Below are 110,405 nucleotides of genomic sequence, written 5' to 3'. Positions count from 1 at the left end.
ACGTTGCTGCCCTCGTACCGGTCGCCGAGGCCCTTCGCAACCTCCGCGATCTCACTGTGGTCGGCGCTCGACAGGCTGAGCAGGCCGACCTCCTCGAAACCGGACTGCTGCAGGCCGTTCTCGACCATGTTGCCGATCGTGGTGATGCTCCGCTCGCGCACCGGGCGGGTGATCATTCCCGCCTGGCAGAACCGGCAGCCGCGGGTGCAGCCGCGGAAGATCTCCACCGAGTACCGCTCGTGAACGGTCTCGGCCAGCGGAACCAGCGGCTTCTTCGGGTACGGCCACGCGTCGAGGTCCATCACCGTGTGCTTGGCGGTCCGGAACGGTACGCCGTGACGATTCGGGGTGACGCGCTGGATCCGGCCGTCGGCGAGGTAGTCGACGGTGAAGAACTTCGGGATGTACACGCCGCCGGACTTCGCCAGCCGCAGCAGCACCTCGTCGCGGCCACCCGGGCGGCCCTCGGCCTTCCACTCCCGGATCACCTCGGAGATCGCCAGCACGACCTCCTCGCCGTCGCCCATCACCGCGGCGTCCAGGAAGTCCGCGATCGGTTCCGGGTTGAACGCCGCGTGCCCGCCGGCCAGCACGATCGGGTCCTCGTCGGTCCGGTCCACCGCGTGCAGCGGGATCCCGGCCAGGTCCAGCGCGGTCAGCATGTTCGTGTACCCGAGCTCGGTCGAGAACGACAGCCCGAACACGTCGAACGCCCGTACCGGCCGGTGCGAGTCGAGCGTGAACTGCGGGATGTCGTTGTCCCGCATCACCTTCTCCATGTCCGGCCAGACGGAGTACGTCCGCTCGGCGAGGATGTGGTCCCGCTCGTTCAGCACCTCGTACAGGATCTGCACGCCCTGGTTGGGCAGGGCAACCTCGTACGCGTCCGGATACATCAGCGCCCACCGGACACTGACCGCGTCCCATTCCTTACTGACCGAGTTCAGCTCACCGCCGACGTACTGGATCGGCTTCTGCACACCCGGCAGCAACGCCTCCAGGCGCGGGAACAACGATTCGACAGTCATGGCAACTTCCAGTCAGCGGTCCAGAGCGCCTACCAGCCTAGGGCATGTCTCGCCGCACCACTCCAGCCCTGGAATCGACGACTCAGTCGTCGGCGGCCGGCCGAGCCCGGGGTACGGTGCCGAACCCGGCTCGGTACTCGTTCAGGCACTCCGTGAAGGCGACCTCGAACTGTTCGACGGTCGTGATACCCGCGTCGTACAACTCGAGCTCGTGCTGCAGCGTCGCGGCCAGACGCTCAGGCAGTCCCCATCCCGAGATCCGGTGTCCCAAGGTCACCGCACGCTCGCGCAGCTCGCGACGGCGTTCCTCCGCGGCCTGGCGTTCCTGACGTGACGCCAGCCGGGCCTCGAGACCCTTCCGGACCCCGAGCGCCAGCGAGGCAGCCAGGATCGCGACGTACCCGGGCGGCAGGAACGGTACGACGTCGGCGCCCGCATCCAGGACGTACGCCAGTGGCCCGGCCAGCAGCACGACCGCAAGATCGGCCGGGGACGAGACCCGGTCAAGCAGCTTCCCGAGGTCGTCGATCACTGGTCACCCATCCGTCGCTGCAACTCGAGGACGAGTCGCAGCCGCCAGGTGTCCGGCGCCTGTGCCAGGAGCTCGTCGAGGTGGACGAGATCTGCCTTCCATCGCTCCGGCGAGTCACCTCCGACGAGCGTCGCAAGGATGGCGGGGCGCTCATCCTGCGCCGCCTGCAGGTACTGCAGGAGGTCGCCAAGCAGCCGCTGGTCCTCGCCGTTGCCAACCAGCCGGCCCAACGCCGTCAGCATCTCGGAGAATGTATGCCGTTGCCCCCAGGACGCCGGTCGGCTGTGAAGGTTGTACAACACCTGTCTCGGGTAGAGCCGATTCGGGGGCTCACGGCGCCGGGAGGCACCGTTGTCGCGGCCCTGGGCCTTGGCCGCATCCGCGAACACCCGCCGCGCACGCCTCGCGGCGGCCCAGACCCGGATCGGGCCCCCAACGCCCGACCGTACGACGAGCGTCAGCACGGCCGGGGCCAGGAACAGGGCGAGGGCGCCGCCGCCCGCCACGAAGAACACCGCGACCGCGTTGAGACCCGACGGCAGTCCGTCAGCCAGGAAGAAAGCGAACAGTCCTACGGCCATGGCGAGGCCGAGCAGGTTCCCTTTACGGGCCGGCTCGTCAGGCCTGCTCACTCACGCTCCCTTCGGTCACCTCATTGTTCCCGACCGCAGCCGGGTGAATCCAGTGCGTGATCAGGCGAGGTGGGCGAGCAGCAACGGGTTGATGACCTCGGGGTGGGAGTAGGTGACCAGGTGGGCGGCGTTCTCGATGATTTCCAGGTGGGCGCCGGGGATCTCGGCTGCCAGGGGGACGACGGTTTCGGGTGGGATCGAGGTGTCGGAGTCGGCGGTGATGACCAGGACGGGGGCTGTTATGGCGGACAGGCCTGGTAGGAGGTTGGTGGTGCTCAGGGCCTCCAGGCAGGCGGCGTAGCCCTCGGGTGGGCAGGCCAGGAGCATCTGCCGGATCGGTTCGAGGTCCTCCTTGAAGTCGGGGAGGAACCAGCGGGCCAGGGTTGCGTCGACGACGGATTGCATGCCTTCGGCGCGGACCTGGGCGGCTCGGTCGAGCCATACCTGCGCGGTGGCGGCGGGGTTCGACGGTGGGCAGATCAGTGCGAAGCGGTGGAAGCGGTCGGGGGCGTTCTGCGCCAGCCAGAGGCCGACGGCGCCGCCGAGGGAGATTCCGACGTACGACGCCTGCTCGATCTCGAGCGCGTCCAGCAACCCGACGACGTCCCCGCCCAGGTCGTCGATCGTGTACGGGCCCTCGGGGACCTCGGAGTCGCCGTGGCCGCGGTGGTCGAAGGCGATCACCCGGAAGCGTTGCGCGAGTACGTCGACCTGTGGTGCCCACATCGCCTGGCTCGCACCGAGCGACGACCCGAGCAGTACGACGGGTGCGTCGGCCGGACCGGTCTCCACGTAGTTGAGTCGCATGATCCCACCATACGGACGCCCGCAGCCACGGGCCGATTCCTTTTGACGTGCCGACCGGTCGATATGCACAGACGAGTGCAAGCACTTCATCGAAAGGGCCGCCATGACCGACTTCAGTGTGTTCCTGCCCACCGGATTCACCGGCGAGCTCGCCGGCCTCGAGCCGGCCGACGCGTTCCGCCGGATCACGGCGGTGACACAGACCGCGGACGAGCTCGGCTTCCACGCCGTGTACGTCCCTGACCACATGCATCCGATCCCACCCTCGCAGGCTCCGGTGTTCGAGGCCTGGACGACGATCACAGCGCTCGCGGCCGCGACCGACCGGATCCGGCTCGGCCCGCTGGTGACCTCGAACAGCTACCGCAATCCCGCGCTCCAGGCGAAAATCGCGTCCACGATCGATGTCGTGAGCAACGGCCGGCTGATCTTCGGAATCGGCGCCGGCTGGTACGAGCCGGACTACCTCGGGTACGGGTACGAGTTCGGCACCGCCGGCGAGCGGTTGCGACGGCTGGACGAGGCGGTGCAACTGATCCGCCGGTTCTGGACGGAGGAATCGGTCGACTTCGAGGGGAAGTACTACCGGGCCGCCGGCGGACTCAACCAGCCGAAGGGAATCCAGCAACCACACATCCCGATCCTGGTCGCGGGCGGCGGCGAGCAGAAGACCCTGCGTACGGTTGCGCGGTGGGCTGACGCGTCGAACGTGATGGACTCGCCGGAGGTGCTGCGCCGCAAGTACGACGTACTGCGCAAGCACTGCGCCGACGTCGGCCGCCAGTACGACGACATCCGGCGAACGGTCACCACCTCGTACATCCTGGGCACGTCGGACGCAGAAGCTCGCTCCAGGGTCCCGGCGGGCGCCGAGTTCGCGTTCCCCGGCGATCTCGCCTCGTACGGCCTGATCGGGACCGCAGCGACGATCCGGCAACGGATCGCCGCGTTCGAGAACGCCGGAGCCCAGGAGCTCGTCGTCGGCTTCGAGAACGGCCTGGACCCGGACGAACTGCGCCGCTTCGCCGACCTCTTCCTCTGAGCCGCTCTACCGGTAGAGCGCCTACCGGTAGAGCGGTAAGGCGCCGGTCAGGGAGTCGACGGCGGAGCGCGGGCCGTAGAGGGCGAGGCCAAGGTACTCGATGTCGTCGGGCTTGGTTCCGCTCAGAGTGGTCGACATCTGCTCGTAGGTGCGCGCGTGTTGAGCGATCTGGTGCATGTCGTGCACGGTGACGTCGTCCCGGGCCGCCGCCTGCGTGTGGAGGTCGTGCAGTTGCTCGGCGGATGCTCGCAGTACGGGAATCGGATGGGCGCACATCCCGGCATGCGGTGCGCCCGAGGCGTCGGCGGTGTCCGGGCCGACCACATCGTCGTGGTGGTGGCCGAGGCCGACCCCGAGCAGGGCGGCGGTGTTCAAGGCGACGCCGGCCGGCGCCTCGGCCGCGATCACCACGACCATCTTGTTCGTCAGCACGAGGGCAAAGCTAGCCAAGTGCACGGGGTCGGGTCCGATGATCCGAACATCGTTCGGCGAATCTGCCAAACTTCCTGTCATGGACGAACTTGATACGGCGCTGCTGCGGATGCTGCAGAACGACGCCCGCCGGACCAACCGCGACATGGCGGCCGAGCTCGGGATCGCGCCGTCGACGTGCCTGGAGCGGATCCGCGGCCTGCGCGACCGCGGCGTCATTCGCGGGTACCGCGCGGAGGTGGACCTACAGGCGATCGACCGGTCCACCCAGGCCATCATCTCGATCAAGCTCCGCCCGCAGGCGATGGCCGTCGCAACCGCGTTCCAGGACTACGTGATGCAACTCCCGCAGACCCTGGACATGTTCATGGTCTCCGGCGCCACGGACTTCCTCGCGCACGTCGCGGTCAAGGACACCCAGGCGCTCCGCGACCTCGTGCTCGCGCTGGCCAAGCGTCAGGAGATCGCCGACATCCGCAGCTCGGTGGTCTTCGAGCACCATCGCCGGACGACGATCATGCCGCTCGACCCTGGGGACGGAATCAGTCGATCAGGCGACGGAGCAGCGTCAAGGACTCGCTGAGCTTGGCCTGTTCGGCCGGACTGAACCGCTCGGCGATCGCCTCCGTCAGATGCTCGTGGCCGGCATCGCGGCGTTCGGTCAGGAGCTTCTGACCGGCCGCGGTGATGACGAGGAGCTTGCGGCGTCCGTCGCCGGCGTCGGGCTCACGCCGTACCAGCCCTCGATCGACCAACTGGGACGCGGAGACCGTGACCGACTGGTGGGTGATCCGGTCCAGCCGGGCCAGGTCGGCGACGCTGTGCGGACCTTCGCGGTCGAGGCGCTTCAGGATCGAGACCTGGGACAGCGTCACGTCGCGTGGCGGCGAGACGGCGCGCTGCCGCCGTACCAACGCACCGACGACGGATTGCAGCTCGTCGGCGATCTTGCTGGCATCAGGTGCTCCCATGGCGACATAATATACAGTCTGACTGCGCAGTTTGTCTGCGTAAACGGACTGATGGGAGACCAAGGTGTTGCAGATCGGCGGCCGGGATCGGACGTTCACGATCCGCGTGCCCGCCCCGGCGGAGCAGCCGCCGCCGTTGGTGCTGATGCTGCACGGCAACAACCCGGGCGGCGCTCGGATGATGCGCGAGTTGACGATGTTCTCCCAACAGGCGGCGGCCCGGGGATTCGCGATCGCCTACCCGGACGGTGTCGACGGGTCCTGGGCGGACGGCCGCGGCGTGACCGCGGCCGACGAGGCGGGCGTGGACGACGTCGCGTTCCTGTCCGCGCTGATCGAGTGGTCGGCTGATCGGCACGGTACGTCGGCCGACCGGAGCATCGTGGCCGGGATCTCGAACGGCGCGTTCATGGCCCACCGGTTCGCGCTCGAGGCGAGCTCGCAAGTGGCGGTTCTGGCAGCCGTCGCGGGTGGCCTGCCGGCGGATCTGGCTGACGTATTACCGACGCATGCGGTGTCGGCGATGCTCATCCACGGCACGGCCGACCAGATCTCCCCGATCGAAGGCGGTTACTCGCGTCGGCGCGGCCCGAACGGCGAGCTTCGCGGTCGTACCCTCTCGCTCGCCGAGACCGCCGACCACTGGCGCACGATCGACCGCTGCCCGGACGGCCCAGGTACGACGTACCGGACCGAGCTGTCGAGCCGGACCGACTCGGACGCCGGGGTCGGCGGGACCCGGGTCGCGGCCTGGACCGTGTTCGGCGGCGGCCACAGCTGGCCCGGCGCGCCGAGCGGGGACTGGGAGCCGACCAGCGAGGAGTTCGACGCGGCCGAGGAGATCTGCCGCTTCGCCGAGCCGCTGCTCGTCGGCGCCGCGGCCCGGCAACTCTGATCCACCCACCCACACGAGGAGAACCAGATGGCAGTGCTCGGCAAGTTGCTCAAGAACAAGCGGGCCGGTGAGAACCACCTGGCGTGGAACGCGCCGAACCTGGCCGGCCCAGGCACGCTGACCCTGACGAGTCCGGACTTCGCGCACGAAGCCACGATGCCGACGGTTCACGTCGGGAAGTGGTACGGCGGTCAGGACCTCTCGCCAGCGCTCGCCTGGAGTGGCGCACCGGACGGCACGGCCCAGTATCTGCTGATGGTCGAGGACCCCGACGTCCCGATGTCCAAACCCGCCATCCACTGCGCGGCGCTGCTGGACCCCGCCCTCACCACGCTTCAGCAGGGCGCGCTGGACGCGGCAACACCTGCCGACGGCGTTCAGCTGCTTCGTTCGACGGTCGGCCGGGGGTACCGCGGGCCCGGTCCGATCAAGGGACACGGCCCGCACCGGTACGTGTTCGAACTGTTCGCCCTCGCCGCCCCGTTGTCCGTGGCGTCCGAGAAGACCAGGACCGTGATCGCCGCCGCCGGACCGGTGCTCGCCCGAGCCCGCCTCGACGGCATCTACGAACGCCGCTGATCCTCGAGCACCGACAACTTGTCCGGACTGGCGACCACCCGGATTCCCGCGATCCGATCGGCATCGAGCTCCAGTACGAGAACGTGCCGGCCGGCGCCGATGCGGACGTCGAGCGCCGGCCCGGTGACCAGGTCCAGCGGGACGACGTTCAGCTCGGCACGGCTGGGCCACGAAGTCCAGCAGCAGTCGGCGTTGCTCGTCGGTCGACGGACGGTAGCGCGGGCGGCGGCGGACCACCGTACGTACGCCTCCTGCAGCACGTCTTCCGCGTCGTGCCAGGTCCCGAGCAACCGGTACGCGAGCCCGGCGAGCATCCCACACGACGGAGCGCGGCTACAGCGGCGTGACAAAGCCTGGTGTGACGTGGGTCACGAGACTTTCAGCGTCTGGCGGGCCTTGGTGACGGCGGCTTCGGTTGCCGGGTCCAGTTCACCGCCCTGGCCGGCGAGGACGCCGACCGACAGGATCACGTCGCCGACACCGGTGACGAGGGCGGCGTACTCGAGACCGCGCTTCGGGCCGCTGGTGCCGGTGAGCCGGAACGCGAAGGGCTTGGTGCCGTACGCCGGGGCGGTGATCTTCTCGACCTTCATCGAGGTGTTGCCGGAGCCCTCGGTCTTCAGCGTCACCTTGGTGCAGGAGTCGACGGCCTTCGCGTACGAGTCGCGGAGGTCGTTCACCTCGGTGGCGGTGCCCATGGAGTCAAGCCCGTAGTCGATGTACGGGCCTTCCTGGCCGCCGGTGAACGTGCGGGACACGCTGGCCTTCGAGCCCGGCGCCTTGGTGGCGTTCAGGTATTTGACCAGTGTCTTGCAGCGGCTGGTCGGCGCGGAGAACGGCTTCGAGCCGTCGTCCTCGTCGTGGTCGATCGAGAATCCGCTCGGTACGTCGGCGAGCTCGAGCAGCGCACCGGTCAGCTCCGCGGTCGTGCGGGTTACCGGCGCAGCGGGCGCGTCGCTGACCGTCGTACTCGGAGTCGAACTCGGGGTCGTCGAGGGCGGTGGCGCCGCGTCCTTCTTCTCCTCCCCACCACAGGCGGTCAGAGACAGCGCGAGGGCAGCGGAGAGCACGATGTACCGGTTCATGGGCCTTCCAGGGCTCTGGGCAGGGGCCTGCAGCGTATCTGACGGGTCAGGTCTGGCCGGTCAGTAGCTGTGCGAGCGGAGGTGGATGTTCTGCAGCAGGCCGACGGCGAGCAGGCAGGCGAACATCGACGAACCGCCGTACGACACAAAGGGCAGCGGTAGACCGGTGACCGGCATGATCCCGAGCGTCATGCCGACGTTCTCGAACGTCTGGAACGCGAACCAGCAGACGATCCCGGTCGCGACCAACCGGCCGAACGCGTCCCGCGCGTTGATCGCGATCCGCAGCCCGCGGAACAGGATGATCGCGAACAGCACGATGATCGCGCCCGCACCGATCAGCCCGAGCTCCTCCCCCGCGACCGTGAACACGAAGTCCGTGTGCTGCTCGGGGACGAAACCGTTCTGCGTCTGGCCGCCGTGGAACAGGCCCTGCCCGAAGATCCCGCCGTTGCCGATCGCGATCCGCGCCTGGTTCACGTTGTATCCGATCCCCTGCGGATCCGACGACGGGTGCATGAACGCGGTGAAGCGATCGATCTGGTAGCGCTTCAGGATGTGCGTACTGATCGCCATCGCCGCGACCACGACGCCCGCGGTGAGCAGCCCGAGCATCCAGCGTTTCGGTACGCCGGACACCGCGATGATCCCGAACACGATCGACCCGAGCACCATCACGGTGCCGAGGTCGGGCTGCAGCATCACCAGGATCACCGGTACGGCGGCGACCGCGACCGCCTGCGCGACGTCGAGCGTCCGGGCGTCCTCGTTCCGGTCGGTCTCGCTCTTCTCCGCGATCAGCAGCGCCATGCCGACGATCACCGCGAGCTTGGCGAACTCACTCGGCTGGATCGACATGAACGGCAGCTGGATCCACGACCGCGATCCGTTGATGGTCGAGCCGACGCCGGGCACCAGGACCAGGATCAGCCCGACGATCGAACCGGCATACAGCACCGGGGCGAGGATCCGGACCCGGCGGTGGTCGGTGATCGCGGCGCCGACCGCGAGCACCAGGCCGATCGCGAAGTTCAGCGCGTGCCGGACCAGGAACGCGTCCGGATTGCCGCCGGTCAGCGACGTCTTGTTGTGGGTCGCGGACCAGATCAGCATCGCGCCGAGGAACGACAGCGCGACCACGCAGAACACGAGCACCCAGTCGACCTGCCACACCGTCGAGCGCCGGTCCATCCGCGGCCGCGTCCGGATCGGGGTCAGCAGTGCCATGCCCGCCACCTCATTGCTTCGGTGCCTTACCGGCCGGCGGCGCAGGCTTGATGTTGTACAAGGTCTCGTAGATCTTGCGGACCGCGTCACCACCGGCACCCGAACCGGTACCGGCCTGGCTGATCATCATCACCACGGCGTACCGATCGGTGTACGACGCGAGCCACGACGTGGTCTGCTTGCCGTAGACCTCGGCCGTACCGGTCTTGGCGCGGACCGGGATCTTGTCCAGCGGGAACCCCTGGAACTTCCACGCCGCCGTACCGGAGATGGTGGTCTGCTTCAGCGCGTTGTCGATGTACTTCAGGTTGCCCGCCGAGACCGGGAGCTTCGCCTTCACGACCGGCTTGATCTCGTGGGCCTTGCCGTTCGCGCCGATCCAGGACTGGACGACGCGCGGCTCGTACAGCGTGCCGCCGTTCGAGAGAGCGGCGTACACGGTCGCCAACTGCAGCGGGGTGAGTGTGGTGTCGCCCTGGCCGATCGCGAAGTTCACCGCGTCACCGGCGCGGTACTTGTACCCGTCGACGCAGAACTCGCGGGAGAACTGCTTCAGAAAGGCCGACGTCCCGGCGGGCGGGTTGGCGGCGATCTTGCAGTAGTAGTCCTTCATCGAGTCGTAGTACGTCTTCTTCCACTTGCGGTCGGCGATCCGGCCGCTCGCCTCGCCGGGCAGGTCGACACCGGTCGGCTTGCCGAGGCCGAACTTCTGCGCCATCTCGACCAGCGGGTCGTGGGTGGTGACGTCGCTGGAGTTGCCGCCCTCCTTGAGCCAGAGCGCGTACGCGATCCGGTAGAAGAACGTGTCGCAGGACAGCGACAGCGCCCGGTCGAAACCGATCATCCCGTACGACGCGGACTCGTAGTTCTTGAACCGGCGGTTGCCGACCTCGAAGTACGACGAGCAGTCGAGCCGCGTCTTCGAGCTGTACCCGGCGCCGAGCGCGGCCGATGTGGTGATCGGCTTGAACGTCGACCCCGGCGCCAGCTGGGCCTGCACTGCCCGCGACACCAGCGGCGTCCCGGACTTGGCCGAGTACAACGCGTCGAGCTCGCGCTGGCTGATCCCGCCGACCCAGACACCCGGGTCGTACGTCGGGTAGCTCGCCATCGACACGACCCGCCCGGTCCTGGTGTCCAGCACGATCGCGGCGCCGGAGTCGGCGACGAACTTCTTGTGGCTGACCGGGTCGGTCTGCTTGCGCGCGGTCATGATCGCGTTCTTCAGCTGGGCCTCGACGGCCGCCTGGATCCGCGCGTCGATGGTGGTGACCAGCGTGGCGCCCGGGATCGGCGCGGTCTGCTTCTGGATGCCGGTGGTGTACCCGACGGCGTCGACGATGACGTCTTTCTCGCCAGGCGTCCCGCGCAGGAGTTTGTCGTACGAGCGCTCGACGCCGGCCCGGCCGACCAGGTCCGACCGGTGCGGGACCGAGTCCTGCCCGGCCTTGTCCATGTCCTCGAGCTCTTCGGTGGTGATCGGCGACAGGTACCCGAGGAGGTGCGCGGCGTTCACCTTGAAGGGCTCCGGATACGCGCGCAGGGTCTGCGAGTCGGCGGAGATCCCGGGGAAGTCCTCGCGGCGTTCCATCACGTCGATCGCGACCTGCTCGCTGACGTCCTTCGCGACCGGGATCGGCTGGTACGGCGTACCGTTCCAGCAGGCGGGTGGTTTGGACGCGCCGGGCTCGCCGCACAGCATCGTGCGGGCCTTCAGGTCCTTCGGCGTCTGGCCGAGGACCTTCGCGAGCCGGGCGATGACGACGTTCTGCTGGCTCTCGGGGAGCTTGGCGAGCACGGAACGGTCGACCGTGATCATCAGCGAGACCCGGTTGCCGACGAGCGTGCGGCCCTGCGAGTCGACGATCGTGCCGCGCGGTGCGGGAATCAGGACCTGGCGGATGTGTTGCTGGTTCGCGGCCTGGGAGTAGTCGGCGCTCGACATCACCTGCATGTACCAGAGCCGGCCGAACAGCGTGCACAGCAAGGAGAAAACCAGCACCCCGATCACGAACAACCGCAGTCGCGCCTTGAGTGGCGCCTCGAACCCGTCCCAACTCATGGGGTGACCCGGCGGCGTTCGCGGGCCGGTTTGACGCGGCCCAGGATCCACATGACCAGCGGGATCACCACGATCGCGCCGACCACGTCGTACCCGGCGGAGATGCCGAGGCGGACGCCGAACTCGCCCCAGTCGACCGAAGGGTCGTGCAGCAACGAGCCGGTCGCGGAGTACAGGAAGAAGGAGATCGCGGTCGCCAGGACGACCGTCAGCGCGACGCCGAGCGGTCCGACCGGCGCGGTCGAGGTGCGCTCGCGGCGGATCAGGCCCGCGACATACCCCGCGACGGCCATCGACAGTGCCCACCGCCCGGCCGTGTGATCAGCAGGCGGTACGACGTCCATCAGCAGACCGCCGGCGAACCCGGCGATCGCACCCCACTCCGGGCCGCGGGACAACGCGAGCGCGATCACCACGATCAACGTCAGGTCGCACGTCACGCCGGCGACCGCGATGTGGGTCAGTACGGACGTCTGCAGGGTCACGGCGATCATCAGGAACAGGGCGGCCAACCCGATGCGCAATGCGATCAACGTCAGTTCCCCTTCCCGGTGATCTGCTGGCGCGGCGGACGGGCAGGCGGCCCGGTCACCACGCCGACGGTGTCGATCCGGGTCGGATCGACGTACGGCTTGATGGTTGCGGTGGATCCGAGGGCGCCCTCGTTCGGCGTCACCGAGGTGACGACGCCGATCGGGACACCCGGTACATACGGGGCGTTGTTGCTCGAGCCCCAGGTGACGATCTTGTCGCCGACCTTCGGCCGGGCCTTCGGGTCGACGAGTTTGTAGTCGAGGGTGCCGGCCACGTCGCCACGTCCGGAGACGAAACCCAGCGCCATCGTCGAGTTCAGCCGGCCGCCGACGGTCGAGTTGCGGTCGCCGATCAGCAGCACGGTCGCGGTCCCCTGGGTGGCTCGCACCACCCGGCCGACCAGACCGATCCCGTTCAGCACCGTCATGTCCGGACGCACCCCGTCCGCCGTCCCGGCGTCGATCGTCACCGTGTGGCTGAACGTCTGCGCGCTGCCGATGCCGATCACCCGGGCCGGCGTCATCGTGTACGCCGGCGCGACCTTGAGCAGCTGGTCCAGCTCCTGCGCCCGGTTGCGGGCGTAGTCGGTGGTGTTCAGCTCCCGGGTCAGGTCCTCGTTGGCCTTCTTCAGTTTTTCGTTCTCTGCTTTCAACCTATCCATTTCCGCGAATCGGTCGCGGAGGTTGTCCACAGGCTGCCGGGCCGACGTCGCGGTCGACTCGAGCGGACCGAAGACGGCGGCCGCGCCCTCGCGCAACGGCTCGACCGGCGAGCCCGCCGAACGCCGCGCATCCAGCACGATCAACGTGAAACAGGCCAGGATCACCAGCGCCAGCACGGATCGGCGGCGGCGCACGTCCCGCGGCGTACCGGCCGATCGCAGCGGTGTCTCACCCGCCGAACGGAAAGCACTCCGGGGGGAAGTGCTCTTGGACGGGCCACCGAGGTCTTTGAGCATTCGGTCGGTACCTCAGCGCCGGTTGTCGGTGACCAGGATGCGGTTGAGGGTCTCGATGTTGTCCACGCACTTGCCGGCCCCGAGCACGACGGCGTCCAGCGGGTTCTCGGCGACGTGGATCGGGATGCCGGTCTCGTGCCGGAGCCGCTCGTCCATCCCCTTCAGCAGCGCACCACCGCCGGTCAGCACGATGCCGCGGTCGACGATGTCGCCGGCCAGCTCCGGCGGGGTCTTGTCCAGCGTCGCCTTGACCGCGTCGACGATCGCGGTGATCGGCTCCTCGATCGCCTGGCGCATGTCCGCCGAGGACACCTTCACGGTGCGCGGCAGGCCGGAGACCATGTCCCGGCCGCGGATCTCGCTGTCCGGGCCGTCGGTGGTCGGGAACGCCGACCCGATGGTCATCTTGATCTGCTCCGAGGTGGCCTCGCCGAGCAGCAGCGAGAACTCCTTCTTGCAGTAGTTCACGATCGCCTTGTCGATGGCGTCACCGGCCACCCGGATCGACTGGCTGGTGACGATGCCGCCGAACGAGATGACCGCGACCTCGGTGGTCCCGCCGCCGATGTCGACGACCATGTTGCCGGTGGCGTCGCGGACCTCGAGGTTCGAACCGAGCGCGGCGGCCATCGGCTCCTCGATGATGTACACCTTGCGGGCGCCGGCCATGTACCCGGCGTCGCGGACCGCGCGCTGCTCCACAGCGGTGATCCCGGACGGTACGCAGACCACGATCCGGGGCTTGGCGAAATACCGCCGGCGGTGGACGCGCTGGATGAAGTACCGCAGCATCTGCTCGGCGGCGTCGAAGTCGGCGATCACGCCGTCCTTCAACGGCCGGATCGCGGTGATGTTGCCGGGCGTCCGGCCGATCATCTTCTTCGCCTCGTGCCCGAACGCGACCGCTTCCTGCGGTTCGTCCGTCCGGGTCGCGACCACGGACGGCTCGTTCAGCACGACGCCCCGGCCACGTACGTACACCAGGGTGTTCGCCGTACCGAGATCGACCGCCATGTCACGGCCGAGCATGCTGTTCGCCACCGCGGCACCTCCCACTCGGTCCCCGACCAGGCTAAACGCTGCTGCACCTCGCCCGTGGACCGACACGAACCGTCCGCCCAGGCACGTATCGTATCGGTCTCTTCACCAGCAGTCGGCAGTGGCCTTCCGGCCGGGGGTCACGGGAGGTCGGGGAACCAGATCTTGATCTCGCGGGACGCCGACTCCGCGGAGTCCGAGCCGTGCACGAGGTTCTCCCGGTTGGACAGCGACAGGTCGCCGCGGATCGTGCCGGGGGCGGCCTTGCGGCCGTCGGTGGCGCCGTTCAGGGCCCGGACGACCTCGATCGCCTCGTCGCCCTCGAGCACCAGCGCGACCAGCGGGCCGCTGGTGACGAAGTCCCGCAGCGGCGGGTAGAAGGCCTTGTCGACGTGTTCGGCGTAGTGCTGGTCGGCCGTCTCACCGTCGATCGTGCGCAGGTCCATGGCGACGATCGTGAGGCCCTTGGCCTCGAACCGGCCCAGCACCTCGCCGACCAGGCCGCGGCGGACCGTGTCGGGCTTCAGCAGGACCAGGGTTCGCTGCGACATCTGTCAACTCTCTCTCGAAGTAGTCGGGGCGGCAGAGCCTAACTGCTCATGCGTCTTCTTCGCTTCCTCGATGCGGCGGCCGAGGACGATCGCGGCGACCCAGAAGGCGGCGAAGGCGAGACCGAGGACGAACATCACGGGTACGACGAAGCCGAGGCCGACGGCGCCGACCTGGACGAGCGAGCCGAGCACGTACCCGGCCTGGAACCGGAGCAGCCCGGCCGAGAGCAGCGCCAGTACGAAAAGACCGAGGCAGGTCGGAACGGCCACCGCGGGGCGGACGTTCGCGATCGAGATCATCACCGGCGTGACGAGGGCGAGTACGACGGACTCGAACGCGAGCACGATCGAGGCGAGCGACCTCACTGCTTCGCGTCCTTCGGTTTGCGGACCAGCAACGCCCGCGCCTCGCCGGCCGTGATGACCGAGCCGGTGACCAGTACGCCGCCACTGCCCAGCGCGACCGCGCCTTCCTCGGCGAGCCGGATCGCGTCGTCGATCGCGTCGATCAGGTGCGGGCGGACCAGCACCCGCTCCTCACCGAACACCTCCGCGGCCAGTTCGCCCAGCTCCTCGGCCGGCATCGAGCGCTCGACGAAGCTGTTCCGGGTGCAGACCACGGTCTCCATGATCGGCTCGTACGCCTCGAGGACGCCGTACACGTCCTTGTCCTTCATACAGCCGAGGACGCCGATCAGCGGCTGGAACTGGAACGCCTCCGACACCGCGGCCGCGGTCGCCTCCGCGCCGTGCGGGTTGTGCGCGGCGTCCACGACGATCGTCGGGCTCTGCCGCACGACCTCCATGCGTCCCGGGCTGGTGACCTGCTCGAAGCCCGCCTGCAGCAGCTCGGTCGTGACCCGGCCGTCGGTCTCGGGGCTCGCACCGAGCAGCGCCTCGACGGCCGCAACCGCGACCGCGGCGTTGTGCGCCTGGTATTCGCCGTGCAGCGGGACAAAGAGTTCGTCGTACTCGGCTCCGAGGCCCTTGACCGACACGACCTGGCCGCCGACGGCGAGCGTACGGCTGACAACGCCGAACTCGATACCCTCGCGGGCGACCTGGGCGCCGACCTCGGCGGCCTTACGGAGCAGTACCTCGAAGACGTCGAGGCTCTGCTGGGCCATCACGACCGTACCGCCGGGCTTGATGATGCCGGACTTCTCGCCTGCGATCGTGACCGGGTCCGCGCCCAGCAGGTGGGTGTGGTCGACCGCGACCGGCGTGATCACCGAGACCGTGCCGTCGGCGACGTTGGTGGCGTCCCAGGTACCGCCGAGGCCGACCTCGATCACCGCGACGTCGACCGGGGCGTCGGCGAAGATCGCGAACGCCATCCCGACGATCGCCTCGAAGAACGTCAGCGGGTGTTCCTGCTCGGCGTCGACGACGTCCAGGTACGGCGCGATCTCCTCGTACGCCTCGACGAAGCGCTGCTCGCTGACGGGCTCGCCGTCCAGCGTGATCCGCTCCCGGACCGACTCCAGGTGCGGGCTGGTGAACCGGCCGGTCCGCAGGCCGGCCTCGCGCAGCAGGGTGTCGATCATCCGCGCCGTCGACGTCTTGCCGTTGGTCCCGGTCAGATGCACCACCGGGTAGGCCTTCTGGGGGTCACCGAGCAGCTCGACGAGCCGCCGGACGCGCTCCAGGGTGGGCTCGATCTTGTGCTCCGGCCAGCGCTGCTGGAGCCGTGCCGATACCTCGGCGAAGGAGAGGTCACTCATCAGGACGCCCAGTCTAGGAGGGGGGTGTGGATAACCGGTCGGAGCACCCCTTGACAACCACTAACATTGTGCGCATGAGCCAGACGTCCCGTGTTCCAGACAAGCCCACCCTCGACGGACTCGAGGAGAAGTGGGCTGCGGTATGGAAGGAGCAGCAGACCTACGCCTTCGACCGCACCGCCGAGCGTGCCGATGTGTATTCCATCGACACGCCGCCGCCGACGGTCTCCGGGTCGCTGCACGTCGGGCACATCTTCAGCTACACCCACACCGACCTCGTCGCGCGGTATCAGCGGATGCGCGGCAAGAAGGTCTTCTACCCGATCGGCTGGGACGACAACGGCCTGCCGACCGAGCGCCGGGTGCAGAACTACTACGGCGTCAAGTGCGACCCGTCGCTGCCCTACGACCCGGACTTCACCCCGCCGGAGAAGCCGGATCCGAAGAAGCAGGTCCCGATCTCCCGGCAGAACTTCGTCGATCTCTGCGGTGAGCTCACGCACATCGACGAGCAGGCGTTCGAACACATGTGGCGGCAGGTCGGCCTGAGCGTCGACTGGTCGTACCTCTATACGACGATCTCCGAGGACTCCCGGCGTACGTCGCAGCGCGCCTTCCTGCGGAACTTCGCCCGCGGCGAGGCGTACCTGTCCGAGGCTCCGACGGTCTGGGACGTCACGTTCCAGACCGCGGTCGCGCAGGCCGAGATGGAGGCCCGGCCGTATCCGGGCGCCTACCACCGGGTCGCGTTCCACGGCGCCGACGGGCCGGTCTACATCGAGACGACCCGCCCGGAGCTGATCCCGGCGTGCGTCGCGCTGATCGCACACCCCGACGACGACCGGTACAAGCACCTGTTCGGGACGTCGGTGAAGTCGCCGCTGTTCGGCGTCGAGGTCCCGGTCCTTGCGCACCCGGCCGCCGAGATGGACAAGGGCGCCGGGATCGCGATGTGCTGCACGTTCGGCGACCAGACCGACATCCAGTGGTGGCGCGAGCTGCAACTCCCGGTCCGTACGGTCATCGGCCGCGACGGCCGGCTGCTCCGCGAGACCCCGGCGTGGCTCGAGGGTTCAGAGCTCTACGCCGAGCTGGCCGGCAAGACCGTCTTCAGCGCGCGCGAGCTGGTCGTCCAGAAGCTGCGCGAGAGCGGCGAGCTGGACGGCGAGCCGAAGAAGACCGAGCGGATGGCGAACTTCTACGAGAACGGCGACAAGCCGCTCGAGATCGTCTCCACCCGGCAGTGGTACATCACCAACGGCGGCCGGGACGCGGCGCTCAAGCAGGAGTTCATCGAGCGCGGCAACGAGCTCGCCTGGGTCCCCGAACACATGCGGCACCGCTACCTGAACTGGGTCGAGGGGCTGAACGGCGACTGGCTGATCTCCCGCCAGCGGTACTTCGGCGTCCCGTTCCCGGTCTGGTATCCGCTGGACCAGGACGGCGAACCGGACTACGAGCACCCGCTGATGCCGTCCGAGGCCGAGCTGCCGATCGACCCGACCTCGCAGGCGCCGCGTGGGTACGACGAGTCCCAGCGCGGCAAGCCGGGCGGGTTCGAGGCCGACCCGGACGTGATGGACACCTGGGCGACGTCGTCGCTGACGCCGCACATCGTCTGCGGGTGGGAGCGGGACGACGACCTGTTCCGCCGGACCTTCCCGATGGACCTGAACACGCACGCGCACGAGATCATCCGGACTTGGCTGTTCTCCCGCGTCGTCCGCGCGCACTTCGAGAACGGCACGCTGCCGTGGGCGCGGTCGATGATCTCCGGGTTCGTCGTCGACCCGGACCGCAAGAAGATGTCCAAGTCCAAGGGCAACGCGGTCGTCCCGTCGGAGATCCTGGAGAAGTTCGGCTCCGACGCGGTCCGCTGGCGCGCGGCGATGGCGCGGCCCGGGCTGGACTCGCCGTTCGACGAGTCGCAGATGAAGGTCGGGCGGCGGCTCGCGATCAAGGTGCTGAACGCGTCGAAGTTCGTGCTCGGGTTCGGGGCGACGACGGTGGACGCGTCCGCGGTCACCGAGCCGGTCGACCTGGCGATGCTGCAGAGGTTGCGGTCCGTCGTCACGGACGCGACCGCAGCCCTCGACCGGTACGACTACACCGGTGCGCTGGAGACGAGCGAGCGGTTCTTCTGGACGTTCTGCGACGACTACGTCGAGCTCGTGAAGGAGCGCGCGTACGGCGGTCAGGGCGACGCTGCGGCTGCCTCCGCGAAGGCCGCGCTGGCGGTGGCGTTGTCGGTGCAGCTGCGGTTGCTCGCGCCGTACCTGCCGTTCGCGACCGAAGAGGTCTGGTCGTGGTGGCAGGAGGGTTCGATCCACCTGTCGTCGTGGCCGACGCCGGAGGATGACCTCGCGGTGGCCGAGCAGCCGGCCGAGGTCCTGGACGCTGTGTCCGAGGTGCTCGCGGGGATCCGCGGTGCGAAGTCCGAGGCGCAGGTGTCGATGAAGACCGAGGTCTCGAAGGTCGAGGTGACCGGGCCCGCCGCGCGCCTCTCGCTGGCCGAACGCGCCGAGCCGGACCTGCGCGCCGCCGGCCGGATCACCGGCGAGATCGTCTGGCACGCGGACGACTCCGACACGGTCAAGGTCGTCGCCACCCTCTGAGCAGCCACCACCCGGTGCCCGTCTCCCCTCCCGGGAGGCGGGCACCTGCGCGTACCCTGCGCGACCGGTTTGTCCTGATGTGGAACGATCAGGACGACCCCCCGCCGCACCCCGCGACCCGAACGTCCGAGGAGCCCCCCGATGACCGACCCCACCACCCCACCGGCCCCGAAGGACCCGCCCACCCCAGCCGGCAGGCGGCGGTCTCGGGCGCCTTGGGTGACTGTGGGTGGGGCTCTGCTGGTGTTGGTGGTGCTGGCGGTGGTCGGGTATGCGTGGGGCCTGGGACCGCTGAGCCGGCTGAATGCCGAGCGGGCGATCACGCCGCCGGCCAAGCTCGCCGGACTCGACCGGATCACCGATCCGGAGATCCGCGGCCGTGCGCAGCTCGACCAGACGCGGGACGCGCTGAGCCGGATCAACGACGGCAAGAAGGTGATGGTCGAGGCGTACGGCAGCCTCGACGGCGACCGGTTCTACGTACTGATCGCGCTCCGCGGCCGCGTCGACATCGACAAGGTGATCGCCGACTCCGGTGCAAGCGCCGACAAGGTCAAGAAGATCGGCAAGACCACCTGCATCGAATCCGCCGGCAACCTCCCCACCCAGTGCTACCGCGGCTCGAACACCCTCACCGTCATCGCCCAGTCCGCCAACGAAGGCGTCAACGTCGACCAAGTAGCCCCCGTAGCCGAAGAAGCCTTCAAAACCATGAACTAACCCCCGAGAAGACAACCAAATTTGGCACGTTCATTCTTGGGCCCCTCACGGACGGCATTCTTCGCCAGCGCTGAGTCAGGCGAGCAGTCCTGCGATCAGGATCATTACTGGGATGGACAGGAGGGTGCTGAGGAGGACTGCGCTGCGGGCGAGGGTTCGGCTGGCTCGGTAGTGGACGGCGTAGACGTAGACGTTCTGCGCGGTGGGTAAGGCGGCCAGGAGGGTTGGGGCCAGTAGGGCGGGGCCGTGGAGGTCCAGGAGCCAGCGGGCGACCGTGTAGGCGACGAGGGGTTGGGCGAACGTCTTCAGCGCAACGGCCAGTACGACGTCTCGCCGCAGGGTGATCGAGTCCTTGGTGCCGGCGCTCAGGCTCAGGCCGTACGCGACAAGAGCGACCGGTACCGCGGCCGCGGCGATCAGGTCGATCGGGCGCATCACCGGGTCGGGCAAACGCACACCTAGGAGAGAGACGAGCAAGCCCAGCAGGGATGCGACCGTGAGCGGGTTGCGGAGCGGGCGGGTGACGATCGTCTTCAACGAGACCCGGCGGCCGCTCCCCTGCCGGTCGCCGTCCAGTACGGCGAACGCGACCGGCGCCATCACCAGCACCTGGAACAGCACGATCGGCGCGACCAGCGCGCCGTCGCCGAGTACGTAGGCGGCGACCGGTACGCCGAGGTTGCCGGCGTTCACGTACGACGAGGCGAGTACGCCGATCGTCGCCTCGGACCGGGTGCGCCGCCAGATCACGACCGCGACCAGCAGGAACACCACCTGCACCACAAACAGGCTGACCAGGTTGGTGACCAGTACCACCGAGAAGATCGACTTCAGATCAGCCCGCGCGACGGTCGTGAACAGCAGCGCGGGCGTGGCCACGAAGAACGCCAGCCGCGAGAGGACCAGCTCGTCCTGCGAACGGAGTACGCCCAAGAGCCCCACGACGTACCCGAGGACGGCCACTGCGACCAGCGCCGCGAAGGCGCCGATGACGGCCGACATCTCAGGAACTCAAGCGGGTGGACACGCGAAGATGGTACGGGCAAACGCTGTCCCCGGAGCGCGGCTGCTCACTCGCTGGACGGCGATCCTCGACGACCTGCCGTCTACCGAGCCGTAGGTCCCCGGTACCTTCGGATCTATGAGCTTCGACACCCCGGCGGGCACCCACGGGGCCTGGCAGCCCAAAGGACAGCCGCTGCGGTGGATGAACAGTCTGGTCAGGCAGGTGATCCGGCGCACCGGTAGCAGCAAGGTCGTCGGGTTCGACATGCTCGTACTGCGGACGATCGGCCGCAAGTCCGGCGTCGAGCGGCTGACCCCGGTGAGCTGGGTCCCGGCCGCCGACGGCAGCCGGCTGATCATCGCGTCCGCCTGGGGTGGTTCGGGGAACCCCGACTGGTACTACAACTTGGCCGCAAACCCCAGCCGGGTCCGGATCGACGTCGACGGCGAAACCGTGGACGTCCACGCCGAGCAACTGCACGGCACGGACCGCGCCGAGGCATGGCAACAGATCGTCGCGACCGCACCTCGCTTCGCGGGCTACCAGAAGAAGACCGACCGCGAACTCCCAGTCATCCGCCTGGTGGCCCGCAGCTGAGGACGTCGTCCTGGTAGTACGTTGAACGCATGCGGGGACTGCTGTTGTGGGCGGTCGTACTGGTGAGCACGGCTGCATGCAGCGGCGGATCCGGGAAGGAGCCTGCCGTGAACGCACCGGCCAGCATCACCGTCACGAGTACGGCGTTCCGTGAAGGTGAGACGATTCCACGCAAGTACACCTGCGACGGCGACAGCCTGCCACCACCGCTTACCTGGAAGGACGTCCCGGCGAACGCCAGAGCCCTGGCTCTGGTCGTCGACGACCCCGACGCGCCCCACGGCACCTTCACACACTGGATCGTGCTCGACGTGGAACCAGCCCCCGCGACGCTGGCAGAAGGTGGCGTGCTGCCAGGCGTGAAGCAGGCAAAGAACTCAGGCGGCAAAGCCGGGTACTACCCGCCTTGCCCGCCCAGCGGCACGCATCACTACCGCTTCACCGTCTACGCCTTGTCCCAGCCGACTGGGCTCCTGAACGGCGCCGGCCTCGACGAGGCGCTGAAGGCGATCAACGCCAGGACCATCGCACGTGGCCGGCTGACAGCGGTCTACAAACGTCAGATGTGATCCAGGTCACAGCGGATGAGCCATTGACCTTCTGACTACGTAGACACATTCTGACTACGCAGTCAGAACGGAGGACACGTGAGCGAGACCAAACCGAGCAGTACGGATGTCGCACGGCTCGCCGGCGTCTCGCAGAAGACGGTCTCCCGGGTCCTGAACGGCGAGCCGTACGTCAAGGAGGAGGTCCGGCTCCGGGTCCAGGCCGCCGTCCGCGAACTCGGGTACCGCCGCAACGACGCGGCCCGGGCACTCAACTCCGGCAAGACCAGGCGGATCGGCGTGGTCTGTCTCGGTACGGCGCTGTTCGGCCCGTCGACCCAGCTGGTGGCGATCGAACAGACCCTCCGGACGACCGGCTACTCGGTCAGCATCGTGAACACGCTCGAAGGCGACACCATCGCCGACGTGGTCGAGCACCTGCTCGAGCAAGGCGTGGACGGGATCATCCTGTCCGAGCCGATCGACGAGGGCGACGGCGGGCGGATCGACGTCGACGTCCCGGTGCTCAGCTTCGGCCGGTTCCCCGGCCTGAGCGCCAACCCGAGTATCGACACCGGCGGCGACAACCTCGTCGCCGCCCGGACCGCGACCGAGCACCTGCTCGGGCTCGGGCATCGCACCGTCTGGCACGTCGCCGGCCCGCAACGCTGGTGGGCGGCGCGGGACCGGCTGGCCGGCTGGCGGCAGGCCCTGACGGCCGCCGGTGTGCCCGAACCCCCTGTACTTGAAGGCGATTGGCTCCCGGCTTCCGGCTACCAGGCCGGCCGTGAACTGGCCGCCGACCCCGACGTCACCGCGGTCTTCGTCGCCAACGACGACATGGCCATCGGCGTACTGCGGGCACTCACCGAGGCCGGCCGGTCCGTCCCCGGGGACGTCAGTCTGGTCGGCTTCGACGACATCCCGTCGGCGGCCTACCTGACGCCGCCACTCACCACGATCCCGCAGGACTTCGACATCCACGTCGCCCGCGGGATCGCCAACCTGGTTACGGAGATCGAGTCGCCGGCCGGCGGCCGCTCTCCCCTTCCGGAGCGGCCACCGCTCCGGCTCGTCGTTCGTCAGTCGACCGCAGTACCACGTACGGCGCACTGAAACGCCGTACCCCGGTCAGGCACGCCGCTGCGCGGTCCGTGCCTCGGCACCGCCTTGCCCTTCGAGGAGTTGTTCGCAATGTTCCTGAACCGTATCCGCCGGCGCACGTCCGTCGGCACCACACTCGTCCTGGCCGCTGCCCTCGTTCTCGCCGCCTGTGGTGGCGGCGGTGGGTCGGCGTCCGGTGGCGCGAGCGCGGCACAGACCGTCAGCCAGTCCGATATCGACAAGGCGATGTCCACGCCGACCCAGCTCACCTTCTGGACCTGGGTGCCGAACATCCAGAAGGAGGTCGACCTGTTCCAGGCGAAGTACCCGGCGATCAAGGTGAAGGTCGTCAACGCCGGCCAGGGCACCCCGCAGTACACCAAGCTGCGTACGGCGCTGAAGGCCGGCACCGGTTTCCCGGACGCCGTCCAGATCGAGTTCCAGTACATCCCGACGTTCGCGCTGACCAAGAGCCTGATGGACCTGCGTCCGTACGGCGCCGGGGCGCTGAAGGACCAGTTCGTACCGTGGACCTGGCAGCAGGTGGTCGGCTCCGGCGGTCAGGTCTGGGCCGTGCCGCAGGACAGTGGCCCGATGGGGATGCTGTACCGCAAGGACATCTTCGACAAGTACGGCATCGCCGTACCGAAGACGTGGGACGAGTTCGCCGCGGCCGCTCGCAAGCTGCACGCCGCGGACCCGAACGTGTCGATGACAAACCTCGCGCAGAGCCAGGCGGGCGTCTGGTTCGGGCTGTTGTGGCAAGCCGGGGTGAAGCCGTTCGAGACTCCCAGCACCGACTCGGTCAAGATCAACCTGAACGGCGACGGGTCCAAGAAGCTCGCCACGTACTGGGGCGGCTTGGTCAAGGACGGTGTCGTCTCGGCCGATGCCGACTTCAACGACGCGTGGTACCAGGCACTCAACCGGGGCAAGTACGCCACCTGGCTCACCGCCGCCTGGGGACCGGTCTTCCTGGCAGGTAGCGCGAAGGCGACCGCGGGCAAGTGGCGGGCGGCGCCGCTGCCACAGTGGCAAGCCGGCCAGAACGCGTCCGGCAACTGGGGCGGGTCAACGACGGCCGTGGTGCAGGGGACCAAGAACCCGATCGCGGCGGCGAAGCTGGCCGAGTTCATCAACACGGATCCCGCGTCGACCAAGATGTTCGCGACCCAGCAGTTCCTGTTCCCGGTCACGAAGGCCTTGCTGGCCGACAGTTCGTTCGTGGACCAGCCGCTGCCGTTCTACGGCGGCCAGCCGGTGAACAAGATGTTCGCCGGGATCAGCGACACGGTCGACACCAAGTTCCAGTGGCCGCCGTTCCTCGACCAAGCGGTCAACGACTGGAACGAGACCGTCGGCAAGTCGTTCGCCAACAAGAGCGACACCGGCGCCGCGCTCGACCAGTGGCAGGACCGGATCACGAAGTACGCGCAGAACCAGGGCTTCAAGGTCAACCAATGAGTGTCACGACCGATCAGCGGCTCGAGGCTCAGGCCCCGAGCCGTCGGGAGGCCCGTCGGCGGCGGCGTGGTGTCGGCCACGCCTCCACCGGGTACGCCTTCGTTGCGCCCTTCATGCTGGTGTTCGTCGCGATGCTGGTTCTTCCACTGGCGTACGCGGCGTACCTCAGCCTGTTCCAGGAGCGGTTGATCGGCGGTACGGTCTTCGCCGGGCTGGGCAACTACACCCGTGCGCTGACCGATCCGCGGCTGCTCGACGGGGTCGGCCGGGTCGCCTTGTTCTTCCTCATCCAGGTGCCGGTCATGCTCGTGGTGGCGTTGGTGGCTGCGCTGGCGATCGACAGCGGCCTGTTGCGCGCTGCCAAGGCGTTCCGGCTGGGCATCTTCCTGCCGTACGCCGTACCGAGTGTCGTTGCCGCGCTGATGTGGGGCTATCTGTACGGGCGTGATTTCGGGCCGTTCTCGCAGCTGGCCGGCGATCTCGGTCTGCCCGCACCGAAGTTCCTCACCTCCGGCTGGATGCTCGGGTCGCTGGCGAACATCGTCACCTGGGAGTTCACCGGCTACAACATGATCATCCTGTACGCCGCTCTGCGCGCCGTCCCGCACGACCTGTACGAAGCGGCCGCGGTCGACGGCGCGGGTGCGATCCGGACCGCGTGGAGCATCAAGATCCCGGCCCTGCGACCGGCGCTGGTGGTGTGCGTGATCTTCTCGGTCATCGGCAGCTTCCAGCTGTTCAACGAACCACAGCTGATGCAACGGCTGGCGCCGAGCGTGATCGACAGCGGCTACACCCCGAACCTGTACGCGTATTCGCTCGCGTTCACCGGCCAGGAGGTGAACTACGCCGCGGCCGTCTCGTTCCTCCTCGGCGCGGTCATCGTCGTCGCGTCGTACGCCGTCCTGTTCGTCACCGCGAGAAGGAGCCGGTCATGACGGGTCGTCGCAGCAACGTTCTGACCGTGTGCATGGTCGTGCTGGTGGTCTACTTCTTGCTGCCGTTGTTCTGGTTGTTCATCGCGTCGACCAAGAACGTCGGGGATCTGTTCTCGAGTTTCGGGCTGTGGTTCGCGCACGACTTCTCGTTCTTCTCCAACGTCCATGACACCCTGACGAACAACGGCGGCGTGTTCGCGCGCTGGATGGGCAACACGGTCTTCTACGCAGTGGTCAGTGCCGGCGGGGCGGCGTTCCTGTGCGCGCTCGGCGGCTACGGCTTCGCGAAGTACCGGTTCCGCGGCAACTCGGCGATGTTCGGGATGGTGCTCGGCGCGATCATGGTGCCGACCACGGCCCTCGCGATCCCGACGTACCTGCTGTTCAGCAAGGCGGGTCTGGTGAACACGCCGCTGGCGATCATCCTGCCGTCGCTGGTCAGCCCGTTCGGCCTGTACCTGATGCGGATCTACGCGCAGGACGCGGTACCGGACGGGATCATCGAGGCGGCCAGGATCGACGGGGCGAGCGAGTTCCGGATCTTCTTCCAGGTGGCGCTGCGGCTACTTGCCCCGGGCATCGTCACCGTGGTCCTGTTCACCCTGGTCGCAACCTGGAACAACTACTTCCTGCCGTTGATCATGTTGAACAACCCCGACCTGTACCCGGTCACCTTGGGGTTGGCGCAGTGGTCGTCGCAGGCAAGCGCCGGCGGCGGTACGACGGGCGCCGTCCTGTCCCTGGTGATCACCGGTTCCTTCCTGTCCGTCATCCCACTGATCGCGGCGTTCCTGTTGCTGCAGCGGTACTGGCAGTCCGGGCTGGCCGCCGGCGGTGTCAAGGCCTGATCCAACCAACCCTCATTGGAGAAATACGGTGCACGAGCGTGTGCTTTTCGGAGCTGCGTACTACCACGAATACCAACCGAACGATCGGCTCGAGCAGGATCTCGACCTGATGGCCGCCGCCCACTTCTCGGTGATCCGGGTGGGCGAGTCGGTCTGGTCGACCTGGGAGCCGGAGAACGGGCGATTCGACCTGGAGTGGTTGCAACCGGTCCTCGACGGCGCCCATGCGCGCGGCATCGCCGTACTGCTGGGAACGCCGACGTACGCCGTGCCGCCGTGGCTGGCCCGGCTCTACCCCGAGATCACCGGCGAACGGAAGACCGGGCAGCGGATCGGCTGGGGCGCACGGCAGGAGGTCGACTTCACCCACCCAGGCTTCAGGTTCCATGCCGAGCGGGTGATCCGCCGGATTGCGGAGCGGTACGCCGGCCACCCCGCGGTGATCGGCTTCCAGGTGGACAACGAACCCGGCAACGAGCTGCTGCACAACCACGGCGTCTTCCAGCGCTTCGTCGACAGCCTGCGGCACAAGTACGGCGACGTGCAGACGCTGAACGACGCCTGGGGTCTGGTCTACTGGTCGCACCGGCTCTCGGACTGGGCCGATCTGTGGACGCCGGACGGCAACGTCCAGCCGCAGTACGACGTGGCGTGGCGTCAGTTCCAGGCGGACCAGACGACCGAGTTCATCGGCTGGCAGGCCGACATCGTCCGCGAGTACGCGCGCCCGGACCAGTTCGTCACCACCTGCATCGCGTACGAGCGCCCTGCGGTCGCGGACGACGAGCTGGTACGACGCCTCGACGTGACCTCCGGCAATGCGTACTACGCCATGCAGGACGGACTGGAGTACCCGCAGACCGAGGCGGACCCACAGGGTTGGACGACCAGCGGTACGTGGGCGTTGTACCTCAGTGCCGACCGCATGTACTCGTCGAAGCAGAGCCCGTTCCTCGTCACCGAGACCAACGCGCAGTCGATCGGCGCTCCGTGGAGCAACCATCCGGCGTACGACGGTCAGTGGCGGCAGGCGGCCTGGGCCTTGGTGTCGCGCGGTGCCACGATGATCGAGTACTGGCACTGGCACACGCTGCATTTCGGTGCGGAGACCTACTGGGGCGGAGTCCTCCCCCACAGCGGACTGCCGGGGCGCACGTACGAGGAGATCGCGCAGCTCGGCGCGGAGTTCGAGGCCGCCGGCTCGCTGGTGGCCGGCCTCACCCCGGACAGCGATGTGACGATGCTCTACTCGACGCCCAGCAAGTGGCTGATGCAGAAGTACCCGGCTCTCGCGCGGGCGGACGGCGGTCCGGACGAGCGCTCGTACCAGGGGTTCTTCGATCCCTTCTACCGTGGGGCTTTCGACGCCGGTCTGCAGGTCCGCATCCTGCACGCGAGCCAGTTCACCGGCTCTGTGGCCGACCACCCGGTTCTCGTCGTACCGGCGCTGTATCTGGCCGACCAGGAGCTGCTGGACCAGCTGGTCGGGTACGCCGAGGCCGGCGGGCACCTCGTTGTCGGACCGCGGACCGGGTACGCCGACCAGGAGGCGCGCGCACGCACAGACGTCCAGCCGGGCGGGCTCTCCGCCGCGGCAGGAGTCCGGTACGACGAGTTCAGCAACGTCGGCCTGGACCTACCGGTACGCGGCGTCGGCCTGGAACTCGCCGCCGACGCCGCCGCCACCCGCTGGGTGGACGGGTTGGTCGTCGACGGCGCCGACGTACTCGTGGGCTACGACCACCCGCATTTCGGGAGGTGGCCGGCGGTCACGACGCGGGCACACGGCTCGGGCCGGATCACGTACGTCGGCACCGTGCCGAACCCGGCGCTGGCGGCAGCGCTGTTCCGGTGGATCAAGCCGGCGCCGTGGAGCGAGCTGCCGGCGAGCGTGACCGTCAGCTCCGCGACCGCTGCGGACGGCCGGCGGATCCGGTTCGTCCACAACTGGTCGTGGGACAGTGTCGGCGTGAACCTGCCGGGTGCCGTCCACGACGTGCTCGCCGATCAGCCGGTCACCGGCAAGCTGGAGCTGGGCCCGTGGGACGTCCGCGTACTGCTGGATCAGTAGCCGTTGCCGTAACCGCCGCCGGACGACGTTGACGGGGCTGTTGACGGGGCTGTCGACTGCGCGGCCGACGTGGTGGCGGCGTGCCAGGTGAAGCTGGTGCCGGCGAAGTTGTCGGTGACGTTGTTGCCCTTCGCCTGGCCGTTGTTGTCGAGTTTGAAGGTGTAGAGCGGCTTGCCCTGGAAGGTGAGCTGCTCCGCGCCGGTATCGGAGCGTTTCGTCGTGCCGAGTCCGCTGACCGCCTTCGCGTCGGCGGCGGTCCCGGTCGCGGGTACCCAGATGTTCAGGCAGCCGGACATGCACTTGAGCATGCCGCCGGAATCCTGGTCAGTGAAGTACAGCGTCTTCCCGGAGGCGTCGACGAGTGCCTGACCGACACCGTTGACGTCCTTCACCGAGACTGCCGCGGCGGCACCACCGCCGGCGGGTGTGGAGCTGCCGTTGCTGCCGCCGCACGCGGCCAGCGTGCCTACCGCAGCTACGGTTGCTCCTAGCAACAAGATCGTGGTTTTCATCGGGATCTCCTTTCGTCCGCTGATACGTGGGAACCAGCCGGCCGGTTCAGATTGAACCGTTCGCGGCCGGGCGACGTACTTGTCAGGTGTGGATGACGACACGGTGATCCGCGCGCTGTACGACCGGTACCGGCGGCCGCTGTTCGGGTACGTACTGCGCTCGGTGGGCGACCGGCAGTACGCCGAGGACATCGTCCAGGAGACGATGGCGCGCGCGTGGGCGCATGCCGGCGAGCTGGATCCGGACCGGGCCGGGCGCTGGCTGTTCACGGTCGCGCGCAACCTCGTCATCTCCGGCCGCCGCAAGCAGGGCGCCCGGGTGACCGAGGTACCGATCGAGGGCCGCGAGTTCGCGGCGCTCGGTGACGACATCGACCGGGTGCTGCAGGTCTGGCAGGTGATCGACGTACTGCGGGGACTGAGCAAGGACCACCGGCAGGTGATCGTCGAACTGTTCTACCGGCGGCGCACCGTGAACGAGGCCGCCGTCGTCCTCGGCGTACCAGCGGGAACGGTGAAGTCGCGCAGCTACTACGCGCTGCACGCCCTCCGTGCAGCGCTCGAGGAACGAGGAGTGACAGGCCCATGACGTGCCAGGAGACGACGTCGATCGGCGCCTACGTGCTCGGTGCGCTGGAAGCGTCGGAACGGCACGAGGTCGAGGAGCACCTGACGACCTGTACGGCGTGCCGCGAGACGCTGCTGCAGTTCGCGCACCTGCCCGGTCTGCTGCACGCAGTACCGGTGGAAGACATCGAGATCGAGCAGCCGGAGCCTGCGCCGCTTCAACTCGCGAAGAAGAAGCGGCCGCGCAAGCGTTGGGTTCTTACCGCCGCATCGGCCGCAACGATCACGGGTGTCGTCAGCTGGGCTCTTGTGACCGCACCGGCCTCGGCTACCTGGACGGCGACGGACGGAGTCGGCGGGATCGACACCACGGCCAGGCTGGTCAGCCGCGGCTGGGGCACGGACATCCAGCTCCGGATGAGCGATCTGAAGCCGTACGAGCACTGCATGCTCGTAGTACACGGCCGCGACGGCACCACGCAGACAGCCGGCTGGTGGGCCGCCAACGGCAGCTACCAGGCCCAGGTCCCAGCCAGTACGTCGATACCACTCAAGGACATCGACCACCTCGAAGTGGTCGACGTCAGGGACACCGTACTCAGCACGGTGTCCCCGACGACCCACTGATTACCAGCTGTTGTTGGAGATTCCTGTGCCGAGGATGACCTGGTCGTAGGTGTTGCCGTCGTTGTCGTCGGTGTAGGCGACGGCGACTTCGGCGTACGGCGAGACTGCTACCGCCATCTGCTCCTGACGGCCCGTGGTGACCGAGCTGAGCTTCTGGGAGGACAGGCGGCCGGTGTCGGTACCGTCCGTACCGAAGCCGCGGACCCACACGTCAGGGTCGGCGCCTTGAACGGTCCAGCCGACCACGGACTGCGCCTGGTCGTCGATGCCGATCGATGGCGCAGTACCGCCCGTGGCGACCTCGGTGTCGGCGTAGCGCGCAGTACCGGTTGACGTGAACGAACGCGTCCAGACACCCGCGGTACCGGTGTGGTCGGACTCCCAGGCGACCGCGAAGTCGCCGTTGAAGTTCGCGGCCACAGAGGCGTGCCGCTGTTGACCACCACCCGAAGCGTTAGCAGAGCGGCGTGACAGCGTCGCGGCGCCGTTCGTACGGCCCAGGCGAATCAGGCCGATCTGGTAATACCCGTTGCCGTCGGCATCGTCGTCCCACACGACTACAGCATCACCCGACGCCGAGACAGCCACATCCGGGTTGTGGTGCTGGCCGGTGGTCGCAGACGCGGACACCTCCCAGGCGCGTGTGGTCGGTCCAGTGAACCCAGCAGCCTTCACCGTGGCCTGTGCGCCGGTCTGGATGTCCTCCCACGCGACCGTGAACGCAACAGCACCACCAGCAGGTGCACCATCCGGATCTACAGCGACACGGGGATTGATCTGTTGACCAGTGGAACTGCTGTTGGCGTCACCGGATGCTGTGACGGTGCCTGCGGTGTTCACGACGCGGTACGGGATGTTGTAGAACCCGTTGCCGTCCGGGTCGTCCTGCCAGACCACGACGGCGTTGCCCTTGTCGTCCAGGCCCACGTCCGGGTGCAGGTGCCGCCAGTTCGTCACGCCGCTGTCCCCGCCCGCGGATAGCTTCGTCTCGTACACAGCGGTGCCGTTGAGGAACAGCCGCAGGTAGATCTCGCTGTGGACGTTGTCGGTCGCGTTGTCGGTGTCGCGGTCGTCCTCCCAGACCACGGCGACGTACCCATTACGGTTGGTCGCCACGGACGCGTTGTCCTGGTCGCCGGTGGACACGCTGTTGGCCGTCGTCCAGGTCGGCGTGGCGATGAATGCCTGAGCAGTGGTCGAGGTGCAGATCAGCGCGGCGGCTGCAAATGCGGCGACAGCAAGAGTCTTCTTCATGAGGAGTCACACCGCCTGCAGGCCGGGACGGCCGTCTTCGATGACGAACGACTTCACGGTCGTGGCCGCGACGCCGTGCTCGGTCACCTTCGCGACCGCGCGGAAGTCCGCCTGCAGCTGGGTCGGGCTGATCGTGGTCCGTACGTAGCCGCGACGGTCGTTGTAGAACTTCAGCCACGGGTTGGTGCCGACATCGGGGATCGTCGTGGACCCGTCGCCGTCACCACCCGACGTCACCGAACTGCTGACCAGCTCGCTGCCGATGGTCGCCGAGCTCGCGTTGTTGTAGTCGGCCTTCAGATCGCTGGCCCACGCGCGGTGCACGTCACCGGTCAGTACGACGGGGTTGCGCGTACCGCGGTCGACCCAGCCCTGCTGGATCCGCGCACGGGAGGCGCGGTACCCGTCCCAGGCGTCCATGCTCGCGCCGGTCGAGTTGAACCGCCGGGCGAAGAACACCTGCTGGCCGATGATGTCCCAGGTCGCCAGGTGCTGGTTGAAACCGTCGAGCAGCCAGGTCTCCTGCGTGTTGCCGGGCAGGCTGCGGGATGCCAGATCGGCGTCCGAGCAGATCTTCCAGCCGTCGCCACAGGCCTGGTCGTCGCGGTACTGCCGGGTGTCGAGCATGTGGAAAACGGCCAGACTCCCCCACCGCAACCGACGGTAGAGCGGGATGCTGTTGCCGTTGTTCGCCTGCGCGGGCCGCAGCGGCATGTTCTCGTAGTACGCCTGGTACGCCGCGGTACGGCGGGCAGTCCACTGTGCCGTCGTGAGACTGGGTGTGCTGTCCGCCCTGACCATGTTGGCGTAGTTGTTCTCCACCTCGTGGTCGTCCGGTACGACGAGCCACGGCGCCGCGGCGTGCGCGGCCTGCAGGTCCGGGTCGGTCTTGTGCTGTGCGTAGCGGCGCCGGTAGTCCGCGAGCGTGACGCATTCGGTGGTCCCGGCGTACAGGCGAGGCCGGCCGCTGGTGCCGCCGTACTCGTAGATGTAGTCGCCGACGTGCAGGATCAGGCCCGGGTTCTCCTCGGCCATCCGCCGGTAGACGGTGAAGTACCCCTCTTCGTAGTGCGAGCAGGAGGTGAAGGCCATCAGCAGGTCACGGCCGTTCGTGCCGATCGCCGGTGCGGTCCGGGTCCGGCCGACGGGCGAGATGAAGCCCTGGGCGCGGAAGCGGTAGAAGTAGTCGGAGTCGGGATTCAGCCCGCCCGCGACGGCATGTACCGAGTGGGCTGCGGCGTACGACGCGGTGACCGTACCGGAGGCGACCAGCGTGCTGAAGGTGTCGGTGGTCGACACCTGCCAGTCGACGGGTACGTCGGTGGTGGCCATCCCGCCCTGGCCGTCGGCGTTGAGCGGGCTCGGGGCCAGGCGGGTCCACAGTACGACGCTGTTCGCGTCCGGCTCACCGGAGGCGATGCCGAGCTGGAACGGGTACGGGACGGCGGCGGTAGCGGTGATCACCGAGGACTGGGCGGCTGCCGGGAGGGCGCCGGCACCTGCCGCGGCGAGTCCGCCGAGAACGAGGGTCCTGCGACTGATTGGGCTCATGAGCCTCACCTTCACGGGTACTCAGGGCGGTAGGCGCCCGATGCGGTCGAACGATCGGTGACCATTCGGGAACCTTGAGTGTGTGTGGTGCTCTGTGCCCATGATTGCGCAGAATTGGTAAATTTCCTACAGCAGGACGAGCAGCAACAGAACCGCGGTCGGCACCCCCTGGAGCAGCGTGTTCAGCCAGAGTCGCCGCTCCGTCGCGAGCAGCACCAGCGCCAGGAACACGTGCTGCCCGGCCGTGAACGCGACCAGCGCCTCCCCCTGCGGAACGTGCCCCGACCGCGCGAGCACGACGCCGAGGGCCAGCGCGACCGCGGTGGTGAAGTTGTAGAACCCGAGGTTCACGATCCACAGCCGGACCGCGTCGAAGTCCCCGCGCTCGAGCAGGAACAGCGGGTAGAGCCGCGGGTGGCGGTAGAAGAACGACTCCATCATCCAGACCCAGGCCAGCAGCACCGCGAACACGATCGCCAGGATCTGCGCCGCCGTACTCATGCGAGCTGCACCCCGTGGCGTGCGGAGACCTTCCCCAAGGCCACGTAGTCGGCGGGATCGGCTTCGGCCAGGTCGGCGAAGAACGCTCCCATCCTTCCGGTCTGGCTGATGGCCAGGAACTTGGCCGACGGCGTGAGCACCGAGAAGGTGTTCAGCGTCCCGGCCGGGATGCTGATCGAGGCACACGGGCCGAGGTCATAGCCCTGATCCTCCACGTGGACGAGGATCCGGCCCTGGAGGACGTAGAACGCCTTGCTCCACGACTCCCGGTGCGGTGGTGCCGCGTCGGCGCGCGGCGCGTCGATCTCGAACACCTCGTACTGCCCACCGGTGTGCTCGGTCCCGATCTTGACGGTCACGGTCGCGTCCGGGGCGGCGTACTCGACGCCGGTGCCCGCGCTGCTGAGATGCACTGATTCGCTCATGGCAGCGAAGGTAGGAAGCCTTGGACCGCACGACCATCCCGTACAGCAGGGCTCGTGACGCCGGCCGGAATCCCCACATTTCCGGGATAGGCGGCACCGGTACGGCGGCCGCATACTGAGCGCATGTGGGAGGGCCGGGCGCGGGCCGCGCGCCGGGACATCGCGGCACTGGCGACCTCGGGGCTGGGCGTCGCCGAACTGCACGCGGCCGCGATCGAGGTGGTCGAGCAGGTCGTCGGCAGCGAGCTGACCTGCTGGGCCGGTATGGATCCCGGCACGTTGGTGATCAGCTCGATGACCAGCGGTGCGGCCCGCATCCCCGCGGAGTACGAGCCACGGCTGGCGGAGACGGAGTACGCCGGAACCGTGCCGAACTCGTTCGCCGAGCTGGCCCGGACCTCGCACCAGGTCGCGCGGCTGTCGGACCTGCCGTACCGCGAGGTGGTCGGGCACCGCCGGCTGCACGAGGTGTGGCGGCCGCTCGGGATCGAGCACGAGGTACGGACCACGTTCGTCGTCGACGGCGACTGCTGGGGTGCGGCGGGGTTCGTCCGCAGCGGGCCGGACTTCAGCGATCGGGAGGTCGAGTTCCTCGGGTCGGTGGCGCCGGTGATCGGCGCCGCGACGCGGGTCGCCGTACGGACCGGCGCGCACGGGTATCGCGGCGGCGCCGGGCCGTCGATCGTCGTCACCGGGCCGGCCGGCGAACCACGGGCGATCACCGCGGCCGCGAGCAGCTGGCAGGACGAGCTGGGTCAGCGGTTCGAAGTACTGCTCAAGGCTGTGGTCACCGGAACGCGGGCCGCGTCGTCCGGGACGTTCCAGGCGCGGGTGCAGACCGCGTCCGGCGGGTGGGTCGTGCTGCAGGGCAGCCGGTTGATCGGGGACATCGACGACGAGGTCGTGGTGACGATCGAACCGGCCTCCGGGCGCCACCTGCTCGGGATGCTGCTCGCGGCGTACGGGCTGACCACGCGGGAGCGGGAGATCTGCCTGGAGATCATCGCCGGGCATACGACGAGCGCGATCGCCGACCGGTTGTCGATCTCGCCGCACACGATCCAGGACCACCTGAAGTCCGCGTTCGCGAAGGTCGGCGTCCGCAGCCGTGGCGAGCTGGTCGCGACGCTCAGGCCGGAGTGAGCTGCTTGCGGTACGTTCCGGGCGGCACGCCGAAGTCGCGCTTGAACGCCTTCGCGAACGCGAACTCCGACGTGTAGCCGATCTCCTTCGCCACCGTGGCGAGCGGGCGGTCGTGATCGCGGAGCATCCGCGCCGCGGTCGTCATCCGCCAGCGGGACAGGTACGTCAGCGGGGGCTCGCCCACCGCCTCGGTGAACCGGCGCGCGAACGCGGCCCGCGACAACCCGACGTCCGACGCCAGGTCCGCGACCGTCCACGCGGCACCGGGCTTCTCGTGGATCAGCTCCAAAGCCTGCACGACGGACGGATCGGTCAACGCGCGCGACCAGCCGGGATCGGCCGGGCACTCGTTGTTCTCGATCCAGGCCCGCAGGATCAGCACCAGCAACGCGTCCACCAGCGGCGGTACGACGGCCGCGGCACCGGGCCGCTGCGCGTCGAGCTCCTCGCCCAGGATGCTGATTGCCGTATGCAACGATCTGTGCTTCCCGGGATCCGCCGGTACGACGACCACGTCCGGCAGCCGGCTCAGCACCGGGTGCGGCCGCTCGCGGTCGAGAAGGTACGTCCCGCACAGCAGCAACGCGCGGGCGCCCTGGCCCTGGACCGGTTCCTCGATCGCCGGGTCGAAGTCGACGAGCGGCGAGTCCGGGTGGTCGGCGAGCGCATGGTCGGTCCCGCGCGGCAGTAGCACCGCGTCGCCCGGACCGAGCTGGATCGGATCGCCGTCCGGCGGCAGCAACCACACCGTGCCCTGCAGGACCAGGTGGAAGGTCGCGCCGCTCGAGTGCGCGAATCGCAGGCCCCATGGGCCGCGGACATCGGTCCGCCCCGAGGCGGCCGGACCGGTCCGGATCGCGTCGACGACATCGGCAAGTACATCCATACCTGGCATCATACGCGCGCCGATCAAGACGATCGGACATAAACCAGCGCCTTGCGGACATAGATCCGCTCGCAATGGCCGCCTACTGTGGGTGACAGACATCAACGAACAAGGAGCAATCGATGAGTATCGTCGTCACCGCGGCCACCGGCCACCTGGGCACTCTCGTCGTCGACGAGCTGCTGCAGCGGGTCCCCGCGGACCAGGTCGTCGCGGTCGCGCGGAACGCCGAGAAGGCCGCCCCGCTCGCGGACCGCGGCGTCGAGGTACGGATCGCCGACCACAACGACCCCGACACACTGGCGAAGGCCTTCGGGGCGGGTGACACCGTCCTGCTGATCTCGGGCCCCGACTCGAACCGCCCCCCGCAGCACCGCGCGGTGATCACCGCGGCTCGCGACGCAGGGGCCGCGCGGATCGCGTACACGAGCATTCTCGGCGGGCCGGCGGCCGACTTCGACCTGGCCGCCGACCACATCGCCACCGAGCAGATGATCATCGACTCGGGGCTTCCGTACACGTTCCTGCGCAACGGCTGGTACAGCGAGGTCTACACCGACCAGATCCCCGTACAGCTGGCGAACGGCGTCGTCGGCAGCGCGGGCGACGGGCGGATCGCGTCGGCCCCGCGCCGGGACTACGCCGCGGCCGCGGCCGTCGTACTGACCGGTGACGGCCACGAGAACAAGGCGTACGAGCTCAACGGCGACACCGCCTTCTCGCTGGCCGAGTACGCCGCCGAGCTGTCCAGGCAGTCCGGCGAGAACGTTGCCTACCACAACGTTACGCCCGCGGAGCACCACCAGATCCTCGCCGGCGCAGGGATCCCGGAGCCGTTCGTGCCGATCCTCGTCGGCGTCGACAACGCCATCGAGCGCGGTCTGCTGGCCGGGCGGGGCACCGACCTCACCGACCTGATCGGCCGCCCCACCACCCCGATCGCCGACACGATCGCGACCGCCCTCAAGGGGTAGCACGAGAAGGAGGCCGGGTCCGCCGTATGGCGGACCCGGCCTCCTCTGCTTGTTCCAGGAGCTGTCAGGCGCTCTTGTCGCGACGCTTGGTGCGCTCGATCTGGTCGCGCGGGATCAGCGTCGGGTTGACGTTCTCCAGGACGACCTTGCCGGTGACAACGACCTTCGCGACGTCCTCACGGCTGGGCACCTCGTACATCACGTTGAGGAGCACCTCCTCCATGATCGCCCGCAGCCCACGGGCACCGGTGCCGCGCAGCAGGGCCTGGTCGGCGATCGCCTCGACCGCGTCGTCGCTGAACTCCAGCTCGACGTTGTCGATCTCGAACAGCCGCCGGTACTGCTTGACGAGCGCGTTCTTCGGCTCCGAGAGGATCTTGATCAGCGCCTCGCGGTCCAGCGGCGACACCGTCGTGATCACCGGCAGCCGGCCGATGAACTCCGGGATCAGCCCGAACTTGAGCAGGTCCTCCGGCATGACGTCGGCGTACCCACCGAGCTCCTTCGGCTTCTCCGGCTCACGCGAGGTGTTGAAGCCGAGCGTCTTCTTGCCGACCCGCTGCTCGACCATGTGGTCCAGGCCCGCGAACGCGCCGCCGACGATGAACAGCACGTTGGTCGTGTCGATCTGGATGAACTCCTGGTGCGGGTGCTTGCGGCCGCCCTGCGGTGGCACACTCGCCGTCGTCCCCTCGAGGATCTTCAGCAGCGCCTGCTGCACACCCTCGCCGGAGACGTCCCGGGTGATCGACGGGTTCTCGCTCTTGCGGGCGATCTTGTCGACCTCGTCGATGTAGATGATCCCGGTCTCGGCCTTCTTGACGTCGTAGTCGGCCGCCTGGATCAGCTTCAGCAGGATGTTCTCGACGTCCTCACCGACGTACCCGGCCTCGGTCAGCGCGGTCGCGTCCGCGATCGCGAACGGGACGTTCAGCATCCGGGCCAGGGTCTGCGCGAGGTACGTCTTGCCGCAGCCCGTCGGGCCGATCAGCAGGATGTTCGACTTGGCCAGCTCGACGGCCTCGTCCTTCGCGTGCCGGCCGGCGCTGGAGGCGCCCTGGCCGTCGCGGACCCGCTTGTAGTGGTTGTAGACCGCTACCGCGAGGGCCTTCTTGGCCACGTCCTGACCGACGACGTACGCGTTGAGGAAGTCGTAGATCTCCCGCGGCTTCGGGAGCTCGGTGAGACCGACCTCGGAGCCCTCGTTCAGCTCCTCCTCGATGATCTCGTTGCAGAGATCTATACATTCGTCGCAGATGTAGACGCCGGGACCGGCGATGAGCTTCTTGACCTGCTTCTGACTCTTGCCGCAGAACGAGCACTTGAGCAGGTCGCCGCCGTCACCAATGCGTGCCACCGGGACAGATCCCTTCTATGCGCAGTCGGACCGATTTCGACGGTACCCCGTCACGGGCTGAAAAACCGCGCTCGCCACCGGGTTGTGACTACGCCGGTGGCGAACGCGCCCAGCCCTTGACAGCCGGTCAGGGCTGCGGGACCGGTTTCGAACTCGTTCAGACGCCGGCCGGGACCGGGGTCTTGAGGGTCTGCAGGACGTCGTCGATCAGGCCGTACTCGATGGCCTGCTCGGCGGTCAGGAACTTGTCCCGCTCGATGTCCCGCGACACCTCTTCGTGCGACTTGCCGCTGGCGTCGGCGATCATCTTCTCCAGCAGCGCCCGCAGCCGGAGGATCTCGTTGGCCTGGATCTCGATGTCGCTCGACTGACCGTAGGTGCCCTCGGTGGCCGGCTGGTGGATGATGATCCGGCTGTTCGGCAGCGCCAGGCGCTTGCCCGGCGTACCAGCGGCGAGCAGCACGGCCGCGGCCGAGGCCGCCTGGCCGAGGCAGACCGTCTGCACGTCCGGCTTGATGTAGCGGACGGTGTCGTAGATCGCGGTCAGCGCGGTGAACGAGCCGCCCGGGGAGTTGATGTAGATGCTGATGTCACGGTCGGAGTCCATCGACTGCAGGCAGAGCAGCTGCGCCATCACGGCGTTCGCGATCTCGTCGGTGATCGGCGTACCGAGGAAGATGATCCGGTCCTCGAACAGCTTCGTGTACGGGTCGATCCGGCGCATGCCGTACGACGTGCGCTCCTCCCACTGCGGGATGAAGTAGTTCATTGGTGCGTCCTTAACTGACGGAGTGGGAGATCAGGAGTTCGGGCTGCCCTGGCTGAGCTGGGCGGCGCTGCTGACCACGTGGTCGATGAAGCCGTACTCCTTCGCCTGGTCGGCGGTGAACCAGCGGTCCCGGTCGGCGTCGTTCTCGACCTGCTCGAGCGGCTGGCCGGTGTGCTCGGAGATCAGCCGGAACAGCAGCGCCTTCAGGTGCAGCGACTGCTCGGCCTGGATCTTGATGTCCGAAGCCGTACCGCCCATGCCGCCGGACGGCTGGTGCATCATGATCCGCGCGTGCGGCAGCGCGTAGCGCTTGTTCTTCGCGCCGGCGCAGAGCAGGAACTGGCCCATCGAGGCGGCCAGGCCCATCCCGACGGTGGCGACGTCGTTGGAGATCCACTGCATGGTGTCGTAGATCGCCATGCCGGAGTCCACCGAGCCACCCGGCGAGTTGATGTACAGCCAGATGTCCGCGTTCGGATCCTGCGCGTTCAGCAGCAGCATCTGCGCACAGATCGCGTTCGCATTGTCGTCGCGAACCTCGGACCCCAGGAAGATGATCCGGTTTTTCCGCAACTCCCGGTAGATGTCGTCGTCTTGTGCGCCGGATCCGTTGCCGCCCGCAGCGGTGGGGCTGGCTGCAAATGTCTCGTTCACGAACCCGACACTACTGGTCCGTGGCGACAGACCTAAGGCTGGGCCGGAGGTGTTCGCTCACGGCGCACCGCTCGTCTGCTGTCAGCGAATCCGGGAAGAAATCACCAGCCGCAGAGTACGACGGAGCCGAACTCCTCGACGGCTGCCTCGTCAGGTACTTCCCGCGGGTCGGGGTCTTCGGCGTCCCGCCGTACCTCGGGCTCCTGCAGCAGCGCGGCCACGCCGGTCCCTCCCCTCGGAAATCGTTTCACCAGCCACGCTAGGCGTTCGAACCGACAGTTTCCTTGCGGCCGGTTCGCGATCGTCCGACGAGATGCGAACGGCCCGGGAGCCCCGCGCAGGGTTCCCGGGCCGTTTCGGCGGACTTGCTCAGGCCTTCGCGGGCTCCGGCTCCTCGGCAGCGTCCCCGGCGGCCTCAGTGGCCTCAGCGGCCTCCGGGTCGGCGTACGTGCCGTCCGGCTGCAGGGTCTTCAGCTCGACCGTGTTGCCGGAGGCGTCGGTGACCTTGGCGTTCTCCACCAGGTACGCCAGCGCCTTGCCGCGGACGACCTCGGACACCAGGCTCGGGACCAGGTTGTTCTCGACCGCGTGCTGGGCGAACTGGTCCGGGCTGACACCGGAACGCTGCGCGTGCCGGACGATGTGCTCGGTCAGCTCCTGGTCGTTGACGCTCAGCTCCTGCTGCTCGGCCACCAGGTCCAGCACGAACTGCGCCTTGATCGCGTCCTCGGAACGCTTCTTCAGGTCCTCGTCGAACTCTTCCTGGGTCTGCTCCTCACCCTCGAGGAACTGCTCCATGGTCATCCCCGAGTACCCGAGCTGCTGCTCCAGGTTCTCCTTGCGGGCGGCCAGCTCGTCGGTCAGCAGGCCCTCGGGAACCGGAACGTCGACCAGCGTCAGGATCTTCTCCAGCACCGCGTCCCGCGCCTCGCCCGCCTGCTCCAGCCGCTTGCCGCGCTCCAGCCGGGTCCGGACGTCGGCCTTCAGCTCCTCGGCGGTGTCGAACTCCGACGCGGTCTGCGCGAACTCGTCGTCGAACTCCGGGAGCTCCTGCTCCTTGACCGCGGTCACGGTCACCTCGACGTCGACGTCCTCACCCTTCAGCGCGCCGCCGACCAGCTGGGTGACGAACGTCTTCTTCTCGCCGGCGCTCAGGCCGGTGACAGCCTCGTCCAGGCCGTCCAGCAGCTGGCCGGAACCCACCTGGTACGACAGGCCGGTCGCCTGCGCCTCCTCGACCTGCTCGCCGTCCTTGCTGGCGGACAGGTCGATCGTGATGAAGTCCTTGTCCGCGGTGGCCCGCTCGACCGGGTTCAGCGAGCCGAACCGCTGGCGCAGCGACTCGATCTGCTCGTCGACCTCGTCGTCGGAGATCGCGATGTCCTCGACCGATGCCTCCAGGCCCTCCAGGTCCGGCAGCGTGATCTCCGGACGGACCTCGACCTCGGCGGAGAACTGCAGGCTCTCCTTGTCGTTGAACTCGGTCACGTCGACCTCGGGCCGGCCGATCGCCTTCACCTGGTTGTCGCTGACCGCCTGCGAGTACAGCTTCGGGAGCGCGTCGTTGATCGCCTCCTCCAGCACCGGGCCCCGGCCGACCCGCTGGTCGATCACCTGCGGCGGGATCTTGCCCTTGCGGAAGCCCGGCACCACGATCTGCTGGCCGATGCTCTTGTACGCCGCGTCGAGGCTCGGCTTGAGCTCCTCGAACGGCACCTCGACGATGAGCTTGACCTTGGTCGGGCTCAAGGACTCGACGGTGCTCTTCACGGTGGCGGTTCTCCTTGATTCGGTGACATGGTGCGACGCCGGCAGCCGACGCCACAGCCGGTCCTGCACGGGGTTGTCGGGGCGACAGGACTCGAACCTGCGGTCTCCTGCTCCCAAAGCAGGCGCGCTAGCCACTACGCTACGCCCCGCAGTGACCGCACGAGTCTAGTCGACCCGAACCAGTGCTCGCGCCACTGGGGCCACCCCACTACCGTTTTGAGTCCACGGGCCCAGATGTGGAATCATGTCCGAGCACCATGCGGGTGTAGCTCAATGGTAGAGCCCTAGTCTTCCAAACTAGCTACGCGAGTTCGATTCTCGTCACCCGCTCTCGGGCGAGGGCGAGCTGTGTCCGCAAACTGCGCGGACCTGCTCGCCCTCGTCGTTTTGTGCGTCGTCGCTCCGCTCGGCGCGAGCGGGGGCTCCGCCACCCGCACCCCCTGCGCCTTCGCTTCGCTCGGCTCCCGGGTCGAGTTCGCTGGTCAGCTGCGGGGCCTTCGCTTCGCTCGGCTCCTGGGTCGGGTTCGGCGTTCAGCTGCGGGGGCCTTCGCTTCGCTCGGCTGTTGGGGTCGGGTTCGGTGGTCGGCTGCGGGGGCCTTCGCTTTGCTCAGCGTTGGGGGAAGGCTGGGGGGTGGGCTTGGAGGGCTCTGGTGGTGGAGTCGGGGTCGGTGGTGAAGGTGGGGGTTTTGGTTTCGGTGTTGTAGTAGCGGTGGAAGACGGGGGTCTGGGAGGCGGACAGCGGGGGGACGATCCAGCTCCAGTCGGCGGGGCAAGTGCGGCCGGCTCGTTGTTCCTTCTCGACGTGGAGGAGGAAGCGGCGGGACTCCGTGTGGTGGTCGGTGACTGTTACGCCGTTCAGGTTGAAGGAGTGGAGGACGGCGCGGTTGATCTCGACCAGGGCCTGGTCGCGCCAGAGGGTGGTCTCGTGTGAGGTGTCGAGACCCATCCGCTCCGCGACCTCGGGCACCAGGTCGTACCGGTCGTGGTCGGCCAGGTTGCGTGCGCCGATCTCGGTACCCATGTACCACCCGTTGAACGGCGCCGCGGGATACGAGACACCGCCGATCACCAACCGGTTGTTGCTGATCACCGGAACCGCGTGCCACCGCAGGTCCAGGTCCGCGAACCACGGCAGGTCCGGGTGCTGCAGCTCGACCTCATGAACCGCCTGCCGGGGCAGCTGGAACATCCGCGGCCCCTCCTCGACGGTCTCCACGACCAGTGGCAGTACGTCGAACGCCCCGCGTTGTTCCGGTGGCCGCCAGCCCCACTGGATCAGCTTGCTGGTGAACTCGCAGTACCGCGGATCCCCGAGCGGCCGCCCGCCCGGCCGGTCGTAGCCGGCGTACCGGATCAGCTGCTCGTTCCAGATCCGCGGCCCCGGCCGCGACGGGGTGTCCGGAGCGAACACCGTGATGATCGGCCGGATCTTCCCACCGTTGTGCGCCGCAATCAGATGCTCGAAGCAGTGCGCGGCGACACCACCTGCATCGGACACCCCACGGAGGTCACGCACCTGCAGACTCTGCCAGTACAGCCTGCCGATGCACCGCTTGTTGTTGCGCCACGCGACGCGTGCACCGAACGCGAGCTCCTCCGGGGTGTGCCAGTACGTCCCGGTCGCGTCGATCTCGCGCATCACCGCGGCCAGCCGCGGCCCCAGCCGTCCGGCGTGCGGGTTCTCGTCGTGGAACAGCTCCAGGAACTCCTTCGCCGCGGCCCGGACCATCCCGGTGTCGACGCGCGGGGGCACCGGTTCCGCGTCGGGCCGGTTCCCCGGCCGCCGCGGCGCTGTCATCACCCGGGGCGGACGCCGGACCGCGGTACGGCGACTCGGCCGGGGCGAGCCACGGCGTCCGCTGAGGTGGAACAACTGCTCGCCCGCCCGGACCGCGACCAGGCGATGTGCACAGATTCCCGCGGCGACGACGAGCATCGCGAGGCCGAGGGTGATCGGTACGGCGGCCGGGACACCACCAGGTACGTTCCGGCCGAAGCCGAGCATCCCGACCGCGGCGCCGGGCAGGGTCAGTCCGAGGACCGCGAACGGCACGGCCGGCGTGCGCCGGGCCGTGGATCGACTGGACCTCGAGGTGGGCAGGTCGGTGTGAACAGGGCAGCGCCCTTCGCTGTACGACATGACGTCACTCCGTACCGCTCGTACCGCTCACGCCGGGCCCGGTGACTCCGGACCCCGCTCGTTCCGGAGCCGGAGCTGCCAGTCGCTCATGTCGTCGAACCAGGCGTCCTTGTGGTGACGTCCTTGCTCACCGGGCGTCGTCTCGTTCCCGAGCCGGTCGATCTCGGAGCCGAACGAGTCCACGATCGACTGCATCCGCAGCTGCGCGGACTGCGCGTACGAACGGACCTGCTGCCCGGCGGTGTCCATCGCCTCCTCGACGATCCGGCGCTCGTGCGCCCGCGCCTGGCCGATCCGCTCGCGGGCGTCCCGGCTGACGTCCTGGACCATCTCCTCGGCCACCAACTGCGCCTCACTGAACAGCTGGACGATCTGGTCGTTCACCCGATCGCCGGCCTGCTCGTACTCGTCCACCTCCGCCTGCACCCGCTGCAGCTCCGCCTGGGTACGCCGCAGCTCGCCCTGGAGGCGCTCGTTCTCGGCGCGGCTCGTACTGAGGTCACGCGCGGAGTCCTGCACCTGGTCGGCCAGTACGTCGAGGTAGGCGAACACCTCGTTCGGGTCGAGGCCGCGCATCCGGCGCCGGAACATCTCGCTGCGGATCTGGTCGGGTGTCTGGTGGTGCCGGGAGCCGTGGCGGCGGCTGGTGTTGGTCACTTCGTGTCTCCTGACCTGGTGAAGGCTGGGTGGGCCGGGTCGACGGTGTGGACGGTGTGGTCGGTGTGGTCGTCCGCAGCCGCGTAGTAGAAGTTCTCGTACTTGATGTGCTCGGTAGGCAGGCCGGCGGCGGCCAGGCGCTCCAGGGTGTGCGCGACCATCTGCGGGCCGCCGCACACCATCGCCGTGCGTCCGGACAGGTCCTGCCGGGCCGCGACCGTGCCGACCTTGCCGCGCGTCCCGGGGTAAGAGCCGTCAGCCGACACAACCTCGATGTAGTCGAACCAGGGCCGCGTCTGCGCGAGCTCCCGCAGCCGGGGGCGCTCGTAGAGGTGCCAGGGCATCCGTACGCCGTGCAGGAGCTGGACCTGCGGTGCTGTACGGGTCCGTGCCCACTCGTTGTCGATCTGCTCGAGTACGGCGAGCAGCGGGGCCAGACCGGTACCGCCCGCGACCATCAGCAGGTCCCGCGGGTCGCCCTGCCGCCGGGTCAGCCGGTCGCCGACCGGAGCCCCGAGCTTGACCTCGTCGCCGGGCTTGAGGTTCCGCACCACGCTCGGGCTCACCTGGCCACCGTCGATCTGCTGTACGTGCAGGTCGATCGTGCCGTCGGCGCGCGGTGCGTTGGCCGGGCTGAAGTACCGCCACAGCCGTGGCCGTTGCGGGACCTCCACCGAGACCGACTGGCCGGGCAGGAACTGGAACGCTCGGCGCGGCTGAACCGTCAACAGCGTCAGGTCCATGGTCCGCCGCTCGACCGACACGACGTCCGCGTCCCACCAGTCCGGGGTGGTCTCCGAGGAGTTCTCCGCGGCCTCGACCATCATCCGCGCGATCACCTGGTACGCGGCCGTCCACTCGGCGGCCAGCTGCTCGTCCCACTCGGGCCCGAGAAAGTGTTTCAGGGTCGCGCAGAGCGAGGCGCCGACCGCGTTGTAGTGCTCGGCGACGACGGCGTACTTGCGGTGGTCACGGCCGAGGTGCTGGAGGAAGGCCGCGTCGTTCTGGATCTGGTCGGCATGGCTGACGATCCGGCCGAGTGCGCTGACGAACTTGTCCCGCTGGTTCGACATCGACAGCGGGAACATTGACCGCACCCCGGGATTGGACACGAAGATGTGGGAGTAGAAGTACAGCGGTACCTGTTCTCCGTGCTTCGTCACCCGATCCCAGCTGCGCTGTAGGGCGTAGGCGTCCATCGGGGTTCGCTATCCGGCTCGCCGCGGCGGCTCCTCGGTCGAAAAGCACGGCCCTCCAGCGGGCACCACGAACTGCTGGTCGTCGCCGTTCCCGGCCGACGGATACTGCATTGACAAGGGTTCCCTCCCAGTTCAGTCCCCGAGTCTTTGTTCAGTACTCCGTGTGTCTTCCCCCCGTCCTGCCGTAACCAAACCGCGATCGGGACCGACACGTACCGAAATTCTCTGGCGGACCTAGGAAGCACGTAGAAAGGCGATGCCGTCAATCGTTGCCGGGGCGGTCGTGGTGGAGACGATCTTGAGCGCTCCGGTGCGGAACACCGTCGTGGGGAGGTACGTGACGACGCGGCTGGTGGTCGACGCTGACAGCGAGACTGTGCCGATCTTGATGTTCGCGTGGTAGATGTCGACGCGACCCTGGCCGGGACCGTGGATCGCTACGAGCGCGATGCGCAGCCCGGCCTCGGTTGCCTTCGTGAGGTAGGCGCCGTTGGCCTTCAGGATCGTCGTGGTGCCTTGGAAGGCCAGCGTGCTCGTGCTGCGGATTACCGTGCCGGCTGAGGTCAAGGCACGGTCGTCCTCGGGCGCTACCGAGCAGATGGGTGCTGACCACGCCGACAGGTTCCCGAGGTAGTCACGGGCCCTGACCATGAAGCACTCGTCCCAGCCCAGCCTTGGAGCCCAGGTGATCGACGTGATGCGCGTGTTCTGCCAAGCGGCCGGGTAGGCCCACTTCCCGAGCGCGGCTCCCGGTGCGGCCGTCTTGTAGACCACGTCGTACGAGGCGATGTCGGTGTCGTCCTTGTACGCCCACCGCACCGTGGCGGTACCGCTCAGCTGGACCCGTTCGCCGATGCGCCACGTGACCAGCGCAGGCGCCGTACCGTCGACCTCACTGCAGTACGACGTACTCCAGGCGCTCAGGTTGCCCGCGTAGTCCCGCGCACGGACCTGCCAGCAGGTGTCGGTGCCGATCGCAGCGCTCATGCTCGCACCGGTCGTCGTGAGGCCCTGCCACGCAGCGGGCTGGACCCAGGCGCCGTACGGCGAGCTGCGGTTGACCCGTTGCTGGTAGCGCAGGTCGTAGCTCTTCACACCGGTCGCCGGTGAGTTCGGGTCTTGCGGGTCCTCGTACGCCCACTCGAACGACAAGCTGGTGTTGTCGCGTACACGGTCACCGGCGGACGCTTTGGTCAGTACCGGCGCCACCGTGTCCGGATGCGGCTGCGGGTCCGGGGTGAGCCAGCTGAGCGTGGCGACGCGCACTGCGTTCGACGGGTCGGCGTAGACGAGCTTGGCCAGCCCGGAGCCGTCTGCACGGAAGCTGGGAGCTGTCGTGCGCACGGGTCCGTAGCTGTGCTGTCCCAGCGCCGGGTCGTTCAGGTCGGTCACCACCACGTTCGACCCGGACGTCTGTACGGCGAACCCGTTGCCGAGCTGGGCGTCTGCCGACACGGTGAGGTTCCGCGGTGGCTGTGGGCCGTTGACGTCCACGACCTGGTTGCAGCCGCTCAGCACCGCCCAACGCCCGTTTACCGCGCCCGCACCGACGCTGCATGCGCTGGCGACCAGTACGGTCTTCACAACACCCGTGGTCAGGTTCTTGCCGTCCAGGTGACCTGGCTCGGTCACCTTCCACAGCGTGTTGCCGGACAGCGCGAACGGTGGCGCCACATCCGCCAGCTTGGTCTTGCCGGCCACGTCGTACACCTCAGCCGTTGAGGAGCTCGGTGCACGATGCGAAACGAGCAGCCCGCCCTTGCCGAGCACTACGTCGTCCGTCGCAGGAAACGTGAGCCCGCCGACCCGTGCAGTACTCCCGTCGAACGTCAGCAGCGTAGAGCCCTCCACCTGCAGCGCCTTCCCGCTGCTGGTGCCTCCCGACGCGGTCCAGGTCGTCCCGTTGTTGCTGGTCTCGTAGACCGTGTGAGACGTCGGATCCGACACCACCACACGCCCACCCGACACCGCGACGTCCGCTGCAGCATGCCCCGGAACCACCACACCGGCCTCGGCAGGGTCAGCAGCCCTCGCCTGCACCGCGCCAAACCACAGCAGCACGGCAGCACCCGCAGCGACTGCTCTGACACCTAACACGAGGGACCCCCCAGCACTCCTAGGCGTTCGAAAGGCTAACCAGTAACCGCCGGCAACGGAAGCACCCTGCCAAAACCAGGTAACACACCGTAACCCTTCAAAGGCGACGCGTCCTGTGTTTCGCGTGGAGTGAACTACCTCTGCTCAGGGCGAACAGCCGTGGTCGCCCGACTCTGCTGGGTGACAGGTTCGTTGGCATGGCATGGGTCGTGAGGGGTGAGTTCCGGAAGCTGTGGATCGGGCAGTTGGTGTCCGCGTCGGGTAGTGCGGTCACCACGGTCGCCCTGCCGCTGGTAGCCGTCGTGACGCTGCATGCGTCCGCCCTGGAGATGGGGGCGTTGTCGGCGTTGTCCATTGCCCCGCATCTGGTGTTCGGGCTCCTGGCAGGTGTCTGGGTCGACAGGTTGTCCCTGCGCCGCCTACTGATCTGGACGGACGTCGGCCGGCTCGTGCTGCTTGGCTCTGTGCCCGCAGCGGCGGCCCTGGGCTGGCTACGGATCGAGCAGCTGTACGTCGTCGCAGTACTGACCGGAGTACTGACTCTGCTCTTCGACACCGCCTCGCAGACGATCATCCCGGCACTTGTACCGCGTGCGGACTTGATGCGCGCCAACAGCGCGGCCCTGCTCAACCTGAACCTCGCCTCGACGCTCGGCCCGTCCGCGGCCGGCCTCCTGGTACAGGTACTCACGGCTCCGTTCGCGATCCTTGTCGACGCAGCGTCGTACGTCGTGTCCACGGTGACGGCGTACCTCATCCGCGAGCCCGCCAGAACGCCGGCACCGCCGCGGGCCGAAGTACGGCTGACGGCAGGGCTACGGGTCCTGTTCGGCGACCGGATACTCAGGCCGCTCGTCACTTCGGCGGGAATTGCGGCCATGGCCGGAGCGATGCAGGGACCGCTCGTCGTGCTGTTCCTCATCCGCGAACTGCACAGGTCGCCCGCGTTCGTAGGACTGAGCCTCACCACGTTCGGAGCCGCCGCAGTAACAGGAACCTTTGTCGCCGGCCCCTGGTGCACAAGGGTCGGTATCGGTCGCTGCTATCTGTCCGGGACGTTCCTCGCGTCGCTGAACGGCGTCGCTCTGTTCACCGGACTGACACCGGTCATACTTCTCGGGCAGGTCTTCGCAGGACTCGGCATGTCGCTGTTCGGCGTCCCGCAACGCACTCTGCGGCAGGCGATGGCACCACCGCACCTCGTGGGTCAGGTCAGCGCCTCCTGGCGCACCCTGGTGATCGGCGGTCAGACCGTCGGCGCGGCCGGCTCCGGCGTGCTCGCGACCGCGCTCGGCATCCGCCCCACTCTGCTGCTCGTCACCGCCGGCATGCTGGCGGGGCTGCTGGTCGCGGCCGTCTCGCCGCTCCGCGAACTACGCGACCTGCCGGAAGTCGCGCGATCGATCACACGGGACTGATTGCGATGCGTGATAGGTCCGGTGGCCTCCGCCGCGTGGAGCCGGAAGGGCCTATTGCGATTCATTCACCGGGAATGGAATTGGCAGGACAAGCGCTTACCTACTGGGCGATACTGGAAAGTGCGCCGTTTTCAGGTCGCCGAAACCCAATCAAACCGAAGTAGATGGGAAGTGCGCCCGTCCAGATGCCCTCAGAGCACCCTGTCCAAGCGCCGTCGATCGCTGCCCCTTCCAACCGTGCACCCGAACGTAGCCGCAACCTCTGGCGGCTGCGTCCCTATTTGAAGCCACACCGCTGGCGTCTGGCGGTGATGTTCAGCACCGCGATGCTGGGCGTCGGCGTCAGCCTCACCGTCCCACTGGTCACCAAGGCCATCATCGACGGCCCGGTCACCCGCCGCGAGCTGAGCCTGCTGGTGCCGCTGGCCCTGCTGGCTCTCGGGCTCAGCATCTCCGAGGTCATCCTGGTCTGGATGCGCCGCTGGGCGCAGTCCCGGACCGTCAGCGACCTCGAGGCCACCCTCCGGCACGACCTGTACGTCCGGCTGCAGTCGCTGCCGATGGAGTTCCACACCCGCTGGCAGAGCGGCCAGCTGCTCTCCCGGGTCACCACCGACCTGTCCACGATCCGCCGGTTCATGGGCTTCGGCCTGCTGTTCCTGGTGATGAACATCCTGCAGCTGATCGTGGTCACGATCCTGCTGCTCCAGCTGTACTGGCCGCTCGGTCTGGTCGTCCTCGTGGCCGCCGTGCCGATCGTGACGGTGTCGCTGAAGTTCGAGAAGAAGTACCTGCGGATCTCCCGCAAGGTCCAGGACCAGCAGGGCGACCTGGCCACCCGGATCGAGGAGTCGGCGCTCGGCTTCCGGGTGATCAAGGCGTTCGGCCGCCGGCCGTACGTGCAGTCGCAGTTCGACGACGAGGCGACCACGCTGTACGACACCGAGGTCGAGAAGGTCCGGCTCGCGTCCCGGTTCTGGAGTTTCCTCGGCGTCATCCCGAACCTGACCCTGGTGATCGTGCTGCTGCTCGGCGCGCTCGCCGTCGGCCGGGAGGCGATCACGCTCGGCACGCTGGTCGCGTTCATCACGCTGATGCTGTCGCTGGTCTGGCCGGTCACCTCGCTCGGCGCGATCCTGGCGATGGCGCAGGAGGCGATGACCGCGGCGGACCGGATCAGCGAGATCCTCGACACCTACTCGGTGATCAAGTCGGGTCCGGACGAGCTCACCGGCGCCCGCGGGCACCTGCGCTTCGAGCACGTCGGGTTCCGGTTCTCCGACGACTCGAACGAGGTGCTGCACGACATCAACCTGGACCTCACCCCAGGTACGACGCTCGCCCTGGTCGGCGCCACAGGGTCCGGCAAGACCACTCTGACCGCACTGGTTCCCCGGCTGTACGACGTGACCGCCGGACGGATCACCATCGACGGCCACGACATCCGGGACCTGTCGCTGGTGTCACTGCGGACCGCGGTCGCGTCGGCGTTCGACGACCCGACGCTGTTCTCCATGAGCGTCCGGGAAAACCTCACTCTCGGCAGGCCCGACGCCTCTGAGGCAGAGGTACAGGAGGCACTGGAGGTCGCCCAGGCACAGTTCGCCAACGACCTGCCGTGGGGTCTGGAGACCCGCGTCGGTGAGCAGGGCATGTCGCTGTCGGGTGGTCAACGGCAACGGCTGGCCCTGGCGCGCGCAGTGCTCGCCAAGCCCGCGGTACTCGTGCTTGACGACACCCTGTCCGCGCTCGACGTACACACCGAGGCCTTGGTCGAGGAGGCGCTGCAGAACGTGCTCGCCGACACCACCGGCATCGTGGTTGCGCACCGCGCGTCGACGGTGATGCTGGCCGACCAGGTGGCCCTGCTGCAGAACGGCACGATCACACACGTAGGAACCCATCAGGAGCTGCTGGCAACGGTACCTGCGTACCGGCACCTGCTGGCAGCGGAGGAAGAGGAGGTGCACGCATGACGACGACCCAGCAAACACCTCCTCAGGCCAACGAACAGGAAGCGCCGCCGGAGGAGCAGAAGTGGCGGGGGCTGTTCGAGGAGGACCCCGACCGCGAGATCTCCCGCGCCACGACCATCCGGCTGAAGGAGGACTCCCGCAAGCTGCTCGGGGAGCTGCTCCGGCCGTACCAGAAGCTGATCTGGCTGCTGGTGGTGATCGTGATCGTCGAGAACGGCGCCCGGCTCGCCGTGCCGTACTTGGTCCATCTGGGCATCGACAAAGGCATCCCGCCGATCCTGGCCGGCGAGGGCTCGAAGCAGCTGATCACCATCGTCATCGCCGTACTGGCGTCGGCGTTGCTGCAGGCGTGGGCGCGGCAGGTGTTCCTGATGCGCTCCGGCCGGCTCGGGCAGACGATCCTGCTCGGGCTGCGGAAGCGGGTGTTCGACCACTTCCAGCGGCTCAGCCCCGCGTTCCACGACCGGTTCACTTCGGGCCGGGTGATCTCGCGGCTGACCTCGGACGTCCAGGTGATCGACGAGATGCTGGCGAGCGGGTTCGACAGCCTGGTCACCGCGGTACTGACCCTGGTCGGTACGTCGATCATCCTGCTCACCCTGGACGTGAAGCTCGGTCTGCTCGCGCTGCTGTCGTTCCCGGCGCTGCTGATCCTCACGGCGTGGTTCCGGAAGCGGTCCGCGATCGTCTACCGGCAGACGCGGGAGGCCGTCGTACTCGTCATCGTGCACTTCGTCGAGTCGATGACCGGGATCCGCGCGGTGCAGGCGTTCCGCCGGGAGCCGCGGAACGAGGAGATCTTCCACGGCGTCAACGACCGCTACCGGAAAGCGAACCTCGAGTCGTTCCGGCTGAACGCGATCTTCATGCCGGCGATCAAGGGCGTCGGCAACATCACGATCGTCGCGATCCTGGCGTACGGCGGTTACCAGGCGTACCACGGGCACGTGACGGTCGGCGTACTGACCGCGTTCCTGCTGTACCTGCGGCAGTTCTTCGAGCCGCTGCAGGACATCACGCAGTTCTACAACACCTTCCTCTCCGCGAGTGCGGCGCTGGAGAAGCTGTCCGGTGTACTGAACGAGACCCCGGACGTGCCGGAGCCGATCCAGCCGGCCAAGCCCGGCAAGGCGCACGGGCACCTGGAGCTGCGCAACGTCCGGTTCGAGTACGTCGACGGCGTGCCGGTGCTGCCTGGTCTGCAGCTCGACGTGCCGGCGGGCCAGACGCTGGCCCTGGTCGGGACGACGGGAGCCGGCAAGACCACGATCGCGAAACTCGTGGCCAGGTTCTACGACCCGACCGGCGGGCACCTGCTGCTCGACGGCGTGGACCTGCGGGACCTGTCCGAGGACGACCTGCGCGAGCGGGTCGTGATGGTGACCCAGGAGAACTTCCTGTTCACCGGCTCGGTCGCCGACAACATCCGGTTCGGCAAGCCGGACGCGACGATGGAGGAAGTGGTCGAGGCCGCCAAGGTGATCGGCGCGCACGACTTCATCATGGCGTTGCCGAACGGGTACGAGACCGCGGTCGAGAAGCGCGGCTCCCGGTTGTCGGCCGGTCAGCGGCAGCTGGTCGCGTTCGCGCGGGCCTTCCTGGCGAACCCGGCCGTACTGATCCTGGACGAGGCAACGTCCAGCCTGGACATCCCGAGCGAGCGGCTGATCCAGCGGGCGCTCAAGACGATCCTGGCCGACCGGACCGCGATCGTGATCGCGCACCGGCTGTCCACGGTCGAGACCGCCGACCGCGTGCTGGTGCTGGAGCACGGCCGGATCATCGAGGACGGTTCACCCGACCACCTGATCACGGTCGACGGCCACTACGCCGGGCTTCACCAGGCCTGGGAAGAGTCCCTGGCCTAACGGCTCAGTGGGGCGCAGGGCCTTCCCTGCGCCCCGTCTGTGACATCGGATTGTCCGAAGGCCTCGGTACGGTGGCTCGCATGCTGACGACGCTGGCGGTGGAGAACTATCGGTCACTGCGGCGGATCGTCATGCCGTTGCGTGGGCTGAACGTGGTGACCGGGGCGAACGGGACCGGGAAGTCCAGCTTGTACAAGGCCCTGCGGTTGCTGGCTGACGCTTCCCGGAACGGAGCTGTCGCAGCCCTGGCGCGAGAGGGTGGGCTGCAGTCGACGTTGTGGGCGGGGCCGGAGCACGTGCGGAAGGATCGGCCTCCGCAGGGAACGCGGCGGACCGGGCCGGTGACGTTGCGGATGGGGTTCGCGGGGGACGACTACGGCTATCTGATGGATCTCGGGCTGCCGATCCCGCACGGGTCGGAGTTCGACCTGGATCCGGAGATCAAGCGGGAAGCTCTGTGGGCGGGGCCGTTCCTGCGGCCGGCGGCGCTACTGGTGGAGCGGACCAACCACGACGTACGGATCCGGTCGGCGAGCGGCGAGTGGCAGCGCGCGGGCCACGAGCTGCAGACGTTCGACAGCATGCTGAGCGAGTTCGCGGATCCGGAGCGTGCGCCGGAGCTGATGATGGTGCGGGAACGGCTGCGCGGCTGGCGGTTCTACGACCACTTCCGTACCGACGCGACCGCTCCAGCCCGGCGGGTGCAGGTCGGTACGCGTACCGCCGTACTGGCTCCGGACGGTGCCGATGTCGCGGCCGCGTTGCAGACGATCCGCGAGCTGGGGCCTCGCGGCGCGCTGGACGAGGCGATCGAGCTGGCCTTCCCGGGAAGCCGGATCGAGGTCGTCAACACCGCGGGACGGTTCGAGATCGCGTTCCACCAGCACGGGCTGTTGCGTCCGCTGTCCGGCGCCGAGCTGTCCGACGGCACGCTGCGGTACCTGCTGTGGGTCGCCGCGTTGCTGACCCCGCGCCCACCGGAACTCCTGGTCCTGAACGAACCCGAGACCAGCCTGCATCCGGACCTGCTGCCGGCGCTCGCCAACCTGGTCGTCACGGCCGCCAAGGAGACGCAGGTGATCGCCGTCTCGCACTCACGCCCGTTCATCAGCGCGCTCGCGGCTCTCTCCCCCGACCTCCAGACCATCGAGCTGGTCAAGGAGAGAGGCGCCACCAGCATCGCCGGCCAACGCCCGCTCGACGAACCGCCGTGGAAGTGGCCGAGCCGCTAATGCTTGACCGACTCGAACCGGACCAGGATCACTGAACCAACGGCGGACAACAGGAAGCCGGTGATCGCGGCCGGCCACCAACCGGCGCGTACGGCGTCGCTCAGGACGAAGACGCCGACGGCCGCCGGGGTGATTGTCTGCAGCGCAATCATCGGCGTGGTCGCCAGCGTCACCGAACCACGCTGCAGGGCCAGCGAGTACAGGATGAACGCGAGCGCCCCGCTGATCGGCAGCGTGTACAGCGTCGGACTGTGGAACAACTCCCCCAGTGACCCGTCCTTGAGCAGGCGCGCCGAGATCGCGACACCGGCGTACCCGAGACCGGCCAGCAGGCCGAGTAGTGCGGTCGAGGCGCCGTGCTGCGAACGGCTCGCGACACCACCCAGTACCGCGATGGTGACCAGGCCGACGATGATGCCGATGGTGAGGCTGTGATGCTGCGCGCTGGCGCCCGCGTCACCAGCCGCGACCGCGAGCAGGCCGAGGCCGACGACGACCCCCGCCACGGCCGACCATTCGAGCGCGCTGAGCTGGTCCGACATCAGCCGGGTCGCGAGCAACGCGGTGACGACGAGGCTGACGGCGATACCGGCCTGGGCGAGGTAGAGCGGCAGATGTCGCAGAGCGACAAAGTGCAGAGCGAAGCCCGCCAGGTTGAGGGCCAGCGCGCCGAGGAACGCGGGCTGCTTGAGCAGCTTGACCACGAACCCGCCGAGCCGCCGCGGATCCAGCTCCGATTCGGTCGGCACCTTCCGTGAGCCAACTGCCTGCGCGATCGCGCCGATACCGAACAGCACCGCGGCCCCGAGGGCCGCGCCGAGACCGAGGACCACTACGCGACGACCCTACGGCGCCAGGTCAGGTACAGGCTGAGCGCGGCGTAGTACACAAGGTAGGCCAGCGAGATCACGACCACGATCGCGTTCGGGTGCGGCATCTGCGCCAGGAGGACGGCGTACGACGCCAGCCAGACCGCCGTCGTCAGCAGGTTCAGCGAGCGGAACGCCTTGGTCCGCGACGGGTACACGTACTTCACCGGGATGAAGACGAGCACCGAGAACACGACCAGCAGGACGCCGGTGACGACCGGGCTGAGGCCTAGCACGATGATGTAGAACGCGACCACGTTCCAGTAGCTCGGGAAGCCTAGGAAGAAGTGGTCCTCGGTCTTCGCGTCGACCCGGCAGAACTGGTAGCTGGAGGCAAGCAACGGCAACGCGCCGAGGACCGCGCCCCAGGTCCCGGACGGCAGGTAGCCGCCGGTCCAGAGCAGCACGATCGGCGCGAAGGCGTACGTCAGGTAGTCGACGATGTTGTCGAGCATCGCGCCGTCGAACCACGGGATGGTCTCCTTCACCCGTAGCCGGCGCGCCAGCATCCCGTCGGTACCGTCGATCACCAACGCCGCCAGCCCGAGCCAGAGCGCCCGGACGGCGTCGCCGTCGATGGCAGCGATGACGATCAGCAGCGCGAGCACCGTTCCGCTCGCGGTATAGGCATGCAGTGCAAGTCCGGCCAGACGCAGCCGCGTCGACCCGACGAACGGTTCCCGCACCGCGTCGTGTGTGGTCAGGACAACTCCCAGAACTCTCCGACGCAGCGCGCCGGGCCGGGTCACGGTGAACCCGGCCGCCGCCAGCGTCTCACAAGCCTGGGCCCGGCCCTGTCACCGACCGTCGTCCGGACCAGATCTTTGCAAGGACTTAGGCCCTGTCTGGTAATCCACCAGACAGGGTCTAGTTGATGGGTTCGAGTACGAAGACCGGGATCTTGCGGCTGGTCTTGGTCTGGTACTCGGCGTACGGCGGGTAGGCGTCGACGCCGCGGGCCCACCACTCGTCGTACTCCGCGCCGTCGATCTCGCGGGCGACGTACTCGCCGACGGCCTCGCCGTCCTGCAGCGTCACCTTCGGGTCGGCCTTCAAGTTGAAATACCAGACCGGGTGCTTCGGCGCGCCACCGAGCGACGCGAAGGCCGCGTACACCCCATCGTGCTCGACCCGCATCAACGGCACCTTCCGGATCTTGCCGCTCTTGGCGCCGCGCATCGTCAGCAGCACCACCTTCATGCCCATAATCTCGACCACATCGGTCGTCCCGGCCGCGGTCACCTTGTCGACCTGCTCCCGCACCCAGCCCGCGGCGCTCGGAGCGTACTCGTCCTCATGCTTTGATGTCATGTCACCGATCCTAATGGTGACACGTCACGCAGACCAACCGGCTCAGACTGCGCAGGACTTGAGTTGGGCGGCGGTGGCGATGGTGGCCTCGATCCAGCGCCGGCGGAGGAAGTGGGCCTTGGCCAGGCGGTGGACGCCGTCGAGGACCACCAGGCGGCCGCGGTAGGCGACCAGGTTGATCGGGAAGTCGAGGTCGGCGTCCATCACCCGCTGGTAGTGGGCGCGGAAGTTCATCGGGGTCTCGGCGACCTGGTGCGGGGTGACCTTGAAGCGGTCGCCGTCCAGCTGCCACAACGGCAGGTCGAACATCCAGACCAGGTCGGCGATCTCGACCGGCTCCACCTTCAGGTCGAGCTCCCACAGCTTCGCCAGCTGCCAGCGGTACGGCGGGAACACCTCCCGCAACGTCTCCGGCATCATCGCGACCAGTTCGTCGAACGAGACGTCCGGTCCGGCCCGCTCCGCGCCGAAGGTGTCGCCCAGCCCATCGATCGTCACGACGGAACAGGTTACGCCATCGGCAGGGCGACGACGACCACGTTGCTCAGGTACACCGAGCCGTTCCAGTCCTCACACGTCACCAGCACGAGCCGGCCACGAACGCCCTGGTCGAACACCTGCGCGGCCCGCTTCGCGAGAGTTGCTTTCCGGTACGTCGTGACCGTCGCGACCTGGTACCGCAGCGGACCGCGGACGGTCGTCAGCTGGACAACCGATCCCGGGACAAGCCGGCCAAGGTCGTCGAACGCGCCGCCACCGGTGTGCACGGTATGACCGGTGATGACGGCCGAACCACGTTTCGCCCCGGGCTGCGCGCCGCCCGACCACCAGCCGACCATTGTCGGGTCGGACGGCGGGGTCAGTGCGGCGTCCACCGCCTTGATCGAGACGACCGGCGCACTGACGCCCAGTTGCGGGATGGTGATCGCGGTCGGGCGGCCGGGGCGCGTGTTCACCGGCGTACGGCCGGCCGACTTCGGCAGCGGTTTCCCGGAAGCCACGACCACCGGCCGAGGTGACACCGAGGTCACCGACGGGAACAGCAAGGGTGCCGCGCCCGCATGATCGTCACCGTCGAACTGCAGGTACGCACCAGCGGCCAGTACGCCTACGCCGACGACGGCGACCACCCCGCTCCACCGCAGGGGAGCGGGACGGCCGCGTCGACGGGCAGGGCTCACTACTGGACGCTGTGCTTTCCGCGTCGGCGGAGCGCGACGAACCCGCCACCGGCGAGCATCACGCCACCGGCCGCGAGCAGCATGCTGCCCAGCATCCCGAACATACCGTTGCCACCAGCAACCGAATTACCGGACCCCGGGCCGCCGAGGCCGGCGTTCACCTCGGTCGGTACGCCGCCGGTCGGAGTCTCGGACGGCCCACCGGCCGGCGGCGTGGTCGCAGTCGGCGCGGTCGACGTACCGGGCGATGTCGGCGTGGTCGCAGGCGGAGTCGACATTGTCTCCGTCGGCGCAGTCGTGCTCGGCGGAGCCGTCGTCGTGGGCGGCGCCGTGGTGGTAGGCGGCGCCGTGGTGGTCGGCGGGGCCGTGGTCGTGGGCGGCGCCGTCGTGGTCGGCGGAGCCGTGGTGGTCGGCGGCGCCGTCGTGGTCGTGGGCGGAGGCGTCGTGGTCGGCGGAGGCGTCGTGGGCGGCGTCGGGGCGCAGCCCTCCACCCAGAACACCTTGTGCTTGACGTCCGCGCCGATCGAGCCGGGTGCGTCCACGGTCAGCTTCACGTGGTAGCCCTGCTGCGGCTGCGGCTGGCCGGTGAACGTCAGCGTGTAAGTCTCACGCGCGTCCAGGTCGTTCCCACCACCGGCAGGGTCCTCGCCGATGAACGGGTTGAGGTTGCCGGAGACGACCTTCAGCCCACCGTCCGCGGTCGGCGCCTGGTCCTCGAAGGTGACGGTCGCCTTGTAGTCACCCTTGTCGTAGTTGTAGAACTCGACGTTGAACACGCAGCCCTGGTGCGGGTTGTTCTCGGGCACCTTGCTGATCTCGACACCCTCGATCTTGACGGTGCCGTTGTTGCCCTTCGGATCTTGTGCTGCGGAAGTCTGGTCGGCGTTGGCCGACGGCGCGACGAGCAGGGTCGTGGCGCCGAGTAGCAGTGCGAGCGCTCCGGCGCCGGCGAACAGGCCGGCGGCCCGGGAGTGCATACCCGTGTGGGTCATGTCCGTCCTCGAACAAAGCAGGGGATAGAGAGGTCCAGGAGAAGTATTTCGGTTCCGTTACAACAGTCAAGGCGGTTGGGTAACGATTGACCGCACGGATCCTGGGTTATCCACAGGTGCCGGACAGTGCTCACGCACCGGGGGCTGGTGGTGACCTGCCCGGTGCGTGAGCCGCTTGTTGCCGAGGACAAGCTCGTCAGCGGGAGTGGCGTCCCTGGCGCCGGAGTGAGGCGATCGCGCCGCCCGCAAGGAGCATGCCGCCGAGTGTCATCAGGATGCCGCCGGTCGCGCCCGGCCGGTCGTCGGTCGTTGCCGCGACCGCCCGGGGCGGCGTACCGGGCAGACCCGCCTCGATGGCGGTCGGTACGCCGGTACTCCGGTGATGCGTCGGAACCACCGAGGTCGTCGCCGGGTGCGAGGTGGTCGGCACAGTCGTTGGCGGCACCACCGGTGTCGTCGACGGCACGGTCGGCGGCGTCGACACCGGCGTGGTAGGCGGTGTGCTCGGCGGCGTCGTCGGTGGCGTCGTCGGTGGCGTCGTCGGAGGAGTAGTCGGAGGTGTGGTCGGCGGCGTCGTCGGCGGCGTGGTCGGCGGGGTCGTGGGAGGCGGAGTGGTCTCGCAGCCTTGGACCCAGAAGACCTTGTGCTTGGTGTCGTTCCCGATCGAGCCGTCGGCGTGGATGGTCACCTTGACGTGGTAGCCCTGCTGCGGATCCGGCGGCCCGCTGAACTGCAGCGTGTACACCTCCCGCGCGTCCAGATCCGTCCCACCACCGGCAGGATCCCCACCGATGAACGGGTTCAGGTTGCCGGACACCACCTGCAGCCCGGCGTTACCGGTCGGCGGCTGGTCCGTGAACTGCACGGTCGCGGAGTACGGCCCCTGCTCGTAGTTGTAGAACTCGACCGTGAACGTGCAGCCCTGGTGCGGGTTGTTGTTCGGCGGATGGTCGCCGAGCTCCACCCCGTCGATCTTGATCGTCCCGTTGTTCCCCGGCGGCGCGGCCATCGCCGCGAGCGGCGCGACCGGCGTACTCCCGCCCGCGCCGGACTGCATCAGCAGCACACCGGCGCCGATCAGAACCGTGAGCGCTCCAGCGGCGGCCGCGACTGCGGCAGCCTGAGCACGTACTCCCTTGACCATCCCCGTACCCCTGTCTCGCATGGTCACCCAAAGGTCACAGCGCGCATCTCCTCTGCAGTATGACCCTGTCGTTGCCCAAGTCAACAAACGGCGGGGTTGACAACGAGAGACTTGCTTGCCTCAGGCATGCGCTCTGCGGTGGATGATGACGATCGCCGCGTCGTCCCCGGCGCCGCCGGCGCTCTCGACCAGGTCCCTCGCCGCGCCCTGGAACCCGTGCGCCACCAGCCGCTCGGCCTGTCCCACGAGCCGGTCGGTCCCGCGCCCGATGTCCTGCTGCGGCGTCTCCACCATCCCGTCGCTGTAGAGGAACAGCGCATCGCCGAGCTTCAGCTGCCCGTGGTTCACCGCGAACTCGGGAGACTCGACCAGCCCGAGCAACGGCCCTTCGGCGTCCCGCGTCTGCCAGCGCCCCGACCAGGCGTCGAACTGGATCGCCGGCGGATGCCCGGCCGTACGTACGTCGAACTTGCCGGTCGCGAGGTCGAGGACGACGTGGACGACGGTGGCGAAGTCGTCGTCCCATTCCTGCCGCCGGATGTACCGGTTCGCGGACGGCAGGAACTCCTCCACCGGTACGACGCCGAGCAGGCCGCCGAACGCACCGGACAACAGCAACGCCCGCGTCCCGGCGTCGATACCCTTGCCCGAGACATCGACCAGCGCGACCTCGAGCACGTCGTCGTGCACCGTCGACACGACGAAGTCACCGGAGAACGTCGACGCCCCGGCGGACTGGATCCACGACTCGACCAGCCAGCCCGTCGGCAGCCGCGGCAGTTCGCCCTGCGCGGTCAGCGTGTCCCGCAGTTCCATCAGCATCGACTCGCCCCGGGTCCCCGGTACGCCGAGCCGGCTGCGTACTTTCGCGCTGGTGATCATGATCCAGCCGACCACCGCGAGCACCAGCACGAACCCGAACCGCGGCACCGACAGCCCGCGGGACAGGACGACGTACGCGCCGAACGTCGTCGTGATGGCCGTCAGCGCGACCAGTTCGCCGAGCCGCAGCAGGACACCGCCCACCACCAGCGGAACGATCAGGAACGTCGCCGGTACCAACGCCGGCCAGCTCAGGCTCGCGATCGAGATCACCAGCTGCACCAGCATCAGCGCGACGAACGCGACCCGGTGCGAACGGCGGGCGCGACGGCCCAGCGCCTCGACCCGGCGGCCGATGCGTCGTACCAGCGCAAGACCGCCGCTCTTCCTCATGGTGTGAAGAAGATAACGGTACCGATCGGTCCGCGCATCAATTCGCAACACGATCGAAGACGTTCAGCTCTTGCGGGTGAGACCGGTGCGCTGGCATTTGGGGCACCAGAACAAGTTACGGCCCGCGAGGAGCTTCGTCCGGATCACCGACTGGCAGACGTAACACCGTTGCCCCTGGCGCCGGTACACGTAGACCTCGCCGCCGTGGTCGTCCTTCCGCGGGTCGCGGCCCATCGCCTCGGGCGTGTGGTCGTCGGCGACGGTGTCGATCCGGCCGGTCTCGACGCCGTACTTCATCAGCTCGAGCAGGTCGTCCCACATCCCCTGCCACTCGCGCTTCTTCACCACGTTGCCGGGTGTCATCGGGTTCAGCTTCGCCCGGAACAGCACCTCCGCGCGGTACACGTTGCCGACGCCGCTCAGCACGTCCTGGTTCATCAGCAACTGCCCGATCGGCAGCTTGCTGCGGTGGATCCGCTTCCAGGCGAGCTCCGGGTCGGCGTCGTCGCGCAGCGGGTCGGGCCCGAGCCGGCCGAGCAGCTTCGCGCGTTCCTCGTCGGTGATCACCTCGCACACGGTCGCGCCGCGCAGGTCGGCGTACGACGTGGCGTTCTGCAGCCGGACCCGGACCGCGCCGACCGGTTCGGGTACCGGGGCCGGCCGGATGTCCATCTTCCCGATCAGGCCGAGGTGGATGTGCAGCCACCCGGCGCCCTCGAAGTCGGCGAGGAAGTGCTTGCCGTGAGCCTCGGTCTGCCGCAGGACATGCCCGTCGAGCAGCGCCGCGCCGTCGGCGAACCGCCCCTGCGGACTCGACGCCCGGACGGTACGGCCCCCGAACGCGTCCCAGACGTCGTTCGCCAACCGATGCAGCGTATGACCTTCAGGCATGATTCCTCGTATGGGGACGACAGGTGGTGCCAGAGGGGGCAAGGCGTCGACGCCTACACCGGCTGTGGTCGGGACCGGCCGGAGCATGCGCGCCCGGGACGTGTCCCGCCCCAGGCAACCGGTCAAGCGCCGACCGGTCCTGCCCCCAACAGATCAGGACGATGAGCGCACCGACGGGAGCTCGCCGGTCGATTCGTAGGCGGTCAGCATGTCGATCCGGCGGCTGTGCCGCTCCTCGCCGGAGAAGTCGGTCGCCAGGAACGTGTCGACGAACCCGGTGGCCTCCTCCTCGGTGTGCATCCGGGCCCCCACGCTGATGACGTTGGCGTTGTTGTGCTCGCGGCTGAGCCGTGCGGTGTCGGTGTTCCAGGCCAGCGCAGCCCGGACGCCCTTCACCTTGTTCGCGGCGATCTGCTCGCCGTTGCCGGAGCCGCCGATGACGATGCCCAGACTGCCCGGGTCGTTCACCACGGCCTGCCCGGTCCGCAGGCAGTACGGCGGGTAGTCGTCGACGGCGTCGTACACCGCCGGACCGTGGTCCGTGACGTCGTGCCCGGCAGCGGTGAGGTGCTGCACCAGGTGGTTCTTCAGTTCGAAGCCGGCATGGTCAGAGCCGATATGCACTCGCATGGCAGGCAATCTACTTGTCAGCTCACCGGTACGCGCACGCCGCCCGGCACAGTCAGCCCGGCGGTCAGCTGCGTCACAGCCGCGTACGCCTGCTCGTACGGCGTTCCGCACGGGTGCAGCGTGTAGACGGCAACGATCGTACGGTCGCCGGCGCCGACGGTGCCCGTGGTGTGCAGCGCCTCGCTCACGAGGTCCACGACGGACTCCGGCTTCGCCATGCTGGACCGGTACCCGTTGGAACTCTGGAATCCGGACCAGCCTTGCTTGATGCTGAAGTCCGGCGCGAAAACCGACGCGATCCCGAAGTACTGGTCGAAGCCGTCGGTGCCGTTCCGGGTCGCCTGGTGCAGCTGGCCCATGACGAACTCACGGACCGGCCGCGGGGCCTCCTCCAGCAGGTACCGGTAGATGCGGACTGTGTCGGCGGGCGTGATGGCGACGTAGCCCCAGAAGCCCGGATGGCTGGCGGGCGGTCCGGCTGTGTGCGTCAGCCCGAGCCGCCCGACCATCCGTTCCACCAGCGCCGCACCGCCGCGCTGGTCCCAGTAGTAACTGGCCGCGTCGTCGTCACTGCTGCGCAGCATCACCTCGAGCCGCCGGCGGTCCTCGTCCGGTACGGCGTACTGCGGGCCGCGGTCCCAGAAGAAGTCGAGCGCGATCAGCAGCTTCACCACGGACGCCGTCCGGAACTGCAGGTCGACGTCCTGCTCGTGCACGAACTGCCCGGTCCGGCGGTCGAACACCGCGATGCCGGCGATCACCTCAGGCAAAGTCATCTGAAACCTACTCACGAGTGGGCGGATTCCTGCGTGAGCAACTTTCGCGGTTCGGGTGGCTCCGGTTCAAGCCCTGAACGGTCAGTCGAAGATCGGGCCGCGGTCCCGGGTGCGCTTGATCTCGAAGAAGCCCTCGGTGCCGGCCACCAGCCGGACGCCGTCCCAGAGCTTGCCGGCCGCCTCGCCCTTCGGCGCCGGGGTGACCACCGGGCCGAAGAACGCGGCGCCCTCGACCGAGATCACCGGCGTACCGACCTCCATGCCGACCTGGTCCATGCCGGCGTGGTGCGACTTCTTCAGCGCGTCGTCGTAGCGGTCGGTGTCGGCCGCCTCGATCAGCGACGCGGGCAGCCCGACCTCGGCCAGCGCCTCCTCGATCACGTCGCCCTTGCCGTCGCCGATCCCCCGGCCCTCGACGTGGATCCGCTGGCCGAGCGCGGTGTACAGCGGCAGCAGCACCTCGTTGCCGTGCGCCTGCTCGGCCGCGATCAGCACCCGGACCGGGCCCCACGCGTTGCTCAGGAAGCTGCGATATTTCTCGGAGAGCTCCTCGCGGCCGTCGTTCAGCACGGCGAGGCTCATCACGTGCCAGGTCGTCTGCACGTCCCGGACCTGCTCGACCTCGAGCATCCAGCGAGACGTCATCCAGGCCCAGGGGCAGGCCGGGTCGAACCAGAAATCAGCGGAGGCAGTCATATCCACCATCATACAAAATTAAAACAACCGATACCGTCTTGGTATCCAATACCCGATGTCGGGGGGAAACCCTCGGCGAACCTGAGATCCAGGTGCATAGGATGCGGACATGCCTGGAACCAACCTGACGCGCGACGAAGCGCGTTCCCGTGCGGGCGTGGTCAGCGATGTGAGCTACGCGATCGAGCTCGACCTGGCCAACGCCCCGACCGGTGCACCGACGTACCCGTCGGTGACCACCATCACCTTCGCCGCCGAGGCCGGCGCGAGCACGTTCGCCGACCTGATCGCGGACAAGGTCCGCGAGGTGACGCTGAACGGCGCCGCCCTGGACCCGGACGTGGTCTACGACGGCGCCCGCATCCAGCTCGACGGGCTGGCCGAACGCAACGAGCTCCGGGTGGTGGCGGACTGCCTGTACTCGCGGACCGGTGAAGGGCTGCACCGCTCGGTCGACCCGGCCGACAAGGAGACGTACCTCTACACCCAGTTCGAGGTACCGGACGCCCGCCGGGTGTTCGCCACCTTCGAGCAGCCCGACCTGAAGGCCCCGTTCACGTTCACCGTTTCGGCACCGGCCCGCTGGGTCGTCATCTCGAACGCCCCGACTCCGGAGCCGACGCCGTACCAGGGCGAGAACGGCGAGGAGCTGGCCCGCTGGGAGTTCCCGCCGACCGAGCGGCTCTCGACGTACGTCACCGCCGTCGTCGCAGGCCCGTACCACGTGGTCACCGACGCGTACGAGGGCCCGTACGGGACGTACCCGATGTCGCTGCTGTGCCGTCCGTCGCTGAAGGATGCGCTCGACGTGGACGACCTGTTCGAGGTCACCAAGCAGGGCTTCGCGCTGTTCGAGGAAGCGTTCGGTACGCCGTACCCGTTCCACAAGTACGACCAGGCCTTCGTGCCGGAGTACAACATGGGCGCGATGGAGAACGCGGGCTGCGTGACGCTCCGCGACGAGTACCTGTTCCGCAGCCGGACGACGCACGCGGAAATGGAAGCCCGTGCGAACACCGTGCTGCACGAGCTGGCGCACATGTGGTTCGGCGACCTGGTCACGATGACCTGGTGGGACGACCTGTGGCTGAACGAGTCCTTCGCCGAGTGGGCCAGCCACTGGGCGCAGGTGGTCGCGACTACGAAGTACGCCGACGCGTGGACGACGTTCTGCAACGCCCGGAAGAACTGGGCCTACCGGCAGGACCAGCTGCCGTCGACGCACCCGATCGCCGCGGACATGATCGACTTCCACGCGGTCGAGGTGAACTTCGACGGCATCACCTACGCCAAGGGCGCGTCGACGCTGCGCCAGCTGGTCGCGTTCGTCGGTGAGGAGACCTTCGTCACCGCGCTGAAGGAGTACTTCAAGGACCACGCGTTCGGCAACACCGAGCTGGCCGACCTGCTGAAGCCGCTGGAGAAGGCGTCCGGCCGGGACCTCGACGACTGGACCGAGCGCTGGCTGCGGACCGCCGGCGTGAACACGCTGCGCGCCGACTTCGCGGTCGACGACGAGGGCGCGTTCACGTCGTTCGCGATCGAGCAGACCGCGACGGAGAAGTTCCCGGTACTGCGGCCGCACCGCCTCGCCGTCGGGCTCTACCGCCGGACCGACGCCGGCCTGGTCCGGACCGAGCGGTTCGAGGTGGACATCGACGGCCCGCGCACCGAGCTGCCGGAGCTGACCGGCGCGACCCAGCCGGACCTGGTGCTGCTGAACGACGACGACCTCACCTACGCGAAGATCCGGCTGGACGAGCGGTCCCGGGCGACGCTGGTGGAGTCGATCGACCAGCTCACCGAATCGTTGCCCAGGGCACTCGCCTGGGGCTCGGCCTGGGACATGACCCGGGATGCCGAGATGCCGGCCAGCCAGTACGTCGGCATCGTGCTGCGCGGGATCCGGGCCGAGACCGACCTGACCGGCGTCCGCTCGCTGCTGAACCAGGCGAGCAGCGCGATCAACCAGTACGCCGCCCCGCAGAACCGGCCCGCCCTGCGCGCTCAGTTCGAAGAGGCGCTGGCCGGTCTGGTCGCCGACTCGGAGGCGGGCAGCGACCACCAGCTCGCGTTCGTCCGCGCGTACAGCTCGGGGGTCTTCTCCGAGGCCGGTGCCGAGCGGCTCGCCGGCTGGCTGGAGGGACGCGACCTGCCGGAAGGCCTGGTCGTCGACACCGACCTGCGCTGGACGCTGATCGTGGCGCTGGCCCGGCTCGGCCGGATCGGCGCGGAGGAGATCGACGACGAGCTCACCCGTGACACCACGATCACCGGTCAGGAGCGGGCCGCCCAGGCGCGTGCCGCCCGGCCGACCGCCGAGGCCAAGGAAGAGGCGTGGCGAGTCGCGGTCGAGTCCGAGGACACCCCGAACGAGACGCAGTTCCGGACCATCCTCGGCTTCCAGCAGCCGGGCCAGGAGGACCTGCTGCGGCCGTACGTTGACAAGTACCTCAACGCGGCCAAGGACGTGTACACGCGGCTCGGCTCGTCGATGGGCGAGAACGTGCTGGTCTACCTGTCCCCGCGGCACCTGGCCGACCAGGCGGCGCTGGACGCGCTGACAGGCTGGCTGGCCGCGGAGTCGTCGTCCGTGGACGCCCCGACGCTTCGGTACGTCACCGAGGCTCAGGCCGACCTGACCCGCGCGATCGCCGCACAGGCAACCGACACCGTCGCCTGAAGTTTCTGACAGGGCCGGTCTCACGGTGAGACCGGCCCTGTTGTTTTTTGGACATCGCATTGAACCTCGCTGTGCGGTAAGACTGGACCGGTGCCCGCCTCAGATCCCGCCTTGGCTGGTGCGGCAGCTGTTGCGCTGACCGGACTCGCAGAGGCGTACCGACCCCGCCCAGTCACTCCCCTGATGCCCTGGCGGTACCCACACCGCCTGGTGAAGCCGTACATCATCACGGCCCGCGGACGGCAGTGGGACGACGAGATGGTCGATATCGCCCGCGGCACCGCCGGCCGGCAGCTCGACTTCGACGACGCGATGGGCTCCGTCGGACTCGGGGTCGTCGTACTGCACCTGGGCGACGACGGCATCTACCTGGTCGTGCAGAGCTGGGCACGCGACTTCCAGTCCCGCCTGAGCATCTTCAGCGGGATGGAAGTCGACGACCTCCGCCCGGCACCGATCGGTGCCGCACCGTGCGTCTGGGAACTAGAGGTGCTCAGCCACGAGCGTGCGTCGTACGTGAACCATATCCTCTCGGCTGACGTCGACGTCGACGCCTGGCTGGACGACGCCTTGGACACCCGCCCTACGGTCCGCTACGACGGCATCCCGTCCGGCACCTAGTTCTTGCCGGCTGCGTCGAGGCGTTGCCGCTGGTCCGCTGTGAGCTCCAGATCAGCGGCAGCAAGGCTCTCGTCGATCTGTGCGACCGAGGACGCACCTACGAGTGCCACGGTGGGGATCTCGCCACCAGTAAGCCAAGAGAGCACCACCTGGTTCGCCGTGGCGCCCGTCTCCTTCACGACCTCGTCCAGCGCAGTCCTCCGAGCTCTCGTGCCCGCGTGGTCGTAGGACTCGTCCAGAGGCTTGTCACCACGCACATACCCGCCGCTGAGCAGTGGTGAGTACGCCACCAGTGTGAGCCCGGGCTCTGCCCGCAGGTAGCTCAGCAGATTGCCCTCGGTCACACCGATGCTGCCGTCCTTCGAGCGGAGTCCTCCGAGATCGGTCCGCGCCCGGAAGTACGTGTGGTGGTACTGCAGTACGTCGTACGACGGCAGGCCCGCCTCTGCCGCCAACGCGCGGTACCGCTCGATCCGCCAGGTCCAGTAGTTGCTCAACCCGACCAGCCCGACCGTCCCGTCGTTCACAAGAGTCCCGAACGTCTCGACCTGCTGCTCCAGCGGTGTGGCGTAGTCGTCGATGTGGGCGTAGTACAGGTCGACGTGGTCGCGGCCGAGGTTGTCCAGGCTCCGCGCCACTGACTCCTTGATCACCTGCGGCGACAGGCCCTCCAAGTCCTCGGTCAGCTGCTTGGCCGGGCGCGGCGGTCGCCCACCCACCTTGGTCGCGATCGTCAGCTCGTCCCCCACTCCGCGACTCTTGAGCCACCGCCCGAGCAGCTGCTCGGACTCCCCGCCCTGGGTGCCGTTGATCCAGAACGCGTAGTTGTTGGCCGTGTCAACGAACGTGCCACCGGCCTCGACGTACCGGTCCAGGACTGCGAACGAGGTCTGCTCGTCCGTCGCCGTTCCCATCAGCATCGCCCCGAGGGCGATCGTGCTGACCCGGCGCTGCCGCGCAGGGTCCGTCCCCATCGTCAGATAACGCATGACAGCAGCCAAACAACTAGAGCGCTGTCTAGGTCAAGACATTGCGGATCCCGACGTGTCCCGATTCGCTCCGTGAGAATCAAACGAGCGCTGGTCGGCGGACGGTGAACAGGCGTGTGCGGTGCGCGATTCCCTTGTGGAGAAAGAGATTCTCACCACCTGAAAGAGGCTCATTTATACGCTCGATCGGATTAAGCTGCACCGGATACTTCAGTCTGGGGCGATCTGGGGAGGGGCCCTGCTGTGACACGCGCCGATCACCGGAAGCGGAAGGTCCAGCGTTCGCGCAGCGCGATCAGCGCCGGCATCGTGGCCGGGCTCGCGCTGGCGGCCGTGTTCGGGTACGTCCTGACCCGCCGCTCGGCCGACGACCAGACGGCTGACGGGCTGCAGATCGGCTCAGGTACCGACAGCGGTGCCGCCGCGCCGGCCGGAAGCGCCACCGGGAGCGCGACGAAGGGCGACCGCAAGCCACCCGTGGCGGCGACGAAGAAGCCGACCGTCACCCAGCCGTCGGCGAAGGTCCAGACGGTCACGCCGCCGCCGGTGAACACCGGCCCGACGTCACCGAAGTTCAAGCACGGCCAGTGGATCGCCGTACTGGACAAGTACCCGGTCGACGCCGAGCAGTCCGCCAGGGACACCGCGGCCAAGGTCACACGGGCCGGCATCCCGGCGAAGGCCATGCTCGTCAACGGCCAGTACCCCGGCATCACGGACAGTTCGCTGACGCCGATCACCGGCACCTGGGTGGTCTACCTCGGCCCTGGTACGTCCTCGGCGCAGCTGCTCAACCTCTGCCAGGACCCGCGGACGCAGGCGGCGTACCAGAGCGCGTGCCCGACCTACGAACCGGCCGGCTGAGGCACGTCGTCGGTCGCGAGCCGGGCGTGCAAGTGGGAGTCGTGCCGCTGCCCCGTCGGCTCGACGTAGTAGTCCCGCATCACACCCTCCAACTGGAACCCGGCGCCTAGTGCGACCCGGCAGGAGCCCTCGTTGACGAGCGAGTGGTCCAGTGAGATGCGGTGCAGCCGCAGACCGTCGGTGGCGAAGCCCCAGCGTGCGGCAGCATCGAGTACGCGTGCACCGAGCCGGCGGCCGCGTGCCGCGGGGCTCACCCAGTACGCCGCGACGGCCTGATCAGGCACGCGGTGCACGTCCCGCAGGGTGACGCTGGCGATCACTTTGTCGGTCTCGCTGTCGGCGACCGCGAAGACCGCGTTGCCGTGCGACCAGCTGTCGATCCGCGGCTCCAGCCACCTGCGGGCACGGAGCTCCGCAGGTGTGCTGAGGACAGCTGTCCCGGCCGTCCAGCGCAGGATGCCGGGGTCCTGCAGCGCGACAGCCACTGCAGCCTCGTCGGAGACGGCGAACGGACGGAGTACCACGTCGCCCAGGTCGATACGACGCGGCTGCAGCCGGGACACTAGAGCTTGTGGGGCTCGTTGTTCGCGTGGAGCAGCGGGGCCTGGTGCGCGTGGGCACCCAGCTGCTGTACGCCGGTCACCAGGCCGCCGGCCAGGTCACCGGTCGCGAACGACGTCTGCATGGTCAGCGCGGCCAGACCGGCGGACGAGTCCGACAGCTGCCGGCGGGCCTGCGAACCGGTCACGATCTCGAGCCGGCGGCCGGCCGGGTCGACGTACACCAGGACGGAGCTGTCCGGGTCGTCGAGCTCGTTCAGCAGCTCGATCGCGAACGGACGGGTCTCGGAGTCGGCGCCACCGACGTACACCGAGAAGTGCAGGCCGGACACCTCCTCGGCGTTCCGGACCGCGCGCTCGATGTCGTGGAGCTGGTCAGGGGTGAAAGCGTCACCAGCTGGCACTTGCGCCTCCGATGGTGCGGGCGACGCCGGCGGCGGTCGCGGTGGCAGCCGGAGCGGGGTCGAGCTCGGGCAGGTTCGCGGGGTCGGGCTTGGTGGCGGTCGGCCCGTTGATCCAGACCGGCGGTGCCCACCAGGACAGCCCCGGACGGTACCGCGGGCCGTTCGCGATCGAGGAGGCGAACGTCAGCAACGCCACCACCGCGATCACGAGCACAGGAATCCCGACGAACACCAGCAACGAGTGCCCGGACAATTCAGCAATCACGCCTGAAGCCTAGTACGCCCCGACCGCTGGAGGAGCAACCGCCCCTCCAGCGGGACCGAAGGCTCAGCAGCCGCCGCAGTTGTAGTACGTGATGTCCCAGTGCGAGCCCTCGTCGGCGTAGATGTTGCCGGCGCCGGACCTCCACTGCGGGTAGCCGTCGGCGCGGTCGGCGATCCGGGTGAAGGTGTTGTGGATGTAGTTCCCGACACAGGTGTACTTCGAGATGTCGACCTTGTAGCCGTTCCAGTGGCTGTAGGTCCCGCTCGCGTGACCGACCTCGGTGCCACCGGTGATGTTGATCGCGCACCCGCTGGCGGTCTTCAGCGTGCGTACGCCGTACACGGTGCTGTCGTTGATCTGCTCGAAGGACGTACAGGTGGAGTTGTAGCGGTCGGTACACCCACCGCTGGACGACCAGGTGATGCCGGCGGCACGGAAGATCGAGGCCGCCTGCGACTGGGTCAGCTTGGTCAGGGCGGAGGCCTGCTCGATCACCACCACACCGGGCAGCAGGCCGACGGCGACGGCGACGAGCGGTACGAGGATGCGTCGGAGCACGGATTTCATGGGGACACTCCTTGAAAACGGGGCGGTTTTTCAAAGAATGAACTTCCCACGAAAGATATTGCCGAAACCCCGGCCTGCTCAATGCCGCTAGATGTTCAGCGCGCCGATCAGCCGTCGTAGGCGGAGGTTGTTCGGGAGGTCCTCCACCAGGACAGGATCGCCGTGAGGACCGCCGAGCGGGACGCGCCAGTTCGGGTACTCGTCCGTCGTACCGGGCTGGTTCTGCGTACGGCGCTCTCCGACGGCGTCCGTCAGCGCGACGCCGACGAGCTTCGCGGGCGTGTGGGCGACGTACCGGTGCAGCGCCTCGACGATCCGCTCGACGTCGCCGTCGGTGTTGCTGAGGAGGTGCCGCTCACGGAGCGCGTTGAGCCACGCGTCGCGGTCTGCCTCGTCTACGGCGAGCTCCTCGGCCACAGGGCGCGTGAGCAGACCTAGGCGGTTCCGTAGCTCCACGTGGTCGCCGGCGAGGTACCCAGCCGTCGGCGGAAGGTCATGCGTCGTGACAGTCGCCAGGCAGAGCTCTCGCCACCGCTCCGGCGTCAGCGGCTTCCCGTCGGCGTCCCGCTCGAACCAGAGCACCGACGTACCGAGAATGCCGCGTTCGGTCAGGTAGTCGCGTACCCACGGCTCCACCGTCCCCAGGTCCTCGCCGATCACGGTGACACCGGAACGCTGCGCCTCGAGCACCAGGATCCCCACCAGCGCCTCATGGTCGTACCGGACGTACGTGCCCTCGGTCGGCCGCTCCGGCGACGTCACCCACCACAGCCGGAACATGCCGAGGATGTGGTCGATCCGCAGCCCGCCACCGTGCCGCATCACGGCCCGCACCAGGTCCCGCCAGGCGGCGTACCCGGTCTCGGCCAGCGCGTTCGGGCGCCACGGCGGTTGCGACCAGTCCTGTCCCTGCTGGTTGAACGCGTCCGGCGGTGCGCCCACGTGGATGTTCGGCGCGAGCACGTGCTGCAACGCCCACGCGTCAGCCCCGTCCGGATGCACGCCGACGGCCAGGTCGTGTACGACGCCCAGTGACATCCCGGCCGCCTTCGCCCGGGCCTGCGTACGGCCCAGCTGCTCGTCCAGCTGCCACTGCAGCCAGCAGTGGAACTCCACCGCGTCCGGGTTCTCGTTGCGGAAGGCAACAACCGCCGGCGCGGTGGGGTCCTGCAGCTCCTCCGGCCACTTGCTCCACTCCGGCCCATGGACGTCGGCGATCGCGGCCCAGGTGGCGAAGTCGATCAGCCCCTGGCTCTCACGGTCGCAGTACGCGCCGTACTCCGCGATCCGCCCCACCGACGGCTGCACGCGGAACAGCACCTGCAGCGCCTCCCGCTTCGCGGTCCACACCGTGTCCCGGTCGATCGCGGTCGCGTCCTCGCTCAGCGCCCGCGCCTGCAGCGCCAGCGCCCGTACCTGGTCCCGCTCCATCGGCGCGAGGTCCCCGTACTCGTCGATGTCCTCGATCCGCAGGTAGATCGCGTTCCCGAAGCGACGCGACGCCGGGAGGTACGGCGACGGCTCCATGCGGCCGGCCAGCTCCGCAGCGTGCAGGGGGTTCACCAGTACGAAGCCCGCGCCCAGGTCGTGCGCAGACCATGCAGCGAGGTCGCCCAAGTCGTGGAGGTCTCCGATGCCCCAGGAGCGGCGCGAGCGTACGGAGTACAACTGGAGGACCCAGCCCCACGTCCGCTGCAACTTCTCCGGCTCGAGCTTCTTCGGCGTCACGATCAACGTGCTGACCGAGATCTCCGGGTTGGTACCGATCCGCGCACACAGCCGGTGGTAGCCGAGCGGCAGGTCCCCCGGCAACTGGAACGTCGCCTCGCCGACCTGTACGCCGTCGACCCACTCAGGCTCGACCCAGTGGTCCTGCTGCGGCAGGTCCCGGCGCTGGCCGCCGTCCTCGAGGTCTACCCACACCTCAGCCGTCGACCCGTGCGGCAGGTGTACGGCGAACCACGGGGTCCAGCCCTCCCGCATCACCACGGTAGGAGGCAACGTACGACGCCACCGCGCCTGCTGGTGCTCCGCGAGCGCAAGAGCTGCCTTCTCTGGGGTGGAGGCGTCTACGCCCAGTGCGGCGAGCACATCGGACACAACCTCACTGGAGACGATCACGTGCTCGCCTTGCCAGTTCCAGTACTCCGTGGCCACGCCATGGGCGACTGCAAGCTCGACAAGGGCCGGAGTGGGAGCTGTCACCCCAGCGAGTCTGCCGCATCAACCGCTGGTACGGCCAAACGGCGCGCGTTGCGCTACTCGTTAACCCGACGTCGACTGAGCACGAGAACGGCCAGGAGCAGTACGCCGCTTGCTACGACGAGGCCTATCGCCACACCGGCCAGGTTGTCGGTCAGTTGGTATAGGGAGATCGGCCAGATGACCAGGAGGATCGCGCAGCCGACCACGGCGTACGCCGGACGCCTGGTGCGCCCGTACGCGACGAGCAGCGCGGCCGGGCCCGCCGTACCGACTGCGAGTGCCATGATCTCGCCGCGTTCCTGCACCAGCCAGCAGATCGACGAGCTGAACATCGCCGCTCCGCCGAGTGACCACGACGTCACCTGATCGCGGACCAGGCCGAGCATCGCGAACACGAACGCGACGATGATGAACCCGGTCCCTGCGATGCCTGCGCTGTTCGCGGCCGATCCGGTGTCCGGAGTGAGGACGTCGGAGGTGATCACCAACACACCGACGGCCAGGATCCCAAAAGTTGCCACCAGCAACGATGATTCCTTCAGCCACCACAGTCCGCCGGCCGCCAGCGCGAGCGCGACCATCACCCCGGCGACCCGCCCGGCCTCCCCCTCGATCGCCACGAACGTCGCGAACCCGGCCACGCAGCACCCGAGCGAGGCGAGCGCCGCGCTCAGCTGCCGGCGCCGTCCGACCAGCGCGAGCAGAACGGCCACGCCGAGCAACCCGACCGCGGCCGTCGTACCGGTGCTGACCCGCGCGGCGCGGCCCATCTCGCCCCAGTTCGCCAAGGTCAGGAGCGCGACGGCGCCGAGCAGGAGCGCGCCGCCGATGTACCCGAGGACCTCGACCAGCGCGTTGGCGTGCACCGCGGAGGGTGGGCCCTTCCGTTCGGCCTGCTCTGGATCGGCGGCCCCGCCCGACGGCCCCGCGGGCAATCGCGGCCGGCCAGGGTCCGCCAGGGCCGCGTCGAGCTCCGCGTCGGCCGCGTCCCGGATCGAGTCGGCCTGGTACTGGCGCAGCACACCAGCGCTCACGAGCCTGGAAAGCTCGTCGTCCAGACGACTCGACATGCTTTTCCGTCTCCTTGTCAGTCCTACTAACATCGGGCGGCGAGATGCCTATTCTGACCAGCTACCTTGTGTCCCTAGTCAGTCACCCCCTGTTTTCGCTGCCGGACTCCTTCCCGACCTTCTTCCGGACGGGGTCCGACGGCAAGCTGGAGATGACCGATCAGATCATCGTCGTCCCGGCCCGGATCGCCGGACTGATCGTCGGCTTCTTCGTACTGCGTTGGGTCCTGCACAAGGTCATCCGGCGGTTCGCGCGGCGGACCGGCAGCGGCGCCGTGGCCGGCGTGCTGTCGAAGTCCAAGCGCGGGCAGGAGTTCGTCGAGAACACGCTCGCGAACGAGCGCCGGGCCCAGCGCGCCGAGACGATCGCCTCGCTGCTGACCAGCGCAGTGACGATCGTACTCACGGCCATCCTCGTGGTGATGGTGCTCGCCGAGCTCGGATTCAACATCCTCCCGGTGATCGCGTCCGCGAGCATCATCGGCGTCGCGCTCGGCTTCGGCGCGCAGACGCTGGTGAAGGACTTCCTGGCCGGCGTGTTCATGATCTTCGAGGACCAGTACGGCGTCGGCGACCTGATCGACATGGAGAAGGCGACCGGCGTCGTGGTCGCGGTCGGCCTGCGCGTCACCACGCTGCGCGGCGAGGACGGCACCACCTGGTACGTCCGCAACGGCGAGGTGCTCCGCGTCGGCAACATGACCACCCGCGACCCGAACAACGCAGGCTCCTCCGGCGTCGGCTCCGGCACCGAGAAGGAAGAGGCTAGGACCGACGAAAATGCGGCGAGCGGTACGCAGGACGAAAACCAAGGTTGAGGTAGAGCCGCTCCGCGTCGGAGCCCGCCACCACCTGCAGTGTCAGCCGCTCGCCCGCAGCCTCCTGTCGCGCCTGCGCGAGCAACCGGGTCGCCAGCCCACGGCCGCGGTACTGCGGTTTCGTCGCCACCGCATAGATGCCGGTGACCGATTCGGTCCGTAGCACCAGGGTGATGGACGCCGGGTCCCCGTCGACGCGCAGCAGGTACAGCGACTGGTTCGGTGCGCAGTAGTTCTGCACCGCCCGCTCGGCGAACATCTCCCGCCACCAGCCGTAGTCCGGCTCCCCCACCTCGAGAAACGCCGCACTCTGCACCTCCGCAAACGCCTCGGCATCCCCGTCGGACGCAACACACACGACGGGAGCCGCGGGAGCCACGAGGGCTCTGCCTCCCGTCGTCTGTCCTGGAGTCTCCAGGTGCACCAGTACCTCGGCCGGCTTGAATCCGGCCGCCACGAGTCGCTCCTCCCAACCGGCGCCGCTCTCCGGCACCAGCCGGACCGTGCGGACCTCGGGCGGCAGCTCGGCGGCCGGGGAGAGTGGGATCCACGCCGAGAACTCCTCCGACTCCCCCACCACCTCGATCGCATCACCGAACCGCCGCACATCGCCACGATGCGCAGCGAGGAACGCCAGGTGATTCTCGAGCAGCTCGTCGACCATGCGCGCAGTCTGCCCGGGCGCACCGACAGAAATCAGCTGTTGACGTTGCGAGGCCGGCGGTCCATGATCGAGCACAATCATTAGGAAACCTTCCTATTGATTGTGTTCAGGCTCTGACCGCCCCCGATCCAAGGAGAGTCATGAAGATCCTCGTGAGCGCGGTGACCGCCGCGTGTCTGGCGACCGGTATCGCGTCCGCCGCCCAGGCGAGCACCCGCCCGGTGCATGCGCCGCAGGTGCAGGCTGCGGACCCGGCCAGCATCGGCGCAGCGCCGTACCTGTATCTCGGCTGGGGTAACCCGCAGAAGCCGACCGACGTGATGAAGGCCGCCGGGAACAAGTGGTTCACGCTGGCGTTCGTGCTGTCCGACGGCGGCTGCAACCCGAAGTGGGACGGCGACCGCACGCTGACCGGCGGCTCCGACCAGTCCGCGATCAACAGCATCCGGGCCGCGGGCGGGGACGTGATCCCGTCGTTCGGCGGCTGGTCCGGGAACAAGCTCGGCGAGAAGTGCAGCTCCGCCTCCGCACTGGCCGGGGCGTACCAGAAGGTGATCGACGCCTACAAGCTGAAGGCGATCGACATCGACATCGAGGACACCGAGTTCCACAGCAGCACCGCCCGGCAGCGGGTCGTCAGCGCACTGAAGACCGTCAAGAGCAAGAACCCCGGCATCAAGACGTACATCACGATGGGCACCGACCAGGGCGGACCGGACGCGTCCGGCGTCGACCTGATCAAGAGAGGCGCGGCCGCGGGGCTCGCCAACGACGGCTGGGTGCTGATGCCGTTCGACTTCGGTGGCGGCTCGACCAACATGGCGACGCTGACCAAGAAGGCCGAGGAAGGCCTCAAGGGCCGGCTGAAGAGCGCGTACGGCTACACCGACGACCAGGCGTACCGGCACATGGGTATCTCGTCGATGAACGGCAAGACCGACGACTCCGGCGAGACCGTCCGGCTGTCCGACTTCAGGTCGCTGCTCACGTACGCCCAGGACCACCACCTGGCCCGCTTCACGTTCTGGTCGGTGAACCGGGACCGTGCTTGTGGCGGCAGCAACAACGACGGCGACTCGTGCAGCGGGATCTCCCAGAACGCGTACGACTTCACCAAGGTGATCGCCCAGTTCCACGGCTGAAACAGACCAGTGCCCCGGCGACAGCTCGCCGGGGCACTGGCTTTGAACTTCAGACGGTTCTCAGGCGGTGAAGGTGACGTCCAGCGTGATCGGTACGGCGGACAGCGCCTGCGAGACCGGGCAGTTCTTCTTCGCGCCCTCGGCGAACTCCGCGAACTCGTCGGCGGTCAGGCCCGGGACGTTGCCGTTCACCGACAGCTTGATCCCGGTGATGCCCTCGCCCGGCTGGAAGGTCACGTCGGCCTGGGTGTCGATCGAGGCCGGCGCGTTACCGGCCTGGGCCAGCGCGTGCGACAGCGCCATCGAGAAGCAGGTGGAGTGCGCGGCCGCGATCAGCTCTTCCGGGCTGGTCTTGCCGTTGGCGTCGTTCGCGCGGGAGGCCCAGGTGACGTCGTACGTACCGACACCGGAGGACTCCAGGGCGACCTGGCCGGCGCCCTCCATCAGCGAGCCTTCCCAGTGAGCCTTCGCCGTACGGATGGTAGCCATGCTCGTGTTGTCTCCTTCGAAGAGAGATTCAGCGGCCGGACACGTCGATCGCGCCGGGGTAGTTCGGTTCGTCGGTGTTCACCATGCTGTGCGCGGCCATCACCATGTAGGTCCAGATCTGCTCGTCCTGCTCGGGCGTCAGGCCGAGCTCGTCCAGCGCGGCCCGCATGTGGCCGAGCCACCGGTCCCGTTGGCTCGGGGTGACGGCGAACGGGGCGTGCCGCATCCGCAGCCGGGGGTGCCCGCGCTGCTCGGAGTACGTCTTCGGGCCGCCCCAGTACTGCTCCAGGAACATCCGGAAACGCACCTCGGCCGGACCGAGATCCTCCTCCGGGTACAGCGCGCGAAGTTCCGGGTCGGCGGCGACACCGCGGTAGAACGCGGCCACCAACCGGTGGAAGGTTTCCGCCCCACCGACGGCGTCGTAGAAACTCTGCTGCTCAGTCATCTCGGATCTAGTCTCTCAACTGCTCACAACGTGCTTGAGCAGGGCTGCCTTTTCGGCGTCTCCGAGGGGGCGCTTGGCGTGCGTCGTACCGTCGACGGCGACGAGGACCGACTCCGCCTTCGCGTACACGTCCTCGGACTCGCCGCTGCGGTCCACGATGCGGGAGCCGAGCGTGTACGACGACGTACCGACGGAAGCGATCCACACGTCCACGTCGTACGGCGGGTGCCGGAGCAGGATCGGGCGGAGGTAGTCGACGGTCTGACTGACCAGGACGCACGGGTACTGCGCGAAGAAGTCGCCCGTCGTGTCCATCACCTGTCCGAGGAACGCGATCCGCGCCTCCTGCAGGTAGTCGAAGTACCGGACGTTGTTGACGTGGTCGTACGAGTCGATGTCCGACCAGCGGACCAGCACCTGGTAGGTGTACGTCACGCGCCCACCAGCTTCGACAGGGCCTCGCGCTCGAGCGGGCTGATCCGGCGCAGGCGGTTGGCCTTGAAGTCGAACGGGACCAGCTTGGTCCTGGCCTCGACGTACGTACGGCGCTCCGGCTCGGCGTCGAGGATCTCGTAATCGACCGTGAACGAGGCGGCCCGGATCTCGGAGATCCAGAGCTCGATCCGCACTGGTTCCGGACGGAAGTGCAGCGGCGCGCGGTACTCGACCTCGTGCCGGGCGACGAGCAGCCCGGTCTCCAGGGTGTCCGCGCCGAGCTCCTTGGCGGTCCGGAACAGGAAGTCGACGCGTGCGTCCTGGAGGTAGTCGACGTACCGGCCGTTGTTCACATGACCAAGCGCGTCCATGTCGCCCCACCGCAACGGGCAGTGGTAGACGTGGCGGTTGTGATGATCCACACCACGATCATGTCATCCGGGGTACTTCCGTCGTGACGGACCGTGGGTAATGTCATCTCCGGCAAGACCAGTTGACGATTGGAGCGGTGGATGACTGAGCAGCGGGTGGCGATCGTGACCGGGGCAGCCCGGGGAATCGGCGCGGCCGTCGCGCAGCGGCTCGCCGCGGACGGGAACGCCGTCGCCGTCATCGACCTCGACGAAGGTGCCTGCACGGCGACCGTGAAGGCGATCACCGAGGCCGGCGGCAAGGCGATCGGCGTCGGCGCGGACGTGAGCAAGTCCGACCAGGTCAGCGCCGCGGTCGAGCGGGTCGTCAGTGAGCTGGGCGCGCCGACGATCCTGGTCAACAACGCCGGCGTGCTGCGCGACAACCTGCTGTTCAAGATGTCCGAGGACGACTGGGACACGGTCATGTCGGTGCACCTCAAGGGCAGCTTCCTGATGTCGAAGGCCTGCCAGGCGCACATGGTCGAGGCCAAGTACGGCCGGATCGTCTTCCTCTCGTCGACCTCGGCGCTCGGCAACCGCGGCCAGGCGAACTACGCTTCCGCGAAGGCCGGCCTGCAGGGTCTGGCGAAGACGCTGGCGATCGAGCTGGGCAAGTTCGGCGTCACCGCGAACGCGATCGCCCCGGGCTTCATCGAGACCGACATGACCGCGGCCACCGCGGCCCGGGTCGGCGTCGACTTCGAGGAGTTCAAGAAGGCCACCGCCGCGAGCATCCCGGTACAGCGGACCGGCAAGCCGGAGGACATCGCCGCCGCGGCGTCGTTCTTCTGCAGCGAGGAGGCCGGTTTCGTCTCCGGCCAGGTCCTGTACGTCGCCGGCGGACCGCGCAACTAAACGGGAACTGAGAGGCCACACCTATGCCGCAGTCCTTCCACGGCGTCGACGAGGTCGCGCACGCGGTCGGCACCACGCTCGGTGAGACCGAGTGGCTGGAGATCACCCAGGAGCAGGTGAACCAGTTCGCCGACGCGACCGGTGACCACCAGTGGATCCACGTCGACGTCGAGCGCGCCGCCAAGGGCCCGTACGGCGGCACGATCGCGCACGGCTACCTGACGCTGAGCCTGATCGCGCGCTTCGGCGACGAGCTGTTCAAGGTCGACGGCGTGACCGCGAAGCTCAACTACGGCGTGAACAAGGTCCGTTTCCCCGCACCGGTCCCGGTCGGCAGCCGGGTCCGCGCAGGCGCCTCGATCGCCAACGCCGTCGAGACCGCGGCCGGCGTCCAGGTCTCCCTCAACTGGGTCATCGAACTCGAGAACTCGACCAAACCCGCCTGCGTCGCCGAAACCGTCGTACTGCTCGTCCCCTAGAGTGGACAAATCAGTACGGCGTGGGTGGCGATGCGGTGGTAGCCGAGCCAGTCGTTGACGGCCAGCATGGGTGCGTTGCCGTCGTAGTTGGCCGTGTACGCGCCCTGAACGCCCGCGTCCGCGGCGCGGTGCAGGGCCGCGGACTTCACCAGTTTCGCGAGGCCACGGCCGCGGTACTCCGGTAGCGTCGAGGTCATCTTCGACCAGATCATCGTGTGGTCGCCGAGGCCCATCGTGAACGCCACGAGCTCGTCCCGGTACATCGCGGCCACGCTCAGGTCGAGGACCGTGTCGGCCGATTCCCAGACCGCGGCGCGCCATTCGCCGTACGGCCGTGCGGAGATCTTCGCGTCGCCGGGTTTGGTGCGCTGGGCAACCACGTCGGCCGCGTACAGCGCCTCGGGTTCGACGTCGGTGAGCGGGACGAGTCGTACGGCCGACGGCGGCTCGGGCTGCTCCGTCGCCTTCCGTGGGTCGATGCCCGCGTAGAGCACCTGCCGCGTCTGCCGGTACCCGAACCGGGACGCCCACTCGACCGCGGCCGGCTCCGCGAACACCCGCGCGCTCGTCGCGCCCGCCTCACGCAGGTTCGCGTGCGTTGCCTCCAGCAACCGCGTCCCGACACCGCGCCGCCGGTGCTCTGGCCGGACCAGCACCCGCAGCTCCCCGTCCAGCGGATCCGAGCCACCGATCAGCCCGGTCGTTGCCCACCCCACCAGTTCTCCGCCGTCCAGGGCCGCGAACGTCGCCTGCCCAGGCTCGGACGGCCGCCCGAGTCTGCGGACCAGCATGCCTCGAGTGGTCACCAGGTACGGCACCAGTGTGTCGTGCAGCGCCAACGCCTGATCGACATCCCCCGGGCCGGCCGGCCTGATCTCCATCCGAAACTCCTTGGGCACTCCAACAACGAAGTACCCCGGAATCTAACGCCCTTTCAGGCCCATACCAGAAGGAACCCGATCACAGCTCTGTCTCAGAGGGTTCGCAGCAGTCCGAGCTCGGTCTGGACCCGGCGGTAGCCGAGCCAGTTGTTGACGGCAAGCATCGGGCCGTTCTCGTCGTCGTTCGACGTGTACGCCGAGGTGATCCCGGCCGCCGCTGCCCGGCGCAGCGCGACCGACTTCACCAGCTTCGCGAGGCCTCTGCCCCGGTAGCCCGGAATCGTCCCGGTCATGCCCGACCACATCCGGTCGGTGTCGGTCTCGACCACGGTGAACGCGACCAGCTCGTCGCCGGCCATCGCGCCGACGCTGAGTGCCTTGTCCATCGACGGACCGTTCCAGATCTCCTCGAGCCACAGGTCGTACTCGACGGCGTCCAGCGGCGAGTCGCTCGGCTCGTCCAGGGACGCGATCGTGTCGGCTGTGTACGCCGTCCGCGAGTCCAGGTCCTCGAAGCTGACCAGCTCGATCCCGTACGGCGTCGGCGGTTGCGCGGGCAACTCGCCGGTCAGGTCGAGGCCGGCGAAGTGCATCTGCCGCGTCCCGTCGTACCCGAGGTTGCAGGCGAACTCGAGGCCGTCGGGGTGCACGAACGCCCGGACCCGGACGGCGCCGATCTCGGTCAGATGCTGGTGCAGGCGCTCCGCGAGCGCGCCACCGATGCCGTGCTTGCGATGCTCCGGGTGCACGTAGACGCTGATCTCGGACTGACCGGGTTCGCTGGTCCACACGTTCAGGCCGGCCGATCCCCACGCGACGATCTTGCCGTCGCGCAGCGCGACCAACGGCAGGAAGCGCTCGCTCGGCGACTGCACGGTGATCATGTGCCGCACGGCCGCCGCCGACATCGCCTTGTACGGATACACCGCCCGCCGGACCGCCGCCACCGCCTCGGCATCGCCCGCCACGGCCTGCCGTACCACCGCCTGCGTCGTCATGCCTCGGACCCTAACGACGTACGTGCACCCTCGCCACGCATTAAGAGACAGGATCTTGCGAGTCCCGTGATTCGGATGTGCGCCGAACTCGTAATAGAGTGACGCGGTGCTGTCGGACTGAATGCCCCGACCGCCGGAAGTGCCATCGTGGTTGCACGCGACGGGGTCACCGGCGGCGGGGCGTCCGCCTTTAGTGTGGACGTATGCAGCTCACCGACGGCGTGGCGGCCGCTCGAGTTCTCGCCGACCTGATGGTTTCTTCGCACCCGCGCGCGGAGTACGCCGACGCCTTCCGCCCGTTCGCCCCGCTGATCGGCAGCTGGGACCTCGACGTCGCCTGGTACGACGAGACTGGCGCCGTCACCCGCCGGACCAGAGGGGAATGGCACTTCGCGTGGGCGCTCGACGGCCGCGCGGTCGCGGACATCTGGATCACGCCGAGCCGGGTCGCGCGGGCCACCGACGGCGACGGCGAGTGGGGACTGTCGATCCGGATCTACGACCCGGAGCTGCAGGCGTTCCGTTCGACCTGGATGGGTCCGAAGGCGGCGTTCGTGATGCCGTTCGTCGCGCACGCGAGCGGGAACACGATCACGCTCGAGGCACAGTCCGCGAACACCCGCTGGGAGTTCACCGACATCACCGTGGACGGTTTCCACTGGCGCAACGAAGACATCGATGCCGACGGCAACGTTGTCCTCCGGCAGACGTTCGTGGCGACCCGTCAGCCGTAGGTCGCGACCGCCGCTCGGGCCAGCTCCAGCATCCGCTCCCGTAAGTCGTGCGGACCGACCACCTCCAGATCGCCGGCGAATCCGAGCAGTACGCCGCACGCCGCCTCCCGTACCCGGAAGTGCAGCCGAAGGTGCGGCCACTCGTCGTCGGACGGCACGTCCCGCGGCACCTCGCCCTTCGCCAGCATCGGCGACGCGATCCGCCGGATCAGCTCCACCTTGTCCGGCCGGACCCGCACCAGTACGTCGACGCCGACCGGCGCCTGCCGCTCGAGCCCGGACCGCAACCGCTCCCACTCCGCGCGGACGTCCAGCCTCTCCGGCCGCTCCGCGGTTTCCTCGAGTACGTCGACCTCCTCGACGCGCGACACCCGGTACATCCGCGCCGCGCCGCGATGCGCCGCCACGAGGTACCAACGCCCGGCCTGCTCCACGAGGCCCCAGGGATCGACGGTGCGTTGCTGCACACCCTCACTCGCCGACGCGTACCGCAGCCGCACCCGGCGGCGCTTGACGACCGCTTGACGCAGTACCGGCAAGGCTCCGGTGTCCTCGGCCTCCGCGAACCAGCGCCGCCGGTCCACCACGATGGAGCCCGACAACGCGTCAGCCTCGCCCTGCAACTCTACGGGCAGTGTCGCGGACAGCTTGCCCATTGCCGAGTGCAGAGCGTCCTGTAGCCCAAGCTCGTCCGACAGCGCGGCCCGCCCCGACCAGGCGAAAAGTGCTTGCGCCTCTCGAGGCGTGAGCTCACTGACGTCGGCACGGTATCCAGGCAGCAGTACACAACCGCCATTACGCCCGCGCTCGGAGTACACCGGTACACCGGCCGCGGACAGCGCCTCCATGTCACGCATGACCGTCCGCGTCGACACCTCGAGCCGCTCCCCCAGCTCCCGCGCCGACAGCCGCTCGTGCCGCTGCAGCAACAGGATGATCTGCAACAACCGGTCCGCTCGCATGTCTCCAAGAATATGAGACAGAAGATGTCCTATATACCCCTCGAAGCTAGTTCCATGACCACCGTTGAGAACGACCCACGACCGCTGTTCGTCCGCGCCCTCGACCAGACGCAGCAGCTCGTCAACACGACCAGCCCGGACCACCTCACCCTGCCGACGCCCTGCGAGGAGTACGACGTCAGCACGCTGCAGGGCCATCTGCTGACCGTCATCGCGCGGATCAACCTCGCACTGCAAGGAGGCGATCCGCTGACGATTCCGATGGTGACCACGGCCGACGACGTACAGGCTGCTTGGAAGGAACGCCGCGTGTCGCTGGACGAGACCCTGAGCAACGACGGCGTACTCGGCCGGATCTGCAAGCTGCCCTGGGGGACGCTGCCGGGTGCAGCCGCAATCGCCGCGTACACAGGGGAACTGGCGACGCACTCCTGGGACCTGGCGAAGGCCACAGGTCGTCTGGCCGAGTTGGACCAGGACCTGGCGGCACAGGTTCTACCGATGGTCCGCCGGTACGTACCGGCCGAGCAGCGCGGCGGGCACGTACCGTTCGGACCTGTGGTGCCGGTGGCCGACGACGCCTCGCCGTACGACCTGCTGGCCGGGTGGCAGGGCCGCCGGCCCTAGACGATTCCGCCGTTGAGGGTGAGGCCGCCGTCGATCGTGATGGTCTGGCCGGTGATCCACGACGCCTCGTCGGACAGCAGGAACCACACCAGCGAAGCGACGTCCTCCGGCCGGCCGAGCCGACCCAATGGGTACGACGCGGCGACCTTCTCCTCACGCCCTTCGTAGAGCGCTCCGGCGAACTTGGTCTTGACCACCGCCGGAGCGACGGCGTTCACCCGGATCTCCGGAGCCAGCTCGACCGCCAGCTCCTGCGTGACCCGCGAGAGCATCGCCTTGGTCGCGCCGTACCACCCGATGCCGGGCGACGGCGCCAGACCGGCGACGGACGACAGGTTCACCACAGCACCGCCGTGCTCCCGCATCCACGCGTCCCGGCAGGCCTTCACCCAGGCGATCGCGGCCAGCACGTTGGTGTCGACCATCTTGGCCGCGACCGCATGGTCGACGTCCAGCAACTTCCCGTAGATCGGGTTGATGCCGGTGTTGTTCACGAGCAGATCCACCGAGCCGTACGTCGCTACCGCTGCCGCGACGACCGCCCCGCGATGCGAGGCGTCGGCCGCGTTGCCCGCGATCGCCAGGGCGTGCTCACGACCGCCTAACGTCTTCACAGCCTCGTCCAGCGTCTCCTGCGTACGCCCGGTGATGACGACACGCGCACCGTCGTCGACCAGACGCCGGGCGACCGCCAGCCCGATCCCGCGGGACGCTCCGGTGACGATCGCGGTCCGGCCGTCGAGACCCATCAGCTGAGGCGCTCGAGCACGATCGCCATGCCCTGCCCGCCGCCGACGCACATCGTCTCGAGACCGAACTGCTTGTCCTCGAACTGCAGGCCGTTCACCAGCGTGGTCATGATCCGCGCACCGGTCGACCCGAACGGGTGGCCGAGCGCGATCGCACCGCCGTGCACGTTCAGCTTGTCCTCGTCGATCCCGAGCTCCCGCGCCGAACCGATCACCTGGACCGCGAACGCCTCGTTGATCTCGACCAGGTCGATGTCGTCGATACTCATCCCGGCCCGCGCCAGCGCCTGCCTCGACGCCTCCACCGGACCGAGGCCCATGATCTCCGGCGACAGACCGCTGACCCCGGTCGACACGATCCGCGCCAGCGGGGTCAGACCGAGCTCACGCGCCTTGGTGTCGCTCATGATCACGACCGCCGCGGCACCGTCGTTCAACGGGCAGCAGTTGCCGGCCGTCACGGTCCCGTCCGGGCGGAACACCGGCTTCAGGCCGCTGACGCCTTCGAGCGTCGTCCCCGGGCGCGGGCCGTCGTCCTTGCTCACGACAGTCCCGTCCGGCAGCGTCACCGGGACGATCTCGCGCTCGAAGAACCCGTTGCCGATCGCCTTCTCGGCCAGATTCTGCGAGCGCACGCCGAACACGTCTTGCTCCGCGCGGCTGATCCCCCGCAGCGTCGCGACGTTCTCCGCGGTCTGGCCCATCGCGATGTAGATGTCCGGGATCTGCCCGTCCGCGCGCGGGTCGTGCCAGGTGTCGTTGGTCTCGGCGTACTTCTCGGTCCGCGCCACCGCGTCGGTGAAGACCGGGTTGAACGAGCTCGGGTCGCCGACACCGGCGGAGCCGAAGTTCTTGTACCGCGAGACGCACTCGACGCCCGCGCTGACGAAGATGTCGCCCTCACCGGACTTGATCGCGTGGTACGCCATCCGCGCGGTCTGCGTCGACGACGCGCAGAACCGGTTCACCGTGGTGGCCGGCGTGTTGTCCCAGCCGAGCTGCACCGCGACCCGGCGGGCCATGTTGCCGCCGTGCTCGTCGTGCGGCTCCGCGCACCCCAGCGCCAGGTCCTCGATCTGGTCCCCGGTCAGGCCGATCTTCTCGGTGGCCGCCTTGATCATCTGGACGGCGAGGTCGTCCGGCCGGATCGTTGTCAGCGACCCTTTGTACGCGCGGCCGATCGGTGACCGGGCCGTGGACACGATGACTGCTTCAGGCATTGTCAGTTCCCTTTCAGAGGCCCAGATCGCGGCCGATGAGTTCCTTCATGATCTCGTTCGAGCCGGCCCAGATCTTCGTCACCCGGGCGTCGCGCCAGGCGCGGGCGACCCGGTACTCGTTCATGTAGCCGTAGCCGCCGTGCAACTGGACACACGCGTCCAGGATCTCGTTCTGCACCTGCGCACTCCACCACTTCGTCTTCGCCGCGTCGACCGCGGACAGCCGGTCCTCGTCGTGCGCCACGATCGCGTTGTCGACGTACGCCTGGGTCACCTCGGCCTTGGTGACCAGCTCGGCGACCAGGAACTTGTTGTACTGGAACGAGCCGACCGACTGGCCGAACGCCTTGCGCTGCTTGATGTAGTCGATCGTCTCGGCGAGGATCTGGGTCGCGTGCGCGATGTTCGACACGGCCGCGCCGACCCGCTCCTGCGCGAGCCGCTCCATCATGTGGATGAAGCCGCGGTCCACCTCACCGAGTACGTTGTCATCGGCAACGAAAACGTCCTCGAAGAAGAGTTCCGACGTACCGGACTCGGTCTGGCCGACCTTGTCCAGCTTGCGGCCGCGGGCGAACCCGTCCATGCCCTCCTCGACCACGAACAGCGTGATGCCCTTCGCGCCCTTGGACGGATCGGTACGGGCCGCGACGACGACCAGGTCGGCCATGTCGCCGTTGGTGATGAAGGTCTTCGACCCGTTCAGCACCCAGCCGCCGTCGGCCTTCTTGGCGGTCGTCTTCAGCGCGGCCAGGTCGGAGCCGCCGGACGGCTCGGTCATCCCGATCGCGGCCACGTACTCACCGGCGCAGAACTTCGGCAGCCAGCGCTGCTTCTGCTCCTCGGTCCCGAGGTCCACGAAGTACGGCGCGGCGCAGTCGTAGTGGATGCCGAAGCAGCTCGACAGCGATGCGGAGACCTTCGACACCTCCTCCGCGAACACCGCGTTGAACCGGTAGTCGCCGACGCTCGAGCCGCCGTACTCCTCGGGGACGTCCAGCCCGAGGAAGCCCTGCTTGCCGGCCTCCAGCCAGGCGGCCCGATCGATCGTCTTCTCTTCGAGGAACTGCTCCATCCGCGGCACCAGCGAACGGTCGCAGTACTCCTTCGCGCTGGCACGGAATGCGTGGTGGTCCTCGTTGAAGATGACGCGCTCCATCTAGGCCTCCCCAAGTCGTGAGATGCGTGGCTAAGCGCTTGCTTAGCTTCACGCTTTTGGTGCAAGGTGTCAACGTGTCCGCAGTCACCGACCCCCTGGTCTGGGAGCACGTCCAGCCGGCCGCAGCCCGCCGGCTGCTGACGGGCGCCATCGACGCGTTCGCCGAGCGCGGCTACCAGGCGACGACGACCCGCGACATCGCGTCCCGCGCCGGGATGAGTCCCGCCGCGCTGTACGTGCACTACCCGTCCAAGGAACGCCTGCTCTTCGAGATCAGCCTGTACGGCCACAACGCCGCCTTGGAAGTACTGCGGTCAGCGAACACCGGCCCGACGCCGGCGGACCGCCTGCGCTCACTGGTCGCCGCGTTCACCGCCTGGCACGCCGAACACCACACGATCGCCCGCGTCGTGCAGTACGAGCTGGCAGCGTTGACCCCGGAACACCTGGCCGAGGTCGCGACGATCCGGCGCGCCATCTCGGAACAGATCTCGCAGGTACTCGCGGACGGCGTCGCCGACGCCTCCTTCGCCGTCAGCGATCTGCCCGGCACGACGCTCGCCGTACTGTCACTCTCGATCGACGTCGCCCGTTGGTACACGCCGCACCGCGGCGACCCCGCCGCCCTCGGCACGCTGTACGCCGACCTCGCACACCGGATGGTCCAGGCATGACGAAGCCCCGCATCCACTGGGATGCGGGGCTTTCTGGGTCGTGGGTCAGGCCTGCAGCGCGGCCTGGATGTCGAGGTGGATGTCCACCTTGTCACCGATCAGCAGCTTGCCACCCTCGAGCGGGACGTTGAAGTCGATGCCCCACTCCTTGCGGCTGATCGACGCGGAGGCCTCGAAACCGATGATGGTCTGGCCGTACGCGTTCTGGTCGACACCGAGGAACTCGACCGCGAGCTCGATCGGCTTGGTGACGTTCTTGATGGTCAGCTCGCCGGCCAGGACGTAGTCGTCGCCCTCGGGCTTGATGGCGGTGCTGCTGAAGGTCATCTTCGGGCTGTTCTCGGCGTCGAAGAAGTCGCCGGAGCGCAGGTGACCGTCGCGCTGCTCGCTGCGGGTGTGCACAGAGCCGAGCTCGATCTCGACGGTGGTCGCGGAGTCCTCGATGGTGTCCTTGACCACGATCTCGCCGCTGAACTCCTGGAAGGTGCCGCGGACCTTGGTCATCAGGTGCCGGACGGTGAAGCCGACCTCGCTGTGGGCGGTGTCGAGGGCGTAGGTGCCGGCGACCAGGCCGGGGATGCTGCTGGTCAGGGTGCCGGTGGTGGTGTCGCTCATGGGGTCCTCTCGGGAAGGTGTTGCCAACTGGTCGGGGGCGACGCAGCCTGGTCTATAGTTAAAACTTCAACCGATGACTACGACAGTAGGCAGTAACGGTTTAAAAGTCAACTACATTCCCGGTACACTGTTCACGTGACGATGGAGACTGAGATGGACACGGGGACTCGGTGGCTCAACGCCGAGCAGCAGGTGGCGTGGCGTGCGTACCTGCTGGGGACCGCACGCCTGATGGCGAAGCTCGATGACGACCTTCGCCGGTTCGGCCTGGGGATCAACGACTACGAGATTCTGGTCCGGCTCTCCGAGGCGCCCGACCGGCGGCTCCGGATGGCCGACCTGGCCGATCGGCTGCACCAGAGCCGGTCGCGCCTGACCCACACCGTCGGCCGCCTCGAGGCCGCCGACCTGGTCCGCCGTACGTCGTGCACCAGCGACAAGCGCGGCGTCTGGGCCGAGCTGACCGACGCCGGCTTCGCCCTGCTCGAGCAGGCCGCGCCGTACCACGTCGACGGGGTACGGGAGAACCTGGTCGACCTGGCCAGCGCGGAGGACTTCGCCGCCGTCGGCCGCGTGTTCGACGCCGTCTCGGAGCACATCGGCCAGCGCTGAGCTCACCGCCCGGCCGGGGCCTGGGTGATCTCCAAGGTCAACTCGTCCCGGTCGGCGCCGCGGTAGGCCATCATCTTGTCGCGCATCCGCCGCTTCACCGGTGGCAGGTGGTTGACCGTGCGCATCGCGGTCCGCATCCCGGCCAGGACCATCCGGCCGATCACCGGCTTGTGCATCGGGTCGTCCGAGGTCATCTGGGCCCGCGACTTGATCACGGCGTCGAAGCCGTACTCGATCATCTTGGTCTCGTACGCGCGCACTCCCGCGATCAGCTCCTTCCGGCCGTCGCGGACCTCGATCAGCTCGCGGCACAGGTTCACGGCATCCCGGAGCGCGGTGTTCGCGCCGACGCCCCGCCCCGGCGTCATGGTGTGGATCGCGTCGCCGATCAGCGTGACGTTCGTACTCTCCCAGGGCTCGAGCGGCACCGAGGTCCAGATGTTCACCGGGAAGCAGGTGCCCGGATCAGTCAGCTCGAACAGCCGGCGCAGATTCGGATGCCAGTCCGGCGTCAGTCCGAGCGCCGTACGGATGAGCTCCTCGCCGCGCAGGTCCATGATGTTCGCGGGCAGCTTGTCCCTCGTCGCCGACAGGCCCCAGTTGATGTAGTCGCGGGTGTTGTCGAACTGGAGTCCAGGCCAGCGCCGGATCAGCTCCTCGGTGTTGCCGCCGATCCCGTGCTTCACACGACCGTCGCGGTCCCACTGGAACTCCATGACGTGCAGGATGCAGAACAGCCCGCGCGGCGCGTTGATCATCGAGATGCCCTCGAACACCTTCGGCGACACCAGCTTCGCGCTCTCGTCGGTGATCGGCAGCTTGCCGGCGATCGCCACGATCCCGGTCTCCTCGGTCTTCGCCTGCGGCAGGTACTGCCGCCGTACCCGGGAGCCGGAGCCGCCCGCGGCGACCAGCAGGTCCCCGGTGGCCTCGGTCCCGTCGGCGAAGTACGCCGTCACGTGGTCGTCGTACTGCTCGAAGCGGGTGAACACCTTGCCGAACTCGACCACGTCCTCGAGCCCGGTCAGCAGGATCTGCCGCAGCGTCATCCGGCTGATCGACTTCTCGCTCTCGACCGGGTCGGTGGACTGCGGGATCTCCATCGAGAGGACCTCCTTCAGGTCCTCGGTGAGCATGTTGAAGTACTTCGGGTCGCGCGCCTTGGTCGCGACGAACGTGTCGTACAGCTCCTTCGGCAGCAGCGCGCTCAGCGCCCGGCTACCGTCCGGGTCGATGCCGACGCGGTAGCCGTGCAGACCTTCGGTCCGCAGCGCGTCCCGCTCGAACACCGACACCTCGATCCCGGCCCGCCGCAGGCCGTGCGCCAACGCCAGCCCGCCGGTACCGCCGCCGATCACCAATATCTTCATGATCTCTCGTCCCTTCAAGTATCTTGTTGATCCGAGTATCTTGGAGATCTGAGAGAAATGCAAGCCCTATGCTGAGGTGGCCATGACCAGTTCCCGGGAAGAGCTCGCCGACGAGATCCAGCAGCGGCTGATCCGATTCATCGCCGAGGTCGTGCTGTACAACCACGCGGTGTCCGCCAAGGTCGGCCTCGGCGGCAGCGACTCACAGTTCATGACCCTGCTGCGGACGTACGGACCGCTCACGCCCCGGCAGCTGGCGGAGTACACCGGCCTGACCTCGGGGACGATCACCGGCGTCATCGACCGGCTCGAGGCGCACGGTTTCGTCACCCGCGAGGCCGATCCGCGGGACCGGCGCAAGGTCGTCGTCACACCGTCGTTCGAGAAGATCCAGGAGAAGCTGGTCCCGCTGTACGCCGAACAGGGCGAGCGGATGCAGCAGCTGCTGGCGAGCCGGAGCGTGGAGGAGCTGCGGATCATCTCGCAGTTCCTCCAGGACTCGGTCGACAACGCTGTAGACCCGGACTAAACCCTTTGAGCTCGGCGCCGCACTCCGGAACGCTTGCGGCGTGACGGACTACCACCAGGACGGCCGCGCCGGCATCGACGCAGAGCTGGTACGGCGACTGATCGCGCAGCAGTTCCCACAGTGGGCCGACCTACCGGCGACACCGGTGAAGGTCGACGGCTCGGACAACCGGACGTACCGGCTGGGCACGGATCTGACCGCCCGGCTCCCGACGGCCGCGTCGTACGTCGCCGCCGTCGAGAAGGAACACACCTGGCTCCCGCGCCTCGCTCCGGTGCTCCCCGTCGAGATCCCGACGGCGGTCGCCATCGGCAAGCCCGGCTTCGGCTATCCACATCCCTGGGCGATCAGGCGCTGGATCTCCGGCGAAACCGCATCTCTCGCTTCTGTTGCCGACCTGGATTCGTTCGCGCGGTCGATCGCGGAGTTCATCCTGGCGCTGCAGGGCGCGGACGCGACCGGCGGGCCGCTCGCCGGCGCGCACAGCTTCTACCGGGGCGCGTCGCTGCAGCACTATCACGACGAGACGGTCGAAGCCCTGTCCTCACTGAAGAAGCGGATCGACGCCGACCTCGCGGGTGAGGTCTGGGAAGCGGCGCTCTCGACGTCGTGGGACCGGCCGCCGGTGTGGTTCCACGGCGACATCGCCCACGGCAATCTCCTGGTCCGCGACGGCCGGCTGTCCGCGGTCATCGACTTCGGTACGTCGGGCGTCGGTGACCCGGCCTGCGACCTGGTGATCGCCTACGGGTTCTTCTCCGGATCATCCCGATCCGCCTTCCGCGACGCCGTACGGCAGGACGACGCGACCTGGGCCCGGGCCCGCGGCTGGGCCCTGTGGAAGGCCCTCATCACCGAGAACGTCCCGATCATCGCGGAGGTCCTGCACGACCATCAAGCAAACGGCTGAACCGTTTTGGCACTTGTGCACGCGGGAAACTGGTAGGCACCCCCCAGGAAAGAGCAAGCCATGAGTAGCCCCCTCCCACCCCCGCACGAGCGCGCCCAAGTTCCGGACGGTCACGTACTGCTCAGCACCCGCTGCTGGTCATGCGGTGACGCGCTCGGCAAACATGTCCCGATCCGGCATCGCCGGCATCAGCACTTCGCCTGGTCCTGCGACGCCTGCGACGTCGCCTGGAACGGGCCGGGCTCGGAACTGCCGCGTTCGGCGTGAATTCGAGCGGGGTCTGTCTCCGGGGGTAAAGGCCGGCCCCGCCCGTCGTACCGGTCAGGTCAGATGATTCCTACCGCGTGGAACGCGGCCCTGACCGACTGCGGTGCCTGGCGCTCGAGCACCTTGCTGCGCGTCAGGATACGAGCCATCTCCCCGGCGACAGCGGCCGTGTCGGTGAAGCCCGCGGTCGGCCACAGGTTCTGCAGCGTCGCGTACCAGAGCTTCGCCGCCGGGAACGTCCCGATGTCGTAGGCGATCAGGTAGAACACCCGGTTGATGATGCCGCTGTTGAGGTGCGGGTCGCCGCCCGGTACGTACCCCGCCATGCTGTCCGGCTGCGGGTCCTTGCCGAGGATCGGGTTGTCGTACGCGGTGCCGGGGTGCGACATGCACCGGAGCGCCTCGCCGTACAGGTCGTCGGCCATGATGTCTTCGCCGATCAGCCAGTTGAAGGTACCGGCGTCCACGTCGTTCCGCTGTACCCACTGGTCGACGCAGGCGCCCATGATGTCCGACGTCGCCTCGTTCAGGGCGCCGGGCTGATCGGTGTAGAGCAGGCCGGCGGTGTACTGCGTGACCCCGTGGGTGAGTTCGTGGCCGGTGACGTCGACGTCTCCGGTCAGGTCCTTGAAGACGACGTCGTCGCCGTTCCCGAAGACCATTTCGGCGCCGTCCCAGAATGCGTTGTCGTACTGGACGCCGAAGTTGACGTGCCCATTGATGGCGAGACCGGCGTTGTCGATCGACTCGCGCCCGAGAATCTCTTTGTAGAAGTCCCGGGTCGCCGAAAGCCCGTCGTACGCGGCGTTCACGTTCTCGGGGCCGGTTGGTGGGTCGTCGGGGCCACGGACGAGCGTGGTGCCGATGGCCCACTGGTTCTGGTCGTCGTAGATGGCGACGTCGCTCTTGCCCGGCCTGGGCGGGGTCAGCGTCGCCAGCGAGGCGTACGTCGCGTTCTTCCGCTGCTGCCGCAAGGCCAGGTCAGCCACGGCCCCGCGGGCCACCTGGTTCGGTTCGCGCCCTGCCCGGGCGGCGTTCCTGGCGATGGCGTCGGTGATGTGTGGTGGAACGAAGAAACATGCGGGTGTTGCGCTCATGATGCTCCTGAAGGGTCTGTCGGGCCGGATGGTCGGAGAACTGCACGCGCGCGGAGGAGCCCGCGAACGCACAAGTTGCCACCCAAGACCTGCCATGACCCCCATCGCCCCCAAGAACCGCGGGGCGGTACGGCTGCGGTCAGTTCACACCCGGTCAGCGCGTGTGTCCAGCCCGTAGATCGCCCTTCCAGGAAGCCGCCGGAATGCCGCTGAAGAATTGCCCGAAAATGCTCGCCGAATTCCCCCGCAAACAGCATCGAAGGTTTATTGGAATCGCTTCAATCAAAGCGTCCTTTGAAGCGAACAACTGAAGGACCCCGCCTCCGGAGGAGACGGGGTCCTGCTCGTACCGCAGTGCGTCAGTCGCGGGTGAGCTTGCGGTGCGTGACGCGGTGCGGCCGCGCCGCCTCCGGGCCGAGCCGCTCGATCTTGTTCGCCTCGTACGACGCGAAGTTGCCCTCGAACCAGAACCACCGGGCCTCGTCCTCGTCGGTGCCCTCCCAGGCCAGGATGTGGGTCGCCACGCGGTCCAGGAACCACCGGTCGTGGGACACGACCACGGCACAGCCCGGGAACTCCAGCAGCGCGTCCTCCAGCGACTGCAGGGTCTCCACGTCCAGGTCGTTGGTCGGCTCGTCGAGGAGCAGCAGGTTGCCGCCCATCTTCAGCGTGAGCGCCAGGTTCAGCCGGTTCCGTTCACCGCCGGACAGCACGCCGGTCGGCTTCTGCTGGTCCGGACCCTTGAACCCGAACGAGGCGACGTACGCCCGGCTCGGCATCTCGAAGTTGGCGACCTTGATGTAGTCGAGCTCGTCGGACACCTGCTGCCAGACCGTCTTCTTCGGGTCCAGGCCGCCGCGCGACTGGTCGACGTACGAGATCTTGACCGTCTCGCCGAGCTTGAGGGAACCCGCGTCGGGCTGCTCCTCGCCGACGATCATCCGGAACAGGGTCGACTTGCCGACACCGTTCGGACCGACGATGCCGACGATGCCGGCCCGCGGCAGGCTGAAGCTCAGGCCGTCGATCAGCTTGCGGTCGCCGAAGCCCTTCTCCAGCTTCGAGACCTCGAGCACGGTGCTGCCCAGCCGCGGACCGGCCGGGATGTTGATCTCGTCGATATCGAGCTTCCGCGACCGCTCGGCCTCGGCGGCGAGCTCCTCGTAGCGCGCCAGCCGGGACTTGCTCTTGGTCTGCCGGGCCTTCGCGTTCGATCGGACCCACTCGAGCTCGCGCTCCAGGATCTTCTGCCGCTTGGCGTCCTTCTGCCCCTCGACGACCAGCCGCTGCTGCTTGGTCTCCAGGTACTTCGAGTAGTTGCCCTCGTAGCCGTACGTCCGGCCGCGGTCGAGCTCGAGGATCCACTCGGCGACGTTGTCCAGGAAGTACCGGTCGTGGGTGATCGCCATGACGGCGCCCGGGTACTTCTGCAGGTGCTGCTCCAGCCACAGCACGGACTCGGCGTCCAGGTGGTTGGTGGGCTCGTCGAGCAGCAGCAGGTCGGGCTGCTGCAGCAGCAGCTTGCACAGCGCGACCCGGCGGCGCTCACCACCGGAGAGGTTGTCGACGATCGCCTCCGGGGGCGGACAGCGCAGCGCGTCCATCGCCTGCTCCAGCTGGGCGTCGATGTCCCAGGCGTTGCGGTGGTCGAGCTCGGTCTGCAGGTCACCCATCTCGGCCAGCAGCGTGTCGTAGTCCGCGTCCGGGTCGGCCAGCTCGGCGGAGATCTCGTTGAAGCGGTCGAGCTTCTGCTTGGTGTCGCCGACCCCTTCCTGGACGTTCTCCAGCACCGTCTTGCCCTCGGTCAACGGGGGCTCCTGCAAGAGGATCCCGACCGTCGCGTCCTCGGCCAGCCGTGCCTCGCCGTTGTTCGGCTGCTCCAGCCCGGCCATGATCTTGAACAGCGACGACTTGCCGGTGCCGTTCGGCCCGACGACGCCGATCTTCGCCCCGGTCAGGAAGTTCAGCGTGACGTTGTCGAGAACGACCTTGTCGCCGTACGCCTTCCGGACGTTGCGAAGCGTGTAGATGAATTCCGCCATACCCCAGAGCCTATGTGCTCCCCCGCCCCGTCACCCAACCGGTTGTCCACAGCCGCGAACTTCCCCGCACCAACGGACCCTCGATCGGTGCATCTTCTCCGTCGACATCCGCGAACGGAAGGCATCCATCATGAGCCTCGGCGACACCTACATCACGGTCATGGGCAGGATCGGCAGTGAGCCCGACTTCAAAGAGCTCGGACAGATTCCCCAGGTCAGCTTCCGGCTCGCCTCGACCCCACGCCAGTTCGAGAAGGCCCTCAACACCACGTGGACAAGCCGACGACCTGGTACACGGTCGAGTGCTGGCGGACCCTCGCGCGCAACGCGTTCGAATCGATCAGCCTCGGCCATCCGGTCATCGTGACCGGCCGCCTGCGGACCCACGAGTGGACAGACGACTCCGGCGAACAACGCAGCCGCGTGATCCTCGAGGCTTTCTCGCTCGGCCACGACCTCAATCGCGGCACAGCGGCGTTCACCAAGAACACACCTCGTTCCGAATTGTTCGGACCCACCGGCCAAACACCCGAGGTGACTGCGGCGCCGTACCCACCCGACGAGTTCACCACCACCCCGCTCCCCCTCTCCACCGAACGACCCGCGGCGGCCTGATTATGTCACCGTTGACTTATATAAGCACTGACCAGCATTCTGGTGATCTGCCCAGCAGCCGAGCAGGAGAGGGAACCACCCGTGATCGACATCCTCGAGCACATCAACGCGGTCCAGCGCGAGGTCAGCCGGACCGGCGAGACAGTGACGGTGCTGATGCGCCGTTCGTACCGGGCGGAGCCGGCGGAGGTCTGGGACGCCATCACGGACCCCGAGCGGTTGCGCCGCTGGTTCCTGCCGGTCAGCGGCGAGCTGAAGGTCGGTGGCTCGTTCCAGCTGGAGGGCAACGCGGGCGGCGAGATCCTGGAGTGCGATCCGCCGAAGCGGTTCAAGGTGACGTTCGGCGGCCCGGCCAGCCTGCTCGAACTGCGCCTGCTCCCCGGAGCCGGCGCCTCGACCGAGCTCGAGCTGGAGCACTCGATGGGCGAAGCTCCGGCCCCCGGCGGCTCCGGCGCGCTCTGGGTCGGCCCCGGCTGGGACGGCGGGCTCCTCGGCCTCGCGCTCTACGTCAACGGCGAGCTACCGGCGGACGCCGACCCGATGGAGATGGCCAACTCCGCCGAGGTGATCGCCTACAACGAGCAGTGCGTCCGCGCCTGGATCGAAGCCGTCCGGGCCTCCGGCACCACCTCCGAGGAGGAGCTGCTCAGCGCCGCCAAGATCTCCCTGTCGCAGTACGCGCCCGGCGCCGAGCTCTGACCCGGACCTCGGCGGTCCGGGAGCCCGGCACCAGCTCACCCGCGGGCGGTGGCCAAGCTGTCACGGCACTTGGTGTACGCCGCGAGCTCGTCGCGAGCCGGCGCCACAACGTGGCTGTCGGCAACCTTCACGAGTTCCTCCCGCAGCGCCTTCGCGACCTGCCGGGAGCGCCGTACGGCCCCGTTGGTGGCGAAGACCCGGCAGACGAAGGCGAGCGCCAGCCCGAGGACGGCACCACCGACCAGCATGATCCACGCGTACGGAATGCCGTTCCACTCCGGCAGCGGCGGATCGTCGAGCTTCGCGATTCGCGTTACCAGCAAGGCGATCAGCCATCCGGCGCCGCCGAGCGTGACCAGGAACAACAGCCACTGCACGACCTTGGCGAAACTCCACCACCCCGGGTTGCTCGACACCCCGAGGTCCGTTCGCGCCACGGCCTGGTCGAGCTCGTCCCCGAGGGACTCCTCCCGCCGGCGGATCGCCGTACGTACCGAGTCCGCCCACGGACGCGACAGCCCCTCGGCCGCCTTGTTGGTGATCGTGCGCACCGCCGCGTCCATCCGGGCCCGCTGCACGGGAGTTGCCGCAGGCAACGAAGCCCGTGCGATCGCGACCTCGTTCGACGCGGACTTGCGCAATGCCTTGCCCTGCTCACGCGACACCTGGTCGCCGCTCAGCCGGCGCAACGGGTCCGGGCGGAAGCGCCCGACCCACTTGGTCAGCGGCCACCCGGTCGCAGCCCGGGCCCGCTGCAGGTACGAGCGCCGTACGGCGTCCGACACCACCGACAGCCCGCTCGCGTCCGACAACGCGTCGACGAGCTCGGTGACGTCGGCGTCCGCGATCTCCGGCGTCCTGGCGTTGCCGCACTGGCTCGCCATCCGGTCGGAGACGCGGTCGACGTCGGCGGCGAGCCGCTCGCGTGCGGAGCGCTTGTTGCTCACCCGCTTGACCAGCAGCGAACGAATCTCTTCCAGACCGTCACCGCTGACCGCCGAGGTCGCCACGACCGTCGGGGACTTCAGGCCGTCCGACTTGAGCAGCCGGTCGAGGTCCTCGAGGCAGCTCTTCTGCTGCTCCGGCGTCAGCTTGTCGATGTGGTTCAGCGCGAAGACCATCACCCCGGAATGCGAGGCGTAGGGCTTGATGTACCGGTTGTGCAGCGCCGCGTCGGCGTACTTCTGCGGATCGACGACCCAGATCAGCATGTCGACCAGGTCGACAAGCCGGTCCACGATCAGGCGGTGCTCGACCTCGGTCGAGTCGTGGTCGGGAAGATCAAGCAGTACCAGACCGTCCAGGTCCTCGGAGTGCACGTCCTCGAGCGAGCTGCGGTGCTGCACCTGGTGCCGGCGCGGGATGCCCAGCCAGCTCAGCACCTCACCGGCCGGCTCGTCACCCCAGACACAGGCCAGCGGCATCGAGCTCGTCGGCCGGCGGGTTCCGATCGCGGCCAGGTCGAGACCGGTCAGCGCGTTGAACAGCGACGACTTCCCCGACCCGGTCGCGCCCGCGAGCGCGACGACGGTCAGGTCACCCGACATCCGCAGCCGTTGCGCGGCGCGCTCGACGATCTGCGTGGCCTCGGTGAGCACCACCGGGTCGAGGCGGCCGTCGCCGGCCTTGGCGGCCACCTCGAGCGCGTCGATCTTCTTCAGGACATCGGTCTCCGCCCGGGCGGGCGCCTCGACCGTATCCACTGTTTCCGTCACGTGCAGTCCTCCACCGCGCGCGCGGCCTCGGTCAGTTGCCTGGCCGTCTCGGCGTCGACCGGATGCTGGTCAAGGACAGCCAGATAGCGGGCGAATTCGGCATCCATCAGGGCATGAACCTTACCGTCAAGATCCTCGCGCGCCTTGTCGACCATGCCCTGAACTGCCTTGTCGCCGAAAACTGCCTCGAGCAGCCGCTGACCGACGACCGCGCTTCCGATGCCCACACTGGCCGCAGCATCCTTCGGAATGCCCGCTGCGCTGGCGAACGTCACCACCATCAACGAAAGGCCGAGCCCGTTGACGCCGTACTCCAGGATCTTCGCAGTCGACTTCTTGTCCGCGCCTTCGCGGCGGACCAGGTCGAGCACGAACGCCTGCCACTCCCGCACGGTCGTGCTCGCCGCGGCCGGGAACTGCTCCGACAGCGCACCGAGCGACGGTGTCACCTCGTTGCCCTCGGCACCGTTGGCGTTCTTTGCAGCGTTGGCGTCGTTGGCGCCGGCCGCGGCGGTCGCGAGGAGCTGGCGCCCTGGAGCAGTGTCCTGCCAGGCCTTCTCGGCGCGTTCCGCGGAGGCGGTCGCGTGCTCGCTGAGCAGCGACTCGAGACCGGACTGGATGGCGTCGCTGACGTCGCGTGTCTCGGCCGGCCTGTTGCCGAGCGAGCTCTTCAGTCGATCGCGCAGCCGGCCGCTGTTGGACTGCAGGCCCTTCAGCAGTTCGCCGGTCCCGACGAACTCCTGCCACCGTGCCAGCACCTCGCCGCGCAGCAACGTCCCGTCCTGGCACGCCTTCGCGATGTCCTGCACACCCTGGTCGTACGCGGACTCCACCGAGGTCCGCAGCTCGACGGCCGTGTCAGCCTGCGCCTTGACCGCGGCCGCGAACGGCGCAGTCTTCTTCACCATCGCGCTGACCGCGCCCTGCAGCGTCCGGCGGACGACCGCGGCCCGGGCCTCGGCGTCAGCGGCCAGGTCGATCAGCCAGTCCTTGATCCCGGCAACGGCCGCCTGCGGCAACATCCCGTTGCCGTCGACAACCGTCTCCTGGATCGAGAACAGCGGCGAGTCACCCAGGTCACGTTCGAGCAGCATCTGCGCAAGGTGGCCGGTGATGTCGTCGATGGTCTCGCTCGGAGCCCGGTCGAGCACCACCGCAACCGCCGTACTGCGGTCGGAAGCGCTCTGCAGGAACTCCCACGGGACAGCATCGGAGTACCGCGCCGCCGTGGTCACGAACAGCCAGAGATCCGCCGCCGACAACAACTGCGTCGCAAGATCCCGGTTCGCCTCGACGACCGAGTCGATGTCCGGCGCGTCCAGCACCGCCAGCCCACGCGGCACGCTGTCGGCCGCAACCAGCCGCAACTGGCCCGCATCCTCCATCCCGCCCGGTTCCTCGGACGTGGTCCGAGCCATCCCCGGCAGCACCCGGTCCCCCACGAACCAGTCGGCATCCGCCGGATGATGAATCAGCACCGGCGACCGGGTCGTAGGCCGCAGAACCCCCGGCTCCGAGACAACCTTTCCGATGACGGTGTTCACCAACGTCGACTTACCGGCCCCGGTGGACCCGCCGACCACCGCGAGAATCGGAGCCTCCAACTGCACCAGCCGAGGCAACAAGTAGTCGTCCAGCTGATCCAACATCGCCTTCTGCTGCTGCCGAGCCTCGTCAGCCCCCACCACTTCCAGCGGCAACTGACTACCGGCCAACACCCCCCGCAACTTCATCAACGCAGTAATCAAAGCCATAGCAGCCTGCTCAGCAGCCAACCGCCGAGCCAACTCCTCAGCCGTCAACTCCTCCCCAGCCGCCTCACCCTCGGCCGCTTCACCCTCAGCCGCCTCACCCTCAGCCGCCTCACCCTCAGCCGCCTCACCCTCGGCCGCCTCACCCACACCTTCAGCCGACTCCGGTTCGCCCTCAGCCGCTCCAGCCTCAGCCGCCTCCGGTTCGCCCTCAGTCGCCTCAGCCCTAGCCGGCTCCGGGCTGCCCTCAGCCTCCTCAGACGTCTCCGTCTGCTCAGCCTCTACCGACTCAGCCTCAGACTCGCCGCCGTCCGCCGCTTGTCCGGCATCACCCGACGACTCCCCACCAGCGTCCCCACCAGCAGCACCAGCGGCGCCCTGATCCGCCGCACTGTCCCCAGCCGACACCCCCACCGCGTCCGCAACAACCCCACCCTCGGCCTCGTCAGCCCCCACGCCATCACCGGCGTCAGCCGCCGCGCCATCCTCAGCCGACCCCACAATGGCACCCTCGGCACCCGCAGCCGCGTTCACCGACACGCCGACAGTCTGCTCTCCAACAGCATCTGCCCCACCGCCGGCAGACGCGCCCTCGGCACCAGCACCGCCGCCATCGGCCGCCTGCGTACGGTCGTCCTCGGACGCCCCATCCGCCCCACCAGCCGACTCGAACCCGGTGCCGCCCGCATCGGACCCACCGGCCCCGGTGTCGCCAGCGTTGTGTTCGTCGCGGCCGGGACCGCTCGCCTCAGAGCCACTCTCCTGGAAAGACCCACCCGCGTCACTCCCCGCCGAACCGGCCGGCCCGGAGCCCGCCTCCTCGGACGAGCCACCCACCTCGGAGCCACTCTCCTGAGAAGGTCCATCCGCGTCCGCGCCACCCGCCGCGGGAATACCCGCCGCGTTCCCGCCCGCCTCGGAGCTCGTCTCCTCGGACGAGTCACTCGCCCCGGTGCCTGTCTCTGCGGTGGATCCGCTCACCTCGGAGCCGTTCGCCTCTGTCTCGGCGGCTGCCTCCGTCGGGGCAGGCGTCGGCTGCTCCGACTTGGGGAGGCCGATGATGATGTTGCCGTATTCGAGTGGGAAGCCGTCCGCCGACTCGTCGGGCTCGTACACGACCCCGACAGCCGGCCGGGGGTGTTCCTCGGGCGTGTTCGAGCCTGCCGACGTCCCGCCGCCTGCCGACGTACCGCTCGATCCCTCGTCGGAGGTGGCATGCGACGCGTCGCCGCCCGCGGACTCGGGGTCCGCACTTTCAGCCTTCGCGTCGGAGGCAGGTGCGTCGGAGCTCGTCGCCGCAGAACGCGCACCCTGCGCGTCAGCTCCCCCGGTGTCGGCTGCCTCAGAACCAGCTGCACCCGAGTCGGCTGCAACCGCGCCGTCCGCGCCGGGCCGGTCCGCTGGGGAATCAGCCGCCGCGGAGTCCGCCGCCGTCGCATCTGCCGCCGTCGCATCTGCCGCCGTGGAGTCTGCTGTGCCCTGGGTGGGTTCTGCGGCGTCGGAGGCGCTCGGGCTGGTCGTGTCGGCCGGCGTGCTCGGGCTCGGGGCGGCCGGCGTGGGCTCGGCGCCATCGGCCGAGGCGCCGGACGAGCCGTCAGCGGTCGAGACCGCGGTCGACGTGTCGGAGGCGCCGTCCGTGCTCGTGCCGGCGGGCGACGTGCCAGACGAGCCATCGGCGCTGGAGCCGGTGGTCGGCCTGCCTGAGGAGCCATCGGCGCTCGTATCGGAGGTCGACGTGTCCGAGGCGTCGTCCGCGCTGGAGCCGGTGGTCGACGTGCCGGAGGCGTCGGCGCTGGCGCCGGGCGGGGGTGTGGCTGACGTGCCGGCGGGGGCGGTGGTGCCGGTGGTGGAGGAGTCGGCTGGGGTAGTGGAGGTCGTGTCGGCCGGGGTGGAGGTCGTGTCGGCCGGGGTGGAGGTCGTGTCGGCCGGGGTGGAGGTCGTGTCGGCCGGGGTGGTGGGTGACGCTTGGGGGGTCACGTCTTCGGTGGTCTTCTTGCGGCGGCGGCGCCAGAAGCCTCGGGGTTTGGGGGTCGACTGGGCGATGAGGTTCGCCAGCTCCTGGGCAGGCTGATCCTGGTTCGGAACCCGCGGTTCCGAACCTTCACCAGCTGCTGACCTGGTGTCAGCCACGGTGTCCGCCCACGAGCACAGAGTGCCCGGTCGGACAGCGCAGAAGCAAAGTCATCGTCATCCCCGTTTGGCGGCGTGGACGGGTGGCAGTCACTGCGGTGGTGGATACGGACCGTATCCTCCCGCCGATCCTTGCGTTCCGGGGGGTCCCGGCGGGTAACCGGGCTGACCGGCCGACGGACCGGATTGTCCGGACGGATACCCGGAGTGTTCCGGCGGTACGGGGTCCTGCGGTCGCTGGTACGGCGCCTGTCCGTCCCCGCTCGCAGCGCCTGGATCCTGGCCGTCGGACCCCATCGGAGCGGGCGCCGCCGGCGGTACGAGCCCACCGGGCACCGGGCCGGCAGACAGGGACGGACCATCGCCCGTCGACCCGCCGGACACCGGTCCGTCCGCGAGCGACCCGTCCGCGAGGGACCCGTCCGCGAGGGATCGGTCCGCGAGCGGGCCACCGGCCGTCGAGACGCCCGGTACCGGTCCCCCAGGTCCCGTGGCCGCTCCACGACCACCCGGCCCCATCGGAGCGCCCGGTCCACCGGGTCCCATGGGCGCACCGGGTCCCATAGGCACTCCGGCACCCCCTGGCCCCATCGGCACTCCAGGACCACCCGGACTCATCGGCACACCCGGACCCATCGGAGCACCGGGACCACCAGGACCCATTGACACTCCCGGTCCGCCAGGACCCATCGGAGCTCCAGGACCACCCGGACCCATCGGCGCTCCGGGACCACCGGGCCCCATTGGCAGACCAGGACCACCCGGACCCATTGGGGCTCCAGGACCACCAGGGCCCATTGGGGCGCCGGCGTAGGGCGGGGCGGCTTGGGCGAAGGCCGGCATCGGGGGGAACGGGACGCTCGGGCGGCGTTGCCGCAGTTCGTCCAGGAGAGCCTTTTCGGTCTGCAGGGCCTCGGGGCCGATGGTCTGGCGGACGATCTTGTCGCGGAGGTACGCCAGCTCCGTCGCGTTGTGCTGGAACGCCTTCGCGGCTACCTCCGCCTGCGGACCGTACCGCCGGGCGTTCTGCCGCAGCGCCTTGCGCCCGCGGAGCGTGGCTATCAGTGGTACGTCCTGCGGTACCAGCCACCCGAACCGCACATAGTCGTACAGCCGCGACGCGATCATCTGCCCCTCCCGTGATCGCATCACCAGCGCGAAGACCACCAGGCAGATGAACAGCGGCACCATCAGGCACAGGTACGCGAGGATGAAACCGCCACCGCCCGCCCAGCTCGCCGACGCGTTCCAGGAGGCGTGCGCGAGCACGGCAGCCAGATAGCCGACCACCGGTGCGAGGAAGCGGACGACCGTACTTCGGTGCCGGATCGCGACGCCGATACCGATCGCCGTGAACGACGTGAAGAGTGGATGCGCGAACGGCGAGATCACGCCGCGGATGATGAACAGCGCGAACGCCCCGCGCAGGCCCGCGTCGCTGCCGGCCTCCTCGGAGAGCGTGTTGAAGACGCGGCCGTAGTACAGGATGTTCTCGGTGAAGGCGAAGCCGACGCCGACCATCCCGGCGTACACGAGGCCGTCGATGATGCCGTCGAACTCCTTGCGGCGCAGCAGCGCGAGCAGCAGGATCACGGAGCCCTTGGCGAACTCCTCCACCGGCGGCGCGACGAAGACCGCGGACCTGTCACCACCGACGCCGGTCTCGGCCAGCCGGTGCGACACCTCGGTGTTGATGAAGATCGCGACCAGGGTGGCGATGAACGCGCCCCAGCAGAGCGCGAAGACGATGTACCTGGTCGGCTCGGGCTCGTAGCGGTCCAGCCAGAGGTACAGCGCGATCACCGGGATGACCGGGACGAACGCGAACACCAGGCCCCAGGTGAAGCCGCCGGCGCCGGTCGACTTGGCCACGATGCCGAAGATCACCAGACCCGCGATCGCGAACACGACCGCGATCACGATGCCGATCAGTACGCCCTGGTTGCGCCGCTGGCCGGGCACCGGATGGTTGCCGAGCACGTTCGGGTGCGGGTACGGGCCGCCGGGCGAGTACGCCGACCCGGCCGCGGGTTGCGGCGTGCCGGACGGGCCTGGTGAGGGGTAACTCATGCACCGCAGCCTAGTTGGGGTCCAGATCCAGCGGCAGGACCACCCACTCAGCGTTACCGGGATGGAACGACAGGCCTGTACTTAGGCACCGCCCGGCGCGCCCGTTCGGTAACCCGGAGGCGGGATCGCCCAGGTATCTGAGAGACTCTTCGGTGCCACGCGCCCGTAGCTCAGCTGGATAGAGCGTCGGACTTCTAATCCGTTGGTCGCAGGTTCGAATCCTGCCGGGCGCGCCAAGCGTCGGTGCCTGCGTCTTCGCAGGTCACGGGCCTGACCTGGCTGTCGTGCGGTGCGCCGAGCCGGGTGTCAGAGCGCTGTTATGTCGCAGGCGGTCGCGCGGAGCGGAGAGCTGCCACTCACCGGGTCGCCCGGTCGTTGCGACAGGACGAGGTTCAGGTTGGCGCTGTCCGGCCCGGTCGGCGGGTAGCCCGGCAGCCCGAGCTCGGAGCACGACTGCCACCAGCCGTGCTGGCCGCAGACCACCGACGGGTCCAGGTTGGCGTTGAACTTGGCGCGAGCCCGGACGCTGCCGCTCGGCGTCGAGATCCTGACCCAGTCACCGGCGGCGATTCCGCGGCTGCCGGCCGTGTCGGGGTGGATTTCGACCTGCGGATCGGGCGCGGACCGGCGCAGGGCGGCGATCCCGCGGTGCTGCGACTCGCAGAACCACAGCGACTTCGCGCAGGTGAGGGTGAGCGGGAACTGTGCGGCTGGGTCGGTACGGTGGCCGGCATCGGGTGCGGCGTACGTCGGCAGTGGCGGATGTCCCGCGGCGAGCAGCGTCTCGGAGTACAGCTCGACCTTGCCCGTCGGCGTGGGGAACCCACCGGCGTCGCGGTACTTGCGGTAGCGAGTGCTGAGCGGCAGGCGGACGCCGGACGGGTTCTCGCGCAGCTGCTCCAGCGTGATCCCGCTCGGCTCGAGTTGGTACCGGAAGGCCGCATCGATGTCGCCACCGAAGAACTGGTCACCGAGTCCGAGGCGTTCGGCCAGCCCGAAGATGATCTGCAGGTCGGACCGCGCCTCGCCGGGCGCGGGCGCGACCGGACTCCGCAGCTGAACCAGCGACTGCGCCTCCTGATCGGTTTCGAATCCGATCCGCAGCGCCTCGCTCTCGAACCCGCTGGCGACGGGCAGGACGATATCGGCAAGCTCGGCGGTGGGATTGAGGAAGAGATCTGCGTGTACGACGAAGTCGATCGCGGCCAGCGCAGCCTGGCCGCGGGCGCTGTCCGCATGCGCCATGACGAGATTCGCCCCGAACGTCACGAGCGCCTGGACGTGGCCGTCGAGCGCCGCGGCGTACAGGTCGGCGCCGGTGACGAAATCGAACCGCGCAGGTCCGAGTGGACGCTCCGTGAAGCCGAAGGCACGTGCGGAACCCACCGGTGCCATCGGTGCCGGCTGATTGGCGGGCGCTGGTGTTAACGCGACGTTGCCGCCCGGTACGTCCAAGCAGCCGGTGAGCGCGTACAGGATGTGGATCGCGCGGACGGTCTGGGTGACGTTGCTGTGCTGCTCCAGTCCGCTCCACGTGTAGAACGCGACCGGCCGCGACTCCCAGAGGGTTCGTGCGGCCGCCTCGATCGATGCCGCCGGCACGCTCGTCAGTTCCTCGGCGACGTGCGGCGTCGTCCGCGCGCATTCCTCGGTCAGAAGGGCGAAGACAGGACGGCACGGAACAGGTCCGTCCGGGTCGGCAGCTCGTACGATCCGGTCAGCGCCAACTGCGATTCGTCCACGTCGTACCGGTGGGTGGACGGGTCGTACGCGACCAGCCGGTCAAGGCGTTCGTCCCGGGCCACATAGCGGTCCGGATCGCCGTCCGCGAACACGTCGGTGGCGCGGACCAGCTGCCCGGTGTCACTGCGGACGAGAAGCGGTGCGTTGGTCCAGCGGCGCACGAAGTCCTCGTCGTACCAGCCGCGCTCGAGCATGACGTGGATCATCGCCAGCGCCAAAGCGGCGTCCGTCCCGGGAAGCACCCGCAGCCAGTGGTCCGCCTTGCTGGCCAGACCGGCCCGACGGGGATCGACCACCACCAGCTTGGCGCCACGGCGCAGCGCGGCGGTCGTCGCGGTGGCATGGGCCAGCCGCGCCACCGACGGGTTGTACCCCCAGTACAAGATGCAGCCCGCGTGACCGAGGTCAGGCATGTAGGTAGCGGGCACAGGCGCACCGAACGTGAACAGCGGTGCGCCCATCCGTCCCCACGCGCACAGCTCCATGTAGATCGCGAGGTTGGGGCTGCCGAAGGCACGCCGGAGCCGGTTCAGCCAGTCGATCGAGTCCGACATCGCCGACGTCGACGGCGACGCGGTGGCGAACACGACCGATTCCGGGCCGTGGTCGCGGGAGGCGGCAGTCAGTCTGGCCGCGATCGTGTCTAGCACCTCGTCCCAGCTGATCCGCTGCCAGCCCGGGTCCGCGGCGCCCTTCGGCGCGGTTCGCCGGAGTGGATACAGCAGCCGGCCGGGATGGTTCACCAGCTCCGGCGCCGCTTTGCCCATGATGCAGAGCGCCTGCCCGGTCGGGTGCGACGGATCGGGCGCGAGCGCGACGAACTCGCCGTTGTCGACGGTCGCGATCGCGCCGCACTTCGAGACACACAGCGGGCAGTACGTCGGAATTCGCCGTACTCCACTACTCGAACCTGCCCCCATGGCACATCACCCTCCCCGCCTGAGCGGATAACCCGATAGTGACACCTCATGGCCCGGATGAGGACAGCCTCATCCGGCACCAGCTCTCAGGGAGTTTCCAGCGACTTCTCAGGCCGTTCTAGGGGTGATCCGGCGCGGTCGTTCGTCTAACCGGTACTGGTCGGAAGGACGGATGTCGTGCACACAACAGTCATCGACGGAGTACTGCGGGGACGGGAGCTGCGGTACGCCCTGGACGCGGTTGTCTTACTCGCTGGGATACCCGGCGCTGGGAAGAGCACGTTCTTGCGCCGGGTGTTCGCGGACAGCCCGGTACGGGTGTACGACTCCGCCCATATCCGTGACCAATGGATGCCTGTCCTCGGAGTACTCCCGTACGCGCTGTGGCGACCGCTGGTGCACCTCGTGTACTACGTGACGCTCCTGACCGCCATGCGCCGCGGCCAAGGCCCCATGGTGATCCACGACTGCGCTACCCGCCCCTGGGCGCGGCGGCTGATCGGCTGGCGCGCCCGGCGGGCCGGCGTACCGCTGCACCTGATCCTGCTCGACGTGCCGGGAGATGTAGCCCGGTCGGGCCAGTGGGCGCGCGGTCGCGTCGTACGGACCGGAAGTATGGAAACGCACTGCCGCCGCTGGCCGGAGCTGGTGGCGCGGGCGGAGCGCGATCCGGGCAGTGTCGTGCCTGGGGCGCTGTCGGCGGTCGTGCTGACCAGAGGCGAGGCGAACCGGGTAGAGCGGGTCTCGTTTGCCTGAGGCCTGGTTGCGGCGGACGGAAGGCGGGAACATGTCTCGTGTCAGCCGGTGACAGAACGGCTACCTGTCCTCACCGGCCGACGTTCGAGGGACCCCGCCCACTCGGTCCCGTGAAGCCTGTGGAGGACAAGTGAGGATCGAACGTACGTCACGCATGCGCCGTACCGCTCAGGTATTGGTTGTCGTCAGTGCGGTCGCGGCATCCCTGTGCGCCCTGCCGGCGGAGGCCAAGGCCCCGTCGCCGGCCGCAAGACTGGCTGCTGCTCAGGCAGCTGTGGAGCAGTCCGCAGTACGAGGCGTCGCCTGGTACACGGACGCGTCCGCGGGCAAGGTCGTTGTGACAGCTGACAGCACGGTCTCCGCCAAGGACTTCGCATCGCTCCAGCGCGACGGTGTACAGGTCAACAGGAGCATCGGTGTCTTCAGGCCGCTCCTGGCAGCGGGCGATGCGATCTACGGCGGGCAGTACCGCTGCTCGCTCGGCTTCAACGTCCAGAAGGGCGGCAGCTACTACTTCCTGACGGCCGGTCACTGCGGCAAGGTCGCCAAGACCTGGTACACCAACTCCAACCACAGCACGCTGATCGGCCCGACCATCGGCTACAGCTTCCCGGGGAACGACTACGCGCTGGTGCAGTACACCAATGCCTCACTGAGCCACCCTGGCGGATTCACTGCAGCCAACGCCGTCGTCGGTGAGACCGTGACCCGCAAGGGCTCCACGACCGGCATCCACAGCGGCAAGGTCACAGCGCTCAACGTCACTGTCCGGTACTCCGGCGCCGGCAAGGTCAGCGGCCTGATCCAGACCACGGTCTGCGCCGAGCCGGGCGACTCGGGCGGCCCGCTGTACGACGGCACGAAGGCGCTCGGCATCACCTCCGGTGGCAGCGGCGACTGTACGAGCGGAGGTACGACGTTCTTCCAGCCCGTGACCGAAGCCGCATCGGCGTACGGCGTGACGGTGTACTGATCGGAAACTGTCGGAGGCGCCTGATTGAGTGATTCCTCTCGATGGGGAGGAGTCAGGGATGAAGGTTCGAGTCGGGCGTGAGGTGCTGGCCGAGGCGGTCGGCTGGGTGGCGCGTGGGTTGCCCAGCCGGCCGAGCGTGCCGATTCTCGCCGGCATGGTGGTCGACGCCGCGGACGGTCAGGTGACGCTGTCCGGGTTCGACTACGAGAGCTCGGCGCAGGTCAGCGTGCCGGCGGAGGTGGCCGACGAGGGGCGGGTACTGGTGTCCGGGCGGTTGCTGTCGGACATCTGCAAGAGCATGCCGCGCGACTCGGTGGATCTGAGCGGTGAGGCGGCTCGGGTACAGGTCAGCAGCGGGGCCGCCCGGTTTGTCCTGCACACCCTCCCGATCGACGAGTATCCGGCGCTGCCGGAGATCCCGGCAGTGAGTGGTGTGGTCGACGGCGCCGAGTTCGCGCGGGCCGTCGCGCAGGTCGTGAGTGCGGCCGGCCGGGACGACACGCTGCCGGTCTTCACCGGGATCCGGCTGGAGATCCGCGGGCCGGCGATCTCGCTGCTCGCCACCGACCGGTACCGGCTCGCCGTCCGTACGATCCCGTGGCAGCCGGTCGACGCCGGCGTCGAGACGAACGTCCTGGTCCCGGCCAAGCTGCTGCTCGACGTGGCGAAGGCGATGGCCGGTCACGAGGTCACGCTCGCACTCGGTTCGACGCGCACAGGGGACGGGTTGATCGGGTTCGAGGGTGGCGGCCGGCATGCGACCAGCCGGCTGATCGACGGCGAGTTCCCGAAGGTCCGCGGCCTGATCCCCGCGGAGAACGCGATCACGTCGACGGTCGCGGTGGAGACCGCGGCACTCGTCGAGGCGGTCAAGCGGGTCGCGCTGGTCGCGGAGCGGTCCACGCCGGTCCGGATCACGTTCGCGGACGGAACGGCGACGCTCGACGCGGGCAACGGCGAGGAGGCCCAGGCGTCCGAGGCCGTCGGGATCACGCTCAGCGGCCATCCAGTGGTGACCGGTTTCAACGCCGGCTACCTGCTCGACGGCCTGGCCTCACTCGGCACGCCGATCGCCCATTTCGCCTTCACCCAACCGACCAAACCAGCCAACCTGACCGGCCTGCGCTCCCAGGAGGACACACCGACGACCGACGCCGCCTACATCCTGATGCCGATGCGCCTGCCGACGTGACCAAGGACCTCCGCGACTACTACCGGGAGCGTGTGGGCCTTGGATGAGGACTTGATCGCGCGCTACCTCGCGCGTCGGGACCCGATCGAGCAGCCGGTCGACGTCGTCGTCCTGATGGGTTCCGCCGTTCTCGAATCGGTCGAGGTCGCGGCGCAGGCTCATCGCGTACACGCCGCGCCGGTCCTCGTCAGCGGCGGGATCGGACACTCGACCCGGTACCTGGACGACGCGGTCCGGCGACGCGGGCTCGACGTCGCCGTCGGCCGGCCGGAGGCGCACGTCTTCCGCGACTTGCTCAGCAGGTACGCCGTCCCGGACGAGCAAATCGTCGTCGAGGACGAGTCGACCAACTGCGGCGAGAACGCGGACTTCACCCGACGGTTGATCAACGCCCCGAAGACCCTGCTGCTCATCCAGGACCCGACGATGCAGCGCCGTACGCACGCCTGCTTCGTCCGCTCGTTCGCCGACCTCCCCCGCACGACGCTGTACAGCCAAGCACCGCTCGTCCCGTGGATCGGCCCCGACCACGTCAGCGCCGGCCCGGACTCCCCTGAGATCTGGTCGCACGAACGCTTCCGGTCACTCCTGCTCGGCGAGATCCACCGCCTCTCCCCCGACGTCTACGGACCGGAGGGCCGCAACTTCATCGACCGCATCGACATCCCCACCGAGGTACTTGCCGCCTACAACGAATTGGCCGCAACGCACCCTCAGGACGTCCGGGCTGCCTTCTGAGCGACGGCATGGACCAGCTCCGCAGCGCGCTGCCGCACGCGCTCGTCCGGGTCCTCGTCGGCGACGCGCTCCACGAGCGGTATCAGCAGGTCGGCCCAGCGCAGGTAGGCGATGCTGCGGATCGCGGCCGCCCGGATCATCGGATGCTCGAACGACAGCCCGCCGACGATCTGCGTGGCCGTGCGCTCGTCGAACTCCGGTGGCGCGCCGAGCCCGAGCCGGAACAACGCCTGCGCGGTCTCCGCTGCACTCTCCGCCCGCTCGATCCCGAACAGCAGCTCGTCGGTGGAGTATGCGTCGAGCCGGGCCGCGAGTTCGTCGAGGCTCCGGGAAACCGCGTCCTCGCCGGAACCACGAACGTTGCATCCGAGCTCACCCGACGTGCGGTCGCGGCAG

At 68.4% G+C, this 110,405-nt stretch carries 113 protein-coding genes and 3 tRNA genes (2 of these 116 only partly in view); 44 read left to right on the top strand and 72 right to left on the bottom strand.

Features of this window, described 5'->3' with window-relative positions; genetic code table 11:
- The 4 genes from ACZ5BU_RS30280 to pcaD form a co-directional block, all read right to left on the bottom strand.
- On the bottom strand, nt 1–1,028 hold the 5' portion of the coding sequence (locus tag ACZ5BU_RS30280; RefSeq protein ID WP_465703843.1) for a TIGR03960 family B12-binding radical SAM protein. The gene continues 904 nt to the left of window position 1, outside the view; the window shows 1,028 of its 1,932 coding nt (coding positions 1–1,028); it begins with the start codon at nt 1,026–1,028; the stop codon falls past the left edge of the window.
- Between the two features lie 82 nt (nt 1,029–1,110).
- Nucleotides 1,111–1,560, bottom strand: coding sequence for a hypothetical protein (locus ACZ5BU_RS30275; RefSeq protein ID WP_465703842.1), 450 nt, complete (start codon nt 1,558–1,560; stop codon nt 1,111–1,113).
- Nucleotides 1,557–2,192: a hypothetical protein gene (locus ACZ5BU_RS30270; protein ID WP_465703841.1), complete on the bottom strand. Its 636-nt coding sequence runs from the start codon at nt 2,190–2,192 to the stop codon at nt 1,557–1,559. Before ACZ5BU_RS30270 ends, ACZ5BU_RS30275 begins: the two co-directional genes overlap by 4 nt.
- A 60-nt stretch (nt 2,193–2,252) precedes the next feature.
- On the bottom strand, nt 2,253–2,999 hold the full coding sequence (pcaD, locus tag ACZ5BU_RS30265) for a 3-oxoadipate enol-lactonase (protein ID WP_465703840.1): 747 nt from the start codon (nt 2,997–2,999) through the stop codon (nt 2,253–2,255).
- A gap of 103 nt (nt 3,000–3,102) precedes the next feature.
- Between pcaD and ACZ5BU_RS30260 the strand changes: the two genes are divergently transcribed.
- On the top strand, nt 3,103–4,041 hold the full coding sequence (locus tag ACZ5BU_RS30260) for a TIGR03560 family F420-dependent LLM class oxidoreductase (protein WP_465703839.1): 939 nt from the start codon (nt 3,103–3,105) through the stop codon (nt 4,039–4,041).
- A gap of 21 nt (nt 4,042–4,062) precedes the next feature.
- Here ACZ5BU_RS30260 and ACZ5BU_RS30255 read toward each other — a convergent pair whose 3' ends face one another.
- Nucleotides 4,063–4,473 carry a DUF2000 domain-containing protein gene (locus tag ACZ5BU_RS30255; RefSeq protein WP_465703838.1) on the bottom strand — a complete coding sequence of 137 codons (411 nt, stop codon included), beginning with the start codon at nt 4,471–4,473 and terminating at the stop codon, nt 4,063–4,065.
- Nucleotides 4,474–4,552: 79 nt separating this feature from the next.
- On the opposite strand from ACZ5BU_RS30255, the gene ACZ5BU_RS30250 reads away from it, so the two are divergent.
- Nucleotides 4,553–5,056: an Lrp/AsnC family transcriptional regulator gene (locus ACZ5BU_RS30250; RefSeq protein ID WP_465703837.1), complete on the top strand. Its 504-nt coding sequence runs from the start codon at nt 4,553–4,555 to the stop codon at nt 5,054–5,056.
- Here the strand turns inward: ACZ5BU_RS30250 and ACZ5BU_RS30245 are convergent.
- Nucleotides 5,016–5,444 (bottom strand): MarR family winged helix-turn-helix transcriptional regulator, encoded by a 429-nt coding sequence (locus ACZ5BU_RS30245; RefSeq protein ID WP_465703836.1) that lies wholly within the window; start codon nt 5,442–5,444, stop codon nt 5,016–5,018. The genes ACZ5BU_RS30250 and ACZ5BU_RS30245 overlap by 41 nt on opposite strands.
- A gap of 64 nt (nt 5,445–5,508) precedes the next feature.
- Between ACZ5BU_RS30245 and ACZ5BU_RS30240 the strand changes: the two genes are divergently transcribed.
- Entirely contained in the window at nt 5,509–6,339 is an 831-nt protein-coding gene (locus ACZ5BU_RS30240; RefSeq protein WP_465703835.1) for a CE1 family esterase, read from the top strand.
- Nucleotides 6,340–6,366: 27 nt separating this feature from the next.
- A complete protein-coding gene (locus ACZ5BU_RS30235; protein ID WP_465703834.1) occupies nt 6,367–6,918 on the top strand; it encodes a YbhB/YbcL family Raf kinase inhibitor-like protein in 552 nt (183 codons plus the stop codon).
- Here the strand turns inward: ACZ5BU_RS30235 and ACZ5BU_RS30230 are convergent.
- The 10 genes from ACZ5BU_RS30230 to ACZ5BU_RS30185 form a co-directional block, all read right to left on the bottom strand.
- Nucleotides 6,903–7,232 (bottom strand): sigma factor, encoded by a 330-nt coding sequence (locus ACZ5BU_RS30230; RefSeq protein WP_465703833.1) that lies wholly within the window; start codon nt 7,230–7,232, stop codon nt 6,903–6,905. The two genes, ACZ5BU_RS30235 and ACZ5BU_RS30230, sit on opposite strands and share 16 nt — an antisense overlap.
- A gap of 54 nt (nt 7,233–7,286) precedes the next feature.
- Nucleotides 7,287–8,003, bottom strand: coding sequence for a hypothetical protein (locus ACZ5BU_RS30225; RefSeq protein WP_465703832.1), 717 nt, complete (start codon nt 8,001–8,003; stop codon nt 7,287–7,289).
- A gap of 60 nt (nt 8,004–8,063) precedes the next feature.
- Nucleotides 8,064–9,230, bottom strand: coding sequence for a rod shape-determining protein RodA (gene rodA, locus ACZ5BU_RS30220; RefSeq protein WP_465703831.1), 1,167 nt, complete (start codon nt 9,228–9,230; stop codon nt 8,064–8,066).
- Between the two features lie 10 nt (nt 9,231–9,240).
- Nucleotides 9,241–11,292, bottom strand: coding sequence for a penicillin-binding protein 2 (gene mrdA, locus ACZ5BU_RS30215; RefSeq protein ID WP_465703830.1), 2,052 nt, complete (start codon nt 11,290–11,292; stop codon nt 9,241–9,243).
- Nucleotides 11,289–11,825 (bottom strand): rod shape-determining protein MreD, encoded by a 537-nt coding sequence (mreD, locus tag ACZ5BU_RS30210; protein ID WP_465703829.1) that lies wholly within the window; start codon nt 11,823–11,825, stop codon nt 11,289–11,291. The genes mrdA and mreD overlap by 4 nt, the downstream gene beginning before the upstream one ends.
- A gap of 2 nt (nt 11,826–11,827) precedes the next feature.
- A complete protein-coding gene (gene mreC, locus ACZ5BU_RS30205) occupies nt 11,828–12,682 on the bottom strand; it encodes a rod shape-determining protein MreC (protein WP_465703828.1) in 855 nt (284 codons plus the stop codon).
- A gap of 114 nt (nt 12,683–12,796) precedes the next feature.
- Complete coding sequence (mreB, locus tag ACZ5BU_RS30200; RefSeq protein WP_425554054.1) at nt 12,797–13,825, bottom strand: rod shape-determining protein; 1,029 nt, start codon at nt 13,823–13,825, stop codon at nt 12,797–12,799.
- Between the two features lie 137 nt (nt 13,826–13,962).
- Nucleotides 13,963–14,373, bottom strand: a complete 411-nt coding sequence (ndk, locus tag ACZ5BU_RS30195) for a nucleoside-diphosphate kinase (RefSeq protein ID WP_465703827.1) — start codon at nt 14,371–14,373, stop codon at nt 13,963–13,965.
- Nucleotides 14,374–14,376: 3 nt separating this feature from the next.
- Nucleotides 14,377–14,739 carry a DUF4233 domain-containing protein gene (locus ACZ5BU_RS30190; protein ID WP_465703826.1) on the bottom strand — a complete coding sequence of 121 codons (363 nt, stop codon included), beginning with the start codon at nt 14,737–14,739 and terminating at the stop codon, nt 14,377–14,379.
- Entirely contained in the window at nt 14,736–16,097 is a 1,362-nt protein-coding gene (locus ACZ5BU_RS30185) for a bifunctional folylpolyglutamate synthase/dihydrofolate synthase (RefSeq protein WP_465703825.1), read from the bottom strand. The genes ACZ5BU_RS30190 and ACZ5BU_RS30185 overlap by 4 nt, the downstream gene beginning before the upstream one ends.
- 74 nt (nt 16,098–16,171) lie before the next feature.
- Between ACZ5BU_RS30185 and valS the strand changes: the two genes are divergently transcribed.
- Nucleotides 16,172–18,712 (top strand): valine--tRNA ligase, encoded by a 2,541-nt coding sequence (gene valS, locus ACZ5BU_RS30180; protein WP_465703824.1) that lies wholly within the window; start codon nt 16,172–16,174, stop codon nt 18,710–18,712.
- 141 nt (nt 18,713–18,853) lie between these two features.
- The gene (locus tag ACZ5BU_RS30175; protein WP_465703823.1) at nt 18,854–19,432 is read left to right on the top strand and encodes a hypothetical protein; all 579 of its coding nucleotides are present in this window, start codon (nt 18,854–18,856) and stop codon (nt 19,430–19,432) included.
- 75 nt (nt 19,433–19,507) lie between these two features.
- Here the strand turns inward: ACZ5BU_RS30175 and ACZ5BU_RS30170 are convergent, their stop codons facing one another.
- Nucleotides 19,508–20,434 (bottom strand): AEC family transporter, encoded by a 927-nt coding sequence (locus tag ACZ5BU_RS30170; RefSeq protein ID WP_465703822.1) that lies wholly within the window; start codon nt 20,432–20,434, stop codon nt 19,508–19,510.
- A 139-nt stretch (nt 20,435–20,573) separates the two neighbouring features.
- Here ACZ5BU_RS30170 and ACZ5BU_RS30165 point away from each other — a divergent pair, with 139 nt between their 5' ends.
- From ACZ5BU_RS30165 to ACZ5BU_RS30135, 7 genes are all read left to right on the top strand, one after another.
- Nucleotides 20,574–21,035, top strand: a complete 462-nt coding sequence (locus ACZ5BU_RS30165; protein ID WP_465703821.1) for a nitroreductase family deazaflavin-dependent oxidoreductase — start codon at nt 20,574–20,576, stop codon at nt 21,033–21,035.
- 29 nt (nt 21,036–21,064) lie between these two features.
- Nucleotides 21,065–21,604, top strand: a complete 540-nt coding sequence (locus ACZ5BU_RS30160; RefSeq protein WP_465703820.1) for a YbhB/YbcL family Raf kinase inhibitor-like protein — start codon at nt 21,065–21,067, stop codon at nt 21,602–21,604.
- A 78-nt stretch (nt 21,605–21,682) separates the two neighbouring features.
- On the top strand, nt 21,683–22,699 hold the full coding sequence (locus tag ACZ5BU_RS30155) for a LacI family DNA-binding transcriptional regulator (protein ID WP_465703819.1): 1,017 nt from the start codon (nt 21,683–21,685) through the stop codon (nt 22,697–22,699).
- 78 nt (nt 22,700–22,777) lie between these two features.
- A complete protein-coding gene (locus ACZ5BU_RS30150; RefSeq protein ID WP_465703818.1) occupies nt 22,778–24,151 on the top strand; it encodes an extracellular solute-binding protein in 1,374 nt (457 codons plus the stop codon).
- Nucleotides 24,148–25,089 (top strand): carbohydrate ABC transporter permease, encoded by a 942-nt coding sequence (locus ACZ5BU_RS30145; protein ID WP_465703817.1) that lies wholly within the window; start codon nt 24,148–24,150, stop codon nt 25,087–25,089. The genes ACZ5BU_RS30150 and ACZ5BU_RS30145 overlap by 4 nt, the downstream gene beginning before the upstream one ends.
- Nucleotides 25,086–25,937, top strand: a complete 852-nt coding sequence (locus tag ACZ5BU_RS30140; protein ID WP_465703816.1) for a carbohydrate ABC transporter permease — start codon at nt 25,086–25,088, stop codon at nt 25,935–25,937. Before ACZ5BU_RS30145 ends, ACZ5BU_RS30140 begins: the two co-directional genes overlap by 4 nt.
- Nucleotides 25,938–25,965: 28 nt before the next feature.
- Nucleotides 25,966–28,008, top strand: a complete 2,043-nt coding sequence (locus ACZ5BU_RS30135) for a beta-galactosidase (RefSeq protein WP_465703815.1) — start codon at nt 25,966–25,968, stop codon at nt 28,006–28,008.
- Here the strand turns inward: ACZ5BU_RS30135 and ACZ5BU_RS30130 are convergent.
- Nucleotides 28,002–28,520, bottom strand: coding sequence for a COG4315 family predicted lipoprotein (locus ACZ5BU_RS30130; RefSeq protein WP_465703814.1), 519 nt, complete (start codon nt 28,518–28,520; stop codon nt 28,002–28,004). The two genes, ACZ5BU_RS30135 and ACZ5BU_RS30130, sit on opposite strands and share 7 nt — an antisense overlap.
- Nucleotides 28,521–28,608: 88 nt before the next feature.
- On the opposite strand from ACZ5BU_RS30130, the gene ACZ5BU_RS30125 reads away from it, so the two are divergent.
- Both ACZ5BU_RS30125 and ACZ5BU_RS30120 read left to right on the top strand, forming a co-directional pair.
- Entirely contained in the window at nt 28,609–29,109 is a 501-nt protein-coding gene (locus ACZ5BU_RS30125) for a sigma-70 family RNA polymerase sigma factor (RefSeq protein WP_465703813.1), read from the top strand.
- Nucleotides 29,106–29,714, top strand: coding sequence for an anti-sigma factor family protein (locus ACZ5BU_RS30120; RefSeq protein ID WP_465703812.1), 609 nt, complete (start codon nt 29,106–29,108; stop codon nt 29,712–29,714). Before ACZ5BU_RS30125 ends, ACZ5BU_RS30120 begins: the two co-directional genes overlap by 4 nt.
- Here the strand turns inward: ACZ5BU_RS30120 and ACZ5BU_RS30115 are convergent, their stop codons facing one another.
- The 4 genes from ACZ5BU_RS30115 to ACZ5BU_RS30100 all read right to left on the bottom strand — a co-directional run bounded on the left by ACZ5BU_RS30115 (nt 29,715) and on the right by ACZ5BU_RS30100 (nt 33,445).
- The gene (locus ACZ5BU_RS30115) at nt 29,715–30,968 is read right to left on the bottom strand and encodes a hypothetical protein (protein WP_465703811.1); all 1,254 of its coding nucleotides are present in this window, start codon (nt 30,966–30,968) and stop codon (nt 29,715–29,717) included. It abuts the gene before it with no gap.
- Nucleotides 30,969–30,974: 6 nt separating this feature from the next.
- Complete coding sequence (locus ACZ5BU_RS30110) at nt 30,975–32,519, bottom strand: alkaline phosphatase D family protein (protein ID WP_465703810.1); 1,545 nt, start codon at nt 32,517–32,519, stop codon at nt 30,975–30,977.
- Between the two features lie 126 nt (nt 32,520–32,645).
- On the bottom strand, nt 32,646–33,020 hold the full coding sequence (locus ACZ5BU_RS30105) for a DUF1304 family protein (protein WP_465703809.1): 375 nt from the start codon (nt 33,018–33,020) through the stop codon (nt 32,646–32,648).
- A complete protein-coding gene (locus tag ACZ5BU_RS30100) occupies nt 33,017–33,445 on the bottom strand; it encodes a cupin domain-containing protein (RefSeq protein ID WP_465703808.1) in 429 nt (142 codons plus the stop codon). Before ACZ5BU_RS30100 ends, ACZ5BU_RS30105 begins: the two co-directional genes overlap by 4 nt.
- 123 nt (nt 33,446–33,568) lie before the next feature.
- On the opposite strand from ACZ5BU_RS30100, the gene ACZ5BU_RS30095 reads away from it, so the two are divergent.
- Nucleotides 33,569–34,588, top strand: a complete 1,020-nt coding sequence (locus ACZ5BU_RS30095) for a helix-turn-helix transcriptional regulator (protein ID WP_465703807.1) — start codon at nt 33,569–33,571, stop codon at nt 34,586–34,588.
- Here the strand turns inward: ACZ5BU_RS30095 and ACZ5BU_RS30090 are convergent.
- Entirely contained in the window at nt 34,575–35,474 is a 900-nt protein-coding gene (locus tag ACZ5BU_RS30090; RefSeq protein ID WP_465703806.1) for an AraC family transcriptional regulator, read from the bottom strand. The two genes, ACZ5BU_RS30095 and ACZ5BU_RS30090, sit on opposite strands and share 14 nt — an antisense overlap.
- A gap of 122 nt (nt 35,475–35,596) precedes the next feature.
- Between ACZ5BU_RS30090 and ACZ5BU_RS30085 the strand changes: the two genes are divergently transcribed.
- Entirely contained in the window at nt 35,597–36,448 is an 852-nt protein-coding gene (locus ACZ5BU_RS30085) for an SDR family oxidoreductase (protein WP_465703805.1), read from the top strand.
- 64 nt (nt 36,449–36,512) lie between these two features.
- On the opposite strand, the gene clpX is transcribed toward ACZ5BU_RS30085, so the two are convergent.
- From clpX to ACZ5BU_RS30060, 5 genes are all read right to left on the bottom strand, one after another.
- Nucleotides 36,513–37,805, bottom strand: a complete 1,293-nt coding sequence (gene clpX, locus ACZ5BU_RS30080; RefSeq protein WP_465703804.1) for an ATP-dependent Clp protease ATP-binding subunit ClpX — start codon at nt 37,803–37,805, stop codon at nt 36,513–36,515.
- A gap of 157 nt (nt 37,806–37,962) precedes the next feature.
- Nucleotides 37,963–38,574, bottom strand: coding sequence for an ATP-dependent Clp protease proteolytic subunit (locus tag ACZ5BU_RS30075; RefSeq protein WP_131290278.1), 612 nt, complete (start codon nt 38,572–38,574; stop codon nt 37,963–37,965).
- Nucleotides 38,575–38,604: 30 nt separating this feature from the next.
- Nucleotides 38,605–39,228 (bottom strand): ClpP family protease, encoded by a 624-nt coding sequence (locus ACZ5BU_RS30070; RefSeq protein ID WP_465703803.1) that lies wholly within the window; start codon nt 39,226–39,228, stop codon nt 38,605–38,607.
- A 369-nt stretch (nt 39,229–39,597) separates the two neighbouring features.
- A complete protein-coding gene (gene tig / locus ACZ5BU_RS30065; RefSeq protein ID WP_465703802.1) occupies nt 39,598–40,998 on the bottom strand; it encodes a trigger factor in 1,401 nt (466 codons plus the stop codon).
- Between the two features lie 76 nt (nt 40,999–41,074).
- Nucleotides 41,075–41,147: transfer RNA gene (locus tag ACZ5BU_RS30060), tRNA-Pro, on the bottom strand.
- A gap of 110 nt (nt 41,148–41,257) precedes the next feature.
- Between ACZ5BU_RS30060 and ACZ5BU_RS30055 the strand changes: the two genes are divergently transcribed.
- Nucleotides 41,258–41,328 (top strand) — tRNA-Gly (locus tag ACZ5BU_RS30055).
- A gap of 277 nt (nt 41,329–41,605) precedes the next feature.
- Here ACZ5BU_RS30055 and ACZ5BU_RS30050 read toward each other — a convergent pair.
- The 4 genes from ACZ5BU_RS30050 to ACZ5BU_RS30035 form a co-directional block, all read right to left on the bottom strand.
- Nucleotides 41,606–43,138, bottom strand: a complete 1,533-nt coding sequence (locus ACZ5BU_RS30050) for a nitric oxide synthase oxygenase (RefSeq protein ID WP_465703801.1) — start codon at nt 43,136–43,138, stop codon at nt 41,606–41,608.
- A 27-nt stretch (nt 43,139–43,165) separates the two neighbouring features.
- A complete protein-coding gene (locus ACZ5BU_RS30045) occupies nt 43,166–43,795 on the bottom strand; it encodes a DivIVA domain-containing protein (RefSeq protein WP_465703800.1) in 630 nt (209 codons plus the stop codon).
- The gene (locus ACZ5BU_RS30040) at nt 43,792–44,958 is read right to left on the bottom strand and encodes a globin domain-containing protein (protein ID WP_465703799.1); all 1,167 of its coding nucleotides are present in this window, start codon (nt 44,956–44,958) and stop codon (nt 43,792–43,794) included. The genes ACZ5BU_RS30045 and ACZ5BU_RS30040 overlap by 4 nt, the downstream gene beginning before the upstream one ends.
- 270 nt (nt 44,959–45,228) lie before the next feature.
- Nucleotides 45,229–47,055: a hypothetical protein gene (locus tag ACZ5BU_RS30035; protein WP_465703798.1), complete on the bottom strand. Its 1,827-nt coding sequence runs from the start codon at nt 47,053–47,055 to the stop codon at nt 45,229–45,231.
- Between the two features lie 233 nt (nt 47,056–47,288).
- Here ACZ5BU_RS30035 and ACZ5BU_RS30030 point away from each other — a divergent pair, with 233 nt between their 5' ends.
- From ACZ5BU_RS30030 to ACZ5BU_RS30015, 4 genes are all read left to right on the top strand, one after another.
- Nucleotides 47,289–48,509 carry an MFS transporter gene (locus ACZ5BU_RS30030; RefSeq protein WP_465703797.1) on the top strand — a complete coding sequence of 407 codons (1,221 nt, stop codon included), beginning with the start codon at nt 47,289–47,291 and terminating at the stop codon, nt 48,507–48,509.
- A 311-nt stretch (nt 48,510–48,820) separates the two neighbouring features.
- Entirely contained in the window at nt 48,821–50,485 is a 1,665-nt protein-coding gene (locus ACZ5BU_RS30025; protein ID WP_465704257.1) for an ABC transporter ATP-binding protein, read from the top strand.
- Nucleotides 50,482–52,353 carry an ABC transporter ATP-binding protein gene (locus ACZ5BU_RS30020; RefSeq protein WP_465703796.1) on the top strand — a complete coding sequence of 624 codons (1,872 nt, stop codon included), beginning with the start codon at nt 50,482–50,484 and terminating at the stop codon, nt 52,351–52,353. Before ACZ5BU_RS30025 ends, ACZ5BU_RS30020 begins: the two co-directional genes overlap by 4 nt.
- Before the next feature lie 80 nt (nt 52,354–52,433).
- Nucleotides 52,434–53,585 (top strand): AAA family ATPase, encoded by a 1,152-nt coding sequence (locus ACZ5BU_RS30015; protein WP_465703795.1) that lies wholly within the window; start codon nt 52,434–52,436, stop codon nt 53,583–53,585.
- On the opposite strand, the gene ACZ5BU_RS30010 is transcribed toward ACZ5BU_RS30015, so the two are convergent.
- The 12 genes from ACZ5BU_RS30010 to ACZ5BU_RS29955 form a co-directional block, all read right to left on the bottom strand.
- Nucleotides 53,582–54,418, bottom strand: coding sequence for a hypothetical protein (locus ACZ5BU_RS30010; RefSeq protein WP_465703794.1), 837 nt, complete (start codon nt 54,416–54,418; stop codon nt 53,582–53,584). The two genes, ACZ5BU_RS30015 and ACZ5BU_RS30010, sit on opposite strands and share 4 nt — an antisense overlap.
- Nucleotides 54,418–55,140, bottom strand: a complete 723-nt coding sequence (locus ACZ5BU_RS30005) for a CDP-alcohol phosphatidyltransferase family protein (protein WP_387665188.1) — start codon at nt 55,138–55,140, stop codon at nt 54,418–54,420. Before ACZ5BU_RS30005 ends, ACZ5BU_RS30010 begins: the two co-directional genes overlap by 1 nt.
- A 181-nt stretch (nt 55,141–55,321) precedes the next feature.
- Nucleotides 55,322–55,765, bottom strand: a complete 444-nt coding sequence (locus tag ACZ5BU_RS30000; RefSeq protein WP_465703793.1) for a nitroreductase family deazaflavin-dependent oxidoreductase — start codon at nt 55,763–55,765, stop codon at nt 55,322–55,324.
- A gap of 42 nt (nt 55,766–55,807) precedes the next feature.
- Nucleotides 55,808–56,263, bottom strand: coding sequence for a hypothetical protein (locus ACZ5BU_RS29995; protein ID WP_465703792.1), 456 nt, complete (start codon nt 56,261–56,263; stop codon nt 55,808–55,810).
- An 11-nt stretch (nt 56,264–56,274) separates the two neighbouring features.
- Entirely contained in the window at nt 56,275–56,946 is a 672-nt protein-coding gene (locus ACZ5BU_RS29990) for a class F sortase (protein ID WP_465703791.1), read from the bottom strand.
- Nucleotides 56,946–57,938: a hypothetical protein gene (locus tag ACZ5BU_RS29985; protein WP_465703790.1), complete on the bottom strand. Its 993-nt coding sequence runs from the start codon at nt 57,936–57,938 to the stop codon at nt 56,946–56,948. Before ACZ5BU_RS29985 ends, ACZ5BU_RS29990 begins: the two co-directional genes overlap by 1 nt.
- Nucleotides 57,939–58,134: 196 nt before the next feature.
- Nucleotides 58,135–59,082, bottom strand: coding sequence for a hypothetical protein (locus tag ACZ5BU_RS29980; RefSeq protein ID WP_465703789.1), 948 nt, complete (start codon nt 59,080–59,082; stop codon nt 58,135–58,137).
- Nucleotides 59,083–59,202: 120 nt separating this feature from the next.
- Nucleotides 59,203–60,297 (bottom strand): PP2C family protein-serine/threonine phosphatase, encoded by a 1,095-nt coding sequence (locus tag ACZ5BU_RS29975; protein WP_465703788.1) that lies wholly within the window; start codon nt 60,295–60,297, stop codon nt 59,203–59,205.
- A 63-nt stretch (nt 60,298–60,360) separates the two neighbouring features.
- On the bottom strand, nt 60,361–61,188 hold the full coding sequence (locus ACZ5BU_RS29970) for an Fpg/Nei family DNA glycosylase (protein WP_465703787.1): 828 nt from the start codon (nt 61,186–61,188) through the stop codon (nt 60,361–60,363).
- 153 nt (nt 61,189–61,341) lie between these two features.
- On the bottom strand, nt 61,342–61,818 hold the full coding sequence (locus ACZ5BU_RS29965; RefSeq protein WP_465703786.1) for a ribose-5-phosphate isomerase: 477 nt from the start codon (nt 61,816–61,818) through the stop codon (nt 61,342–61,344).
- 17 nt (nt 61,819–61,835) lie between these two features.
- Nucleotides 61,836–62,594 (bottom strand): hypothetical protein, encoded by a 759-nt coding sequence (locus tag ACZ5BU_RS29960; RefSeq protein WP_465703785.1) that lies wholly within the window; start codon nt 62,592–62,594, stop codon nt 61,836–61,838.
- A gap of 81 nt (nt 62,595–62,675) precedes the next feature.
- The gene (locus tag ACZ5BU_RS29955; RefSeq protein WP_465703784.1) at nt 62,676–63,290 is read right to left on the bottom strand and encodes a mycothiol-dependent nitroreductase Rv2466c family protein; all 615 of its coding nucleotides are present in this window, start codon (nt 63,288–63,290) and stop codon (nt 62,676–62,678) included.
- A gap of 109 nt (nt 63,291–63,399) precedes the next feature.
- Here ACZ5BU_RS29955 and pepN point away from each other — a divergent pair, with 109 nt between their 5' ends.
- Together pepN and ACZ5BU_RS29945 are read left to right on the top strand one after the other, a co-directional pair.
- A complete protein-coding gene (pepN, locus tag ACZ5BU_RS29950) occupies nt 63,400–65,973 on the top strand; it encodes an aminopeptidase N (RefSeq protein ID WP_465703783.1) in 2,574 nt (857 codons plus the stop codon).
- Between the two features lie 183 nt (nt 65,974–66,156).
- On the top strand, nt 66,157–66,594 hold the full coding sequence (locus ACZ5BU_RS29945; protein WP_465703782.1) for a hypothetical protein: 438 nt from the start codon (nt 66,157–66,159) through the stop codon (nt 66,592–66,594).
- Here the strand turns inward: ACZ5BU_RS29945 and ACZ5BU_RS29940 are convergent.
- Nucleotides 66,591–67,583 carry an aldo/keto reductase gene (locus ACZ5BU_RS29940; protein WP_465703781.1) on the bottom strand — a complete coding sequence of 331 codons (993 nt, stop codon included), beginning with the start codon at nt 67,581–67,583 and terminating at the stop codon, nt 66,591–66,593. The genes ACZ5BU_RS29945 and ACZ5BU_RS29940 overlap by 4 nt on opposite strands.
- 243 nt (nt 67,584–67,826) lie before the next feature.
- On the opposite strand from ACZ5BU_RS29940, the gene ACZ5BU_RS29935 reads away from it, so the two are divergent.
- Complete coding sequence (locus tag ACZ5BU_RS29935) at nt 67,827–68,447, top strand: hypothetical protein (RefSeq protein ID WP_465703780.1); 621 nt, start codon at nt 67,827–67,829, stop codon at nt 68,445–68,447.
- On the opposite strand, the gene ACZ5BU_RS29930 is transcribed toward ACZ5BU_RS29935, so the two are convergent.
- From ACZ5BU_RS29930 to ACZ5BU_RS29905, 6 genes are all read right to left on the bottom strand, one after another.
- Complete coding sequence (locus tag ACZ5BU_RS29930) at nt 68,429–69,010, bottom strand: GNAT family N-acetyltransferase (protein WP_465703779.1); 582 nt, start codon at nt 69,008–69,010, stop codon at nt 68,429–68,431. The two genes, ACZ5BU_RS29935 and ACZ5BU_RS29930, sit on opposite strands and share 19 nt — an antisense overlap.
- Nucleotides 69,010–69,411, bottom strand: a complete 402-nt coding sequence (locus tag ACZ5BU_RS29925) for a DUF5130 family protein (protein ID WP_465703778.1) — start codon at nt 69,409–69,411, stop codon at nt 69,010–69,012. The genes ACZ5BU_RS29930 and ACZ5BU_RS29925 overlap by 1 nt, the downstream gene beginning before the upstream one ends.
- The gene (ctaJ, locus tag ACZ5BU_RS29920) at nt 69,398–69,676 is read right to left on the bottom strand and encodes an aa3-type cytochrome oxidase subunit CtaJ (RefSeq protein ID WP_344190514.1); all 279 of its coding nucleotides are present in this window, start codon (nt 69,674–69,676) and stop codon (nt 69,398–69,400) included. The genes ACZ5BU_RS29925 and ctaJ overlap by 14 nt, the downstream gene beginning before the upstream one ends.
- A 63-nt stretch (nt 69,677–69,739) precedes the next feature.
- Nucleotides 69,740–70,243 carry a hypothetical protein gene (locus ACZ5BU_RS29915; RefSeq protein ID WP_465703777.1) on the bottom strand — a complete coding sequence of 168 codons (504 nt, stop codon included), beginning with the start codon at nt 70,241–70,243 and terminating at the stop codon, nt 69,740–69,742.
- An 87-nt stretch (nt 70,244–70,330) separates the two neighbouring features.
- Nucleotides 70,331–72,448 carry a 4-alpha-glucanotransferase gene (malQ, locus tag ACZ5BU_RS29910; RefSeq protein WP_465703776.1) on the bottom strand — a complete coding sequence of 706 codons (2,118 nt, stop codon included), beginning with the start codon at nt 72,446–72,448 and terminating at the stop codon, nt 70,331–70,333.
- A gap of 53 nt (nt 72,449–72,501) precedes the next feature.
- Nucleotides 72,502–73,518, bottom strand: a complete 1,017-nt coding sequence (locus tag ACZ5BU_RS29905; protein WP_465703775.1) for a hypothetical protein — start codon at nt 73,516–73,518, stop codon at nt 72,502–72,504.
- Nucleotides 73,519–73,670: 152 nt separating this feature from the next.
- On the opposite strand from ACZ5BU_RS29905, the gene ACZ5BU_RS29900 reads away from it, so the two are divergent.
- Nucleotides 73,671–74,336, top strand: coding sequence for a mechanosensitive ion channel family protein (locus ACZ5BU_RS29900; RefSeq protein WP_465703774.1), 666 nt, complete (start codon nt 73,671–73,673; stop codon nt 74,334–74,336).
- On the opposite strand, the gene ACZ5BU_RS29895 is transcribed toward ACZ5BU_RS29900, so the two are convergent.
- The gene (locus tag ACZ5BU_RS29895; protein WP_465703773.1) at nt 74,284–75,000 is read right to left on the bottom strand and encodes a GNAT family N-acetyltransferase; all 717 of its coding nucleotides are present in this window, start codon (nt 74,998–75,000) and stop codon (nt 74,284–74,286) included. The two genes, ACZ5BU_RS29900 and ACZ5BU_RS29895, sit on opposite strands and share 53 nt — an antisense overlap.
- A 140-nt stretch (nt 75,001–75,140) precedes the next feature.
- On the opposite strand from ACZ5BU_RS29895, the gene ACZ5BU_RS29890 reads away from it, so the two are divergent.
- Nucleotides 75,141–76,142: a chitinase gene (locus ACZ5BU_RS29890; RefSeq protein WP_465703772.1), complete on the top strand. Its 1,002-nt coding sequence runs from the start codon at nt 75,141–75,143 to the stop codon at nt 76,140–76,142.
- A 60-nt stretch (nt 76,143–76,202) separates the two neighbouring features.
- On the opposite strand, the gene ACZ5BU_RS29885 is transcribed toward ACZ5BU_RS29890, so the two are convergent.
- From ACZ5BU_RS29885 to ACZ5BU_RS29870, 4 genes are read right to left on the bottom strand one after another with little or no spacing between them, the layout of a single operon-like run.
- Nucleotides 76,203–76,631, bottom strand: coding sequence for an OsmC family protein (locus tag ACZ5BU_RS29885; protein WP_465703771.1), 429 nt, complete (start codon nt 76,629–76,631; stop codon nt 76,203–76,205).
- A gap of 28 nt (nt 76,632–76,659) precedes the next feature.
- A complete protein-coding gene (locus ACZ5BU_RS29880) occupies nt 76,660–77,079 on the bottom strand; it encodes a globin (protein ID WP_465703770.1) in 420 nt (139 codons plus the stop codon).
- Between the two features lie 15 nt (nt 77,080–77,094).
- Nucleotides 77,095–77,514: an acyl-CoA thioesterase gene (locus ACZ5BU_RS29875; protein WP_465703769.1), complete on the bottom strand. Its 420-nt coding sequence runs from the start codon at nt 77,512–77,514 to the stop codon at nt 77,095–77,097.
- Nucleotides 77,511–77,936 carry an acyl-CoA thioesterase gene (locus tag ACZ5BU_RS29870; protein WP_465703768.1) on the bottom strand — a complete coding sequence of 142 codons (426 nt, stop codon included), beginning with the start codon at nt 77,934–77,936 and terminating at the stop codon, nt 77,511–77,513. The genes ACZ5BU_RS29875 and ACZ5BU_RS29870 overlap by 4 nt, the downstream gene beginning before the upstream one ends.
- 90 nt (nt 77,937–78,026) lie before the next feature.
- Here ACZ5BU_RS29870 and fabG point away from each other — a divergent pair, with 90 nt between their 5' ends.
- Nucleotides 78,027–78,782, top strand: coding sequence for a 3-oxoacyl-ACP reductase FabG (gene fabG / locus ACZ5BU_RS29865; protein ID WP_465703767.1), 756 nt, complete (start codon nt 78,027–78,029; stop codon nt 78,780–78,782).
- A gap of 23 nt (nt 78,783–78,805) precedes the next feature.
- Nucleotides 78,806–79,261, top strand: coding sequence for a MaoC family dehydratase (locus ACZ5BU_RS29860; protein WP_465703766.1), 456 nt, complete (start codon nt 78,806–78,808; stop codon nt 79,259–79,261).
- On the opposite strand, the gene ACZ5BU_RS29855 is transcribed toward ACZ5BU_RS29860, so the two are convergent.
- Together ACZ5BU_RS29855 and ACZ5BU_RS29850 are read right to left on the bottom strand one after the other, a co-directional pair.
- Nucleotides 79,258–80,142: a GNAT family N-acetyltransferase gene (locus ACZ5BU_RS29855; RefSeq protein ID WP_465703765.1), complete on the bottom strand. Its 885-nt coding sequence runs from the start codon at nt 80,140–80,142 to the stop codon at nt 79,258–79,260. The genes ACZ5BU_RS29860 and ACZ5BU_RS29855 overlap by 4 nt on opposite strands.
- 92 nt (nt 80,143–80,234) lie before the next feature.
- Nucleotides 80,235–81,140 (bottom strand): GNAT family N-acetyltransferase, encoded by a 906-nt coding sequence (locus ACZ5BU_RS29850; RefSeq protein ID WP_465703764.1) that lies wholly within the window; start codon nt 81,138–81,140, stop codon nt 80,235–80,237.
- Between the two features lie 203 nt (nt 81,141–81,343).
- Between ACZ5BU_RS29850 and ACZ5BU_RS29845 the strand changes: the two genes are divergently transcribed.
- Entirely contained in the window at nt 81,344–81,874 is a 531-nt protein-coding gene (locus ACZ5BU_RS29845; protein WP_465703763.1) for a hypothetical protein, read from the top strand.
- Here ACZ5BU_RS29845 and ACZ5BU_RS29840 read toward each other — a convergent pair.
- Entirely contained in the window at nt 81,865–82,836 is a 972-nt protein-coding gene (locus tag ACZ5BU_RS29840; RefSeq protein WP_465703762.1) for a helix-turn-helix transcriptional regulator, read from the bottom strand. The two genes, ACZ5BU_RS29845 and ACZ5BU_RS29840, sit on opposite strands and share 10 nt — an antisense overlap.
- A 54-nt stretch (nt 82,837–82,890) precedes the next feature.
- Between ACZ5BU_RS29840 and ACZ5BU_RS29835 the strand changes: the two genes are divergently transcribed.
- The gene (locus ACZ5BU_RS29835) at nt 82,891–83,463 is read left to right on the top strand and encodes a TIGR03086 family metal-binding protein (RefSeq protein ID WP_465703761.1); all 573 of its coding nucleotides are present in this window, start codon (nt 82,891–82,893) and stop codon (nt 83,461–83,463) included.
- Here ACZ5BU_RS29835 and ACZ5BU_RS29830 read toward each other — a convergent pair.
- Genes ACZ5BU_RS29830 through ACZ5BU_RS29820 form a run of 3 tightly spaced genes read right to left on the bottom strand, consistent with a single transcriptional unit; the run spans nt 83,460 to nt 86,591 of the window.
- The gene (locus ACZ5BU_RS29830) at nt 83,460–84,212 is read right to left on the bottom strand and encodes an SDR family oxidoreductase (protein ID WP_465703760.1); all 753 of its coding nucleotides are present in this window, start codon (nt 84,210–84,212) and stop codon (nt 83,460–83,462) included. The two genes, ACZ5BU_RS29835 and ACZ5BU_RS29830, sit on opposite strands and share 4 nt — an antisense overlap.
- A complete protein-coding gene (locus ACZ5BU_RS29825) occupies nt 84,212–85,432 on the bottom strand; it encodes an acetyl-CoA C-acetyltransferase (RefSeq protein ID WP_465703759.1) in 1,221 nt (406 codons plus the stop codon). Before ACZ5BU_RS29825 ends, ACZ5BU_RS29830 begins: the two co-directional genes overlap by 1 nt.
- Before the next feature lie 13 nt (nt 85,433–85,445).
- On the bottom strand, nt 85,446–86,591 hold the full coding sequence (locus tag ACZ5BU_RS29820; RefSeq protein WP_465703758.1) for an acyl-CoA dehydrogenase family protein: 1,146 nt from the start codon (nt 86,589–86,591) through the stop codon (nt 85,446–85,448).
- 74 nt (nt 86,592–86,665) lie between these two features.
- Here ACZ5BU_RS29820 and ACZ5BU_RS29815 point away from each other — a divergent pair, with 74 nt between their 5' ends.
- Nucleotides 86,666–87,265 carry a TetR/AcrR family transcriptional regulator gene (locus ACZ5BU_RS29815; RefSeq protein ID WP_465703757.1) on the top strand — a complete coding sequence of 200 codons (600 nt, stop codon included), beginning with the start codon at nt 86,666–86,668 and terminating at the stop codon, nt 87,263–87,265.
- A gap of 45 nt (nt 87,266–87,310) precedes the next feature.
- On the opposite strand, the gene ACZ5BU_RS29810 is transcribed toward ACZ5BU_RS29815, so the two are convergent.
- Nucleotides 87,311–87,880 (bottom strand): YceI family protein, encoded by a 570-nt coding sequence (locus tag ACZ5BU_RS29810; protein WP_465703756.1) that lies wholly within the window; start codon nt 87,878–87,880, stop codon nt 87,311–87,313.
- A 153-nt stretch (nt 87,881–88,033) separates the two neighbouring features.
- Between ACZ5BU_RS29810 and ACZ5BU_RS29805 the strand changes: the two genes are divergently transcribed.
- Nucleotides 88,034–88,492, top strand: a complete 459-nt coding sequence (locus tag ACZ5BU_RS29805) for a MarR family winged helix-turn-helix transcriptional regulator (protein WP_465704256.1) — start codon at nt 88,034–88,036, stop codon at nt 88,490–88,492.
- A gap of 2 nt (nt 88,493–88,494) precedes the next feature.
- On the opposite strand, the gene ACZ5BU_RS29800 is transcribed toward ACZ5BU_RS29805, so the two are convergent.
- Nucleotides 88,495–89,862 (bottom strand): FAD-dependent oxidoreductase, encoded by a 1,368-nt coding sequence (locus tag ACZ5BU_RS29800; protein ID WP_465703755.1) that lies wholly within the window; start codon nt 89,860–89,862, stop codon nt 88,495–88,497.
- Between the two features lie 82 nt (nt 89,863–89,944).
- Between ACZ5BU_RS29800 and ACZ5BU_RS29795 the strand changes: the two genes are divergently transcribed.
- From ACZ5BU_RS29795 to ACZ5BU_RS29785, 3 genes are read left to right on the top strand one after another with little or no spacing between them, the layout of a single operon-like run.
- Complete coding sequence (locus ACZ5BU_RS29795; protein ID WP_465703754.1) at nt 89,945–90,391, top strand: MarR family winged helix-turn-helix transcriptional regulator; 447 nt, start codon at nt 89,945–89,947, stop codon at nt 90,389–90,391.
- A gap of 40 nt (nt 90,392–90,431) precedes the next feature.
- Complete coding sequence (locus ACZ5BU_RS29790) at nt 90,432–91,301, top strand: aminoglycoside phosphotransferase family protein (RefSeq protein WP_465703753.1); 870 nt, start codon at nt 90,432–90,434, stop codon at nt 91,299–91,301.
- Between the two features lie 60 nt (nt 91,302–91,361).
- The gene (locus tag ACZ5BU_RS29785; RefSeq protein ID WP_465703752.1) at nt 91,362–91,568 is read left to right on the top strand and encodes a hypothetical protein; all 207 of its coding nucleotides are present in this window, start codon (nt 91,362–91,364) and stop codon (nt 91,566–91,568) included.
- 59 nt (nt 91,569–91,627) lie between these two features.
- Here the strand turns inward: ACZ5BU_RS29785 and ACZ5BU_RS29780 are convergent, their stop codons facing one another.
- Together ACZ5BU_RS29780 and ettA are read right to left on the bottom strand one after the other, a co-directional pair.
- A complete protein-coding gene (locus ACZ5BU_RS29780) occupies nt 91,628–92,665 on the bottom strand; it encodes a M4 family metallopeptidase (protein WP_465703751.1) in 1,038 nt (345 codons plus the stop codon).
- A gap of 359 nt (nt 92,666–93,024) precedes the next feature.
- The gene (gene ettA, locus ACZ5BU_RS29775; protein ID WP_465703750.1) at nt 93,025–94,707 is read right to left on the bottom strand and encodes an energy-dependent translational throttle protein EttA; all 1,683 of its coding nucleotides are present in this window, start codon (nt 94,705–94,707) and stop codon (nt 93,025–93,027) included.
- 270 nt (nt 94,708–94,977) lie between these two features.
- Here ettA and ACZ5BU_RS29770 point away from each other — a divergent pair, with 270 nt between their 5' ends.
- Nucleotides 94,978–95,322: a single-stranded DNA-binding protein gene (locus ACZ5BU_RS29770; RefSeq protein WP_465703749.1), complete on the top strand. Its 345-nt coding sequence runs from the start codon at nt 94,978–94,980 to the stop codon at nt 95,320–95,322.
- An 81-nt stretch (nt 95,323–95,403) separates the two neighbouring features.
- Nucleotides 95,404–96,021: an SRPBCC family protein gene (locus tag ACZ5BU_RS29765; RefSeq protein ID WP_465703748.1), complete on the top strand. Its 618-nt coding sequence runs from the start codon at nt 95,404–95,406 to the stop codon at nt 96,019–96,021.
- 35 nt (nt 96,022–96,056) lie between these two features.
- On the opposite strand, the gene ACZ5BU_RS29760 is transcribed toward ACZ5BU_RS29765, so the two are convergent.
- A complete protein-coding gene (locus ACZ5BU_RS29760; protein ID WP_465703747.1) occupies nt 96,057–97,736 on the bottom strand; it encodes a GTPase in 1,680 nt (559 codons plus the stop codon).
- A complete protein-coding gene (locus tag ACZ5BU_RS29755; protein ID WP_465703746.1) occupies nt 97,733–100,603 on the bottom strand; it encodes a dynamin family protein in 2,871 nt (956 codons plus the stop codon). Before ACZ5BU_RS29755 ends, ACZ5BU_RS29760 begins: the two co-directional genes overlap by 4 nt.
- A gap of 34 nt (nt 100,604–100,637) precedes the next feature.
- On the opposite strand from ACZ5BU_RS29755, the gene ACZ5BU_RS29750 reads away from it, so the two are divergent.
- Nucleotides 100,638–101,558 (top strand): hypothetical protein, encoded by a 921-nt coding sequence (locus ACZ5BU_RS29750; protein WP_465703745.1) that lies wholly within the window; start codon nt 100,638–100,640, stop codon nt 101,556–101,558.
- A gap of 149 nt (nt 101,559–101,707) precedes the next feature.
- On the opposite strand, the gene ACZ5BU_RS29745 is transcribed toward ACZ5BU_RS29750, so the two are convergent.
- Complete coding sequence (locus tag ACZ5BU_RS29745; RefSeq protein ID WP_465703744.1) at nt 101,708–103,687, bottom strand: PrsW family intramembrane metalloprotease; 1,980 nt, start codon at nt 103,685–103,687, stop codon at nt 101,708–101,710.
- Nucleotides 103,688–103,846: 159 nt separating this feature from the next.
- Here ACZ5BU_RS29745 and ACZ5BU_RS29740 point away from each other — a divergent pair.
- Nucleotides 103,847–103,923 (top strand) — tRNA-Arg (locus ACZ5BU_RS29740).
- A 70-nt stretch (nt 103,924–103,993) separates the two neighbouring features.
- Here ACZ5BU_RS29740 and ACZ5BU_RS29735 read toward each other — a convergent pair.
- Together ACZ5BU_RS29735 and ACZ5BU_RS29730 are read right to left on the bottom strand one after the other, a co-directional pair.
- On the bottom strand, nt 103,994–105,289 hold the full coding sequence (locus tag ACZ5BU_RS29735) for a molybdopterin-containing oxidoreductase family protein (protein WP_465703743.1): 1,296 nt from the start codon (nt 105,287–105,289) through the stop codon (nt 103,994–103,996).
- Between the two features lie 50 nt (nt 105,290–105,339).
- Nucleotides 105,340–106,350: a molybdopterin-dependent oxidoreductase gene (locus ACZ5BU_RS29730; RefSeq protein ID WP_465703742.1), complete on the bottom strand. Its 1,011-nt coding sequence runs from the start codon at nt 106,348–106,350 to the stop codon at nt 105,340–105,342.
- 177 nt (nt 106,351–106,527) lie between these two features.
- On the opposite strand from ACZ5BU_RS29730, the gene ACZ5BU_RS29725 reads away from it, so the two are divergent.
- From ACZ5BU_RS29725 to ACZ5BU_RS29710, 4 genes are all read left to right on the top strand, one after another.
- Nucleotides 106,528–107,106 carry an AAA family ATPase gene (locus ACZ5BU_RS29725; RefSeq protein WP_465703741.1) on the top strand — a complete coding sequence of 193 codons (579 nt, stop codon included), beginning with the start codon at nt 106,528–106,530 and terminating at the stop codon, nt 107,104–107,106.
- A gap of 130 nt (nt 107,107–107,236) precedes the next feature.
- A complete protein-coding gene (locus ACZ5BU_RS29720) occupies nt 107,237–108,079 on the top strand; it encodes a S1 family peptidase (protein ID WP_465703740.1) in 843 nt (280 codons plus the stop codon).
- A gap of 58 nt (nt 108,080–108,137) precedes the next feature.
- Nucleotides 108,138–109,271: a DNA polymerase III subunit beta gene (gene dnaN / locus ACZ5BU_RS29715; protein WP_465703739.1), complete on the top strand. Its 1,134-nt coding sequence runs from the start codon at nt 108,138–108,140 to the stop codon at nt 109,269–109,271.
- Nucleotides 109,272–109,310: 39 nt separating this feature from the next.
- A complete protein-coding gene (locus ACZ5BU_RS29710; RefSeq protein WP_465703738.1) occupies nt 109,311–110,009 on the top strand; it encodes a YdcF family protein in 699 nt (232 codons plus the stop codon).
- Here the strand turns inward: ACZ5BU_RS29710 and ACZ5BU_RS29705 are convergent.
- Nucleotides 109,985–110,405 carry the 3' portion of a hypothetical protein gene (locus ACZ5BU_RS29705; protein ID WP_465703737.1) on the bottom strand. Its footprint extends 146 nt past the window's final position, so only the last 421 of its 567 coding nucleotides appear in the window; its start codon lies off the right edge, out of view; its stop codon occupies nt 109,985–109,987. The genes ACZ5BU_RS29710 and ACZ5BU_RS29705 overlap by 25 nt on opposite strands.

Source organism: Kribbella sp. NPDC031520 (genome assembly GCF_055580825.1).
Note: the sequence above shows the minus strand (reverse complement) of the source record. Positions and strands in the feature narration are given on the sequence as shown.

Excerpts from the sequence above, each read along its gene's own strand:
- pcaD (WP_465703840.1), bottom strand. The coding sequence starts at position 2,999 with ATGCGACTCAACTACGTGGAGACCGGTCCGGCCGACGCACCCGTCGTA.
- ACZ5BU_RS30260 (WP_465703839.1), top strand. The coding sequence starts at position 3,103 with ATGACCGACTTCAGTGTGTTCCTGCCCACCGGATTCACCGGCGAGCTC.
- ACZ5BU_RS30250 (WP_465703837.1), top strand. The coding sequence starts at position 4,553 with ATGGACGAACTTGATACGGCGCTGCTGCGGATGCTGCAGAACGACGCC.
- ACZ5BU_RS30245 (WP_465703836.1), bottom strand. The coding sequence starts at position 5,444 with ATGGGAGCACCTGATGCCAGCAAGATCGCCGACGAGCTGCAATCCGTC.
- ACZ5BU_RS30235 (WP_465703834.1), top strand. The coding sequence starts at position 6,367 with ATGGCAGTGCTCGGCAAGTTGCTCAAGAACAAGCGGGCCGGTGAGAAC.
- ACZ5BU_RS30230 (WP_465703833.1), bottom strand. The coding sequence starts at position 7,232 with ATGCTCGCCGGGCTCGCGTACCGGTTGCTCGGGACCTGGCACGACGCG.
- ACZ5BU_RS30225 (WP_465703832.1), bottom strand. The coding sequence starts at position 8,003 with ATGAACCGGTACATCGTGCTCTCCGCTGCCCTCGCGCTGTCTCTGACC.
- rodA (WP_465703831.1), bottom strand. The coding sequence starts at position 9,230 with ATGGCACTGCTGACCCCGATCCGGACGCGGCCGCGGATGGACCGGCGC.
- mrdA (WP_465703830.1), bottom strand. The coding sequence starts at position 11,292 with ATGAGTTGGGACGGGTTCGAGGCGCCACTCAAGGCGCGACTGCGGTTG.
- ndk (WP_465703827.1), bottom strand. The coding sequence starts at position 14,373 with ATGTCGCAGCGAACCCTGGTCCTGCTGAAGCCCGACACGGTCCGCCGC.
- ACZ5BU_RS30185 (WP_465703825.1), bottom strand. The coding sequence starts at position 16,097 with ATGAGTGACCTCTCCTTCGCCGAGGTATCGGCACGGCTCCAGCAGCGC.
- valS (WP_465703824.1), top strand. The coding sequence starts at position 16,172 with ATGAGCCAGACGTCCCGTGTTCCAGACAAGCCCACCCTCGACGGACTC.
- ACZ5BU_RS30175 (WP_465703823.1), top strand. The coding sequence starts at position 18,854 with ATGACCGACCCCACCACCCCACCGGCCCCGAAGGACCCGCCCACCCCA.
- ACZ5BU_RS30170 (WP_465703822.1), bottom strand. The coding sequence starts at position 20,434 with ATGTCGGCCGTCATCGGCGCCTTCGCGGCGCTGGTCGCAGTGGCCGTC.
- ACZ5BU_RS30165 (WP_465703821.1), top strand. The coding sequence starts at position 20,574 with ATGAGCTTCGACACCCCGGCGGGCACCCACGGGGCCTGGCAGCCCAAA.
- ACZ5BU_RS30160 (WP_465703820.1), top strand. The coding sequence starts at position 21,065 with ATGCGGGGACTGCTGTTGTGGGCGGTCGTACTGGTGAGCACGGCTGCA.
- ACZ5BU_RS30150 (WP_465703818.1), top strand. The coding sequence starts at position 22,778 with ATGTTCCTGAACCGTATCCGCCGGCGCACGTCCGTCGGCACCACACTC.
- ACZ5BU_RS30145 (WP_465703817.1), top strand. The coding sequence starts at position 24,148 with ATGAGTGTCACGACCGATCAGCGGCTCGAGGCTCAGGCCCCGAGCCGT.
- ACZ5BU_RS30140 (WP_465703816.1), top strand. The coding sequence starts at position 25,086 with ATGACGGGTCGTCGCAGCAACGTTCTGACCGTGTGCATGGTCGTGCTG.
- ACZ5BU_RS30130 (WP_465703814.1), bottom strand. The coding sequence starts at position 28,520 with ATGAAAACCACGATCTTGTTGCTAGGAGCAACCGTAGCTGCGGTAGGC.
- ACZ5BU_RS30120 (WP_465703812.1), top strand. The coding sequence starts at position 29,106 with ATGACGTGCCAGGAGACGACGTCGATCGGCGCCTACGTGCTCGGTGCG.
- ACZ5BU_RS30115 (WP_465703811.1), bottom strand. The coding sequence starts at position 30,968 with ATGAAGAAGACTCTTGCTGTCGCCGCATTTGCAGCCGCCGCGCTGATC.
- ACZ5BU_RS30110 (WP_465703810.1), bottom strand. The coding sequence starts at position 32,519 with ATGAGCCCAATCAGTCGCAGGACCCTCGTTCTCGGCGGACTCGCCGCG.
- ACZ5BU_RS30105 (WP_465703809.1), bottom strand. The coding sequence starts at position 33,020 with ATGAGTACGGCGGCGCAGATCCTGGCGATCGTGTTCGCGGTGCTGCTG.
- ACZ5BU_RS30100 (WP_465703808.1), bottom strand. The coding sequence starts at position 33,445 with ATGAGCGAATCAGTGCATCTCAGCAGCGCGGGCACCGGCGTCGAGTAC.
- ACZ5BU_RS30095 (WP_465703807.1), top strand. The coding sequence starts at position 33,569 with ATGTGGGAGGGCCGGGCGCGGGCCGCGCGCCGGGACATCGCGGCACTG.
- ACZ5BU_RS30090 (WP_465703806.1), bottom strand. The coding sequence starts at position 35,474 with ATGGATGTACTTGCCGATGTCGTCGACGCGATCCGGACCGGTCCGGCC.
- ACZ5BU_RS30085 (WP_465703805.1), top strand. The coding sequence starts at position 35,597 with ATGAGTATCGTCGTCACCGCGGCCACCGGCCACCTGGGCACTCTCGTC.
- ACZ5BU_RS30075 (WP_131290278.1), bottom strand. The coding sequence starts at position 38,574 with ATGAACTACTTCATCCCGCAGTGGGAGGAGCGCACGTCGTACGGCATG.
- ACZ5BU_RS30050 (WP_465703801.1), bottom strand. The coding sequence starts at position 43,138 with ATGTCGTACAGCGAAGGGCGCTGCCCTGTTCACACCGACCTGCCCACC.
- ACZ5BU_RS30030 (WP_465703797.1), top strand. The coding sequence starts at position 47,289 with ATGGCATGGGTCGTGAGGGGTGAGTTCCGGAAGCTGTGGATCGGGCAG.
- ACZ5BU_RS30025 (WP_465704257.1), top strand. The coding sequence starts at position 48,821 with ATGTTCAGCACCGCGATGCTGGGCGTCGGCGTCAGCCTCACCGTCCCA.
- ACZ5BU_RS30020 (WP_465703796.1), top strand. The coding sequence starts at position 50,482 with ATGACGACGACCCAGCAAACACCTCCTCAGGCCAACGAACAGGAAGCG.
- ACZ5BU_RS30015 (WP_465703795.1), top strand. The coding sequence starts at position 52,434 with ATGCTGACGACGCTGGCGGTGGAGAACTATCGGTCACTGCGGCGGATC.
- ACZ5BU_RS30000 (WP_465703793.1), bottom strand. The coding sequence starts at position 55,765 with ATGACATCAAAGCATGAGGACGAGTACGCTCCGAGCGCCGCGGGCTGG.
- ACZ5BU_RS29985 (WP_465703790.1), bottom strand. The coding sequence starts at position 57,938 with ATGACCCACACGGGTATGCACTCCCGGGCCGCCGGCCTGTTCGCCGGC.
- ACZ5BU_RS29980 (WP_465703789.1), bottom strand. The coding sequence starts at position 59,082 with ATGGTCAAGGGAGTACGTGCTCAGGCTGCCGCAGTCGCGGCCGCCGCT.
- ACZ5BU_RS29975 (WP_465703788.1), bottom strand. The coding sequence starts at position 60,297 with ATGAGGAAGAGCGGCGGTCTTGCGCTGGTACGACGCATCGGCCGCCGG.
- ACZ5BU_RS29970 (WP_465703787.1), bottom strand. The coding sequence starts at position 61,188 with ATGCCTGAAGGTCATACGCTGCATCGGTTGGCGAACGACGTCTGGGAC.
- ACZ5BU_RS29965 (WP_465703786.1), bottom strand. The coding sequence starts at position 61,818 with ATGCGAGTGCATATCGGCTCTGACCATGCCGGCTTCGAACTGAAGAAC.
- ACZ5BU_RS29960 (WP_465703785.1), bottom strand. The coding sequence starts at position 62,594 with ATGACTTTGCCTGAGGTGATCGCCGGCATCGCGGTGTTCGACCGCCGG.
- ACZ5BU_RS29955 (WP_465703784.1), bottom strand. The coding sequence starts at position 63,290 with ATGACTGCCTCCGCTGATTTCTGGTTCGACCCGGCCTGCCCCTGGGCC.
- pepN (WP_465703783.1), top strand. The coding sequence starts at position 63,400 with ATGCCTGGAACCAACCTGACGCGCGACGAAGCGCGTTCCCGTGCGGGC.
- ACZ5BU_RS29945 (WP_465703782.1), top strand. The coding sequence starts at position 66,157 with ATGCCCTGGCGGTACCCACACCGCCTGGTGAAGCCGTACATCATCACG.
- ACZ5BU_RS29940 (WP_465703781.1), bottom strand. The coding sequence starts at position 67,583 with ATGCGTTATCTGACGATGGGGACGGACCCTGCGCGGCAGCGCCGGGTC.
- ACZ5BU_RS29915 (WP_465703777.1), bottom strand. The coding sequence starts at position 70,243 with ATGAAATCCGTGCTCCGACGCATCCTCGTACCGCTCGTCGCCGTCGCC.
- ACZ5BU_RS29905 (WP_465703775.1), bottom strand. The coding sequence starts at position 73,518 with ATGTCGAGTCGTCTGGACGACGAGCTTTCCAGGCTCGTGAGCGCTGGT.
- ACZ5BU_RS29900 (WP_465703774.1), top strand. The coding sequence starts at position 73,671 with ATGACCGATCAGATCATCGTCGTCCCGGCCCGGATCGCCGGACTGATC.
- ACZ5BU_RS29895 (WP_465703773.1), bottom strand. The coding sequence starts at position 75,000 with ATGGTCGACGAGCTGCTCGAGAATCACCTGGCGTTCCTCGCTGCGCAT.
- ACZ5BU_RS29890 (WP_465703772.1), top strand. The coding sequence starts at position 75,141 with ATGAAGATCCTCGTGAGCGCGGTGACCGCCGCGTGTCTGGCGACCGGT.
- ACZ5BU_RS29885 (WP_465703771.1), bottom strand. The coding sequence starts at position 76,631 with ATGGCTACCATCCGTACGGCGAAGGCTCACTGGGAAGGCTCGCTGATG.
- ACZ5BU_RS29880 (WP_465703770.1), bottom strand. The coding sequence starts at position 77,079 with ATGACTGAGCAGCAGAGTTTCTACGACGCCGTCGGTGGGGCGGAAACC.
- fabG (WP_465703767.1), top strand. The coding sequence starts at position 78,027 with ATGACTGAGCAGCGGGTGGCGATCGTGACCGGGGCAGCCCGGGGAATC.
- ACZ5BU_RS29860 (WP_465703766.1), top strand. The coding sequence starts at position 78,806 with ATGCCGCAGTCCTTCCACGGCGTCGACGAGGTCGCGCACGCGGTCGGC.
- ACZ5BU_RS29855 (WP_465703765.1), bottom strand. The coding sequence starts at position 80,142 with ATGGAGATCAGGCCGGCCGGCCCGGGGGATGTCGATCAGGCGTTGGCG.
- ACZ5BU_RS29850 (WP_465703764.1), bottom strand. The coding sequence starts at position 81,140 with ATGACGACGCAGGCGGTGGTACGGCAGGCCGTGGCGGGCGATGCCGAG.
- ACZ5BU_RS29845 (WP_465703763.1), top strand. The coding sequence starts at position 81,344 with ATGCAGCTCACCGACGGCGTGGCGGCCGCTCGAGTTCTCGCCGACCTG.
- ACZ5BU_RS29840 (WP_465703762.1), bottom strand. The coding sequence starts at position 82,836 with ATGCGAGCGGACCGGTTGTTGCAGATCATCCTGTTGCTGCAGCGGCAC.
- ACZ5BU_RS29835 (WP_465703761.1), top strand. The coding sequence starts at position 82,891 with ATGACCACCGTTGAGAACGACCCACGACCGCTGTTCGTCCGCGCCCTC.
- ACZ5BU_RS29830 (WP_465703760.1), bottom strand. The coding sequence starts at position 84,212 with ATGGGTCTCGACGGCCGGACCGCGATCGTCACCGGAGCGTCCCGCGGG.
- ACZ5BU_RS29825 (WP_465703759.1), bottom strand. The coding sequence starts at position 85,432 with ATGCCTGAAGCAGTCATCGTGTCCACGGCCCGGTCACCGATCGGCCGC.
- ACZ5BU_RS29820 (WP_465703758.1), bottom strand. The coding sequence starts at position 86,591 with ATGGAGCGCGTCATCTTCAACGAGGACCACCACGCATTCCGTGCCAGC.
- ACZ5BU_RS29810 (WP_465703756.1), bottom strand. The coding sequence starts at position 87,880 with ATGAGCGACACCACCACCGGCACCCTGACCAGCAGCATCCCCGGCCTG.
- ACZ5BU_RS29805 (WP_465704256.1), top strand. The coding sequence starts at position 88,034 with ATGGACACGGGGACTCGGTGGCTCAACGCCGAGCAGCAGGTGGCGTGG.
- ACZ5BU_RS29800 (WP_465703755.1), bottom strand. The coding sequence starts at position 89,862 with ATGAAGATATTGGTGATCGGCGGCGGTACCGGCGGGCTGGCGTTGGCG.
- ACZ5BU_RS29795 (WP_465703754.1), top strand. The coding sequence starts at position 89,945 with ATGACCAGTTCCCGGGAAGAGCTCGCCGACGAGATCCAGCAGCGGCTG.
- ACZ5BU_RS29785 (WP_465703752.1), top strand. The coding sequence starts at position 91,362 with ATGAGTAGCCCCCTCCCACCCCCGCACGAGCGCGCCCAAGTTCCGGAC.
- ACZ5BU_RS29780 (WP_465703751.1), bottom strand. The coding sequence starts at position 92,665 with ATGAGCGCAACACCCGCATGTTTCTTCGTTCCACCACACATCACCGAC.
- ettA (WP_465703750.1), bottom strand. The coding sequence starts at position 94,707 with ATGGCGGAATTCATCTACACGCTTCGCAACGTCCGGAAGGCGTACGGC.
- ACZ5BU_RS29745 (WP_465703744.1), bottom strand. The coding sequence starts at position 103,687 with ATGAGTTACCCCTCACCAGGCCCGTCCGGCACGCCGCAACCCGCGGCC.
- ACZ5BU_RS29730 (WP_465703742.1), bottom strand. The coding sequence starts at position 106,350 with ATGGGGGCAGGTTCGAGTAGTGGAGTACGGCGAATTCCGACGTACTGC.
- dnaN (WP_465703739.1), top strand. The coding sequence starts at position 108,138 with ATGAAGGTTCGAGTCGGGCGTGAGGTGCTGGCCGAGGCGGTCGGCTGG.